Origin of the sequence: uncultured Sphingomonas sp. (genome assembly GCF_913776855.1) — a bacterium.
Lineage (GTDB): Bacteria > Pseudomonadota > Alphaproteobacteria > Sphingomonadales > Sphingomonadaceae > Sphingomonas.
The window spans coordinates 114,024-226,444 of record NZ_CAJYQD010000014.1 but is presented as its reverse complement, the minus strand read 5'-3'; the positions used below and the strand labels follow the sequence as shown (position 1 = coordinate 226,444).

Here is a 112,421-nt window from a genome sequence, read left to right as displayed (position 1 = left end):
TGACCCAGCTTGTCGATCTCATCGAGCAGGAACAACGGGTTCGATGCGCCCGCCTTCTTCAGGTTGGTGACGATCTTGCCCGGCAGCGACCCGATATAGGTCCGGCGATGGCCGCGAATTTCGGCTTCGTCGCGCACACCGCCCAGCGACTGGCGAATGAACTCCCGGCCGGTCGCCTTGGCGATCGACTTGCCCAGGCTGGTCTTGCCGACGCCGGGCGGGCCGACCAGGCACAGGATCGGGCCTTTGAGCTTGTTGGTCCGCGCCTGCACGGCCAGATACTCGACGATCCGATCCTTGACCTTCTCCAGCGCATAATGGTCCTCGTCGAGTACCCCCTGCGCGACCGCAATATCCTTCTTGAGCTTCGACTTCTTACCCCACGGCAGCCCCAGCAGCACGTCGAGATAGTTGCGCACGACGGTCGCCTCGGCGCTCATCGGCGCCATGGTCTTGAGCTTCTTCAGCTCCGACGTTGCCTTGGTCCGTGCTTCCTTGCTCAGCTTCAGCGTCGCGATCTTCTGCGTCAGCTCGGCGACTTCGTCGCCATCGCCATCCTCGCCCTCGTTGCCGAGTTCGCGCTGGATCGCCTTCAACTGCTCGTTCAGATAATATTCGCGCTGCGTCTTCTCCATCTGCCGCTTCACGCGGCTGCGGATCTTCTTCTCGACCTGCAGGACGCCTAGTTCGCCTTCCATGAAGGCAAACACCATTTCCAGCCGCTTGTGCGGATCGGCTTCGACCAGCAGCGCCTGCTTGTCCGCAACCTTTACTGCGATATTGCCCGCGACCGCATCGGCAAGGCGCGAGGGATCGTCCAGCTCGGACAGTTGCACCGCGGTTTCAGCGGGCAGTTTCTTGTTGAGCTTGGCGTAATTCTCGAACTGATCGACCACCGAACGCATCAGCGCCTTCAGCTCGGCGCTCGGCTGGGCGATCGCGTCGGCGACGCGCTCCTCCATGCCTGCATCGGCATCTTCCAGCGTCGTGTCGTCGGCTTCCGTGGGCGTCACCGTCGCCACCAGATAATTGTCGACCGTCTCCAGTCCGGTCAGCGTCGCGCGCGCCTTGCCCGATACCAGCACCCGCACGGTGCCGTCGGGCAGCTTCAGCATCTGCATGACCTCGGCCGACACGCCGACATCGTACAGATCCTCGCGTGCCGGATCGTCCTCCCCCGGATCGAGCTGCGCGACGAGGAAGATTTCCTTCTTATTCGCCATCGCAGCTTCGAGTGCCGCGACCGACTTGTCGCGCCCGACGAACAGGGGCACGATCATGTGCGGAAACACGACAATATCACGCAGCGGCAATACCGGCAGCTTCAGCGGCTCGGACGAAACGGAATTGGTAATCTCGGACATGGACACTCCACGACCCGGCCGAAGCGCCGGACCCACGACCTTATATGGTGGCAATTGCCGCGCCATCAATCTCCGTTCGACGGCCCGCTGACCCATGATGGTATCCTATGCGCTGGCACTGGTCGCCGCGTTGCAGACGACGCCCGCCGACGCGACCGCGCCGGTGCATCCGATGACGCTACGTTCGGGCGGTCCGATCGGCGCAGATCGCGCGGCGTTGCGGATCGCCCATGCCGATCTGGCGATCGAGGCGTTGCCGGAGCGGCGGATGCTGTCGGCACGCGTCACGCTGACCCTGACCGCCCAAGCCGCAACGCCGCGGATTGCAATCGACCTCGACGACGCGCTCGCCGTGCGGTCGATCCGGGTCGACGGAGAAGTAATCGAACGTCCGAAATGGCGGCAGGCCGACGGCCAAGTCGTCATCGAAACCCCGCTTGCCACCGGGCAGCGCGCAAAGGTCGAAATCGTCTATGCCGGAAGCCCGCACGTCGCCAAGCGCGCGCCGTGGGACGATGGCTTCGTGTGGAGCGAATGGCACGGCAAGCCATGGTTCGGCACGACCGCGCAGGACAGCGGTTGCGACCTGTGGTGGCCGTGTCTCGACTTTCCCGCCGGTGAGCCGGCATCGGTCGACCTGCACCTGACCATACCCACCGGGCTGTCGGCGCCGGCCAATGGCGTGCTGCGCGGGATCGATACCCTGCCCGATGGTCGTACCACCTGGCACTGGCACGCGGGCGCCACCAACCCTTATGCGCTGGCGATCAGCGTCGGCCCGTATCGTGAGATCAAGGGTCAGTATCGCAGCCGCTTCGGCAACATCATCCCGCTCCACTTCTGGCACCTGGAGGGGAAGGAGGCGCAGGCGCAGCAGTTGTTCGCCGAATTCGCCCCGACGCTGGATTTCTTCGAATCGACCATCGGCCCCTATCCGTTCGGCAACGAAAAGGTCGGCGTGGTGGAGACGCCGTATCTCGGCATGGAGCATCAGACGATCAACGCCTACGGCAATGGCTACAAGCCCGCGCCCGAAGGGTTCGACTGGCTGTTCCAGCATGAATTCAGTCACGAATGGTTCGGCAATCAGGTGACCGCCGCCGACTGGGACGATTTCTGGCTGCACGAAGCGTTCGCGTCGTACATGCAGCCGCTCTCCGGCAAATGGCGCGAAGGAGACGCACGCTACCTGTCGATGCTGCTGATCCAGCGGCAGCGCGTCGCCAACCGCGCGCCGATCGTATCGGGCCGGTCGATGACGACGCGGGAGGTGAATGGCGACACCGGTCCCGGCACGGATGTCTATTTCAAGGGCGCTTGGATGCTGCACAGCCTGCGTCACCTGATCGGCGATCGCGCGTTCTTCGCAGCCACCCGGCGACTGGTCTATGGCCGCCCCGATCCGAAGCCCGGCAATTTCACGCCCCGCTTCGCCACCACCCGCGATTTCGAGCGGGCCGTGACGCAGGAGACCGGCAAGGATTTCGGCTGGTTCTTCGATGCGTATCTTCGGCAAGCGGCGCTGCCCGACCTCATCGAACAGCGCGACGATACCCGCCTGACCCTGCGCTGGCAGGTGCCGGGCAACGGCGCCTTCCCCATGCCGGTCGAGGTCGAAGTCGACGGCGTGCGACAGACGCTGGCGATGACCGGGGGAACGGGGAGCATCGCCGTCCCCCGTGGCGCGCACATCGTCATCGATCCGATGGCATGGCTGCTGCGCCGCTCACCCGCGATCGAACGGATGCAGGCGCCGCGCGTTGCAACGCCATGACCCTCCTTTCGAGACGCGCCGCCGAAATGGCAGCCACCTTCATGATCGGCGACGGGCTGCTTGGCCTGCTACAGCCCCGCCGTCACGTCGGCCTGTGGCAGGAAGAGGCCGGCGGCGCGCAGCTGCTGGTCCGGCCGTTCGTCGGTCGTCCGGCGCTCCGCCGCGCCTATGGCATCGCACAGATCGCTGCCGGACTGGCGCTCGCCGCCCGGCAGCGCTCGGCGTTCAGGGAACGACCGTAATGAACAAATAGGCAGCGAAGATCGTCAGGTGGACGATGCCCGACAACACCGTCGTCCGCCCATTGCCCAGCGTCAGCGTCGCCACCAACAGGGACAGCGCGAACAGCACCATCGATTTGGCATCGATACCAAGCGACAGTGGCCACCCCATCACCAACGATACGATCGCCACGCTGGGAATCGTCAGGCCGATGGTGGCGAGTGCCGATCCCATCGCAAGGTTCAGGCTGGTCTGCAGTCGATCCTTGCGCGCCGCCTTCACCGCCGCCAGGCTTTCCGGCGCCAGCACCAGTCCCGCGATCAGAATACCGACGACGGCCAACGGCAGCCCCGCACCCAGCACCGCCGATTCGATCGCCGGAGACAGGTCCTTGGCCAGAAGCACCACACCGACCAACGCAACCAGCAGCACCCCGAACGCGATCCACGCCGTGCCCGCGCCGGGCGGCTCGGCATGGGCGTCCTTCGGCAGCGATCCGTCGCCCGCCGGCAGGAAATAATCCCGGTGTCGCACTGTCTGCACCATCACGAACGTCGCATAGAGAATGACCGAAACGATCGCGACGAAGGCCAATTGCGATGGCGATAGCGTCGGTCCCGCCACGCTGGACGTATAGTTCGGCAGCACCAGCGACAGCACCGCCATCGCCGCCAGCACCGACAGCGCCGCACTAACCCCGCGCAGCACGAACCGCTGCTCGTGATGGCGGATGCCACCGACCAACAGGCAGATGCCGACGATGAAGTTCAGGATGATCATGATCGCGGCGAACACCGTATCGCGTGCCAGCGTGGCGACATCGCCCGAACCGGACAGCATCAGCGACACGATCAGTGACACCTCGATCACCGTCACCGCAACCGCCAGTACCAGCGTTCCGAACGGCTCGCCCACCTTGTGCGCGACGACTTCGGCATGATGCACCGCCGCGATCACGCACCCGATCATCACCGCCGCCGCAAGCCCCGCCCCAATCCCGCTCGCCTTCGCCAGGTTCAGCAGGATCGCCACCAATCCCAACACCGGTACGATCATCGACCACCAGGGCAGCGCCGTGCGGTCGAGCAAAGCCCGTTTGGTTGCGGGTGTCACGACGGTTTCGCCCTGTTCCGCTGCCATCATCGCTTCATGGTCGTGTGCTGCCGACATCATCGCTCCCTGATCGTTACGCAAAGCCAATGCTTGGGCGGCGGGATGTTTCCTCCTCGAAGCCAATTAGCGCCCGATGGCATCGATCCAGACGGGTAACGCAGCAAGGTCCGGCAGTTGGCGAAAGCGGGGATGGTCGACCGGGGCCTCACCCGCTTCGTGCGACCAGGCCAATGGTTGCGGAACATGTGCGGCCCATGCCCCCGCCGCAAGCGCAGGCAGGACGTCGGACCGCATCGAATCGCCCGCCATCACCGCGCGGTCGGGCGCGGCACCATAACGATCGAACAGGCGTGCAAAAGTTTCGATCGTCTTGTCGCTCACGATCTCGACCCCGGCGAACCGGTCGCCCAGCCCGGACGCGGCAAGCTTGGCCTCCTGATGCAGCAGGTCGCCCTTCGTCACCAGGACCAGCCGACCACGTTCGGCCAGTTCATCGAGCGTTCCCTCGATCCCGTGCAACAGTTCGATTGGATGCGCCAGCAGCCGCCGACCTGCAGCGAGCAGATCGGCGATTATTCCGCTCGGCAAGCGCTCCCCGCCCAATTCCAGCGCGGTTTCGATCATCGACAGGGTGAAGCCCTTCGCACCATAGCCATAGAGCTTCAGGTTGCGCGCCTCGCACGCATCCAGCGTATCACGCGCGACATCGGCGCCGGCAAAGGGTCGGATCATCGCAGTGAAGGCGTCGTGCGCCTCCTCGAAATGACGCATATTGTGCCACAGCGTGTCGTCGGCATCGAGGCAGATAAGGTCGATCGGCATGAACGGGGGATAGCGCGACAAGCCCCCTGACAAAAGCCACCGCCCTATCGTCCTTCCCATGAAAGGCGGGACCCCTTGATGGGCAGCGTCGCACTTCGGTCGCGAACGTCCGACACGACGGACGTCGGCCTTCACCGGAATGACGAGCGAACGCAAAGCGGGCGCCGGTTGCCCGACGCCCGCTCGCTATACGGTCGGTAAACCCGCAGCCTATGCCGCGTCGCCCGCCTTCTTCTTCTCGGCATAGACGCGGACCGGTTCCTTGCGGCCCTCGATCACGTCCTTGTCCACCACGACCTCGTCCACGCCGTCCATCGACGGCAGGTCGAACATCGTGTCGAGCAGGATGCCCTCCAGGATAGAACGCAGCCCGCGTGCGCCGGTTTTGCGTTCGATCGCCCGCTTCGACACCGACACCAGCGCTTCGTCGTTGAAGCCGAGCTTCACGCCCTCCATGTCGAACAGCTTCTGATACTGTTTGACCAGTGCGTTCTTCGGCTCCGTCAGGATCTTGATGAGCGCAGCCACATCAAGGTCCTCGAGCGTAGCGATCACCGGCAGACGGCCAACGAATTCAGGTATCAGGCCGAACTTCAGCAGATCTTCAGGCTCGGTCTGGCGCAGCACCTCGCCGGTGCGACGCTCTTCCGGTGCCGCGACATACGCGCCGAAGCCGATCGACTTACCCTGCAGGCGGTCGGCAATGATCTTTTCCAGACCTGCGAACGCACCGCCGCAGATGAACAGGATGTTCGTCGTGTCGACCTGCAGGAACTCCTGCTGGGGGTGCTTGCGGCCACCCTGCGGCGGAACCGACGCGGTGGTGCCTTCCATCAGCTTCAGCAGCGCCTGCTGCACGCCTTCGCCCGACACGTCGCGCGTGATCGACGGATTCTCCGCCTTGCGGCTGATCTTGTCGATCTCGTCGATGTACACGATGCCGCGCTGTGCCCGCTCGACATTATAGTCGGATGCCTGCAGCAGCTTCAGGATGATGTTCTCGACATCCTCACCGACATAGCCGGCTTCGGTCAGCGTCGTCGCATCGGCCATGGTGAACGGCACGTCGAGGATGCGCGCGAGCGTCTGTGCCAGCAGCGTCTTGCCGCAACCCGTCGGACCGACCAGCAGGATGTTCGACTTCGCCAGTTCGACGTCGGCACCCTTCTGCCCGTGGTTCAACCGCTTGTAATGGTTGTGAACCGCGACCGACAGCACGCGCTTCGCCTGCTTCTGCCCGATGACATAGTCGTCCAGCACATTGCAGATTTCCTGCGGCGTCGGGACCCCGCCGTCCTTCTTGGCGACCAATGCCGACTTCGTTTCCTCACGGATGATGTCGTTGCACAGTTCGACGCATTCGTCGCAGATGAACACGGTCGGACCCGCGATCAGCTTGCGCACCTCGTGCTGCGACTTGCCGCAGAACGAGCAGTACAGGGTGCTCTTGGAGTCGCCGCCGCTGAGCTTCGTCATTCAAATCATCTCCCGCGCCGCTATGGCACGTATTGGCGCCTGTCAGGATACACACAGGCTTGTATCCGGCAATGCATTAAAAGTTTACCCGCCCGAGCCACCGGATGAGGCGCCGGGCGGGGAACCGCTTATGCGGCCGGAGCAGCCTCTTCCGGCGCGCCCGGACGCTTGTCGAATACCTGATCGACCAGGCCGAATGCCTTCGCTTCGTCCGCTTCGAGGAACGTGTCGCGGTCCATTGCCCGTTCGATCTCTTCCAGCGGCTTGCCGGTATACTTCACGTACAGCGCGTTCATCCGGTCCTTGATGCGCTGGATTTCCTTGGCCTGGATCTGGATGTCCGACGCCATGCCCTGCGCACCGCCCGAGGGCTGGTGGATCATGATGCGGGCGTTGGTCAGCGCCACGCGCATCCCCGGCTCGCCCGCCGCCAGCAGGAAGCTGCCCATCGACGCGGCCTGCCCGATGCATACCGTGCCGACGCGCGGGCGGATATACTGCATCGTGTCGTGGATCGCCATGCCGGCCGTCACCACCCCGCCCGGCGAGTTGATGTACATCCAGATGTCCTTCTTCGGATTTTCCGATTCGAGGAACAGCAGCTGTGCGGTGATGAGCGAGGCCATATGGTCCTCGACGCCGCCGGTCACGAACACGATCCGCTCACGCAACAGGCGCGAATAGATGTCGAAGCTGCGCTCCCCGCGGCTCGACTGTTCGATGACGATGGGGACGAGGCCGTCGTGAATATCTAGCATTGGGTTCCCGCTGAGTAGGTTTCGATGCCCTACATCGGCGCTCGCGACAGACGGCGCAAGGGGCCAGCGCATCGCTACGGCCCCGGAATGATGGTTATCGTGCGCCGGGCACCCCGCCCGGTGCCGGATGGGCAAGATACGCCAGCCGTCGCACCTCCCGCCGCCCGCGCACCACGGTGTCGAGGATCAGGCCCGAGAACAGGCAGAGCGACGCGAGGATGACAAGGCCGGTCGCGAGAATCGCGGTCGGGAACCGCGGTACCAGACCGGTGTGAAGGTATGTGATGGCCAACGGCACCGCGAGCACAACCGCAATCAGGGCGAGGATCAGGCCGACCGCGCCAAAGAACCACAGCGGTCGTTCGATCCGGTAGAGCGTCGCGATCGTCCGGGCGATGCGAAATCCGTCCCCATAGGTCGACAGCTTGGACGCAGACCCCTCCGGTCGCGCGAAATAGCGCGTCGTAATCTCTGCGACCGGCATCCGTAGTTCGAGCGCATGGACGCTGATCTCGGTCTCGATCTCGAACCCCGCCGACAATGACGGAAAGCTCTTTACGAACCGGCGGGAAAACACCCGGTAGCCTGACAGAATGTCGGTGAAGCTGCGCCCGAACAGCCGGGCCAGCATCCCGGTCAACATCGCATTGCCGAACCGGTGCCCGCGGCGATACGCCAGCGCCGCCTCGCTGACCCGCTGCCCGACAACCATGTCGAGTTGTTCGTCGAGCAGCCGCGCGACCAGTTCCGGTGCAGCTTCGGCATCGTAGGTCGCGTCTCCATCGGCCATCACATAGACGTCGGCATCGACATCGGCGAACATCCGCCGGACGACCGCGCCCTTGCCCTGTATCCGCTCGCTACGCACGACGGCACCCGCCGCCCGCGCGATCTCGATCGTACGGTCCGACGAATTATTGTCGTACACATAGATCGTCGCCTCCGGCAGCGCCGCGCGGAACCCCGCGATGGTCGCCCCGATCGCGGCTTCTTCGTTGTAGCAGGGCAGGAGGACGGCAACGGTCGTGGACATGCACCCGCGTACAACACCGGACGCCGCCGAAAGCAAGCGCCGGACATGCAAAGGCCGCCCGCTCCCCTTTCGGAAGCGGACGGCCCATTGCCTTCAGGACGGACCGATCAGCCTTCGCTGGCTTCGGTCTCGACCTTCTTCTTGGCACGCGGCTTCTTGGCCGGCGCCGGCGCTGCCTCGCCCTCCGCGGCTTCGGCCGGGGCTGCTTCCGCCTTCTTCGCCGGAGCCTTCTTGGCCGGGGCCTTCTTCTTCGGCGCTTCTTCTTCAGTACCGGCTTCGGCTTCCGCCGGAACCTCGGCGGCGGGCTTGGCCTTCGCGGCCTTCTTCACCGGCTTGGCATGGTCGTGATCGTGATCGCAATCCGGGCCATGCACGTGCGGCACGGCGCCCTCTTCGCTCTCGATCGCAGCTTCCAATTCCTCACGCGTCACTTCGCGGTCGGTGACCTCGGCCTTGCCGAACAGGAAGTCGACGACCTTGTCTTCGTACAGCGGGGCACGCAGCTGCGCGGCTGCCATCGGCTCCTGCTGCACATACTGGATGAAGCGCTGGCGATCTTCGGGGCCGTACTGCTGCGCGGCCTGCATGATCAGACGCTGCATTTCCTGCTGGCTGACCTCGATGCCGTTCTTCTGGCCGATCTCCGACAGGAGCAGGCCCAGGCGAACGCGACGCACCGCAATCTGGCGATAATCGTCACGCTCGGCTTCCAACTCGGCACGTGCCGCTTCCGGATCGGATTCGTGGCCGGCTTCGTGCTGCAGCTGCGCCCAGATCTGGTCGAACTCGGCCTCAACCATCGACGGCGGAACGTCGAAGTCATGACCGGCGGCCAGCTGATCGAGCAGCTTGCGCTTCATGTGGGTGCGGGTCAGGCCGTTCAGCTCCTGCTCGACCTGCCCCTTGATGAGGCCACGCAGCTGCTCCAGGCTTTCGAGGCCCAGCGACTTGGCGAACTCGTCGTCCGGACCGCCTTCGGCCGGAACCTTCACGTCGGTGATCTTGAGGTCGAAGGTCGCGGCCTTCCCCTTCAGATTTTCGGCCTGATAGTCGTCCGGGAAGGTGACGTTGATCGTCTTCTCGTCGCCCTTCTTCACGCCGACCAGCTGGTCTTCGAAGCCGGGGATCAGGCGGCCCGAACCGATTTCGATCGCCATGCCTTCGCCGGTACCACCATCGAACGCCACATCGTCGACCTTGCCGACGAAATCCATCACGACCAGATCACCGGTGGCGGCCGCGTGGCCTTCCTCGGCATCGTCATGACGCTTGTTGTTGCTGGCGAGCTGTTCGAGCTGCTGATCGACCACCGCTTCGTCGGCCGGAACGGTCAGGCGTTCCAGCTTCAGGTCGTCGATCGCCGGGGCCGGCACGTCGGGCAGGACTTCGAGCGACACGGCAACCGAAGCGTCCTGGCCCGGCGCATACTCGCCTTCCAGCGACACCTGCGGCGCGGTGGCGGGGCGCAGCTTCTGTTCGGCGATCAGCGTCTGGATGCCGTCCTGGATCGAGCTGTTCAGCGCGTCCTGCGACAGCGCTTCGCCGTGCATCTTGCGGATCAGGTTCGCGGGCACCTTGCCGGGGCGGAAGCCGGGCATCTTGATCGTCGGCGCAACCCGCTTCACTTCGGCATCGACCTTCGCGTCGACCTCGGCGGCGGTGATGGTCAGCGTGTAGGCGCGCTTCAGGCCCTCGTTCAACGTCTCGACAGTCTGCATTCTCACGGCTTTCGTCAAAAGAATCGAATGGAGCGGCTCCAGCTTCGACAGGCGCTGGCGGCGTCACTGGTGCGGGCGAAGGGAGTCGAACCCCCACATCTTTCGATACTGGAACCTAAATCCAGCGCGTCTACCAGTTCCGCCACGCCCGCCGAGCGGACGCCGCCGGCACGGGCGCGTCTATAGCAGCCATGCGCGTCGGGGCAAGCCGCCACGCTTCGCAGAGTTGCATCGCTCCGGCAACCCGTGCGTCTGGCGGACGTTGAAGCGTCGAAGGAGAGACAATTCATGCCCGTCGAACCCCCGATCCCCGCCGAAACGCCCGCCCCCGAACCGGGCGTCGCGCCGACCACGCCGCCGCCGGAACATCCGGCGCCCCAGACCGAACCCGGCCAGCCGACGGCGCCGCCACCGGAAATCGATGTTCCAGGTCCTGACATCGACGTGCCCAGCCCCATGCCTGGCGGCGATCCGGGGGTAACGCCGGTTCCCGGCCAGCCGGTAATGGAAGGACACTGACATGAGCGACCGCGATCGCAGCAGCCATCCCGACAGCGCCTCGCAGGACGATACCGATCGCCGCAGTGACATTGAAAGGGCGGTCGATACCGTCAATGGCGATGTCGAGCGCGGCGGCACTGCCACCGGTACGACCTCGCCCACCGAGCCGACCGTCTCGCCCGACACGGCGGGCGGATCGGGCGGAGTCGTCCGCAACCAGGACGCCGATGGGCAGTAGATCGTGCCAACCTCCCCTCCCCGATGCGGGAGGGGAGGTTTTCGTTATGGCGTCTCCCGCCGGGCGGTAATGATCTTGACTGGCGTACCCGGCATCTCGCCCTTGAACGCGCCGTTGCTCGCCTTGGCCGGATCGACCGGCGTGTCGAGAATCTTGACCAGAACATGGCGACCATCGACGATCCGGGCGAAAGCGGCATAGCCCTGCCCATCGCCCGGTACGCCCGGCGCGGCATCCAGCGTACGCCGCTGGTCGCCGACCGAAATGGTAAACTCGCCGCGCGCAGTCCCGACCCCGAGCCGCGCCACCGACAAGGTCCCGTCGGTATGCGACAACCCGGTCTGGGTCGTCGGTTCGTGCTTGATCGGCGGCAGCATCTTCTTCGCATCGGTATGCGGCCCGAACTGGACGAAGCCGAATTCCGGTCCGACCTTCACGATCCGATAGAAGCTGACGCCGTCGAGCCGTTTCTGGTCGACATAGCGGAGGAAATTCGCAGCGGTGATCGGCGCGCGCTTCACCTCGACCTCGACCGTCAGCGTGCCGGCGGTGGTGACGATCGCGACGCGAGGCAACGGTGGCACCGCGGTGGGCTGCGGAGCCGGCGTCTGGGCTAATGCCGGCCCGGCGAGAGCCAGCGCCACCAGTAGCACGCGTCGCGTCGTCTTCATCATCCCAGCGCCTTCTTCAGCAGGTCGTTGACGACGCCCGGATTGGCCTTGCCGCCCATCGCCTTCATCGTCTGACCGACGAAGAAACCGAACAGCTTGTCCTTGCCGCCGCGATAGTCGGCAACCTTGTCGGCGTTCTTCGCCATGACCTCGGCGATCACCGCTTCGATCGCGCCGGTATCGCTGGTCTGCTTGAGACCGCGCTCTTCAACGATGGCATTGGCGCCCTGCCCGGTTTCGAGCATGATTTCGAACACCTGCTTCGCCAGCGTTCCCGACAGCGTGCCGTCGGCTACCAGCTTGAGCAGTTCCGCGCCCTGTGCCGGCGACACCGGGCTGTCGCCGATGTTCTTGCCCAACCGATTTAGCGCGCCATACAGGTCGGAAATCAACCAGTTGGCAGCCGACTTTGCCGGCACGTCAGAACCGCATTCGGCCAGCAGCGCCTCGAACCAGCGCGCCGTTTCGACCTCCGCGGTCAGCACCGCTGCGTTGTACGCGGACAGGCCTAGTTCGCCTTCATAGCGCTGGCGCTTGGCATCGGGCAATTCGGGCAGGCTCGCGCGGCATTCGTCGAGAAACGCATCGTCCAGTTCGAGCGGCAGCAGATCGGGATCGGGGAAGTAGCGATAATCGTGCGCGTCTTCCTTCGACCGCATCGACCGCGTCACGCCCTTGTCCGGATCGAACAGGCGGGTTTCCTGCACGATGCGCCCGCCATCCTCCAGCACCGCGACCTGCCGGTTCGCCTCATATTCGATCGCGGCCATGACAAAACGCACCGAATTGACGTTCTTCGTCTCGGTCCGCGTTCCCAACTCCTCGCCCGGACGCCGCACCGATACGTTGACGTCGGCGCGCATCGACCCCTGGTCCATATTGCCGTCGCACGACCCGACATAGCGCAGGATCGTCCGAAGCTTCGACAGGTAGGCCCCCGCTTCTGCTGGCGAACGCATGTCGGGACGGCTGACGATTTCCATCAGCGCGACCCCCGACCGGTTGAGGTCGACATAGGAGCGCGTCGGATGCTGGTCGTGCATCAGCTTGCCGGCATCCTGCTCCACATGGATGCGCTCGACACCGATCGTCTTGGTTGGACTGTCGGGGTTCTTTTCGTCGAGGACGACGGTGATCGCCCCCTCGCCCACCAGCGGGTGATAGAGCTGGCTGATCTGATACCCCTGCGGCAGATCAGCGTAGAAGTAATTCTTGCGGTCGAAGCGCGACCATTTGTTGATGACCGCATCGATCGCCATGCCGGTACGCACCGCCTGGCGGATGCATTCGCGGTTCGGGGTCGGCAACATGCCGGGCATCGCCGCATCGACCAGCGACACCTGCGTATTCGGCTCGGCGCCGAACGCGGTCGCCGCACCTGAGAACAGCTTGGCGTTCGACGTGACCTGCGCATGGACTTCGAGGCCGATCACGACCTCCCAATCGCCGGTGGCACCACGGATGCGGTAGGTGGACTCAGTCATTTTCTTCTGCTCCGACCAGGGCGTTCCGTCGGGACTTTCTTCCTCCGACGAAACAACGCCCTGAACAATTCCGCTACAGCTTCGCCGATTACTTCGAGGAGCAATTCGGCGAGGAACTGCATCTCACCACCACTTGTCCGCTCGCGCGACGAACCCGGCGCGTTGCTCGATCGCCAAACCGGCGTTCAGCACGCCCTGTTCATCGAGCGGCTTGCCGATGATCTGCAACCCCAGCGGCAGGCCGTCCTTGTCGACGCCGCCCGGCACGCTCATCGCAGGCAGCCCAGCGAGCGACGACGGCACGGTGAAGACGTCGTTCAGGTACATCGCGATCGGATCGGCGCTCTTTTCGCCGAGCGCGAACGCCGCCGACGGTGCTGTCGGGGTCAGCAGCACATCGCACTGTTCCCACGCCTTCTCGAAGTCGCGCGCGATCAGCGTCCGCACCTTCTGCGCCTGCGTATAATAGGCATCGTAAAAGCCGGCGGAGAGCACATAGGTGCCGATCATGATCCGGCGCTTCACCTCGTCGCCGAAGCCGGCGGCGCGGGTCGCGGCGTACATGTCCTGCAGGCCCGCCCCTTCAGGCAGCACCCGCTGCCCGAACCGCACGCCGTCATAGCGCGCCAGGTTCGACGACGCTTCGGCCGGCGCGATGATATAATAGGCCGGCAGCGCATATTTGGTGTGCGGCAGTGAAACCTCGACGATCTCTGCCCCGGCATCCTTCAGCCAGTCGATGCCCTGTTGCCACAGCGCCTCGATCTCGGCCGGCATAGCGTCGACGCGATATTCCTTCGGGATGCCGACGCGCTTGCCGCGCAGATCGGCGTTCAGCCCCGCTTCCCATGCCGGTACGGGCAGGTCGAGCGAGGTCGAATCCTTTGGATCGAACCCGGCCATCGCCTCCAGCATGATCGCGCAGTCGCGCACGTCCCGCGCCATCGGCCCCGCCTGGTCGAGCGATGAGGCGAAGGCGACGACGCCGTAGCGCGAGCAGCGGCCATAGGTCGGCTTGATGCCTGTGATGCCGACAAAGGCGGCCGGCTGGCGGATCGACCCACCGGTGTCGGTGCCGGTCGCCGCCGGACACAGCCGCGCCGCGATCGCTGCCGAAGAGCCACCCGACGAGCCGCCCGGTGCCATCGGCGCGGTGTCGTTCGGCCGCCGCCACGGCGAAATGACGTTCCCGAACGCACTGGTTTCGTTGGACGACCCCATGGCGAACTGGTCGAGGTTCAGCTTCCCCAGCATCCCCGCACCGGCATTCCACAAATTGCCCGAGACGGTCGATTCATACTGGGGCACGAACCCCTTCAGGATGCCGCTCGCCGCCGTCGTCTCGACGCCCTGCGTGCAGAACAAATCCTTCATGCCGATCGGTACGCCGGCCAGGGGCTTTAGCGTCTCGCCGGCCGCGCGCGCCTCATCGGCAGCACGGGCGGCCGACAATGCATGTTCCGGGGTTTCGACGAGGAAGGCATTGAGCGGTTTCGCGGCGGCAACGGCGGTGATGAACGCATCGGCGACGTCGCGCGCCGAAAACGTCCCGGCACGCACGCCGTCGCGGATCGCGGCGACGCCAAGATCGGTCAGGTTCGCCACTATTCGATCACTTTCGGAACGGTGAAAAAGCCATGTTCGCCCTGCGGCGCATTGGCCAGCACCCGGTCGCGCACGTCACCATCGGTAACGACGTCGTCGCGCAGGCGCAGATGGTTGGGGATGACGGCGGTCATCGGCTCGACGCCCTGGGTGTCGACTTCGCCCAGCTGTTCGATCCAGCCAAGGATATTGCCGAGTTCAGGTGCCAGCTTTTCGGCTTCGGCATCGGTGATCGCGATACGGGCAAGGCCGGCCACGCGCTTTACGGTTGCAGGTTCGACGGACATGGGAAGGGCGGCTAGCATTACGACACGCCCCCCACAAGCACCCGCAAAGCGGTTGCGCACGTCCGCGCCTTCCCGCATCGATACCGTGAAAAGCGGTGGAGTCCGGATTGGCGCGCAAATTCCTGTATGTCGTGGCGACGCTGATCGTCCTCGTGATCGCGGGGGCGGTCGCCTATCGCATGTTCGGCAACGACCTGCTGCGCCGCGCGCTGGTGCCGGGCGTGGCGTTTCGCGCTGAACCGACCATTCCGTCGCGGCTCTATGCCGACAAGGCGATGTGGTTTGCTCGGCCCGGCCTGACGAACACGCCGGTCGACTGGCTGCCGCCGGGCGTCCAGCCAACGACGCCTGGCAAGGCCGAAATTTTCTTTATCCACCCGACGTCATTCGTCGGCACCGATCGGTGGAACGCGACGCTGGACGATGCCGAGACGAACGATCGCGCGCGAATTTTCCTGCGTGGACAGGCCAGCGCGTTCAATGCAGCGGGACGGGTATGGGTGCCGCGCTATCGCCAGGCGACGTTCGGTGCGTTCCTGACCAGCGCGACGGCGGCGGGCCAGGCGCTCGACCTCGCCTATCACGACATCGAATCGGCGTTCGACCGGTTTCTGGGCGATATAGACACCAAGAGCCCGATCATCCTCGCCGGACATAGCCAGGGCGCGCTCCACCTGACGCGGCTGCTGCGCGAGAAGGTCGCGGGGACGCCGCTCGCCCGGCGGATCGTTGCGGCCTATATCGTCGGATGGCCCGTGTCGAAGGTGACCGACGTCCCGGCACTGGGCCTGCCCGAATGCGCGAGCGCCGACCAGACAGGATGCCTGTTGTCGTGGCAGAGCTTCGCCGACCCGGCCGATCCGTTGCTGGTCGTCGAGCAATATGACGCCTCGACCGGGTTCGACGGACGATCGCGTGCCGGCACGCCGATGGTCTGCACCAACCCGTTGACCGGCACGCCCGATGCGCAGGCACCAGCCCTTGCCAATCTGGGCACGCTGATCCCCGACAAGTCGTTGGAGAACGCGACGATGACACCAGGACTGGTGCCGGCGCGCTGTGCCGACCGGGGCTTCCTGTCGATCGGCGACAGCCCACCCGACCTTGGCCCCTATGTGCTGCCGGGCAACAACTGGCACGTTTATGACTATAGCCTGTTCTGGGCGAATGTCCGCGCCGATGCGCTGCGTCGGCTGGCGACTTGGGAGAGACGATGATTACCGAAGACCGCACCGCCTTTCGCGACGCATTGCCCGAGGGCGGTCGGCTGATCGGGCTGGACGTCGGGACAAAGACGATCGGCACTGCGCTGTGCGACGCGGGATGGAGCTTTGCCAGCCCCGCCATACTGGTCAATCGCACGAAATTTACCGCCGACAAGGCGCAGTTGGTAACGCTGATCCGCCAGCAATCTGTGCGCGGCATCGTCATCGGCCTGCCGCTGAACATGGACGGCAGCGATTCGCCCCGTACTCAGTCGGTCCGCGCCTTTTCGCGCAATCTAGACGATCTGAACCTGCCGATCTTCCTGTGGGACGAACGCTGGTCGACCGTCGCCGTCGAACGGCAGATGATTGCGGAGGATCTGAGCCGCGCAAAGCGTGCCGAACGCGTCGACAAGCTGGCCGCCGCCTATATCCTGCAAGGGGCGATCGACGCGCTGGTCAACAACCCCCTCGCCTGACCTTGCACGCGCGCGCCACCCGGCCTAACCGGTCGCCTCGATGCCTATTTCAGACCACCGCCCCGCCGCCATGATCGATGGCGGCGCCGTTTTCCCGCATCGGCACCTGACCGGGATCGAGGGGTTGCAGCCCCACGAAATCCTGTTCCTGCTCGATGAAGCGGAGCAATGGATCGACGCCAATCGCAGCCGGGCGCCTGGCGACCAGCGGCTGAAGGGAATGACGCAGATCAACGCCTTCTTCGAAAACAGCACCCGCACGCTGCTGTCGTTCGAAATTGCCGGAAAGCGGCTGGGCGCGGACGTCGTCAACATGCACGCCGGCCAGTCGAGCGTGAAGAAGGGCGAGACGCTGATCGACACCGCGGTGACGCTGAACGCGATGCGCGCCGACGTGATCGTCATCCGCCACAGCTCGTCGGGCGCGGTGCAGCTGATCGCCGACAAGGTCGACTGCCCCGTACTGAACGCCGGCGACGGCTGGCACGAACACCCGACGCAGGCGCTGCTCGACGCGCTGACCATCCGCCGCCGGCTGGGCGAGATCGCGCACAAGCGGATCGTGATCTGCGGCGACATCCTGCACAGCCGCGTGGCGCGATCGAACATCCTCGCGCTGACGACGCTGGCCGCCGAAGTCCGCGTCGTGGCGCCCGCCACGCTGATGCCGCACGCGATCGAATCGATGGGCGTGACGCCGTTCACCGACTTCGACGCCGCGCTGGAGGGGGCCGATGTCGTGATGATGCTGCGGTTGCAGAACGAGCGGATGAACGGCGGCTTCATCCCGTCGACCCGCGAATATCATCTCCGCTACGGCCTGACCCGCGACCGGCTGAAGCGCGCCGAGCCGCACGCGATCGTGATGCATCCCGGCCCGATGAACCGGGGGATCGAAATTACCAGCGACGTCGCCGACGATCCGCAGCGATCGACGATCACCGAGCAGGTTGAAATGGGCGTGGCGGTCCGCATGGCCTGTCTCGACATACTGACCCGGCGCAGCCGTGGCGTGGAGGGCTGGGCATGAGCAGGCGGTTCACCGGGGGCACGCTGGTCTGCCCGGTCGGCGGGGTCGCAAGCCGTGACCTGTCGATCGATGGCGACGTGATCGTCGCCGATGCGGGCGATGCTGGCGATTCGGAAACCATCGATGCGACGGGCAAGCTGATCGCGCCGGCGATCGTCGACCTTGGCGTCTTCGGAATCGATGCCGCCGCCTGTCGCGCAGGGGGCATCGTCCGCGTCGGGCTGATGCCCGATCAGGCCCCCGTCCTGGACGATCCGGGCATCGTCGCGCGGGCGGCGCATATGGGCAAGCCCGACCTCTGGATCCATCCGATCGCCGCCGCGACGCAGGGGCTGCGCGGTACCGACCTCGCCGAAATGGCGATCAATGCCGAAGCGGGTGCGGTGGCCGTCGCCACCGGGCGGCGCTGGATCGCCGACAGCGGCGTGATGCGCAAGGTGCTGGCCTATGCCCGCGACTGCGGTCTGGTTGTCATCGCCCATGCCGAGGATGGCGGGCTGGCGGGTGACGCGGTGGCGACCGCCGGGGAAACCGCGACTCGTCTCGGTCTTCCCGCCGCTCCGGCGATGGCCGAGGCGTTGGCGATCGCCCGCGACGTGATGCTGGCGGAGGAAACCGGCGCGCGGCTGCATTTCCGTCAGGTGACGACGGCTGCCGGATTCGATCTGATCCGCGCGGCCAAGCGACGCGGCGTGCGTGTCACCTGCGGCATCACGCCGGCGCACCTGTATCTCTCCGACATCGCGATGAGTGATTTCCGCACCTTCGCCCACCTCTCCCCGCCGCTGCGCAGCGAAAGCGACCGACAGGCGGCACGCGCAGCGCTCGCCGACGGCACGATCGATGTATTGTGTTCGGGCCACGACCCGCGCGGACCGGAAGCGAAGCGCCTGCCCTTCTCCGATTCGGAGCCGGGCATGGCGGGGGCGGAGACGCTGCTGCCGCTCGCGCTGGGGATGGTGCGCGATGGGCTGATCGGCCTCGACCGGCTGTTCGCGCTGCTGTCGCGCAATCCGGCGCTGCTGCTGGGCCTCGAATCGGGCACTTTGGAGATTGGAGCGCCGGCCGACCTGATCGTGATCGATCAGGATGCGCCGTGGCAGGTGCGCGCCGATGCGCTGGCGGGCAAGGCGGCGAACACGCCGTTCGACGGCCTGCCGGTGCAGGGCCGCGCGGTGCGGGTGATAAAAGGCGGCGCATTCCTGTAAGGGAATGCGCCGCCACCTCCTGGGAGAGGACCGGGTAAAGACTTAGCGTGAAGCGAGGCGATCGGGACGTGCCCAGCTGGCGAGCTGTTCGCCGGCATGGGTACGGATGAAGCACCGATCGCCCTTGGCACGGATGCTGTTGCACAGCGACGTTGCATCGGTGCGGGCAAGGCCGCCGACCGACAACCGATAGAAGCTGGCCCCCCGGACGCTGGCCTGCATCCCCTGCGGCGGCAGCGCGGCGAGTCGTGGTACGTTGCGGCTCATCCGCCGCCATGCATTGCGGGCGACGCCAGCGGTATCGAATGCGCCGAGCTGGACGTAATAGTCGCCCTTCTCGGGCGCGACGGATGCAGTGCGGAACGGCTGCACGACCCCGCGCGATCGGGCCGCCATTCGCACCAGCTGCGGCTGCCGCTGATAGGTGTCGGGCAATGCCTGGACGATTTCGCGACGCGGGGCAAAGGTGATCGCCGGGCGGGCAATCGCCGCCATCTGTACCGGGGCGGGTACGGCGGGCACGACGGAAGTTTCGTCGACCGGTTTGACCGGGACGACCGCTGCCGGGACGTCGGGAACCGGATCGGCCTGTGCCAGCGCCACGGGGGCAGCCCCTGCCGGATCGGTCAGCGCGAGCTGCACCGGCTGCCCCCGATCGGCCGAGGGGGTGACGCCCAGCAGCGCAGCAACCTGTTGCGCGGCATGTTCCGGCCGGGCGAATGCCGCCCATTCCATCAACCGCTGATCGACCTGCGCCGGGGACATATCGACCGACGCGACCGTGCGGGCATCGACCCATCGACCGTCGAGCGCCAGCGCCAGCGCCAGGTTCTGGCGAATGGTCGCCGTTGCCGCCGGATCGCGCGCCGCTTCGCTCAGCAGCGCGATGCCGCCCGCCGGATCGCCCGCCAGCGCCAGCGCGAGTCCGCGATCGGCCGGCGAAATCCGCGCGGCATGGGCGGTCAGCGTTTCGCGTGCCGCCACCCATTCGCCGGTCGCGGTCTGCGCCAGCGCGAGGTTCAGCGCCGCGCGCGCATCGGCCGGGTTCAATGTCAGCACATCGGTAAAGGCCTGCGTCGCCGACGCAAACCGTCCGGCGGACAGATAAGCCCGCCCCAGCAGCGTGCGATAGGCCGCATCGCGCGGCGACAACGCGACGGCCTGTTCCGCAAAGGTCACGGCATCCGCCGCCCGTCGCTTGCCCAGCGCCTTGATCGCTTTCGCCGCGAACTTGCGCGCCACGCCGTCCTCGGCCGACGCCACCGCCACGGTGCCCCCGCCGACCAGCGCCAGCGATCCGCCCAGCATGGCCGTCGCGAGGCCGATCGATACCAGCAGATGCGTCTTCATGGCTTGCCCTTTGCAGCCCCATCGGGGGCGAGGCGCTGAACGAGCGCCGCGATGTCGGAGGCCGACGGGAGGGAGCGATCGAGCGCGTCGCGCACAAAGGCTTCCGGAGTGACATTGCAGACCGTCGCCGCCAGCCGCAGCCGCAGCATTCGGTCGGGGTCGAGGTCGAGGAGGATCGATTCACCGGCCGGCGACGGCGTTGCCGATACCGCCTGCAACTTCGCCCGATCGCGCAGGACCGCAGGCTTCGTGTCGCCCAGGTCGTTCCAGCCCAGATCGTCGCCGTCCTGGCTGGTGGCTGCGGTACCGTGCGGACGCATGGCGGGCCGTGCCTCACCCTTGCGGGCCAGCAGGGCCGAATGGATCTGGGCCGGGGGCTGCGGCGTGGTCATCTGCTTACCCCTGCCCCCGCCGCCCGAACCCGCCGGCCGACACCCGCATCGTGGTCGGCATGGTCGGCACGGCAAAGACGGTCCGACGAAAATTCTTTTCGAGGCGATCCTGGATATACAGCCACAGCGCCTCGATCTCGGCGCTCGACCGCGATGTCGGGTCGATTTCCATGACGGTGCGACCATCGACCATCGACGATGCGAAATCGACGCGATGGTGGATCGTGACCGGCGCCACCGTACCGTGCTGCGACAGGGCCATCGTCGCCTCCGTGGTGATCCGCGCGCCGGGCGTCGCGGCGTTGACGACGAACACCAGTGGCTTGCCCGCGCGGTCGCACAGATCGACCGTTGCCCCCACGGCGCGCAGGTCATGGGGGCTGGGGCGCGTCGGCACGACGATCAGTTCGGCGACAGCGATCACGCTCTGGATCGCCATGGTGATCGCCGGGGGCGTATCGATGATCGCCAGCTTGAAGCCGTGCGCACGCAGCGTTTCCAGGTCGGCGGCAAGGCGTGCGACCATCGTCTGGGCAAAGGCCGGTTCGTCGGTGACGCGTTCATTCCACCACGCCGCCAGCGACCCCTGCGGATCGATGTCGATCATCACGACCGGCCCGGCGCCTGCGCGTTCGGCCTGCACGGCCAGATGCCCGGACAAGGTCGTCTTGCCCGAACCACCCTTTTGCGAAGCCACCGCCAAAACGCGCATTGCGCCACCGTCTCCCATAATCTCCGCCTCTCGATGACATGCGGGCGGATAAGAAGGGGTTAACGCCGCGCTTCCCTTTGCGCGGGAGCGAAAGGCTTTCCGAACATGGTGAACCGCTGATAGAGGATCGCGACAGGACGCAGAGGGGATCGTGATGCGCGTAATGGTTGGGCTGGTGCTGGCAGGCGCGATGCTGTCGACGGTGGCAGGGGCCGATGTAAAGGCCGGGGTCGACGCCTGGGCGCGCGGCGACTGGGCCACGGCCGTCCGCGAATGGCAGCAGCCCGCCGCTGCCGGCGATGCCGATGCGCAGTTCAACCTGGGTCAGGCCTATAAGCTGGGGCGCGGCGTGCCGATGGACATGGCCCAGGCCGAACGCTGGTATGCGCTGGCCGCGCAGCAGGGGCATGTTCAGGCCGAGAATAATTACGGCCTGATCCTGTTCCAGAACGGCAAGCGCGCCGATGCGGTCAAATGGCTGGAGAAATCGTCGCAGCGGGGGGAGGCACGCAGCCAGTTCGTGCTGGGCACCATGCTCTTCAACGGCGATGCGGTGCCGAAGGACTGGCGGCGGGCCTATGCGTTGATGACGCGGGCATCGTCGGCGGGCCTGCCGCAGGCGGCATCGACGCTGGCGGAGATGGACCGCTACGTCCCGCTGCCCGATCGGCAGGCGGCGCTGGTGATGGCCCGTGATCTGGAACGCAATGCCGGGCGCCCCGTATTGGCATCCGTTCCACCCAAAGTCGCGACGCCGCGCCCGACGCCGGTCGCAACGCCCCGGCCGGCTCCTGCCCCACGCGCCACGCCGGTTGCGAAGGCGACGCCCGCCCCCGCACCAGCCGCCAAACCAGCGCCGATCCGCGACGGCGGTTGGCGGGTACAACTGGGCGCGTTCAAGGATGGCGGCAATGCCCGCCGCCTGTGGGGCAGCGTCGCGGGCAAGTTCAGCGGCCGCCAGCCCTATTACGAGCAGGCCGGCGCCAACACCCGCCTGCTGGTCGGCCCGTTCGCCAGCAGCGCGGAGGCGAGCCGCGCCTGCGCCGCGATCCGTCCCACGCCCTGCGTGCCGATGAAGCGCTGACCGATCAGCCCGCCGCCCAGTCGGCGGGCGCGATCCCCTGTATATAAAGCAGCGCGGTCAGGTCGTTGTGATCGATCCGCACGCCCGCCTCCGCCGCGACGATCGGTTTCGCATGGTAGGCGACGCCCAGCCCCGCGCGGCGGATCATCGGCAGGTCGTTGGCCCCGTCTCCGACCGCCAGCGTCGCCGCCGGGTCGATCCCCAATTCCTCGATCGCCGACAGCAACGTCACTTCCTTGGTCGTTGCATCGACGATCGGCTTGCGTACCTTGCCCGTCAGCCGACCATCCTCGATCAACAGCCGGTTGGCGATCATCCGGTGAAAGCCGAGTTCGGTGCCGACTGGCTCGGCAAAGCGCGTGAAACCGCCCGAGACGAGGATCGTCGTCGCCCCGCGCGCGCGCATCGTCTGGATCAGGGTCTTCGCGCCGGGCATCAGCTTGACCCGTTCGTCGAGGCAGCGCTGGATCGCCGCTTCCTCCAGCCCTTCCAGCAACGCCACCCGTGCGTCGAGCGCCGACGCGAAATCCAGTTCGCCGCGCATTGCCCGTTCGGTGACCTCGGCGATCTGCCGCTTGATCCCCGCATAATCGGCCAGTTCGTCGATGCATTCGACGGTAATCATCGTCGAATCCATGTCGGCGACCAGCAGCTTCTTCTCGCGGTTCGCCGCGGGCTGCACCGCGACATCGGTATGGGCGAACACCCCTTCCAACGCCGGACGCGCTGCGGCAACCTCTTCGGCAAAGCGGATATCGGCGGCGCGGCCTTCGTCGATCCATGTCCAGCCTTCGACCTGGCACCCGGCGGTATCGAGCCGATCGGCGGCAGCGGAAATATCGCCCGCAGCGATCGATTCGGCTGCTATCAGCGTGGCGATGAACATGGCGAAATCTCCTGACCGTCCGAGGCTCGCGCTCATCGCAGGCCCGACCGCCAGCGGCAAGTCCGCGCTGGCGATCGATGTCGCGCGTCGCCACGACGGCATAGTCATCAATGCCGACAGCGCGCAGGTCTATCGCGACCTGCGCATCCTGTCCGCCCGTCCTTTGCCCGCAGAAGAGGCACAGGCGCCGCACCGCCTGTTCGGTCATGTCGACGGTGCCGAACCCTATTCGACCGCACTGTGGGCGCGCCAGGCGGCGGTCGAGATCGATGCGGCTCATGCGGCGGGGAAGCTGCCGGTGCTGGTCGGTGGCACCGGCCTGTATCTCCGCACGCTGATCGACGGCATCGCCCCGGTGCCGGACATCGCCCCCGACATCCGCGCCCGTATCCGCGCGCTTCCACTGGATCAGGCGGTGGCCGAACTCGCCGCCCTCGACCCCGAAGCCGCTGCCCGGCTGCGCCCGACAGATACGACCCGGATCGCCCGAGCGCTGGAGGTTGTGACCGCAACCGGTCGCACCCTGTCCGACTGGCAACGCGACCGGATCGGCGGGATCGGCCACCGGATCGCGCTGTCGGCGCTGCTGCTGTTGCCCGACCGCACTTGGCTCACCGATCGTTGCGACCGTCGACTGGCGCACATGTTCGATGACGGCGCGGTGGAGGAAGTCCGCACGCTGCTCGCCCGAACCGACATCGCACCCGACGCCCCGGTCCGCCGCGCGATCGGCGTGACAGAAATCGCACGGTGGCAGGCGGGGCACGACACCCGCGAAGAGGCGTTGACCGCCGCCCGCAATGCCACCCGCCAATATGCGAAACGGCAATATACATGGTTCCGCAACCAGCCCCCGAGCGAATGGCTTCGCACAAGCGAAACGGAAAGATGCGTACTATGGCGTCAAATCGACACATTATTACATACATGATGGTTGACACGCATGTTTCATGCGACTAGCGACGCCACTCCAACGGTGCTATTGCGCCCGCGAGATAACGAAGGAGCGAATACCCATGCCCGAGAAGAGTGGAGCCGCCATCTTGGTCGAGGCCCTCGTCGATCTCGGCGTGGAAGTCGTATTCGGCTATCCCGGTGGCGCGGTGCTGCCGATCTACGATGCGCTGTTCGAACATAGCCGGATCAAGCACATCCTGGTCCGCCACGAACAGGCGGCAACCCATGCGGCGGAGGGCTATGCGCGCTCGACCGGCAAGCCCGGCGTCGTGCTGGTCACATCCGGCCCCGGCGCGACCAACGCGATCACCGGCATCACAGACGCGCTGCTCGATTCGATCCCGATGGTCGTCATCACCGGGCAGGTTCCGACCGGGTTGATCGGCACCGACGCGTTTCAGGAGGCCGACACCGTCGGCATCACGCGCCACTGCTGCAAGCATAATTATCTGGTGAAGGACCCGGCGAAGCTTGGCCATGTCATCCATGAGGCGTTCCACATCGCCACCGCCGGCCGCCCCGGCCCGGTCGTGATCGACATTCCCAAGGACGTGCAGGTCGCGACCGCGCGCTACACCAAACCCGGCCCGATCCAGCACAAGACCTACCGCCCGAAGGTGAAGGCCGACCGCGCGCAGATCGAGCAGGTCGTCAACATGCTGGCCGCGGCAGAGCGTCCGGTACTCTATACCGGCGGCGGCATCATCAATTCGGGTCCGGGCGCGTCGCAGCTGCTGCGCGAACTGGCGCGGATCACCGGCGCACCGGTCACCTCGACGCTGATGGGCCTTGGCACCCTGCCCGCTTGCAACCCGCAATGGCTGGGGATGCTGGGGATGCACGGCACCTATGAAGCGAACCTCGCGATGAACGAGGCCGATCTGGTCGTCGCCATCGGCGCGCGCTTCGACGACCGCGTGACCGGCCGGCTCGACGCCTTCTCCCCACGCAGCCGCAAGGTCCATATCGACATCGATCGTTCCAGCGTGAACAAGATCGTGCGCGTCGACCTTGGCATCATCGCCGATGCCGGCCACGCGATGGAGGACATGGTCCGCGTCTGGAAATCGCGCCAGCATCCCAAGCCCGATCTGTCGGCCTGGTGGGCGAAGATCGATGGCTGGCGCGCAAAGCGCTGCCTCGACTTTCCGGAAAACGCGACCGAAATCATGCCGCAGCGTGCGATCCGTGCGCTGTACGAGGCGACGAAGCATTGCGCCCCGATCGTGTCGACCGAAGTCGGCCAGCACCAGATGTGGGCCGCGCAGCATTTCGGGTTCGAAGCGCCTAACAAGTGGCTTACCAGCGGTGGTCTCGGCACGATGGGATACGGCCTCCCCGCCGCGATCGGCGCGCAGCTCGGCAATCCGGGTGCATTGTGCATCGACATTGCCGGCGAAGCGTCGATCCAGATGAATATCCAGGAACTGGCGACCGCGACCCAGTATCGCCTGCCGGTCAAGATCTTCATCCTCAACAACGAGTATATGGGCATGGTCCGTCAGTGGCAGGAGTTGACCTACAGCTCGCGCTACTCGAACAGCTATTCGGACTCGCTGCCCGACTTCGTGAAGCTGGGCGAGGCCTATGGCTGGAAGGGTATCCGCATCGAGCATCCCGACGATCTCGATGCCGGTATCCAGGCGATGCTCGACCATGACGGCCCGGTGATCGTCGACTGCATGGTGGCAAAGCTCGCCAACTGCTTCCCGATGATCCCGTCGGGAGCGGCGCATACCGACATGATCCTGCAGGCGAACGAAGTCTCGGGCGAAATGGACGACGAGGCCAAGGCGCTGGTGTAACCGAACTGTCCTCCCCCGAACGGGGAGGGGGACCGCTCGAAGAGCGGTGGAGGGGGATCACCTTATACGTATCGCCGGTGGAGGCCCCCTCCACCAGCCTGCGGCTGGTCCCCCTCCCCGTGCCGGGGAGGAATTTTCAGAATGCATATCAAGACCGAACAGACCGAACGGCACACGCTGGCTGTCCTCGTCGACAACGAACCCGGCATCCTGGCGCGCATTGCCGGGCTTTTTTCGGGCCGTGGCTATAATATCGAAAGCCTGACCGTGTCGGAGATCACCGTCGACAAGGCGGTCAGCCGGATCACCATCGTCACCAGCGCGTCGCCATCGGTGATGGAGCAGATCATCGCACAGCTCGACCGGCTGGTGCCTGTCCACAAGGTCGTCGACCTGACCGTGCAGGGCGCCCATGTCGAACGCGAACTGGCGCTGGTAAAGGTCGTCGGCACCGGCGAACAGCGGATCGAAGCACTGCGTCTTGCCGAAGTCTATCGCGCACGCGTGGTCGATGCGACCGTATCGAGTTTCGTGTTCGAGGTGACGGGATCGATCGAAAAGATCGACAAGTTCACCGAATTGATGGCCGAAGTCGGTTTGGTCGAGGTTGCTCGCACCGGCATCGCCGCCATCGCCCGCGGACGAGAGGCCGCCTGAACCCATCCATCGCGAGCCGTCCATACCGGTCGCGCCAATTTCGAAAGGGAACCCACATGCGTGTCTATTATGATCGCGACGCCGATCTGAACCTCATCAGCGACAAGAAGATCGCGATCCTCGGCTATGGTTCGCAGGGCCATGCCCATGCGCAGAACCTGCGCGATTCGGGCGTCAAGAACGTCGCGATTGCGCTGCGGCCGGGTTCGGCAAGCGCCGCCAAGGCCGAAGGTGCAGGCTTCAAGGTCCTGCCGAATGCCGAAGCCGCCGCATGGGCCGACATCCTGATGATCCTGGCGCCGGACGAGCATCAGGCCGCGATCTATGCCGACGACATCCATGCGAACCTGAAGCCCGGTTCGGCGCTCGCCTTCGCGCACGGCCTGAACGTCCATTTCGGCCTGATCGAGCCGCGCGCCGATGTCGACGTCATCATGATCGCGCCCAAGGGTCCCGGCCACACCGTGCGCAGCGAATATGTGAAGGGCGGCGGCGTGCCCTGCCTCGTCGCGATCCATCAGGACGCGAGCGGCAACGCGCACGACATCGCGCTGGCCTATGCTTCGGGCGTCGGTGGCGGCCGTTCGGGCATCATCGAAACCAACTTCCGCGAGGAATGCGAAACCGACCTGTTCGGTGAACAGGCCGTGCTGTGCGGCGGCGTCACCCACCTGATCCAGGCCGGGTTCGAAACGCTGGTCGAGGCCGGCTATGCCCCCGAAATGGCCTATTTCGAATGCCTCCACGAAACCAAGCTGATCGTCGACCTGCTGTACGAAGGCGGCATCGCCAACATGCGCTATTCGATCTCGAACACGGCCGAGTACGGCGACATCGTGACCGGTCCGCGCATCATCACCGACGAGACGAAGAAGGAAATGAAGCGCGTCCTCGCCGACATCCAGTCGGGCCGCTTCGTGAAGAACTTTGTCCTCGACAACCGCGCGGGCCAGCCCGAGCTGAAGGCGGCGCGCAAGCAGGCGGCGGCGCATCCGATCGAAAAGACCGGAGCCGAACTGCGCGCGATGATGCCGTGGATCGGCGCGAATAAACTGGTCGATCAGACCAAGAACTAACGGAGTTAGTTCGTACCGATCGGCCAGACCGGCCGGCGCGACAAAGCCCGCCCTGCGGGGCGCGGCTTTGGGGCGGGTGGCCTTCAACACCCAATCGTCATTCCCGTGAAGGCGGGAATCCATATACGCACGCGTACCGCTTCTTGCCGAAACGTCAGCGTCTATGGGTTCCCGCCTTCACGAGAACGACGCAGGTTGCAAACGTACCCTCCCCCGTCCCCACGGCACCCAATCCGAAACCGATCGTTTCGCATCCGGTATTTGACCCGAAGCCCGGCCCGCCCGACAACGGCGACATCCTGACTTCGCCTCAACCGGAGAGCTAGACCGATGCGCACCCCCCTGATCCTCGCCGCCGCAATCTTCGCGGTCGCCGCCCCGACCGTCGCCCAGATGCCGGGCGCCCCCGACAAGGCGCGCGTGACTGCCGGTACCTATACCGTCGACACCGCCCACACCCAGGTCGCATGGCGCGTGAACCATATGGGCTTCACGATGCTCGACGGTCTGTTCGGCGCGACCGGCGGCACCGCGACCTTCGATCCGAAGAACCCGGCCGCCACCAAGGTGTCGATCGATTTCGACATCGCCAAGTCGCTGACCGTCACCAGCCCGCAATTCGCGCAGCACCTGCAGTCGAAAGATTTCTTCGACGTCGCGAACCACCCGACCGCCAAGTTCGTGTCGACCCGCGTGCAGCCGATGGGCGATCACTGGATGCTGGCCGGCAACCTGACCATCAAGGGGCAGACCAAGCCGGTGCAGCTGACCGTGCGCTTCATGGGCGCGGGTGAGAACCCGATGAACAAGAAGAAGAATGTCGGCTTCACCGCGACAGGTTCGATCAACCGCAGCGACTTCGGCCTCGGGATGGCCGCGCCGGTCGTGTCGGACAAGGTCGACCTGACGATCAACGCCGCATTCGTCGGCGCGTGATCCACGCGGACCATGGGTCGTTGCCCATGGCCCGCATCCGCTCTAGACATTTGCTTAGGCGCACGCCACACAGCGCGCATGTTCGGACGCCGCATCCTTCTGCGACTTAGCCGCCCTTAGGGCAGAATCGCACCGGCGTGCGCCTGCCCTGAGGGAGTATCACACCCTTTTCGGCAGATACTGGCGCGCAACCACCGCGCGCCCAAGACAGGCTGAGACGTCATGTTGCGCGATCCTTCGACCAAATACCGCCCCTTCCCGACCGTAAACCTGCCCGACCGCCAATGGCCGTCGCGGACGATCACCACCGCGCCGCGCTGGCTGTCGACAGACCTGCGTGACGGCAACCAGGCGCTGATCGACCCGATGGGCGCGGAGAAGAAGAACCGCTTCTTCGACCTGCTCCTCAAGGTCGGGCTGAAAGAGATCGAGGTCGGCTTTCCCTCGGCCGGTGCGACCGAGTTCGACTTCATCTCCGGCCTGGTCCGGCAGGATCGCATTCCCGACGATGTGTGGGTGCAGGTCCTCACCCAGTCGCGCCGCGACCTGATCGAACGCAGCTTCGAAAGCCTCGACGGCGCGAAACAGGCGATCGTCCACCTCTATAACGCAGTCAGCCCGGCATGGCGGCGGATCGTGTTCGGCATGGAGCGGTCGGAAGTCCGCGAGATCGCGGTCAACGGCGCCAAGGTGCTGCGCGACGAGGCCGCCAGGCGCCCGAACACCGACTGGCGGTTCGAATATAGCCCGGAAACCTTCTCGACCGCCGAACTCGACTTCTCGGTTGAGGTTTGTGCGGCGGTCATGGACGTGCTGCAACCCACGCCGGACAAGCCGCTGATCCTGAACCTGCCCGCGACGGTCGAGGCGGCGACGCCCAACGTCTATGCCGACCAGATCGAATGGTTCTGCCGCAACGTGCCGAACCGCGACAGCGTGGTCATCTCGCTCCACACCCACAACGATCGCGGCACCGGCGTCGCGGCGGCGGAGCTGGGGCTGATGGCGGGTGCCGATCGGGTCGAGGGCTGCCTGCTCGGCAATGGCGAACGCACCGGCAATTGCGACCTCGTGACCGTCGCGCTGAACCTCTACACGCAGGGCGTCGACCCGCAGCTTGACCTGTCGGACATCGACGAGGTCGTGAACACGGTCAATTATTGCACCCAGCTGCCGGTGCATCCGCGCACGCCCTATGCCGGCGACCTGGTGTTCACCGCCTTTTCGGGCAGCCATCAGGACGCGATCAAGAAGGGCATGGCGGCGCAGGCGGTGCGCAACGACGGCCTGTGGGAAGTCCCCTACCTGCCGATCGACCCTGCCGATCTCGGCCGCAGTTATGAAGCGGTCATCCGCGTCAATTCGCAGTCGGGCAAGGGCGGCGTCGCCTGGGTGCTGGAGCAGGACAAGGGGCTAAAGCTGCCCAAGCGGTTGCAGGCCGATTTCAGCCGCCATGTGCAGGCGATGGCCGACCAGCTGGGCCGCGAACTGAACGCCGCCGACATCTGGTCCGCGTTTCACGACGCCTATCTGCCGCAGGGCAAGGATCGCTACGCGCTGATCGACTATGCCGAGACGCACGCGCCGGGCGGCGGTCCGCCGCGTACCTTCGTCGGGCGCGTGCGGCTGGATGGCGAGGAGCGCTCGATCTCGGGCAAGGGCAACGGCCTGTTATCGGGCCTGCTCGCCGCGCTTCGCGAAGAGGGCGGCATCGACATGGACGTGGTCGATTACAGCGAACACGCCATCGGGCACGGCGCCGATGCACAGGCCGCCGCCTATCTCGAATGCAGCCTGTCCGATGGACGGCGGGTGTTCGGGGTCGGGATCGATGGCGACGTGGCGACCGCCACCGTGCGGGCGGCGCTCAGCGCGGCCAACGCGACGATGCGCGACTAAGGAACGGCGCGCAGGCGGCTATCGAAACGAAGCCTGCGCCGTCCGCCCCACCCACGTCACCCCAGCGAAGGCTGGGGTCTCTTGCGGTTCTTGCCCTGCCCCATCACCAGAAGACCCCAGCCTGCGCTCAGATGACGTGATGCGGCAAGGTTGGCGAAACAGGCCAGGTGCCCGTCATTCCAGCGTTCACCGGAGCGACGGGCACGGCCGTGCTTAGCCCAGCCGGCCCAGCGCCGCGTGCAGCCGCGCAGCCTCGGCCATCTTGTCGGCATGGTCCGCCCGCGCCTTTTCGACCGCCTCTGGCTTGGCGCGTTCGACGAAGCTCGCATTGCCCAGCCGCCCGGCCAGCGCGTCGCGCTCCTTTTCCGTCGCCGCGATCGCCTTGGTCAGGCGGGTGCGTTCGGCGTCGAGGTCGATGACCTCGCCCAGCGGCAGGACGAACGTCGCCTCGTCCACCACGATCTGCAACGCGCCACCCGCCGGTGCGTCGCCGACGACGCGATCGACCCGCGCCAGACGCGCCAGCACCGCTTCCTGCCGCGCCAGCCGTTCGCCTGTCGAGCTCGACGCATCGCGGACATAGAGCGGCAGCCGCGCGCCCGGCGGAACGTTCAGTTCGGTGCGCGCCGCGCGGATTTCGCTGACCAGGCGGATCAGCCAGTCGATCTCTGCCCGCGCGCCCGGATCGATCGCCCGTGCATCCGCCATCGGCCAATGCGCGACGATCAGGTCGTTCGACCGCTCGCCCAGCGCGTGCCACAATTCTTCGGTGATGAACGGCATGAACGGGTGGAGCATGACCAGAATCTGGTCCAGCACCCATCCCGCGACCGCGCGCGTTTCGTCACCGCCCTCGGCACCACCCTGCAGCACCGGCTTGATAAGTTCGAGATACCAGTCGCAGAACCGGCTCCAGGTGAACTGATAGATGGTGTTCGCCGCGCCATCGAAGCGCAGGTCTGCCAGCGCGAGGTCCAATGCCTGCACCGTTTCGATCGTCTCGGCGATGATCCAGCGATTGACCGCCAGTTGGGCCTTGGGCGGTTCGATCGTCGCCGACGCGCCGATGCCGTTGGCCTGCGCGAAACGGGTCGCGTTCCACAGCTTCGTCGCGAAGTTGCGATATCCCTCGACCCGCTTCTCATCCATCTTGATGTCGCGGCCCTGGCTCTCCATCGCCGCCATGAAGAAGCGCAGCGCGTCGGCGCCATAGCGATCGATCAGGCCCAGCGGATCGACGGTATTGCCCTTCGACTTCGACATCTTCGCACCATCGGCGGCGCGGACGAGGCCGTGGAGGTACAGCGTCTTGAACGGCACCTCCTTCATGAAGTGGATGCCCTGCATCAACATCCGCGCGTCCCAGAAGAACAGGATGTCGAAGCCCGAAATCAGCACATCGTTGCTGTAACGTCCGCCGAGCGTCGGGTCGGTATTATCTGGCCAGCCCAGCGTCGCGAACGGCCACAGCGCGGAGGAGAACCAGGTGTCGAGGACATCCTCGTCCTGACGGAGCGCAACGCCCTCACCCGCCTCAGCCTGCGCCTCCGCATAGGTTTCGGCGACGAACACGCGGCCGTCGTCGGCGAACCATGCCGGGATGCGATGTCCCCACCACAGCTGGCGCGACACGCACCATGGCTGGATGTTCTCCATCCAGTTGAAGTACGTCTTTTCCCACGACTTCGGCACGATCTTCACCGCGCCCAACCGCACCGCCTCGATCGCCGGCTGGGCCAGCGTCTTGGCGTCGACGTACCACTGGTCGGTCAGCCACGGTTCGATCACCACACCCGAACGGTCGCCGAACGGGGTCTGGATCGTCCGCGGCTCGGCGTCGTGTTCGACACCGTCCTTGTCGACGTGCGGGATCAGGACGCCTTCGTCCTTCAGCCGCGCGACGACCGCCTTGCGGGCGTCGGCGCTCGACAGGCCAAGGAACGGATCGGGGATCAGTCCGTCCGCCGTCTGCACGATATGCGCCCTGGCATCGAGCATGTTGAGCATGTCGCGCGCCTCGATCCCGGCACGGCGACCAACCTCGAAATCGTTGAAGTCATGCCCCGGCGTGATCTTCACCGCGCCCGATCCGAGTTCGGGATCGGCGTGTTCGTCGGCCACGATCGGGATCAGCCGGCCGGTGATCGGCAGGCGCACCTGCCGACCGATCAGCGCGGCATAGCGGGCGTCGTCGGGATGGACCGCCACCGCCATGTCGGCCAGCATCGTTTCCGGCCGCGTCGTCGCGACCTCGATTCCACCCGACCCGTCGGCGAGCGGGTAGCGCAGCCGCCAGAAATTGCCCCGGACTTCGCGTGTCTCGACCTCGAGGTCGCTGATCGCGGTGCCAAGACCAGGGTCCCAGTTCACCAGACGCTTGTCGCGGTAGAGCAGCCCTTCGCGATGCAACTGCACGAACACCTTCAGCACGGCGGCCGAAAAGCCCTCGTCCATGGTGAAGCGCTCGTTGGCCCAGTCCATCGAACAGCCCAGCCGCCGCAACTGGCCGGTGATCTGCCCGCCGCTTTCCGCCTTCCATTTCCACACCTTCGCCACGAAATCGTCGCGGGTGAAGTCGGTGCGCTTTTGCTGCTGCTGCGCCATCTGGCGTTCGACGACCATCTGCGTCGCGATGCCGGCATGGTCGGTGCCGACGACCCAGCGCGCGTCCTTGCCCTGCAACCGGGCATGGCGGACCAGAATGTCCTGCAGCGTGTTGTCGAGCGCGTGGCCGATATGCAGGCTGCCCGTCACATTGGGCGGCGGGTTGACGATGGTCCACGGCGTGGCATCGGCACGCTCGGGCCGGAACAGGCCGCCCTGTTCCCAATGGGCATACCAGCGCGCTTCGATGGCGGCGGGGTCGAAAGTCTTGGGCAGTTCGCTCATACACCGCCGCATGGCGCGGATGCGGCGGCGTTGCAAGAGAGCCGGATTATTCCCGACCGCTGATCCGCGCGATCTCGCGCGCGACCATCGATTCGACGATGCCTGGCAACTGCGCATCGAGCCATTCGCGCAGCATCGGGCGAAGCATCTCGCGCACCAATCCTTCGAGCGAATCGGACCCCGGCGTTTCCGGCTTCACCAGCATCCGCGACAATTGGTCGAGCGCGCCACGGCTCGCCTCGGCGGCGCGATCGGACACGATCGATGGCGCGGCCGTGGGAGCGGGTGCTGCAGCGACCGGTTCGGGTCCGGCCTGCGGTTCGGGGGCGCGTACCCGCTCCGTACGCGGTGGCTCGGCGCGCATCGCCTCGACGCGTGGCGGAGGGGGCGGCGCGGCGACGCTCTGGTTCAGTTCCAGCACCTCGTCACGGTCGTCGAGATCGCGGACCTGCGCGGTGCGGATCGACTTGCGTCCGCGCAACGCCTGGGCCGATCCCTCGCCCTCTTCGGCGATGATTCGCTTGATCGAGGACAGGATGTCCTCCATCGACGTTTCGTTGCTGACATCCCCCATCGCAACCCTCATTTCTCTCGCCTCTCGAACGCTTAGCTGTCGGGGTTGATGCGCGGCGTGTCAACGCCCTGCGTGGCGCGCGGGGCGCCGCCCTGCCGATTGGGGGCGTCGATGCCCTGCGTCGGGGTGTACGGATTGGGGCTGCGTTGCAGCGACGGATCGAGTTCGCGGGTGACGACCGGCGTCTGCGCCGGGCTGTTCACCGTGCTGGGCGCGACCGGCACCGGGGCCGGATCGCCGCTCCAGTCCCAGATGTTGTTGCGCACGCGGCTGTAGTTCACGGTCGGATCGTACAGCGCCCCGCCGTCGAGGCCCAGATCGCGTGCCTCCGCCTTGCCCATCGCCGCCAGCAGCGCGAAGCCCGCGACATAGGCGTCGCGCCGGGCCGATACCAACTGCACTTGCGAATTGAGCAGTTCCTGTTCGGCGTTCAGGATGTCAAGGATGGTGCGGGTGCCGACGCTGTTTTCGGCGCGCACGCCCTCCAGCGAGAGGCGGTTGGCCGCAACCTGAACTTCCGACGACTGGATCACCCGCAGCGCCGACTGCCACGCGGCAAAGGCCGATCGCGCGTCGGACACCACCGAGCGTTCGACCTGCGTCACCTGTTCGATCGCCGCACCTTCCAGCGCCTGTGCGCGGCGAATCTGTGCGCTGGGGCGGCCGCTCTGCCACAGCGGCAGGCTCATCTGCAGACCGACCTGCGCCTGTCCGCCATCCTGCTGCAGCACCGTCCCGTTGACCGACTGCGCCGAACCCAGGAAGCTGGTATAGCCGCCACCGCCGACCGCGCTGATCGTCGGCAACCGGCTGGCGCGCGCCGCTCCCACGTCGAACCCGGCGGCATCGCTGGTGCGTCGTGCGGCGATCAGCGACGGGTTGTTCGCCACCGCCACGCCGACCGCCGCATTGGGGTCGACTGGCAGGTTGGGCAGGACCGGCGGCGTGTCGAGCGTCGAGGCGGGTGCGCCGGTCGTCGCGACATAGTTTTCGCGGCTGCGGATCAGCGACGCTTCGGCATTGCGCAACTGCGCCTGCGCCGATGCCAGCCGCGCTTCCGATTGGGCGACGTCGGTGCGGGTCAGGTCGCCGACCTGGAACCGGTCCTTCGACGCCTGAAGATTTACTTCGAGGACGCGGACATTCTGCTGGTTCAGCCGTACGATCGCTTCGTCGCGAATGACGTCGTTATAGGCGGCGACGACCAGCGTGAAGACGTTCGCTTCGGTGCTGCGCAGGTTCGCACGGCCGGCATCGACGCGTGCATCGGCGGCACGGACGTTGTTGCGCACCGCCCCGCCTGCATACAGCGACTGCGACACCTGTACCTGTACGCTGCCCTGGCGCGGTGCCTGGGTGAACCCCCGGCTGGACGGGGTAAGGACATTCTCGATCACCGAGCTTTGCGTCGTCACCTGCGGCAGGCCCTGCGACCGTGCCAGCGGCACGCCCTCGTCGGTCGCACGCTGGTTTGCACGCGCGCCGGTCAGCTGTGGATTGGTGGCATAGGCGCGCGCCAGTGCCTCGCGCAGCGTCTCGGCGCTGGCCGGCCCTGCCAGCAGCGCCAGCGCCGCGGCACCCCCGATGAACTTACCCCCCCGCATCCTGTCTTACCTTGCGAACTGAAATGTCTTGGGTTTGGCGAAGCCCGGCAGCTCGACACAGCCAAGATCGGCGAAATCGACCAGCCCGAACCCACCTTCGGTACGCCGGCCCAGCGCCAGGCGGGTGACACCGCGATCGACGATACCGGTGGTCAGCCGGCCGCCGGGGGCCAGCTGCGCGACGATCGCTTGCGGCACGGATTCGACCGCACCGTCGATCACGATCACGTCATAGGGTGCGCCCTGCGCCCAGCCGGCGTTCAGCGGCCCCTCGACCACATCGACCGGGTCGTTTGCCAATGCGGTGTGCGCGGCAGCCGCCAGCGTCGCGTCCTCTTCCAAGGCGACGACGGAATCGACCAGCCGGGCAAGGACGGCGGCACCATAGCCCATCGCAGCGCCGATCAGCAGCACGCGATCGGTCGGCTGCAATTCGGCGGCGGTCAGCAGGCGCCCGGTTATGAGCGGAGGATTGATCGCGCGCCCACCGGGCAGCGGCAGCGCGGCATCGCGATAGGCCACCTCAGCCTGTGCCGGCGGCACAAAGGCCTCGCGAGGCACTCTGCCCATCGCGGCGACGACGGCAGGGTCGCTGACGGCGCTGGTGCGCAACTGGCTGACGACCATCGCGTGGCGCATCGCATCGAAATCGGGACGGGTCGGGATCGAATCGGTCATGGTGCAATCCTGTCGCACAACTGTTTTATCCGCGCAACACACATCGCGCGACAGCCGCTGTCTATCGCGACGATTGCCCGACGCCAAGGACGCCTGCGCGTATAATTTGCGCGAGCGAGGTTGACACCGGCGCGCGCGGCCCGCAAATGCCCGCCTCCCACCGTATCGAGGCGCGATGGCGGAGTGGTGACGCAGAGGACTGCAAATCCTTGCACCCGGGTTCGATTCCCGGTCGCGCCTCCAACGGTGGTGAATTTCCCCATACGATAGCGGACGGCAAAACGGGGCCACGGCATCGCCGCAGCCCCGCGTTGATGTCGTTCGTGCCGGATCAGGCTGCGAACTGGTTCATCGTATTGTGCGCGCCGCCGGCCTTCAGCGCCGCCTCGCCCGCGAAATATTCCTTGTGGTCGTCACCGATGTCCGACCCGCTCATATTCTGATGCCTCACGCAGGCGATCCCCTGTCGGATTTCCTGCCGCTGGACACCCTTCACATAGCCGAGCATCGCCGCGTCGCCGAAATATTCGCGCGCCAGATTGTCGGTGCTGAGCGCTGCGGTGTGATAGGTCGGCAGGGTGATGAGGTGGTGGAAGATGCCCGCCCGCGCGCTCGCGTCCCGCTGGAACGTACGAATCTTTTCGTCCGCCTCCTGCGCCAGGTCGGATGCGTCATAGTCGACGCTCATCAGCTTGGCGCGGTCGTAGCTCGACACATCGCGCCCTTCCTCGACCCAGCGGTCGTACACCTGCTGGCGAAAGTTGAGCGTCCAGTTGAAGCTGGGCGAATTATTATAGACCAGCTTGGCGTTGGGCACGACGGCGCGGATGCGGTCGACCATCGACGCGATCTGCTCGATATGCGGCTTCTCGGTTTCGATCCACAGCAGGTCGGCGCCGTTCTGGAGCGAGGTGATGCAGTCCAGCACGCAACGATCCGCGCCGGTCCCCTCGCGGAACTGGAACAGGTTCGACGCCAGCCGCTTCGGTCGCACCAATTGCCCGTCGCGCTCGATCACCACGTCGCCGCGCAGCGTGGCGATATCATCGACCGGTTCGCAATCGAGGAACGCATTATACTGATCGCCCAGGTCGCCCTTCGCGGTCGAATAGGCGATCTGCTTGGTCAGCCCCGCGCCCAGCGAATCGGTGCGCGTGACGATGATCCCGTCATCCACGCCGAGTTCGAGGAAGGCGTAACGACAGGCGCGCACCTTCGCGAGGAAGTCCTCGTGCGGCACCGTCACCTTGCCGTCCTGATGGCCGCACTGCTTCTCGTCGCTGACCTGATTCTCGATCTGCAGCGCGCAGGCGCCCGCCTCAATCATCTTCTTGGCCAGCAGATAGGTCGCCTCGGCATTGCCGAACCCGGCATCGATGTCGGCGATGATCGGTACGACATGGGTTTGGTAACTGTCGATGGCGTTGCTCAACCGCTGCGCCTCGACCGCGTTGCCGCCGGACCGTGCCGCATCCAGATCGCGGAACAGCAGGCCCAGTTCGCGCGCATCGGCTTGTTTCAGGAAGGTGTAGAGTTCGGCAATCAGCGCCGGGACGCTCGTCTTCTCGTGCATCGACTGGTCGGGCAGCGGGCCGAATTCGCTGCGCAGTGCCGCAACCATCCAGCCCGAAAGATAGAGATAGCGCCCCCTGGTCGTACCGAAATGCTTCTTGATCGAGATGATCTTCTGCTGCGCGATGAAGCCGTGCCAGCAGCCGAGCGACTGGGTGTAGGCCGCAGGGTCGGCGTCGTAGGCCGCCATGTCGCGCCGCATGATGCCAGCGGTATAGCGGGCGATGTCGATGCCGGTCAGAAAGCGGTTCTGCAACCGCATCCGCGCAACCGCATCCGCATCGATGCCGTCCCACGTGCCGCAATGCTGCTGGATCAGGGATGCGGCGCGGGCCGCCAGTTCTTGATAAGCCATGGTCGGTCCTTCGATACGGATGCCGTGCGGACGGCAGGGGACGGCCGCCGGCGCGACGATCACGCCGGCGAGAGATGGTCGATGATGGTCGAGGGCGCGCGAGGGCTTCGCGCGGTTGTCAGCCGAGGCGACCGAGACGATGGTAGAGGTTGGAGAATTTCGACGAGCGCGGTTCTTCCGCAATCTGCCGGACATAGGCGCCGACGGCTTCCTTCAGCAGGCCGAAATCTTCGGTCGAGAAAACGGCGCGGCTGCGTGGCGGCTCATTGGTCATGCTTCACACCCTTTCACAGGCGGCGAACCGTTCGCCACCGATGCAGGTAGTGAACATGACAGACCGACTGGCGTAAACGCGCCGAACGCCCGGAACGGTGTCGCGGCGTCATCGCGAACCGGTCCAGGCGTTGTCGGATTGTCAGGACTTTACAACCTCAGGAAACGCTACGCTCCCAGTCGGGTTTCAGCACGACCTTGGTGCAGCTGTTCTGTTCGTCATGGAATTTCCGATACCCCTCCGGCGCATTCTCCAGCGCCATCCGGTCGGAAATCAGGAAGGTCGTATCGATCTTGTCCTCCATGATCGCGCTGAGCAATCCGGGCAGATAGCGCTGGACATGGGTCTGCCCGGTCTTGAGCGTCAGCCCCTTTTCCATGATCGATCCGAACGGAAATTTATCGATCAGCCCGCCATACACGCCGGGGACGGATACGCGCCCGCCCTTGCGACACGCAACGATCGCCTGCCTGAGCGCGTGCGGACGGTCGGTGCCGAGGAAGGTCGATGCCTTGATCTGATCGACGATGTTGTCGACGAACATGCCATGACTTTCGAGGCCGACGCTATCGATCACCGCATCGGGGCCGATCCCCCCGGTCATCGTCATCAGCGCGTCGTAAATATCGGTTTCCTCGAAATTGAGGACCTCGGCTCCCAACCCCTTGGCCAGCGCCAGTCGGTGCGGGAAGTGATCGATCGCAATCACCCGGTGCGCACCCATCAGCAGTGCCGACTGGATCGCGAACAGCCCGACCGGGCCGCAGCCCCACACCGCGACGATATCGCCGTCCTCGATATCGGCATTCTCCGCCGCCATCCACCCGGTCGGCAGGATGTCGGACAGGAACAGCACCTTCTCATCCTCGACGCCATCGGGGATCACGATCGGGCCGACGTCGCTGAACGGCACGCGGACATATTCCGCCTGTCCGCCCGGATAGCCGCCGGTCATGTGGCTATAGCCGAACAGCGCCGATCCGACCTGTCCCCATAATTCCTGGGCGATGTCCTGATTGTCGGCGGGATTGCCATTGTCGCAGCCCGAATATTGCTGCTTCGAGCAATGGTAGCAGCTGCCACAGGCGATGACGAAGGGCACGACGACCCGCTGCCCCTTCTTCAACGTCGACTTCGGACCGGTCTCGACCACCTCGCCCATGAACTCATGACCGAGGATGTCGCCCGCCTTCATGGTGGGGATATAGCCGTCATACAGATGCAGGTCCGACCCGCAGATCGCGGTCGACGTGATCTTGATGATCGCATCGCGCGGATTGATGATCTCGGGATCGGGAACGGTATCGACGCGGACGTCGTGCTTGCCGTGCCAGGTAAGTGCGCGCATCGCCGGCTCCTTGCTTTAAGACTTGGGTTCGCGGTTGGGTGGTGTCGTCGTCGCGATCTCGCCGGTTTCCATCAGCTGCTTGAAACGGCGCAGGTCGCGCCGTGCCTGGATCGCCGGTTCCTGCTGCGTCACCTTTGCCACCAGTTTGCCGACGATGCCGGCGGGCGGGGAATAGGCGATCATCGCGGTCACCACCGTTCCCCTCAGGGGGCCGGCATCGGTGAAGGACACCCAGCCGCTGTTCGGCACGTCGGCCTGTTCGGCGCGCCAGCCGACGCGCCGGTCCGGCACATCCTCGGTCACGACGGCGTCCCATTCATAGCTGCCATTGGGACCGGCAACCCGCCAGCGCGAGCGTTCGCGGTCCAGCACCTCGATCGCTTCGACGTTCAGCATGAAGCTGGCGAGGTTCCCGAAATCGCGCCAATAGGCATAGAGTTCGGACGCCGGACGATTGATTGTAACCGCGACGCCCGATACCGATGGTTCGCCCTCCGGCGCCGCGTGGCCGCGTTCCTGTCGATCTTTTGACGCAAAGGCGGGTCCGTCGTCCCGCTCGATATCGCCGGGCAGTTCGGCTTGGGCCATGGCCATGCTCTCCCGTCTGCCGGACCAGCGGTCCGACTGATTGATCCATGATAAGCTATTGATCGAACGATGTTTTTTGTTCGATGCGACCCCAACCTACGGGTCCGCCTGCTGTTCCATGTCCATCAATGCTTTTCCGGACGAGTGCCCCGGATTTGCAGACGGACCGCATCGCGCTACACGCGCAACCATGTACGGTGCCCCGCTCACGCTCCATAATTCGCTGACGCGCAGCCTTCAGCGTTTCGAACCGCTCGACCCCGCCAAGGGCGTCCGCGTCTATTCCTGCGGGCCGACGGTCTATAACTATGCCCATATCGGTAACCTGCGCGCCTATGTGTTCACCGATACGCTGAGCCGCGTGTTGCGATGGAAGGGCTATCCGCTCACCCATGTCATCAACATCACCGATGTCGGGCACCTGACCTCCGACGCAGATGCCGGCGACGACAAGATGGAGGCAGCGGCCCGGACACGCGCGCAATCGATCTGGGACATCGCGGCGCATTACACCGCAGCGTTCAAGGGCAATCTGCGCGACCTGCACATCGACGATCCCACGCGCTGGTCGGTCGCGACCGATCATATCGCGGAGATGATCGCCTTTGCCGAACGGATCGCGCCCGAACATTGCTACGAAATCGACAGCGGCCTGTATTTCGACAGCTCGACCGTGCCGCATTACGGTGCGCTGGCCGGCGGGCAGGACGATGCCGGCGAAGGCCGCATCGATCCCGTGGCGGGCAAGCGCCACCCGCAGGACTTCGCGATCTGGCGCAGGACGTCGGCGGGCGAGAGCCGGCAGATGGAATGGGATTCACCGTGGGGCAAGGGTGCGCCGGGCTGGCATCTCGAATGCTCAGTGATGAGTATCAAATATCTGGGCGCCCCGTTCGACATTCATACCGGCGGGATCGACCACCGCGAAATCCACCACCCGAACGAAATTGCCCAGAACCAGGCCTATTGCGGTTGTGCGGACAGCGGAGCGGCTTTCTGGATGCACAACAACTTCCTGGTCGAACGGTCGGGCAAGATGTCGAAGTCGAAGGGGGAGTTCACCACGCTCCAAACGCTGATCGACGGCGGCGTGCATCCCCTCGCCTATCGCCTGATGTGCCTGTCGGCGCAGTATCGATCAGAACTGGAGTTTTCGGCGGACAATCTGCTGGCGGCACTGACCCGGCTGAAGCGGCTGGTGATGACCGTCGCCGGATTGCGCGCCCGCGCGACCGGCGAAGGCGATGCGGCCAAGGCTGCCGCCTATCGCGAACGGCTCGACGCGGCGGTGTCGGACGATCTGAACACGCCGCGCGCCCTGCCGGTGCTGGATGACCTGTTGGCGGACAAGAAACTGACGCCCGCCGACCGCCTGGCGGCGCTGGCCGATTTCGATGCGGTGCTGGGCCTCGGCCTCGCCACGATCGACCGCGCCGACCTGCGCGTTCGCCCCGCCTCCGCCACGATCGACATGGCGACGATCGAGGCACGGCTGGCGGATCGCAAGCAAGCACGCGCCGCGAAGGATTTTGCCGCCAGCGACGCGATCCGGGATGAATTGACCGCGGCGGGGGTCGAGGTGATGGACGGCGACCCGCTGGGCTGGGACTGGCGCCCGACACTCGGATAACCTTCTTCTCTCCCTTGGCAAGGTAGGGGAGCGTTCGATGTCGGCCGGGCACATTTGCCATGCCTCCACCAGTCCGTGCCAAAGGGGGCCTGCACAGCTAACCCCTTGCTCCCGCCCCCGCTTCGCCTTCATATCCTGCCCGCGAATCATCGGGGGTCGATATGCGGGGACAGGTGCTGGGCGTTGATCGGAACGGACGCGAAGGGCGGATCGCCGGCGACGATGGGCAGCGTTACTGGTTCGAACCCGATGACTGGTCCGATCGCGTCGGACCGGCAGTCGGCGCGCAGGTCGATTTCGAGGTGTCGAACGGCCGCGCGCTGCGCATCTATCACGTACCGGGTACCGTCGCGCCGCGCCCGTCGGCCGACCCGGCGCGCCGCCGCCCGCGCAAGGACAAGGTAGCGGCCGCGCTGCTTGCCTTCTTCCTCGGCATCTTCGGTGTCCACCGCTTCTATCTGGGCAAGGTCGGTTCGGGCATTGCCATGCTGGCGCTGACCTGCACCCTGATCGGCATCTTCGTTACCAGCATCTGGTCGCTGATCGATTTCATCCGCTATCTCGTCATGGACAATGACGAGTTCCAGCATCGCTATGGCTGATCGAAGTAGTCGATCGGAGCGATGAACCTTTCCTTCATTGCGCGAACGGTCCGTTTCGCGCATGGGAATTGCCCGAACCGACTTGGATGGAATCTGACATGGCCGCAATCTGGGCCCCCGACAGCTGGAAAAAAGCCGAAGCACGCCAGCTCCCGGCTTATCCCGACGCACAGGCGCTCGATGCGACGACCGCACAGCTCGCCAGCTATCCGCCGCTCGTCTTTGCCGGCGAAGCCCGCAACCTGACCGCCGAACTGTCGCAGGTGGCGGAGGGGAAGGCATTCCTGCTGCAGGGCGGCGATTGCGCCGAGAGCTTTGCGGAATTCCATCCCAACTATATCCGCGACACCTTCCGCGTCATCCTGCAGATGGCGGTGGTGCTGACCTTTGCGTCGAAGCTGCCGACGGTAAAGGTCGGCCGCATGGCGGGCCAGTTCGCCAAGCCGCGCTCGGCCGACACCGAAGTCGTCGATGGCGTCGAACTGCCCAGCTATCGCGGCGACAACATCAACGACATCGCCTTCACGGCCGAAGGCCGCGTGCCCGACCCGCAGCGGATGATCCGCGCCTATTCGCAGGCGGCAGCGACGCTCAACCTGCTGCGCGCCTTCGCGACTGGTGGCTATGCGAACCTGCATCAGGTCCATCGCTGGACCCACGACTTCATGGGTCGGTCGCCATGGGCAAAGAAGTACGCCGACGTCGCCGACCGCATCGGGGAAGCGCTCGACTTCATGGCGGCCTGCGGCATCGACGCCGACAGCGTGCCGCAGCTGAAGGCGACCAGCTTCTATACCAGCCACGAAGCGCTGCTGCTCCCCTACGAACAGGCGCTCACGCGGCAGGACTCGCTGACGGGCGACTGGTACGATACCTCGGCCCATTTCCTGTGGATCGGCGACCGCACCCGCTTCGACGGATCGGCGCATGTCGAATTCCTGCGCGGCATCGGCAATCCGATCGGCATCAAATGCGGCCCGACGCTGGAACCGGACGCGCTGCTGCGGATGCTCGACACGCTCAACCCGAACCGGGTTGCCGGACGCATGACACTCATCACCCGCTACGGCCACGACAAGATCGAGGCGGGTCTGCCGAAGCTGGTCCGCGCCGTCCAGCGCGAGGGGCATAAGGTGGTGTGGTCGTGCGACCCGATGCACGGCAACACGGTCAAGGCGACGACCGGCTACAAAACGCGGCCGTTCGACCGCATCCTCGCCGAAGTGCGCGGCTTCTTCGCGGTCCACCGCGCCGAGGGCAGCCATGCCGGCGGCATCCATGCCGAAATGACCGGACAGAACGTCACCGAATGCACCGGTGGCGCGATCGCGGTCACCGAACAGGCGCTGGCCGACCGCTATCACACCCACTGCGACCCGCGCCTCAATGCCGGGCAGAGCCTCGAACTGGCATTTCTGCTGGCCGAGATGCTGAACGACGAAATGGCGGAGCGCCGCAAGGACGCGGCCTGACGCACCCCGTCATCCCGGCATGGGCCGGGATGACGGATGCGGGGTTACGCCAGTCCTGCCAGCAGCTTGTCGACGGTGATCGGATACTCGCGAACCCGCACCCCACACGCGTTATACACCGCGTTTGCGATCGCCGCGCCGACACCGCAAATGCCCAGTTCGCCGACCCCCTTCGCCTTCATCGGCGACGAATAAGGGTCTTCCTCGTCGAGGAACACTACCTCCTGGTGCGGAATGTCGGCATGGGTCGGCACATGATATTCGGCAAGGTCGTGGTTGATGAATCCGCCCAGCCGCGGATCGACCACCAGTTCCTCGGTCAGCGCCGCGCCGACGCCCATCGTCATCGCGCCCAGTATCTGGCTGCGCGCCGCCTTTGGGTTCAGGATACGGCCGGCGGCGAACACCCCCAGCATCCGGCGCACGCGAACTTCCGCCGTGTCGGCATCGACACCGACCTCGACGAAATGCGCGCCGAACGTCGCCTGCACGAACTTCTTGGTCAGATCGCCGAATTCGATCCGGTCCTCGACCTCGATCCCCGCGCCGCCCGCCGCTTCGCCCAGCGCGACCGACTTGTTCCCCGACCGCACCCGCCCATCGGCAAAGCGCGCCGTCGCCGGATCGAATCCGGCTGCCTCGGCGATCCGGTCCCGCAGGCCAACGCACGCCGCGTAGACCCCGGCGGTGGAACTGTTCGCACCGAACTGCCCGCCCGAACCCGCCGACACGGGAAAACCTGATTCGCCCAACCTTACGCCGACCTGATCCAGTTCGACGCCCAGCATCTCCGCGGCGGTCTGCGCCAGGATCGTGTAGCTGCCGGTGCCGATGTCGGTCATGTCGGTCGTCACCGTCACCCGCCCGTCGCCGGCAACGCCGACCCGCGCCGCCGACTTCAGCACCATATTACCGCGATAGGCCGCGGCCATGCCCATACCCACCAGCCAGCGCCCGTCCCGCCGCTGCCCCGGCACCGGGTTACGCGCGCTCCAGCCGAAGCGATCGGCCCCTTCGCGCAGGCATCCGATCAGGTCGCGATGCGAAAAGTGCCGCTCGGGTTTTTCCGGATCGACCTGCGTATCGTTCAGCACCCGCAGCTCGACCGGATCGAGGTTCAGCTTATCGGCCAGTTCGTCCATCGCCGCCTCGATCGCCATCATACCGACCGCTTCGCCTGGGGCACGCATCGCGCTCGATTCGGGCAAATTCAGCTCGGCCAGCCATTCGACCACCTGGCGGTTTGGCGCGGCGTAGAGCTGCCGGGTCTGCGCGCCCGCCCCCTCCGGGCTGCCGCCGGGCAGGTCGCCCGACCAGCTTTCATGGGCGATCGCCTGCAACCGGCCGTCGCTCGACGCGCCCAACCGCAGCCGCTGGATCGTCGCCGACCGGTGCGTCGTATTGTTGAAGATCTGCGGTCGCGTCAGCACGACCTTGACCGGCCGCCCGACCTGTCGCGCGGCGATGGCGGCCAGCACCGCATCGGCGCGGACCCACAGCTTGCCGCCAAAACCGCCACCGACATGATGCGCGACGATCCGCACCTTTTCCCTCGGCATGTTCAGGATTTTCGCCATGTCGCGCACGGCCCAGTCGACCATCTGGTTCGCGGTCCACAACGTCAGCGCGTCGCCGTCCCACGCCGCGATCGATGCATAGGGTTCCATCATCGCATGGGCATGGTCGGGTGTGCGGTAGGTCGCATCGACCTGTACCGCCGCGTCCGCAAACGCGCGGTCGAAATCGCCATGCCCGTTCGATCGGAACGGCTTGTCCGCCCCACGCCCGGCAGCCTCGGCCAGATCGAACGCGCCGTCGGCGGGATCATATTCGATCCGCACCAACCGGGCAGCGGCCCGCGCGGCCTCGAAGCTGTCCGCCACGACCAGCGCCGCCGCCTGCCCCAACTGATCGACCTGCGGCCCCGCGAGCATCGGCACCTTGTGATCGTCACCGATACCCAGCGGCCCGGCATTTTCGTGCGTCACCACCGTCAGCACGCCGGGCGCAGCCATTGCTTCCGCCGCGTCGATCGACACGATCCGCCCGGTAGCGATGGTCGTGCCGACGACGACGCCATGGACCTGCCCCGGCTGCGCGAACTCGGCGGCATAGGTCGCGCGTCCACTGACCTTCAGCGGCCCTTCGACCCGGTCGGTCGGGCGGCCCAGCACGCACAGGGTGTCGGTCGGATTGGCGCCGGCGGCTTCGGTAAATTTCATCTGCGCTGTTTCCTCATTTCCGGCCGAACAACTTTTCGATGTCGCCATGCGCCAGCTTGATCCAGGTCGGGCGACCATGGTTGCACTGTCCCGAATGCGGCGTCACTTCCATCTCGCGTAGCAGCGCGTTCATCTCGACCACCGACAACACCCGGCCGGCGCGAACCGATCCATGGCAGGCCATCGTCGCCGCGACATGATCGATCCGTTCCTTGAGCGACAGTGCGGCATCATGTGCGCGGATTTCATCGGAGAGGTCGGTAACCAGGCCGATGACGTCGCCCTGCCCGAGCATCGCGGGGGTGGCGCGGACCAGCATCGCGCGCGGACCGAATCGCTCCAATTCCAATCCGAACTCGGCCAGTTCCATCGCCTTGTCCTCCAGCGCGTCGCACGCGACCTCGTCCAGCTCGACGACTTCGGGAATGAGCAGCGCCTGCCGCGCGACCCCGCCGGCCGCCATCGCCGCGCGCATCCGCTCCAGCACGAGCCGTTCATGCGCGGCGTGCTGGTCGACCAGCACCAGCCCGTCCTCCGCCTCCGCGACAATGTAGGTCCGTGCGACCTGCCCGCGTGCCGCGCCTAGCGGAAACTGCGTAGAAGTCGGCGGCGGTTCGGCGGCAACTTCGGCACGGGCCTGGGGAGGTGGCGCGAAGAATGTCGGGCGCTTGTCGTGAAACGCGAAGCCCGTCGACACGCTCTGCTCCGCCAGCGGCGGCAACGACGCGGCAGGGGCCGCGACAGGCTCGGTCGTCCACGCCACCATCGCGTCAGCGGCGGGCCGTTGCACCGCGCGAAAGCCCGCTTCGTCCAGCGCACGGCGCAGCCCGCCGACGATCAGCCCGCGCGCTGCCGCCGGGTCACGGAACCGCACCTCGGTCTTGGCCGGATGGACATTGACGTCGATCAGGTCGGGATCGACGTCGAGGAACAGCGCGACGACGGCATGGCGGTCGCGCGCTAGCATCTCGGCATAGGCGCCGCGCACCGCGCCCGACAACAAGCGGTCCTTTACCGGCCGGCCGTTGACGAACAGATATTGGTGGTCCGCCACGCCACGGTGGAAGGTCGGAAGGCCGGCGACGCCGCCCAGCCGCATCCCTTCACGCTCCCAGTCCAGCCCGACCGAGTTGATCGCCAGCGCGCGATCGGTCAGCGCCGCGACCCGCTCCGGCCGCGATTCGCCCGCCTGCACGCCCAGCACCCGCCGCCCGTCATGCTCCATCGTGAAGGCGATATCCGGCCGCGCCATGGCCAGCCGCCGCACCTGATCGACACAGGCGGCAAATTCGGACCGGGGCGATCGCAGGAACTTGCGACGCGCCGGCACGCGGGCGAACAGCCCCTCGACCCGGATGCGCGTTCCCGGCGGGACGGCGGCGGGGCGGTCCTCGACCACCTCGCCATTGTCGACGGTGCGCAGCCATCCCTCCGCTCCCGCCGGCCGGCTTTCGATCGACAGGCTGGCGACGCTGGCGATCGACGGCAACGCTTCGCCGCGAAAACCCAACGTCGTGACCGCCTCGATCCGGTCGTCGGGCAATTTGGACGTCGCGTGCCGTTCCAGCGCCAGCGCCATCTCGGCCGGTCCCATGCCGCAGCCATCGTCGCTAACCTCGATCAGATCGATGCCCCCGCCTGCCAGACGGACGAGGATACGGGTGGCGCCTGCGTCGATGGCGTTCTCGACCAGTTCTTTCAGCGCGGAAGCGGGGCGTTCCACCACTTCTCCCGCTGCGATGCGGTTGACTAGATGCTCGGGGAGACGGCGTATTGACATGGGGGTCGCTCTAGCCCAAGCGGCGCCATCCCGCGACCCGCTTCCGCCGTCTGGCAACCGACTGGAACCCCGGTCGGACGGGTCGAGGTACAAGCTGCGAACCGCCGCGTGGGGCAACGCGGACAAGGACGGAAGTATCGATGGCCTTCTCGCGTTTCTTCAAGTTCATGTCGCATGATATGGCGATCGACCTCGGCACCGCCAATACGGTGGTGTATCTGCGGGGTCGCGGTGTCGTGCTGAACGAACCGTCGGTCGTGGCGGTAGAGACGCTGAACGGCGTGAAGCGGGTGAAGGCGGTCGGCGACGACGCCAAGCTGATGATGGGCAAGACGCCCGGTTCGATCGAGGCGATTCGCCCGATGCGCGACGGGGTCATCGCCGACCTCGACGTCGCCGAACAGATGATCAAGCACTTCATCCAGAAGGTACATGGCCAGCGCCGCTTCATCCGCTGGCCGCAGATCGTGATCTGCGTGCCGTCGGGTTCCACCAGCGTCGAACGCCGCGCGATCCGCGACGCCGCATCGAACGCCGGTGCGTCGCAGGTGTGGCTGATCGAGGAGCCGATGGCCGCCGCGATCGGCGCCGACATGCCGGTGACCGAACCGATCGGGTCGATGGTCGTCGATATCGGCGGCGGCACGACCGAGGTCGCGGTCCTCTCGCTGCGCGGCCTCGCCTATTCGACTTCGGTCCGCGTCGGCGGCGACAAGATGGACGAAGCCATCGTCAGCTATGTCCGCCGCAACCACAATCTGCTGATCGGCGAAGCCACTGCCGAGCGCATCAAGCAGGAAGTAGGCACCGCCAAGCCGCCGGCCGACGGCATCGGTACCCTGATCTACGTCAAGGGTCGCGACCTCGTGAACGGGGTGCCCAAGGAAATCCAGATCAATCAGGGCCAGATTGCCGAGGCGCTGTCCGAACCGGTTGCTGCGATCGTCGAGGGTGTTCGCATTGCGCTGGAAAACACCGCCCCCGAACTCGCCGCCGATATCGTCGACCAAGGCATCGTCCTGACCGGCGGCGGCGCGTTGTTGCAGGGCATCGACGAAGTGCTGCGTGACGAAACCGGCCTGCCGGTAACGGTCGCCGAGGACCCGCTGACCTGCGTGGCGCTCGGCACCGGTCGCGCGCTCGAGGACCCGATCTACAAGGGCGTCCTGCTCGCCGTCTGACACGTCTGACATAGGGGTCCGGGGGCATGGCGCCGCCACGCAACCACCGTCCGGGTTTCTCCCGACGGGCGCAATATACGGTGTTCGCCGGCTATGTGCTGGCAGCCAGCGGCGCGCTCGTCGGGGCGATCCTGCTGCTGATCTCGATTATCGATCCGCGTGCCTTCGCCGCGCTGCGCGGGGCAGTGCGGGAGGCGACGACGCCGATCTCTTCGGGCGCGGACTGGGTATGGGACGGTGTCGCATCGGTTCCGAAGGGTATCGGCGATTATTTCGGCGCGGTGTCGGAAAACCGCCGGCTGCGCGCCCGTGAGGAAGCGACCCGTCGCTACCTCATGCAGGCACGGCTGCTGAACCGCGAAAACGCGCGATTGCGGACGTTGCTGACGCTGCGCGATCGTTCCGCCGCGCCGGTCACGACCGCGCGCCTGGTCAACAGTTCGGCCAGCAGCACGCGGCGCTTCGCCACGCTGAACGCCGGTTCGGGACAGGGCGTTCTGCGCGGACAACCGGTGCGCGGACCCAACGGCCTGATCGGTCGCGTGATCGAGACCAGCCCCAATACCGCCAGTGTCCTGCTGATCATCGACCCCGAAAGCATTGTGCCGGTGCGCCGCACTCGCGACGGATTGTCGGCGATCGTCGTCGGCCTGGGCAATGGCATGGTCGAGGTGCGCGCCGCCGGGATCGCCAACGCGCCACTACTGGCCGGCGATGTCTTTGTCACCTCCGGCACCGGCGGCATCTATCCGCCGGGCGTGCCGGTCGCCCGCGTGGCGCGCAGCCAGCGCGACGTGGCCCCCGCGCGCGTCTTTGCCGAACCGGACGGGCTGGACTTCGCGCTGGTCGAACGCGCCTTCCTTCCCGCCCCGGTCCCCCGCCCGACCCCCAGCGCAACGCCGACGCCCAAGCCCGACGCCGAATGAAGCTGCTCGGTCCCGACGACGACCGGTCCGAACGCGCCCTGACGCGCAAGGCGGTCGCAAGCATCCTTGCCGGATCGCTCGTCACGCTGCTGCCGGTCGTGGCGACGGTGCCGTTCCTGCCGCCGTTCGGCTTGCTGATGTTCCTTGGCTGGCGGCTGCTGCGCCCTGGCGCACTGCCCGTCTGGGCGGCGGCACCGCTTGGCCTGTTCGACGATCTCGTCAGTGGCCAACCGCTGGGCAGCGCGGTGCTGTTGTGGCAGCTTTGCTCGTTGATGCTCGATCTGGTCGATACCCGCCTCGTCACGCGTGATTTCTGGCAGGACTGGCTGCTGGCCGGGGGGGCGATCGCCGTCTGCCTGGTCGCGGGCCGTGCCTTTGCCACCAGCCTGTCGGCGCATGTCGATACCGTGCTATTGTTCCAGATCGTCGTATCGGTAGCGTTGTTCCCGGCCGCCACACGGCTATGTACGGCACTTGGTGGTAGCGAGGATGAATGAGCAGGATCGTCACCGAGGCCGCACAGGCATTCAGCTTTTCCCGGCGGGCGATGGTGCTTGGCGGGGCGCAGGTGGCGGTCGGCGTGGTGCTGGCCGGACGGATGGCATGGCTGTCGGTTGCCGAGAACGAGCGCTATAACGTCCTTGCCGAAAGCAATCGCGTCAACCTGACCATGATCCCGCCGCGGCGCGGGTGGATCATCGATCGTCACGGTGCGCCGATCGCCAATAACCGGACGGATTTCCGCGTCGACCTGATCCCCGACCGCATGGAGGACGGCGACCGGGTGCTGGGCGAACTGCGCCAGCTGCTCGCACTGACGCCGGAGGACATGGCGCGCATCCAGACCGATCTGAAGCGGGCGGGCAAGTTCACGCCGGTACAGGTCGCTGAGAATCTCGATTGGGAGCGCTTCGCCGCGGTCAGCGTCCGCCTGCCCGAACTGCCCGGCGTGCAACCCACGCGCGGCTTCTCGCGCAGCTACCCGCCGGGCGCCTCCGTCGCACACCTGACCGGCTATGTCGGCGCGGCGACCGCCGAACAGTTCAAGGAAACGCGCGACCCCTTGATGGTCACACCGGGCTTCAAGCTTGGCAAGGACGGCCTTGAAAAGACACTTGAATCGCAACTGCGCGGCACCGCCGGCGCCAAGCGGGTTGAGGTCACCGCGCGGGGCCAGATCGTCCGTGAACTCGATACCCGTCCCGACAAGCAGGGGCGTAACGTCCGGCTGACCATCGACCTCGGGCTACAGGAATTTGCTGCCCGCCGCCTTGGTCCGAACTCCGGATCGGCGGTGGTGATGGATGCCGTCACCGGCGATGTGCTGGCGATGGTGTCGATGCCCGCCTACGACCCGAACAGTTTTTCGGACGGCATCGGCCGGCTGGAATGGAAGATGCTGTCGGGCGACGATCACATCCCGCTGATGAACAAGACGCTGCAGGGGCTGTATCCGCCGGGATCGACGGTGAAGCCGATGCACGGCCTTGCGATTCTGAAGGCCGGGATCGACCCGCATCGCCGGGTCAACTGCACCGGCGTATTGCAGGTCGGCACCGGCCGCTTCCACTGTCACAAGCGCGGCGGCCACGGTCCGCTCGACATGGTCGGCGCGGTGGCACAAAGCTGCGACATATATTTCTACACCATGGCTCGCGAACTGGGGTACGACTCGTTCGCGACGACCGTGCGCGAAATGGGGCTGGGCCAGAAATTCGACCTGCCGTTCCAGTCGCAACGCTATGGCACCGTGCCAGATAGCGCGTGGAAGCTACGAAAATATAAGCAAAAATGGACCGTCGCCGATTCGGTCAACGCTTCGATCGGTCAGGGGTATGTGTTGACCAACCCGTTGCAGTTGGCGGTCATGGCGGCGCGGTTGGCGCAGGGTCGGCAGGTCGTACCGCGCCTGCTACTCGACACGCCGCACAAGCCCGCTCCGTCGATGGGCATCGATCCCGAGATGCTGGCAACCGTTCACAAGGCGACCTGGGCGGTGGTCAATGGCGGCGGCACCGGGGGGCGCTCGCGATTTCAGGGGCTGCCGGCGGGCATCGAACTGGCCGGCAAGACCGGCACCGCGCAGGTCCGCCGGATTACCATGGCCGAACGTCGCACCGGCGTGCTGGGCGACGGCGCCGTCCCCTTCCGGATGCGCGACCATTCGCTCTTTATCGGCTATGCGCCCGCCGCCGCGCCACGCTATGCCGTGTCGGTCGTGCTGGAGCATTCCGGGCATATCTACACCGCAGCACCGATCGCCAGCGACATCCTGTCGTGGTTGTTCGACCGGGACAAGGCGATGGCCCGCCTCGAACCGCTGGAGCGCGAGTGGGGTGGCGACGTGCAAACGCGGATGAATGCCCAGTGGAAGGCGTTCGAGGCGGAACAGACCGCCCCGGTCACGACCGTTCCGGCAACACCCGCCGATGTCGAAGGCGCGACCAGCGACGTTGTCGACACCGCGTCCAACCAGAGCGAACCCGATACCGCGGTCGCTCAATCCAACGTAACCGAACGGACCGAATGAAGCGCATCAACCAGACGACCTCGCACGGGCTGGGCTTCGTACCGGCGCCGCTGGCGAAGCTGCCGTGGCGCGTCCTGTTCCTGTTGATCGCGATCGGCGGGTTCGGGCTGGTGGTCCTGTTCTCGGCCGCTGGTGGCAGCGTACAGCCATGGGCATCGCGACAGGGCATGGCGTTTGCCATCTTCCTGCTCGCCGCCATCGGCATCTCGCGCATCCGCATGAGCTTCTGGCAGGGGATCGCCCTGCCCGCCTATGCCGTCATCACCGTCATGCTCGTGCTGGTCGAACTGGTCGGCGCGGTGAAGGGTGGGTCGCAGCGCTGGCTGGACCTCGGTTTCATCCGGGTACAGCCGTCGGAATTCATGAAGCCGGCGATCGTGCTGGCCCTCGCCCGCTTCTACGATTTGTTGCCCGCAGGCGAGATACGGCGGTTCGGGGCGGTATGGCCGGCGGCCGCGATGCTGGGCGTGCCGGTGGTGCTGGTGATGCTCCAGCCTGATCTGGGCACGGCACTGATGATCACGGCGGGCGGCCTGACCGTGATGTTCCTTGCCGGCCTGCCGCTGCGCCTGTTCATCGGCGGCGCGCTGGGCGTCGCCATCGCCGCGCCGCTCGCCTTCAACTTCCTGCTGCACGAATATCAGCGGAACCGCGTGCTGATCTTCCTCAACCCCGAAAGCGATCCGCTGGGCACCGGCTATCACATCAGCCAGTCGAAGATCGCAATCGGATCGGGCGGCATCCTTGGCAAGGGGTTCCTGAACGGCACGCAGAGCCATCTCGATTACCTGCCGGAGGGGCATACCGACTTCGTGTTCGCGACCATGGCAGAAGAATGGGGCCTGATCGGCGGCATCTTCCTGATTACCGCGTTCATCCTGCTCGTCCGCTGGGGCGTGGGTGTCGGCGTGCGGGCGGAAGGGCGTTTCTCGAAGCTGGTCGCCGGAGGCCTTGCGACCACCATCTTCTTCTATGTCGCGATCAACCTTGGCATGGTCATGGGGTTGGCGCCGGTCGTCGGCATCCCCCTCCCATTGGTCAGCTACGGCGGATCGGCGCAGATGACGGTGCTGGGCTGTATCGGTATCCTGATGGCGATCGACCGGGAAAACCGCGACCGGGTCCGCTTCTGACGCTTTTTTTGCGGGATTTTAAAATTAGGGTTTGCGCGGCGCCAAAGGTTCGCTAAAGGCGCCGCTCCAACGGCGGATCGGCCAGCCCGGCCCGCCCCATCGCCCAGGCGACGGACGCATAGCTCAGTTGGTAGAGCAGCTGACTCTTAATCAGCGGGTCCTTGGTTCGAGCCCAAGTGCGTCCACCACCTGTCCAGCGTATGGACGCATAGCTCAGTTGGTAGAGCAGCTGACTCTTAATCAGCGGGTCCTTGGTTCGAGCCCAAGTGCGTCCACCACCCTTCCCCATTCCGATGTTGATGGCTGGCCATGAGTACGGCATCGCGCGCGCTTCCCGCTACCGCGAGCCTGGCGCCGAGAAGGCCTGCGACCGCAAGCTATCATATCGTGCCGCCCGTGGAAGGTTGCAGGCTCGGACGAGACGAGGGCGGCTCCGACCTTGCCGACCACCCGGTCGACGTGACGCAAAAAGGCGGTGGTCCGGTCGGGACCACCGCCTTTTCGCATTCCATCGTATCGCCCGGCGCGCCGCGACGCGCCGGGCAAGTGTGGATCAGAAGCGCACCTTCACCGTGCCGCGATACGACTGGTTGCGGATGTCGCGTTCGATCGTGGTGTCGGCCGCGACCGAGAATTCGACCTTGTCGCTGCCGAATGCGAAGCCGCCGCCGACTTCGCCCCACTCCTTGTCGCGGCTGGGCAGTGCGAACGCGGCGCTCGGCCCGATCCCGTTCGCGAAGTTCGCGGTGAAGAACGTCGCGCCATCGTCGAACTCACGGACATAATAGGCCGAGGCGAACGGACGGAAGCCACCGAACGCACCGTCCAGCACCGCACCGGCACGCCCCTGCAGGCTGGTGTAGTTGTCGGCATCATAGCGCAGCGCCGGACCGCCGCCGGTTTCGACCGTCGGGGTAAAGCCCAGCTGGCTGGCACGAACCGCAACGCGCGGGCCGATATGCAGCTGATCGGTGCCGAACAGATAGCCGGCACCCACCTCTGCCGAGAGCGCCAGCGCATTGTCGCGAGCGCGCAGGGTAAAGGGCGTGGTGCCCAGCGTCACGTTGCGGCTGGTACGCGCCTGATACACGCCCGCACCGAATTGTGCGTCAACCGTGACGCCCATCGGCGCCTGCACCTTGCCATACAGCGTACCTTGGATCAGTTCGCCGCGTGCCAACTGGCCGAAGCGCTGCTGCCCGTCGACATCGCTGTACGACAGGCCGAAGCCCAGCACGGCGGTATCCGACAGCGCCTTTTCCACGCCGGCTGCGATGTAGAAGCCGTCGAACTCGTCACGGCCGCCCATCGGGTTGGCGGTCGGCATCCCCGGCGCGCTGCCCCGGATATAGCCGCCGGCGAGGAACGCGCTGGCATCGTCCGGCAGCACGCCTTCGCGCACCGACGTAACCGACGCGTCGGTCTGCGCCGCAACACCCATCGTCGGCGCCATCACGGCCCCCACGACCACATCGGTCGGCCGGCCCATCACCGCAAGCGTGCCCCCCAGCGGCTGTGCCGGATCGATCGCGGCCAGCCGCTCGCGGTAGAAGCGGGCGACATTGTCCATCGCCGCCGTACCGATCGCGCGCTTGGTTACCTCGGTCCGCGGCGCCAACCCTTCGAGCGAAGCCTGGATGCCGGCCTGCGTCTGCAGGTCGAGGATGCCATAGGCTTCGGAGACCGCCGAATAGTTGCTGCGATTCTGATCGAGCAACTGCGCATAGGCGGTCTGGATCGGCGTCTGTGCGACCACGCTCGAATAGCTGCCGGCATCGATCCGTGCAGTCACGCTGTTGGCCGTGTAGCTCAGCACCGGGCGCAGGATCGCGCTGAGCGCCCCCGGCTGGGCGAAGCGACCGCGGATTTCACCAGCGGCGGTCAGGATCGTGTAGCTGTTGTTGTAGCGGATATTGCTGCCGGCGACCGGGTTGAACAGCACCGACCCGCCGATGCTGGCCAGACCGTCGGTCGTGCCGTTGCGGACGACGGCGATGCTGTCCGACACGCCACTATTGCCGATATCGATCGCCAGCTGCGTACCCGATGCCAGGATCAGGTTGCCGCCGATGGTCAGCGTCCCCACGGTGCCGAGCGTTCCTGGCGCGACCGTGCCGCTGACGCTGGTCAGGAAGCGCGAGTCGACCCGGCCCGACCCGCTCAGCAGCCCGCCGAGCAGGAAGTAATCGCCGCCGGTACGCACGCGTCCGTCGACGATCGTCTGGCCGTTCAGCTGGTTGATCTCGATCAGGCTGGTGAGCGAACCGGTGCTGGCGACGTTCAGACGCGCCGCGCTGTTGGCGATCGACAGGCGGTCGATCGTCACGCTGGTGTCGAGCGTCGTCGTCCCCGCCGCGCCCAGCGTCACGTCGAAATAGCGCGCGACGATGCCCGACGCCTTTACCGGGTCGCTGTTGTTCGGCACGAAATTCGACGCACCCGGCAGGCCGTTGGCCAGCGTCGCGGCGCCAACCGCCTTGGCGGCCGGACCGGCATCGACCGGATCGCGCGCGACCGCGACACCATCCTGATAATAGATTCCGGTCGCCAGATCCTTGCAGATCGAGCTGGACGCGCTTTCGAAGCACAGCTTCCCGAAATCCCCGCCCGAACCGGCTTCGCCCTGCCCGGCCGTCGTCGGCACGCCGTTCACCAGCTTGCCGTTCTGGATGACCTGATAGCTGGGATCGAGTTCGGTCTGCCAATGGGTGGCGTCGGTCCATTTGGCATCCCCGGCCTTCGCGCTGACGTAGCGATACGGGTTCGATGCGACGATATAGTCCCAATAGAGGTAGAGCGGCTGATAGAAGGACGTCGTGCCGAACGACGAAGAAGGCTGTGCCGCATAATAGCGCGTGCCGCCCGACAGCACACCCAGCACGACGGGCTTGCCCAGCGCCTTGTCGAGGATCAGCGGACCGCCCGAATCGCCGCCTGCGGTGATGCCTTCGTTGGGAAGCGCATTGTCCTTGAACAGGTTGAAATCGAACCGGCTCGCCGACGATGTGCCGCGGCGCGGATCGTCGAGGTCGGTCATGTAGAGATTCTGGTTCAGCGTGCGCCCGCTATCGCCGTACAGGAACATGTCGACATCGCTGAGCGAGGTCAGCGCGCCGAGATAATTCTCAGCCACGCGCCGTCGATAATCGATCCCGCCGGTATCGCCGTTCAGCCCGGTGCCGTTGCGGCCATAGCCGGTGATGACGACGTGATAGCCGGTGCCGGTCGCGTCATTGATCGACGACGGCGCGGGCAGCGCGGAAAACAGCAGTGCCCATGCCGGAATGCCGACCGCAGGCGTGTCGAGCGTGGCGATGGCGACGTCGGATTGCAGGAAACCGCGATTTTCGGTCTTCAGCGAATCGGTCAGGTAAGAAACCTGGTTGACGTTGAACATGGCGTTGGCCGGGGTCGAGCGAAACGCGGTCACGCCCGTCGTCGCATTGCCGAACAGCCAGTCGCGCACGCCCTGCAGATTGTCCGCCTTGAAGCCGAACGCCATCTGCTTGTTGCCCGATTCGGTGCCATAGGCGCTGGCCGGGCTGGTATTCATGCAATGGGCGGCCAGAATCACCATGCGCGGGTTGACCAACGTACCGGTGCAGAGGCTCAGGCTGCCGCCGCCCTGGTTGATGAACATCTGACCGACGCCGGTGATGTCGTTCGGGTCGCGCGCCGTCGTGGGCGTGCCTGGCGGGTTGATTACGACCTGCGGTTCGTCGACCGACGACCCGCCGGGCATGACGCCGCCGGGCGCGATGCCCGCCGGAGCGATGCTGACCGGCGCGGCAGAGATCGTGCCGACATGCGGCGCGTCGAAGGATTCGACCGGCCGCTCCTGCGCCTGCGCCTGCATGGCGAAGGGCATGACCGATGTGAGCAGCGCGCAACGAGCCACCCGGCGGAAACCCGCCGTCCGACGCAATACCATGTGTGTTCCCCTGTAGTCCAAACGGCCCGAAACCGCCGCAATATCGGTATCCTATGCTTTGGCCGGGGGCTGTCAATTCATCGCAACAGGCATCGATCATCAATAAATGCGGATGGGGCCATCTGTTGCAAACCGGCATCACCCGCCGCGGCACGCGGGTGACCAAAAGTTCATGTTGCGCTCACCGCCCTGCCGACCCCGATCCCCTAACGCGGCAATACAAGGGCGTATCGTGCGCCCGGCACAGCCTTGAGGTCGCCGCGACGTGAGCAAGCCCATCTTTTTCGATCCCACCGGTCGGCGCGGCGTATGGGCGCGGCGCGGGGTCGCGTTGCTGATCCTCGCAGTCATGCTGGCGGCGATCGCCTTTGCCACCACGCTGGTGCTGACCCCGCGCACGCTGGGGATGCCGCTGCCCTTCGCCCGGCGGCATGGGGAAACATTCGCGCCGCGGGGCGATGGCCTTGCCAGGCATGGCCGCTGGTTGCCGCGTACCACCGCGCCCTCGCCCGGCTCGCCGCTCACCATCGGCTTCTACGTCCCCGATACCGCCGGCGGCCTGTCGTCGTTGCAGCGGCATATGACCGGCCTCGACTGGGTGGTGCCGGCCTTCATCACGGTCGTCGGGCAACAGGTCCACGCGATCGACGACCCGCGCCTTGCGCAGCTGATGGCCGGCGTACGCCATGCGCCCAAGGTGCTGCCGATGGTGCAGAACCTGACCGAAGAGGCGTGGGACGGTGCCGGCGCCGCCAGGATGCTGGCCGATCCGACCGCGCGCGCCGCGTTGGTCGCGCAACTGGCCGGCTATGTGCAGGCGCACCACGCTGCCGGGCTGGTGATGGATTATGAAAGCCTGCCCGCTGCCGCCGTCGCCCGCTATCCCGCCTTCCTGGCACAGCTGCACGCGGCACTGCCCAAGGGCGCGATCCTGGCGGTGACCGCACCGGCAGGCGATCCCGACTGGCGCCTGAACGGCATTGCACGCACCACCGACCGTGTGATCCTGATGGCCTATGACGAACATTGGGAAAGCGGCACCCCCGGCCCGATCGCGTCGCAGCCGTGGTTCATCGCGCAGGTCGAACAGGCGATCCGCCAGGTCGGTCGCGACAAGCTGGTCGTGGCGCTGGGCAGCTATGCCTATGACTGGCACGATGGCGGCGCCGACGCGCTGTCGATCGAGGAAGCGTGGCTGGCCGCGCATGACTCCTCGGCACAGATCGGGTTCGACCGGTCGAGCGGCAATGCCGGCTTCACCTATGACGACGAACGCGGCAGCCGCCATCAGGTATGGATGCTGGATGCGGCGACCAGCTGGAACGAACTGGCGGCGCTGCGGCGCATGGGCCTCGACGATGTCGCGCTGTGGCGTCTGGGCAGCGAGGATGCCGGTATCTGGAACGATCTAGCCGCGTTCCGCACCCCCGACCGGGTGCCCCGGATCAACCGGCTGCAAAGCGCGGTGAACGTCGATGTCGAGGGATCGGGCGAGGTCCTGCGCATCACGAACAGGCCGAGCGACGGGCAGCGCGCGCTGCAATTCGATCGCGACGGCATGATCGCCGACGAACGCTACACCGCCCTTCCCACCCCCTATGTCGTGCAGCGCACCGGCGCCGCCGATCCGAAGGCGATCGCGCTGACGTTCGACGACGGCCCCGATGCGACGTGGACGCCCCCGATCCTGAATGCGCTGGAAAAGGCCGGCGTTCCCGCGACCTTCTTCGTCGTTGGCGAAAATGCGCTGGAACATCCTGGCCTGTTGCAGCGGATGGTGCGTGACGGCGACGAGATCGGCAACCACAGCTATACCCACCCCAACCTTGCCACCACGGGCGAACGCACGACCAAGCTGGAGCTGAACGCGACCCAGCGGTTGATCCAGGCCTATACCGGGCGGTCGACCACCCTGTTCCGCGCGCCCTATTTCGGCGACGCCGAACCGACGACGATGGACGAAATCGCCCCGGCGCTGCTGGCACAGGATCTGGGCTATACCGTCGTCGGGCTGCACGTCGACCCGAACGACTGGCAGCGGCCGGGCACCGATGCCATCGTCCGACAGGTCGTCGAGCAGGTCGAGGACGCCAGCGCCGACAGTTCGCGCAACGTCGTGCTGCTGCATGACGGCGGCGGCGACCGGCAGCAGACGGTCGATGCCCTGCCGCGCATCATCGCGATCCTGAAGGCAAAGGGCTATCACTTCGTCACCGCGTCGCAGCTGGTGGGCGTGCCCCGCGCGGTCGCGATGCCGGCGGTGACCGGGCGCGACCTGATGGCGGTGCGTACCGACGTCGCGATCTTCATCGTGCTGGCGGCGATCTCGGTCACCCTCGCATGGCTGTTCTACCTCGCCATCGGCCTCGGCATGGCGCGCGCGGTACTGATGGCGGCGCTCGCCTGGTTCCAGTCGCGGCGGCAGCGTCCGACCCCGCCGGACTATCACCCCAGCGTCTCGGTCATCATCCCGGCCTATAACGAGGAACGCGTGATCGCCGATTCGGTCGCCCGCGTGCTGGCCAGCGACTATCCGGGATTGCAGGTGATCGTCGCCGACGACGGGTCGAAGGACGCGACCAGTCAGGTCGTCCGAAACCGCTTTGCCGCCGATCCGCGCGTCACGCTCCTCACGCTCGCCAATGGCGGCAAGGCGGCGGCGCTCAACCGCGCGCTGTTGCAGGCCGAGGGCGAGGTCATCATCGCGCTCGACGCCGATACGCAGTTCGAACCGACGACCATCGCCCGGCTGGCGCGCTGGTTCGCCGATCCGAAGCTGGGCGCGGTCGCGGGCGATGCGCGGGTCGGTAACCGGGTTAACCTCGTCACCCGATGGCAGGCGGTCGAATATATCACCGCGCAGAACCTCGAACGTCGCGCGCTTGCCGGGTTCGACGCGATGACCGTGGTGCCGGGCGCCGTCGGCGCATGGCGGCGGGCCGCGCTGGACGCGGTGGGCGGCTACCCCGAAGATACGCTGGCCGAGGATCAGGACCTGACCATCGCAATCCAGCGTGCCGGCTGGCGCGTGACTTACGATCCGCGCGCCGTCGCCTGGACCGAAGCACCCGAAAGCTTCAAGGCGCTGGCCAAGCAGCGCTATCGCTGGGCATTCGGTACGCTGCAATGCCTGTGGAAGCACCGTCGCGTGCTGATGACCGGCAAGCCCGCCGGCCTCGCCCGGATCGGCCTGCCGCAGGCATGGCTGTTCCAGATCTTCTTCGCCGCCATTTCGCCGCTGATCGACCTTGCGCTGATCCTGTCGATCGTCGGCACGGCGGTCCGCGTCGCACAGCATGGCTGGGCACAGACCAGCGGCGATGTGGGACAGATGGGGCTGTACTGGCTGTGCTTCACTGCGATCGACGTCGCGTGCGGCTGGGTCGCATACCGGCTGGACGGCAATAAGGCGCGCTACCCCGCGCACCTGCTGGTCGCGCAGCGGCTGGTGTACCGTCAGATCATGTATTGGGTCGTGCTGCGCGCCATCGCATCGGCGATCGGCGGGTTCGTGGTCGGCTGGGGCAAGCTCGAGCGCAGCGGTCGGGTGGAGGCCGCCTGACCCCGGCGGGGCGGCCTACCCCGCCGCCCCGTCCTCTGCCGCAAGCCGGTCTAGCCATGCCTGCGCCTGCCGGGGTTCCCCCATCGCCTGCGGGCTGACCGGTCCGCGCGACTTCAGGAACTGCTGGCGCAGCTCGAACGGCGGCAGACCGAGTTGGTCTCGCGCGGCGTCGATCGCATCGCCCAGCTCCTCCAGATGATCGATGACCGGCGCGATCGCCGCCCGCGTCTTGCGATCCGCCTGATGATCGAACAGCCCCCATTTGCCCGCGGCGGTCCGCCGCAGCGCCTCGATCAACGCGGTACGATACTCGGTTTCCTGTTCCAGCCGGAGGTCGTCCAGCCGGGCGAGACGATCTGCCTTTGCCATGGGCTGCCCTTAAGCCACCGGCAGCATCGGCGCTACCGTCAGAAACCGATCCGGAGACGTGCCATCAACCGCGGAACGGTGACACCGCCAGCCAGCCCAGCACTCTCCCCCTCGGCCGCGAGCGTCGCCTTGTCCGAAAGGCGAACCTGCGCCCTGCCCGATGTATCGGAGCGTCGGTCCGGAACAGGATGCAGGCGATAGCGCTCGTCATCGCGCTTGCCGCAGATCACGATTACATCCTCACCCGCGTTCCGATCGCAGGCTGGCTCGGGCAACAGCGGCTTCAGGTCGATCCGCAGTGGCGGTTCTGCGGTCGCCTGTATCAGCAGCAGCACCGACCACATCACCCGTCTCCCGCGTCCGCCACAGTGTCCGGTGCGAATGCGGCGGCACGAGGGCCGACCGCTACCGCGCCACCGTCATCCGCGCTGCCAGCCCCGGCGCATTGTCACCCAGCTCGAGCGTACCACCATGCAGATGGGCGACGGCCGCGACCAGCGACAGCCCCAGCCCCGCCCCGCTTTCGGTGCGCGCCGCATCCAGCCGGCCGAACCGGCGCAGCGCATCGACACGGCGCTCCTCCGGAATGCCGGGGCCGTCATCGGCAACCGTGATCGCAACGGCTCCGGCCACCTCAACCACACTCATATGGATCGTGCCGTCACCATATTTCAATGCGTTATCGACCATATTTGCCACCGCCTGTCCGATCATCTCGCGATTGGCGGGCACGGTGATTGGGGGTGCCTGCGTCACCACGATCGTCAGCCCGCGATCCTCGGCCAGTGGTTCGAACATATCGGCGACATCGGCGACCAGCGCTGACAGGTCGACCGACTGGAACGCCTCCCGCCCGATCCCCGCCTCGGCACGGGTAATGCGCAGCGCCGTGTCGAGCATCCCCAGCAACCGGTCGCCCTCGTCCATCGCGCGCAGCACCGCCACGCGCCCATCTTCGCCCTCCGCCGCGGCCAGCGCGCGTTCCAGCGTGGCACGCAACCGGGTGAGCGGGGAGCGCAGGTCATGCGCCAGCCCGTCGGTCGCCAGCTTCAATTCGCCCACCAGCGTCGCGATCCGGTCCAGCATCGCATTGACCGATCGGCCCAGCGCCTCGAACGCATCGCTGCCACCGTCCAGCGCGACCCGCCGGTCGAGGTCGCCCGCCGTCACCGCCGCCACCGTCTGCGCCGTCCGTACCAGCCGCGCGGCGATCAGCCGGGCGGCCGCCCAGCCGGCCAACCCGGCAAGCAGCAGCGCGACGATCATCGCCGCGACCATCGCCACCTCCATCGCCCCGACGAACGCCAGTTCCCCCTCGATAACATGCCCGGTCAGCAACCGCGTGCCGTCCGGCAGGACGGTGCCGATCACCCGCATCGCCTCGGGCTGACTGCGCGCCACGCGAAATATTTCGATCGTGGCGGGCGGTCCGATCTCGACATTGGGCGGCCAGGCGGCAACGTTTCCTGCCAGCACCCGACCATCGCGGTGCATGACCAGCACGACCGATTGCGGCCGGTCGCTGCGGTCCAGCCGGGCCTCGGCCGCCCGCACCAGCCCGTCGACGCCGTCCGATGCCCATCCCTCCAGCAACAGCGCACGCAAATGGGCCGCATGATCGGTCGCACTGGTCGTCAGCCGGTTCTCGGTGATCGTCCGAACGGTCAACAGGACGACCGCCGCGCCCGTGATCTGCAGCGCGAACACCAGCAGGGCAAAGCGGACCGTAGCCGAACGGCTGAACCGCTTCAGCATTCGGCCCCTAGCTTATATCCCGACCCCCGCACCGTATGCAGCAGGCGGCGTTCCTCGCCATCGTCGATCTTGCGGCGCAGCCGGCTGATATGCACGTCGGTCACGTTACTGCCGGGGTCGAAATGATAATCCCACACCCCTTCGAGCAGCATCGTGCGGGTCACCACCTGCCCGGCATGGCGCAGCAGATATTCGAGCAGGCGGAATTCGCGCGGCTGCAGGTCGATCACCCGCTGCCCGCGTCGTACCCGGCGGGCCAGAAGGTCCATCTCCAGATCGTCGCAGGTGAGCTTCGTCTCGACCGCCGGGCCGCCCGCCTGTTGCCGCCGCGTGAGCAGGCGGACGCGCGCGAGCAGTTCGGCGAACACGAACGGCTTGGTCAGGTAATCGTCCGCCCCCTGGGTCAGCCCGGCGACCCGGTCGTCGGGCGACCCCATCGCCGACAGGATCAGGACCGGCGTCACAACCCCGGCGGCGCGCATCGCCGCGACCGCCGCCATGCCGTCCATCTGCGGCAGCATCCGGTCCATGACGATCGCGTCATAGCCGCCGTCGATGGCGTGGAACAGGCCGTCGCGGCCATTGCTGGCGCGATCGACGTTGAAACCGGCCTCGGTCAGCCCCTTGGCGATATAGCTTGCGGTTTGTTCATCGTCCTCGACGATCAGGATCTTCACCTTGGCGCTCCTCCGGCCGCCGCAATAACAGCGTCCGGGCGCCCGCGTCACCCCTTGCCGCGACATGCAGCACCGCAACGTCGTCCGCCTCCGCCCGCACCAGCATGGCCGGAGTCGGTGCAGCCAGCCCGTCGACCCGGTCGATGACGTCGCCGACGCGCAATCCCGCCGCCTGCGACGGCCCGCCCGTCTCCAGACTGGTGACGACCAGCCCATCGGGCGCGTCGGCGGTGGTCAGCGTGGCGCCACCGGCCGTCATCTCCGCTGGACCGCTGTCGATCATGCTCCAGGCGGCGATCGCGATGGCGCAGGCCACAAGACCGCTCAGGGCAATCCCGCGCGCCGGCACCCGCAATCCTTCCGTCGCCCCGTCCATCGGCGTCTCCCGTCCATGCCACGATGCCCGATCACGCCGGTCGGGGGCATGGGCGTCAGATGAAGAGGTTGTCATGTTCGGCCATGGCACCGGTTGACATGTGCGCGGCGGCGTGGAGGAGATGCCCCATGAAGTCCCCCCGATCGCGTCCGTCGCGGCGCATCACCATCGTCGACGTCGCGCGCCATGCGGCCGTATCGACCAAGACCGTGTCCCGCGTGTTGAACGGCGAACCGCATGTCACCGATGCGGTGCGCGACCGCGTTCGCGAAGCGGTGCGCGTGCTGGACTACCATCCCAATATCATGGCGCAGGGGTTGGCGCGGCAACGATCGTACCTGATCGGGCTGGTCTATGAAAATCCGTCCCCCAGCTACGGCGTCGACCTGCAGATGGGCGTGCTGGAACGGCTGCGCGGCGAACGCTACCGGCTGGTCGTGCTGCCCGTCCGGTCAGTCAACGACCATGCGGACGAAGTCGTCGGACTGTTGCGCTCGGCGGCGATCGACGGCGTGGTGCTGGCGCCACCGGCATCGGACAGCCGCCGCATCCTCGACGAACTCGTCGGCATCGGGATGCCGTTCGCGCGGATCTCGCCCACCCGTTTCGACGATATCGTGCCGGGCGTCGTGGTCGACGACGTCATCGCCGCCGCCGAAGTCGCCGCCGCCGTGCTGGCGCAGGGGCATCGCCGGATCGGCATCATCAAGGGCGATCCGACCCACGCGGCCAGCGGCGCGCGCATGGCCGGCTATGCCGATGCCTTTGCCGCCGCCGGGGTCGCGATCGATCCCGACCGGGTGATCGACGGCCTCTTCACCTTCGATTCGGGTTTTGCCGCCGCGCGGACGTTGCTCGACCGGCCCGACCGGCCGACCGCGATCCTGGCACAGAATGACGACATGGCGGTCGGCGCGCTGATGGCTGCGCGTGAAGCGGGGATCGACGTTCCGGCCGGCCTGTCGATCGTCGGGTTCGACGATTCGGAAATCGCCCGCATCACCTGGCCCCGCATCACTACCATGCGGCAGCCGGTGTTCGACATGGCGGTCAGCGCGACCTCGCTGCTGCTCGACCAGCTGGCCGGCACCCCCGTACCGGCGACCATCGCGCACGAACATCGCCTGATCCTGCGCGAATCGATCGCACCCGCGCCTGACCTTGGGGGGTAGCGTCGCGCGGCGACAGCCAATACAGCACGCACAATCGATATGTCGGTCGATCCCGGCCGCATATCAGGGAGAGGTCCGGGTCGTTCCGCCAATCGCGGGGCGGGGCCGCCAGGGTTTAAGGGAACCGGTAGATGACCGACGAGACACAGATGGTTGAAATCCTCGATGCGCGGACCCGCCGACGCGAGGAACGCCGGGACTTTTTTCGCGCATTCGGTGCGGTGGCGGCCGTGGGCAGCGGCATTGCGCTGACGTCCTGCGGCGGTAATGGCGCAACGCTGACCCCAACGCCGACGCCCACCCCCACGCCGACCCCGTCCGCCACCAATTCCAGCGGGTTCACCGACCTCGACGTGCTGAATTTCGCGTTGAACCTCGAATATCTCGAAGCGCAATTCTATGCCTTTGCCGTCAACGGCACGGGTCTCGCCTCGACGCTGCTGACCGGTACCGGCACGGCGGGCACGGTGACAGGGGGCAAGAAGGCCAATCTGAGCGACCCGATCGTCGCCAATTATGCCCGCGAAATCGCGCAGGACGAGGTCGCGCACGTCGAATTCCTGCGCAACGCGCTGGGATCGGGGGCGATCGCCATGCCCAATCTCGACATCAGCGCGACCGCGACCAGCGCCTTTTCGAACGCGGCCCGTGCCGCCGGGCTGATTGGCCAGGGTGCAACGTTCGATCCGTATGAGAATGACGACAATTTCCTGCTCGCCGCCTTCCTGTTCGAGGATGTCGGCGTCACCGCCTATCGCGGGGCGATGGGCGGCATCGCCAACGCGCTGATCCGCCAGGCGGCATCGGGCATCCTCGCGACCGAATCCTATCACGCGGCGATGATCCGCTCGGCGCTCTACATGCGCGGGCTGTCCACGCCGACGCTGATCGATTCGACCGAAGCGATCTCGAATGCGCGCGACGGGCTGGACGGGGCCAGCGACATCGACCAGGGCGTGCGCCCGATCGGCGACCAGTCGAACATCATGCCGTTCGATTCCACCACCGGCCTGCCCTATGGCCGCACCACCGGACAGGTGCTGAACATCGCCTATCTGAACCGTAGCGCCGTCACGGCCGGCGGGTTCTTCCCCGCAGGTGTCAACGGCGCCATCAAGTCCAGCGCGGCGAACTGAGCCTTTCGGGAGCGACCCAGATGACCAACGAATCGATCCTGTCGATGCTCGACACCAATGATGGCCGCCGCGCCGATCGCCGCGATTTCCTGCGCAACGCGGGCGGCGTATCTGCCGTGGTTGCCGGCGCATCGCTGCTGGCGGCCTGTGGCGGCAATAGCAGCAACCCAGCGCCGACCCCGACCCCCACGCCGACCGCGTCGGGTTCGGCCACGCCGACGCCCACCGCCAGCCCGCTGACCGATGCCGACGTGCTGAACTTCGCGCTGAACCTCGCCTATATCGAGGCGCAGTATTTCAGCGGCGTCACGACCGGCGCCGGGCTGTCCGCCAACCTGCTGACTGGAACCGGCACCGCCGGCGCCGCGACCGGCGGACGCCAGCGCACCTTTGCCGATCCAGTCTTCGGCCAGTTCGCCCGCGAGATCGCCGCCGACACCCGGAACCACGTTTCGCTGTTGCGTGGCGTCATCGGGTCGCCGGTCATCGCCCAGCCGACGATCGACCTCGGCGTCACCGCGACCAGCGCCTTCTCGAACCTCGCCCGCGCGGCGCAGCTGATCACCACGACCTCTGCGACCTATGACGTCTATGCCAGCGACGAACAGGTGATGCTGGGGGCGTTCGTGTTCGCCGATGTCGCGGTCACCGCCTATCGCGGGATCGCCGCATCGGTCACCGGCGCGGCGTTCATCGACGCGATTGCCGGCATGGTGTCGGCCAAGGCCTATCATGCCGGCCTGATCCGCGCGGCGCTGTATCGCAAGGGGATCGCCACCGCGTCGATCATCGACGCGACCGAAGCGCTGTCGAACGCGCGCGACAGCCTCGATGGCGTCACCGACATCGATCAGGGCGTAAAGCCGGTCAACAATGCGTCGAACATCGTGCCGACCGATGGCAGCGGCCTGACCTTTGCCCGCTCGCCGGCACAGGTGCTCAACATCCACTACCTCACCCGCGCCTCGGTCACCGCCGGCGGTTTCTTCCCGGCGGGGGTCAATGGCGCGCTGAAGACCAGCAACGCCTCGTAACGGCGTAATTCGGGAGCGTATCGCATGGCCCCTCCGACCAGCGCCGACGCTCCCGACCGGCGCCCCAGCCTGCCGGGATCGTTTCGCACGATCCCGGTGCCCGCGGGCGCGGGACAATTCTGGCGCAAGCTGGGTGCCTTTGCCGGGCCGGGTTATCTGGTCGCGGTCGGCTATATGGACCCCGGCAACTGGGCGACCGACATCGCCGGCGGGTCGGCATTCGGCTACACGCTGCTGTCGGTCATCCTGTTGTCGAACATCATGGCGATGGTGCTACAATCGCTGTCGGCGAAGCTCGGCATCGTCACCGGCCTCGACCTTGCCCAAGCGTGCCGCGAATATTATCCCGCGCCCGTCCGATGGGTGCTGTGGGCACTGTGCGAACTGGCGATCATCGCCTGCGACCTCGCGGAAGTCATCGGCACTGCGATCGCGCTGCAGCTCCTCTTCGGCATCCCGCTGGTGTGGGGCGTATGCATCACCGCGGTCGACGTGATGCTGATTCTGCTGCTCCAGCAATATGGCTTTCGCAAGCTGGAGGCGTTCATCGTCGCGCTGCTGCTGGTGATCGCCGGCTGTTTCGCGGTCGAGCTGTTCCTCGCGCAGCCGTCGATCGCCGCCATCGCGAACGGACTGATCCCGACGACGGACATCGTGACCAATCCGGCGATGCTCTACATCGCCATCGGCATCCTCGGCGCGACCGTGATGCCGCATAATCTCTATCTCCATTCCTCCATCGTGCAGACGCGCAGCTTCGACCGCAGCCCGGAGGGACGGCGCGAGGCGGTGAAGCTGGCGACGATCGACAGCTCGATCGCGCTGATGCTGGCGCTGTTCATCAACGGATCGATCCTGATCCTTGCCGCAGCGACCTTCCACACCGCCGGACGCACCGATGTGGCGGAAATTCAGGACGCGTACCAGTTGCTCACCCCGATGCTGGGCGCAGGCGCCGCCAGCATCCTGTTCGCGGTCGCCCTGTTGGCATCGGGGCAGAATTCGACGATCACCGGCACGCTCGCCGGGCAGATCGTGATGGAAGGCTTTCTGAACATCCGCCTGCCCGCGTGGTTGCGGCGGATCGTCACCCGGCTGCTCGCCATCATCCCGGCGGTCGTCGTCGCCAGCCTGTACGGCGACAGCGGCACCGCACGGCTCCTGATCGGCAGCCAGGTCGTGCTGAGCCTGCAATTGCCCTTCGCCGTCTATCCGCTGGTCCGCTTCACCGGTGACCGGGGCAAGATGGGCGCCTTCGCCAACCGCCCGGTGCTGGCCGTCGCCGCCTGGACGATCTGCGCGGCGGTAATCGTGCTGAATTCGGTCCTGCTCTATCAGGTCGTGTCCGGATAATCCGCTCGATCAATCGGACCATATTGATCGCATTTTCCCGATTGCCCGTGACGCCACCACAACATATTGCGGCCGAACTCTTGGGGAGTAGCTACCCGCGGTAATGCGGGGTCATCGTCAACATCCTTGCGCCACTTGGTGCATGGCGATGACAGCAGGATTGATCCTGCCCGGCGAGACCAACGACCAGCATGTCACGCTTCGTGGCCACGGACATGCGCGTCGTTCGGTATCTGGCCCTGAAAGTATTGCAATGCCCGGCATCCTGACCCTTGGCGCGCTTGGCGCCAGCCTGTCCGTCGACGCCTTCGCCGCCGCGTTGGGAAAGGGTGCGACCGAACGCCGCAGCGGCCTGTCCGATGCGTTGAAGGTCGGCATCGTGTTCGGCTTCTTCGAAGCGATCACGCCCGCGATCGGCTGGCTGCTCGGCTTCCTGCTGAACGACTGGATCGCGAGCTACGACCATTGGGTAGCGTTCGGGCTGCTACTGGCAGTCGGCGGATACATGCTGCGCGAAGCATTTCAGGGCGATGCCGCGGAAGCGGCAGCCGCCGATAGCGATGGGAAGCCCAGCTATCTCCGCCTTGCCGCCACCGCCATCGCGACCAGCATCGATGCGGCGGCAGTCGGCGTTTCGCTGGCGCTGATGGACATCAATATCTGGGTCGCCTGCCTCATCATCGGCGGCACGACGACGTTGATGGCGACGATCGGGGTGCTGCTGGGCAAGCATATCGGCCCCTATCTCGGCCGCTATGCCGGCATTCTGGGTGGACTGGTGCTGATCGCGATCGGCGGATCGATCCTGGCGCAGCACCTGTCGGCCTGAGTACTGGACAGCCAACATGGTTGCGCTATGAAACTCATATGGCGCTACCTCCCTTGTTCGAAAGGCTGACGATCCCGGTCATCGGGTCGCCGCTGTTCATCATCTCCGGTCCAGACCTGGTGATCGCCCAGTGCAAGGCGGGGATCGTCGGTTCCTTCCCCGCGCTGAACGCCCGGCCGCAGGCGCAACTCGACGAATGGCTCCACCGGATTACCGAGGAACTGGCGGCCCACGACCGTGCCCATCCCGATCGTCCGTCGGCACCGTTCGCGGTTAACCAGATCGTGCATCGATCGAACGACCGGCTGGAAGCGGACCTCGCCACCTGTGCCAAATGGAAGGTGCCGATCGTCATCACGTCGCTCGGCGCGCGCGAGGACCTGAATACTGCCGTCCATGGCTGGGGCGGAATCACGCTGCACGACGTCATCGACGACCGCTTTGCGCACAAGGCGGTGGAAAAGGGCGCCGACGGGCTGATCCTCGTCTGCACCGGCGCCGGCGGCCATGCCGGGCGGCTGAACCCCTTCGCCTTCACGCAGGAGGTTCGCCAGTGGTTCGACGGGCCGCTGGCCCTGTCCGGCGCGATCGCCAATGGCGGTGCGGTGCTGGCGGCGCAGGCGGCCGGAGCCGATCTGGCCTATGTTGGCTCGCCCTTCATCGCCACCGCCGAAGCCAATGCGGTGGCGGCATACAAGCAGGCAGTGGTCGACGGCCGCGCAGGCGATATCGTCTACAGCAACCTGTTCACCGGGGTGCATGGCAATTATCTGCGCGCGTCGATCGTTGCTGCGGGACTGGACCCCGATGCGCTGCCCGACAGCGATGCCTCCGCAATGAATTTCGGTTCGGGCGCCAAGGCGTGGAAGGACATCTGGGGCGCGGGCCAGGGGATTGGTGCGGTTGATGCCGTCGTTCCCGCCGCCGATCGGATCGCGCAGATGGCGGCGGAATATCGCATCACCCGCCACAGGCTTCTCGGGTAACCGCTGATCCTATAGCTGCATCGCCAGCCGTTCGAACATCGCCCGCGCCGGGCTGGCCGGCGGCGGACTGGACTTCGACCGTTCGATCCGTTCGGCGCGACGATACAGGTCGATACTGGCCAGGATCAGTGACTGCGTGGCGGCGGGCATCGTCGCCAGCACCGCTTCCTCGGTCACCGGCGGCGTCGCCAGCGCCCGCAGCGGATCGTCATCCAGCTCGGCGGCGATCTCGCCCGCGTCGATCGCACGCTGGGTGAGCAGCCACGCGATGACATGCATCAGCCGCGTGGTGATCTTCAGCGACTCGCACGACAGGACCACCCGCGCCATCGGGTCGAGCATCGCCCGATCGCCCTGCCCCGCATCGTTGAAATAGGATCGCGCCTCGTCGGCCAGCACCATGGCTTCGACATAGAGCGAGTCGATCAGTCGGCGATGAACGCCCGCCCCGGTTCCGGATGCTTCCATGGCCCTGTCGATGCCATGCGCCCCGGCGGGACGACAAGAGCGCAATCGCCCGCAACCGTCCCTGAACGCGACGGTTTGAACGTTACGCGATGATGTCGGGGATCAACTGGTCCTCGATCAACGCGATCTCGTCACGCAGCCGCAACTTGCGGCGCTTCAGGCGGGCGAGCTGCAGCTGGTCGGCCTGCGCCGCCGTGGCCAGCGCGGCAATGGCGTCATCGAGGTCGCGATGCTCGATCCTGAGCAGCCCCAGCCGATGTTCGAGATCCGATTCGTCCATGGACGGTGACTTTCGCTCGGGTGCAGGTCGCTGGCAACGGCCTGTCGGTCATTTTCGCACGTCGCGTCGAAAATGACCGAAGGGGCATGGCGACAATCGGGGCCGGCTGTGTTCTATTCACTCCCCCAACAGCCAAGCAGGAGGATGCAACGATGCAGTCTGCCCACCTCAACGCCCTCGAAGCGAAACATGCGACGCTCGATCGCCAGATCGCCGCGGAAGCGCAGCGCCCCTCGCCCGACCAGTCGCTGCTGTCCTCGCTCAAGAAACGCAAGCTGATGGTGAAGCAGGAGATGACGGCGATCTGACGTTCTCCGCGCGGGGTCGGCGCCGGCCCCGCGCATCGCTACCGTCAATCTTCGCGCGACACCTTTTCCTGGCGCTCGTGACGACTCTGCGCCTCGACCGTCATCGTCGCGATCGGACGTGCTTCCAACCGGCCCAATGCGATCGGTTCACCGGTCACTTCGCAATAGCCATATTCGCCGTCATCGATCCGGCGCAGCGCCGCCTCGATCTTGGCGATCAGCTTGCGCTGGCGATCGCGGGTGCGCAGTTCGATCGAAAAGTCGGTTTCGCTCGACGCGCGATCGGTCAGGTCGGCCTCGCGCAGCGATTCGTTCTGCAGATGCGACAGCGTATCCTGCGCCTCGCGGTGGATCGCATCCTTCCACGCCAGCAGCTTGGCCCGGAAATAGGCCTGCTGCCGCGGGTTCATGAACGGCTCGTCCGCATGAGGACGATACCCCGTGCCATCGTCGTTCGCCGGCGGCGGTGGCAAGTCGAGAGGTTGTTTGGTGTCGCTCAAAACCGTAGCCATCCCCATGTCTCCACCCAGGGGCATCCCTCTACGAAGCCCGCGGGGTGCCCTCTCTTCTTCCGCGCGCCTATATCGAGCGGGGGGCGGCTCCACAAGCGCCGAGGAACAAGGGACGATTCGTCCGCCGCATCCGCGACGGGTTCCGATCCACCCACTCTTGCCGCTCGTCCCTTTACGGTACGTTAACCGTACCGAAATGCTGGCGCTTCAGCCGTTTCAGAAATATGACCCCGCTATTAGAGTCATTGCGGTCTGAACTTTACGGTTTCTTTCGCCTTGATGATGCAGGACGGGCCGGCGCGGTATCTCTGGATACGCAGTCAGGGTCTTTTGGGAAGAGTGGTGCGGCATGTCGGTAAAGATGGCATTGGCGAAACTGTGCGCATGTGCCTGCGGCGGCGCCGTCATCGGCGGCGGGGCCGTCCATGTGGCCGAATCGTCGCATAACCGCGAAATCACGAAGCGTGCGATCACCAAGCGCGCCATCACGAAGCGGGTCGCCGCGCGCCCCGCCCCCAAGCGGATCGTCAAGCGCATCGTCACCCGCACCAAGACCGTCTGCGCACCGACGGTAGTGACCGTCGCCAGCCAGGCGGACCCGGTACCGCTGCCCCCCGCCTTTGCCGGCGCGGACATGCCGCAGCTGTCGGGCGGCGGCTTCGGCCCCGGCCCGGTGCTGGTCGGTGGCACCGGCGGCGGCGGGATCGGTGGCGGCTTCTTCGCAGGCGGCTTCTTCGGCGGCGGCAGCGGGTCGGGCGGGTCGAGCGGCATCGTCGTATCGTCGACCTCCAGCACCAGCGGCTCGACCTCCACCTCGGCAGGTGGATCTTCGACCAGCACCGGCGGCGTATCCAGCACCAGCAGCACCTCGTCGGCATCGGGCGGCAGCAGCGGCAACGTGTCCAGCTCCTCCAGCGGCAACGTCTCGTCCTCGTCGAGCGGGAACGTGTCGACGTCCACCTCATCCAGTGGCAACGTCTCCACGTCGACCTCTTCGAGCGGCAATGTCTCGACCTCGACATCCTCAAGCGGCAACGTATCGACCAGCACGTCGTCGGCTTCCTCGGCCTCGACCAGCGCTTCGACATCCTCCGCGTCGTCGTCGTCCACCTCATCCTCGTCGAACGGCGACACCCCGCCCGGCCCGCCGACCCCGGTACCCGCACCGCCGATGCTGCTGCTGTTCGGCGGGGCCGCCGCCGCGCTGGTCCTGCGCAAGCGGTTCGCGCGCAAGGCGAGCAGCGACGCCGCCTGATCGTATCGATCGGGCAGCAAAACGGACCGCGTGGAGCCTCCACGCGGCCCGTTTTTCATTCACACCCCTGCGACTCAGGCGTTTGCGAGCAGCTTTTCAATCTGATCCACCGGATGGCCGGTCAGGTCCTTGTCGAGTTCGCCGGCCAGCTTGTCGCTGACTGCCTTGTGATAATGCTTGCGCATCTCGCCCAGCGTCTTCGGCGGGGCGACGATGATCAGTGACTCGAAATCATTGGCCAGCGCGCGCTTGCGCAACAGCTCCGCCGCTTCCGCCGCGAACCGGTCCTCGGCCTGCTGGTGGAAATCGGTTTCGCCCATCGTGCCGCCGGTGGTCGACGATGCCTGTCCCGCCGCATCGGTCTTCTGGTGGCGGTCGGCCGGGTTCGCCTGCAGCTTCTGGTCCTCGACGATCAGGTTGGGTGCATCCGCATCGCCTTCATTGCGGAAGAACAGCATCTTGCGACCATCGGCAACCAATATGCAGGCGTCGTGGGGAATGCGCATCGTCCATCTCCTTGGGGCTTGTCGGCGAATGAACGCGTCACCGGGCGCGGCGGTTGCGGCTTGCATGGCTTCGCGTGCCTCGCCATAGCCCGGCCATGCACGACATCCGCCTGATCCGCGACGATCCCGCCGCCTTTGACGCCGCCCTCGCCCGCCGCGGCCTCGACCCGCGATCGGCAGACATCGTGGCGCTGGACGAGCGCCGCCGCGCGTTGTTGACCGAGGTACAGGTGGCACAGGCGCGCCGCAACGAGGCGTCGAAGGCGATCGGCGCAGCCAAGGCGAAGCGTGACGAGGAGACCGCCGCCGCGCTGATGGCCGAAGTCGCCGCGATCAAGGAACGGATGCCTGCCGTCGAGGCGGAAGAAGCCCAGCTTGGTGAAGAGTTGAACGGCGTGCTGGCGTCGATTCCCAACCTGCCGCTTGCCGATGTGCCGCAGGGTGCGGGCGAGGACGAGAATGTCGTCGAAAAGACGGTCGGCGACCCGACCGCCTTCGGCTTCACGCCCGCCGAGCATGACGCCATCGGTCCGGCGATCGGCCTCGATTTCGAAACCGGGATCAAGCTGTCGGGCGCGCGCTTTACGCTGGTGCGCGGTGCCGCCGCCAAGCTGCACCGGGCGCTGGGCCAGTTCATGCTCGATACGCTGACCGGCATCCATGGCTATGAGGAGGTCGTGCCTCCGGTACTGGTGCGTGGCGAGGCGCTGTACGGCACCGGACAGCTGCCCAAATTCGCCGAGGACCTGTTCAGGACCACCGGCGACCACTGGCTGATCCCGACCGCCGAAGTGTCGCTGACCAACATCGTCGCCGGTGAAATTCTGGCCGAGCGCGAACTGCCGCTGCGCTTCACCGCGCTCACCATGTGTTTCCGGTCCGAAGCCGGTGCCGCCGGGCGCGACACGCGCGGCTTCATCCGCCAGCATCAGTTCGAAAAGGCGGAAATGGTGTCGATCACCACCCCCGACCAATCGGAAGCCGAGCATGAGCGGATGACGCAGGCGGCCGAGGACATCCTCAACCGGCTGGTCCTGCCGTTCCGTCGCATGAAGCTGTGTACCGGCGACATGGGCTTTACCGCCGCCAGGACCTACGATCTCGAAGTGTGGTTGCCGGGGCAGCAGCGCTACCGCGAGATTTCGAGCTGTTCGACCTGCACCGATTTCCAGGCGCGCCGGATGAACGCGCGCTATCGGCCGGAGGGGGAGAAGGCGACCCGCTTCGTCCATACCCTGAACGGATCGGGACTGGCGGTCGGCCGCACGCTGGTCGCGGTGCTGGAGAATTACCAGCAGGCCGACGGGTCGGTCGTCGTACCCGACGCGTTGCGCCGCTATGTCGGACAGGACGTGCTGACGCCGAACGGCTGACGCCTTTCCCGTGAGCGTCGCGATGGTTAAGGTCGCGGGCGGGATCGCAGGCAAGGGGGCGGCAATGAGGGTCGGAACGCGGGGCGCGGTGGCGCTGATCGTCATGGGCGCGGTGAGCGGGTGCATTCCCGCCTCTCCCGGCTACGATCCCGCACCCGCCCTGCCGCAGGCACCGCCGGTCGCCGCCCCCGATACCCCCCCCGCGACCCGGCCGCAGGGGGATGGCGTCACCGCGCTTCCGTCCGCCCCGCCGGCATGGGAAGCACGGCGGGTGAACGCCAATGCCCGCACCATCGCCGACAGCGTCTATGTCGTGCGGCCGGGCGATACGCTCCGCGGCGTCGCCAATGCGACCGGTGCCGGGTCGGAAGCCATCGCTCGCGCCAACACCCTGCCCGCCCCCTTCACCATCCGCGCCGGCCAGCGGCTGACCATTCCTGGCGGGCGCTATCACACGGTGCATGAGGGGGAGACGGGGATCGCCATCGCCCGTGCCTACGGCGTTGACTGGTCGCGGATCGTCACCGCCAACGGCCTCACCGAACCCTATATCCTTCGCACCGGCCAGCGGATCCTGATCCCCGGCGATGCGCTGCCCCGCTCCGCTGCCGAGCGTGCCGCCGCGTTCCGGCTCGACATCGACGACATCCTGACTGGCGGTGAACCGGCGATCCGGCCGAACGAAAGGCCGGCAGTGGCGGTCACCTCGCCTCGCCGCGTGCTGCCGTCGACCGCCGCGATCGCCGCGCCGACTACCACGCCCGGCACCTTTGCCTGGCCGGTCGACGGGCGCCTCTACAAACGCTTCGGCGCCGGGGCGAGCGGGGAGCGCAACGACGGCATCAAGATCGCGGTGCCGATGGACACCCCGATCGGCGCGGCGGCGGACGGCACCGTCGCCTATGTCGGGACCGGCGTACCCGGCCTGGGCGGCGTGGTCATCATCCGCCACGGCGGCGGGCTGACGAGCGTGTACGGCCACGCCAGCCAGCTGCTGGTCCAGCGGGGCCAGGCGGTGAAGAAGGGGCAGAAAATCGCGTTGTCCGGCGATTCGGGCTTTGCCGACCGACCGATGGTACATTTCGAGATGCGCTCGGGCCGTACGCCGGTCGATCCGCTCACCCGGTTGCCGCGCCGGTGAAGTCGCCGGGCCGGCGCGCGATCCTGCGACAATCGTCGTCGCTGCCGGTCTGGGCGTCGATCCTGTGGCGGGTCGTCGCGGTGCTGGGGCTGGTCGGGATCGCGATCGGGGTCCACTGGTTCGACCGCGAAGGCTTGCGCGACAATTACGACGGGTCGGTCAGCTTTATCGACGTCATCTATTTCACGATGATTTCGATCACGACCACCGGCTATGGCGACATCGCACCGGTCACCGAACGCGCCCGGCTGTTCGATGCGTTGATCGTGTCGCCGATCCGGGTGTTCGTCGTGCTGCTGTTCATCGGCACGACCTATCAATTCGTCCTTCGACGCAGTTGGGAGCGTTGGCGCATGGCGCTGTTGCAGGAAAAGCTGACCGGGCACATCGTCGTCGCCGGGTTCGGAAAGACGGGTTCGGAGGCGATCGACGAACTGATCGCGCGGGGCGAGGATGCGCGGCGGATCGTCGTGATCGATCCGGTCGCCGCCAATATCGATGCCGCGCAGAAACTGGGCTGCATCGTGCTGCAGGCCGATGCGACGCGCGATGCGACACTGAACGATGTGTGCGTCGCAAAGGCCCGCGCGCTGATCGTCGCGACCGGCCGCGACGATACGTCGATCCTGGTGACGCTGACCGCACGCCACCTGGCCCCGGCCCTGACGATCAGCGTAATCGTCAAAGCGGAGGATAACGAATTTCCCGCCCGCGCCGCCGGTGCCACGACGGTCATCAACCCGGTCAGCTTTGCCGGGCTGCTGCTCGCCGGGTCGTGCAAGGGGCCGCACATCGCCGACTATCTGCTCGACCTCGCCTCGATCGGCGGGCCGGTGGCGCTGGCCGAACGACCGGTCGCCCCGCACGAGGTCGGCCAGCCGCTGTCGGCGATCACGACCGGACTAGGCCTGCGGGTCTATCGCGGCGACGGGAAGCTCCGGTTCGACAGCCCCGAAGTGCAAACCCTGCAGCACGGTGACATGATCGTCGAAGTGGTGACACGATAACGACCGGCGGCGCCCACCCACGCGCCCCTATCGTTTTGCCGCAAAATCGCTATATAGCCCGGCGATCATGGCAACTCGTCTTCCTTCGCCCCCCCGTGTCGGGATGGTTTCGCTCGGCTGTCCCAAGAACCTCGTCGACAGCGAACGCATCCTGACGAAACTGCGCAGCGACGGCTATCAGATGTCGCCCGACTATGCCGGGGCGGACGTCGTGCTGGTCAACACCTGCGGCTTCCTCGATTCCGCCAAGGAAGAATCGCTGGAAGCGATCGGAGAGGCGATTGCCGAAAACGGCCGCGTCATCGTGACCGGCTGCATGGGGCAGGAGGCGGAAACGATCCGTGCCCGCTTCCCACAGGTGTTGGCCGTGACCGGCGCGCACCAGTATGAACAGGTGGTGGAGGCGGTGCATGAGGCTGCGCCGCCGATCCCGTCGCCCTTCGTCGATCTGGTGCCCGAAAGCGGGCTGAAGCTGACGCCGCGTCACTATAGCTATCTGAAGATTTCGGAAGGCTGCAACCACCGCTGCTCCTTCTGCATCATTCCGTCGATCCGCGGCGAACTGATCAGCCGCCGGCCCGACGCGATCCTGCGCGAGGCGGAAAAGCTGGTCGCGGCGGGGACGAAGGAATTGCTGGTCATCAGCCAGGATACCTCGGCCTATGGCATCGACATCCGCCGCGAACCCCGCGCATGGAAGGGGCGTGAGGTCGTGCCGCACATGACCGACCTTGCCCGCGAGCTTGGGCAGATCGCGCCGTGGGTCCGGCTGCACTATGTCTATCCCTACCCCCATGTCGACAGCGTCATCCCGCTGATGGCGGAGGGGCTGGTGCTGCCCTATCTCGACATTCCGTTCCAGCACGCCTCCCCCAATGTGCTGAAGGCGATGAAGCGCCCCGCCAACGATGCGAAGGTGCTGGAGCGGCTGCGCGGCTGGCGTGAAGTGTGCCCGGACATCGCGATCCGATCGTCCTTCGTCGTCGGTTTCCCCGGCGAAACCGAAGCCGACTTCCAATATCTGCTCGACTGGCTGGACGAGGCGCAGCTCGACCGCGTGGGCGCCTTCCGCTTCGAACCGGTCGAGGGCGCCGCCGCCAATGCCTTGCCCGATCCGGTGCCGGAAGCGGTCAAGGAAGAGCGCTATGCCCGGATCATGGAAAAAACCGCCGCGATCTCGGCCGCCAAGCTCGCCGCCAAGATCGGCCGCACCATCGACGTCATCATCGATGAGGTCGGCGAAGAGGGCGGCGCGACCGGCCGCAGCACGGCGGATGCGCCGGGCATCGATGGCGAAGTCTTCCTGCGCGATGCCGGCCATCTGGCACAGGGCGACATCGTCAAGGTCGAGGTCGAGGACGCCGACGAACACGATCTGTACGGGGTACCGGTCAGCTAAAAGATCCTCCCCGCTTGCGGGGAGGGGGACCAGCCGAAGGCTGGTGGAGGGGGATCGCAGCGCAACGCACGCGTAGTGGAGGAGGGCACCCCTCTCCACCAGGTTCGCTGGTCCCCCTCCCCGTGCCGGGGAGGATTGCGCTGATCCATGGGTCGGTCCTACATCCACCTCATGACACCGACGATCACCGCCGACCGGGGGCAGGACGCCCACACTCTCCACCTGATCGATCCTGCCGGCTTCGACACGTGGTTGATACGGCAACCCCCGCGCATCCGCGCCGCCGTCACCGCCCAACGCCTCACCGCAAAGCCCGGCAAGGTCGCTACGCTGCCCGGCGAGCAGCCCGACGATTGGTCCGTCGTAACCATCGTCGCCGACACCACGACGCTGACTCCTTGGTGTCTCGCCCACCTCCCCGCCCAGCTCCCGCCCGGCAATTACCGCCTCGCCACCGGCACGCCGGGCGCAGCGAAGCTCGGCTGGGCCACCGCGCAATATCGCTTCACCCGGTATCGGAAGGCGGAGGACGACGCCCCGCGCATCCTCCTGTCGCGCGATCCGGCGCAGATCGACGAAGCGCTGCGCCAGGCCGCCGCGACCGCCCGCGTCCGCGATCTCGTCAACACCGCCGCTGCCGATCTCGGCCCCGCCGAACTCGCCGCCGAAGCGAAGGCGATGGGCCAGGCGCACGGCGCGACCGTCACCATCACCACCGGCCGCGACCTCGTAACCGGCTATCCGATGATCCACGCCGTCGGAAAGGCGGCGGCGAAGGGCCGCGAGCCGCGCCTGATCGAACTGACCTGGGGCGATCCCGCGCACCCAAAGGTCGCCCTGGTCGGCAAGGGCGTGTGCTTCGACAGCGGGGGCCTCGACATCAAGCCTTCGGCGGGAATGCGGCTGATGAAGAAGGATATGGGTGGCGCGGCGCACGCCCTCGCGCTCGCCGGGCTGGTAATGGAAACGCACCTGCCGATCCGCCTCCACCTGCTGATCCCCGCGGTCGAGAACAGCGTGTCGGGCGACGCCTTCCGCCCCGGCGACGTGCTGAACAGCCGCAAGGGGCTGACGGTCGAGAATACCAACACCGATGCCGAAGGGCGGCTGATCCTCGGTGATGCACTCACCCGCGCGTGCGAGGAGACGCCCGAACTGCTGATCGACTTCGCGACCCTGACCGGGGCGGCGCGGGTTGCGCTGGGGCCTGACCTGCCCGCGACCTTCGCAAACGACGAAACGCTCGCCGCCGACCTGCTCGCCGCCGGTACCGCGGAGAGCGACCCGTTGTGGCGGATGCCGCTATGGGACGGCTATGACAACCTGCTGAAATCGGACATCGCCGACATGGTCAACGCGCCCGAAGGCGGCATGGCCGGCGCGGTCACCGCCGCACTGTTCCTCCGCCGCTTCGTGACGCCGGGCACCGTGTGGGCGCATCTCGACACCTTCGCCTGGCGCGCGGCGGCGAAGCCGGGCCGGGCAAAGGGCGGCGAGGCATATGGCCTGCGCGCGGCATGGCGGCTGCTGAAGGACCGGTACGGGCGGCACTAAATTCCTCCCCGGCACGGGGAGGAGCGTTACGCCGCTTCCGCCGCTTCCGTCGTCCACCCCAGATGCGGCAGCGCGATCGACCGTTTCCCCGCAAGATCGATCCGGCACACCAGCAGATCACGCCCCTCGATATAGGCCAGCATCCGCTTCACCCTTCCCAGCGAGCTGGTGCCATAGGTCCGCGCGATCTCCGCATCGCTGGGGCACGGCCGCCCCTCGCGCGCCGCCCGCGCGATCAACATGAACGCGCCCAGCATATCGTCGGGCAGCACATCGGCGATCGCCAGCGCCTGTGCCCAGTCCGCATCCGGCGCATCATAGATTCCGGCCCGCGCACAGGCCAGTCGCCGGGTGAAAGCGGGCAGGTCGAGCGGCGGCCGGCCCAAGCCGACCATGCGGCAGCGCACGTCGAAATCCTGATACAGCACCGCCGCCGCGCGCTGCTGATCGCCCTCATCCTCCACCAGCGCGCGCAGCACATCGGCGACGATCGTGTCGGTTTCGTCCGCCGACCGTTCGGGAAGGTCGGGCGCGACGCTCGGCCGGGGCGGCGCGGCGATGGCGGCCTCCACTGCCTCCGGCGGTGCGACGTGGCGGATCGGCGGTCCCAGCGGCAGCATCGCCTCGACCGGGGCGAGCAACAGGTCCTTGATGTCGGCCACCGGCGCGGTCGGCAGCGGCGTCAGCTTGGGACTGCCGCTACGCGCCGAGGTCTGCACCGGCCCGATCTTGATCGACAGCGGACGCCGCGACACCGCCGGCCCCAGCGCGAGGAAGTGCCCGCGCTGCAGATCACGGATCGCCTCCGCCTGCCGCCGCTCCATGCCCAGCAGGTCCGCGGCGCGCGCCATGTCGATGTCGAGGAAGGTCCGCCCCATCAGGAAGTTCGACGCCTCGGCCGCGACGTTCTTGGCGAGCTTCGCCAGCCGCTGCGTCGCGATCACGCCGGCAAGGCCGCGCTTGCGCCCACGACACATCAGGTTGGTCATCGCCGACAGCGACGCGCGACGTACCTCCTCGACCACCTCGCCGCCGCCCGCCGGGGCGAACAGTTGCGCTTCGTCGACCACCACCAGCGCCGGATACCAATGCTCGCGGGGTGCATCGAACAGCGCGTTCAGGAACGACGCGGCGCATTTCATCTGCCCTTCGGCCTCCAGCCCCTCCAGGCTCAGCACCACCGATGCGCGATGTTCGCGCGCGCGCGTCGCGAACTTGGCGACCTCGCGCTCGCTATGGTCGGCCGCCTCGATCACGACATGGCCGTACGCGCCGGCCAGCGTGACGAAATCGCCTTCGGGATCGATCACCACCTGCTGCACATGGCCGGCGCTGCGCTCCAGCAACCGGCGCAGCAGATGCGACTTTCCCGACCCCGAATTACCCTGCACCAGCAGTCGGGTGGCCAATAATTCTTCGAGATCAAGGGGAACGGTCTTGCCCGCCGGGTCCGTCCCCATATCGACGTTCACGGTCATCGCGGGTCTTTAGGCCGCGGGGCAGGGTCGGGGCAAGCGGTTGCATCGCGGCACGTCGCACGCCATGGCACGGGCCGATACGGGAGGAACGCGATGCGGTTCGACAGGGGATATGCCGCACTGACGTGCGCGCTGTTGCTGAGCGAAATCCTGATCGCGCTGTTCGTGCGCGATGCGATCGTGCGGCCCTATGTCGGCGATGCGCTGGCGGTGGTGCTGGTCTATGCCGGTCTGCGGACGATCACCCGGCTGGGCGTGATGCCCGCAACGCTGCTTGCCTTGCTCACCGCCGTCGCGATCGAGTTCGGCCAGTATTTCCGTTTGCTCGACCATATCGGCCTGGCCGGCAATCGCTGGGCGCGGATCATTCTGGGCAGCGGGTTCGATCGCCAAGGACTTCGTGGCCTATGCCGCCGGTGCGCTCGGCGTCCTGCTCGCCGAACGCTACCGCCGCGCATCCCGCGCCGCCGCCGGCACCCGCACCGTCAGGCCGTCCAGCGATTCGTCCAGCACGATCTGACACGCCAGCCGGCTGGTCGCGACGGCACCCTCCGCAAAGTCCAGCATATCCTCCTCCTCTTCGCTCGCGGGAGCCATGCGTGCGAAGTCCGCGGGATCGACGATGACATGGCAGGTCGAACAGGCCATCTGCCCGCCGCACGTCCCCTCCAGCGGCAGGTCATACGCCTGCGCCAGATCGAGCAGCCGGTCACCCGACGCCCCCCGCGCTTCCTCCACCTGTCCATTGGCGCGCACGAAGCGAACGATCATCGCTGCCCCCGCGCGGCTTGGTCGATCGCCTGCAATGCCTGCACCAGTTCCTCCTCCCCTGTGTAGCGCCCATAACCGATCCGCACCGACGACCGCGCCTCGCGCTCGTTAAGCCCCAGCGCGCGCAGCACGTGGCTGCTGCGGCCCGATCCGCTGGAACAGGCCGATCCGGCGGAAAAAGCGATGGCGCGGCACTCGCTCATCAACCGCGCGACGTCGAGGCCTTCCATCCGCACGTTCAGGTTTCCGTGCCAGCGCCGATCCTCGCTGCCGTGCAGCATCCAGTCCGGCCCCGACAGGATGCCGCGCGCGACCGACCACAACCGCGTCGCGTGCGACCGGTCCGCGGCATCCAGCAATCCTGCCGCAACGCCGAAGCCGACACAGAGCGCGGGGCTGAGCGTACCCGAGCGCAGGCCGCCCTCCTGCCCGCCGCCATGCAGGATCGTGGCCGGTTCCGCCCCTTCGCGCACCCACAGCGCACCGATCCCCTTCGGGCCGTACACCTTGTGCGCCGATACCGCGACCAGGTCGCAGGCATCATGGGGCAGGTCGACCCGCCCGAACCCCTGCACCGCGTCGCAAAACATCACCGCGCCCGCCGCCCGCGCCAGTTCGCCCAGCCAGGCGATCGGCTGCACCACGCCGATCTCGTTATTGACCAGCATCGCCGCGACGATCGCCGTGCGCCCGTCGATTGCGGCGACGGCGGCATCGCGGTCGACCAGCCCGTCCCGCCCGACCGGCAGCACCACGACCTCCGCCCCCCGTATCACCAATGCCTGCGCCGTATCGAGGACACAGGCATGTTCGGTCGCGATCGTCACCACTTTCGGCCGGTGCGCCCGCAACCGCTCGAAGGTGCCGGTAATCGCCCAGTTTGCCGCCTCGGTCGCGCCGCTGGTGAAGAACAGCCGCCCGCCGTCCGCGCCCAGCGCCGCCGCGACCTGCCCCCGCGCCACCTCGACGGCCGCCTTGGCGCGCCGACCTTCGCGGTGGGGGGAGTGCGGGTTGGCATGGGCATCGCGCAACCACGGCACCATCGCGTCAAAGGCTTCGGGAGCGAGCGGAGTCGTCGCCTGATAATCGAGATAGGTCACGCCATCGCACTCCACGCGGCGGCAAAGGCATCGACCTCCGCAGCGGTCGTGTTCCATCCGAAGCTGACCCGGATCACCTCGCTCGCCGCCCTGGCATCCATGCCCATCGCGGACAGGACATGGCTGGTCTTGAGCGTACCCGACGAACAGGCACTCCCCGCCGACACCGCGAACCCTGCGCTGTCCAGCCGCATCAATTGCGCCGCCGCCGACCGTCCGGGCAGGCGATACGCGGCAATGGTCGCAATCCGGGGAGAGGTATCGGCAATGATCTCCCCACCGCCGGCCCTGATCCTGGCATCCAGATCGGCCCGCAATGCCGCGACACCGGCCAACCAGTCACGCGGCGCCTCCAGCGCGGCGGCAAAGCCCAGCGCGCCGGGTAAATTCTCGGTCCCGCCGCGATAGCCCTGTTCCTGCCCGCCGGTCGGCGTAAGCAGCGCGAAGTCGCGCACCAGCAGCGCCCCGATCCCCGGCGGCCCGCCCAGCTTGTGTGCCGATACCACGATCAGGTCGGCCAGTGGCAGCGGCAGCTTGCCCGCGCTTTGTGAACAGTCCGCGACCAGCACCCCGGCCCGCACCGCAACCTCCGCGAGAGGCTGCAACACCCCCGTCTCGCTATTGGCCGATTGCACCGCCACGCGACGCCCCTCCGGCACCGCGGCCAGCGCGATCAGTCCATCCGAACCGACCGGAACCCGCTCTCCCCCGACAACGCGTAGCACCGCATCATGCTCGACGGTCGTAGCGACCGCATCATGGCCATGCAGCGCGATCGACAGTGCCTCGCTCGCCCCGCTGGTCAGGATCACTTCCCCGTCCCAGCCCAGCGCCGCGGCGATCCGCGCCCGCGCGTCCTCCAGCGCCCGCCGCGCCGCACGCCCCTCGGCATGGGGGCTGGACGGGTTGGCCCAACGCGCCATGCCCTCGGCCACGGCGGCGATCGCTTCGGGCCGCATCGGGGTGGTCGCGGCATGGTCCAGATAGATGCGGATCGTCAAAACACTTCCGTTCCGATTGCGTGCGCCTATATAGCCGGCAACTCCCGTCGCGCCATCCGCGCGCCCAGATCATAACAGGACGTCCCATGCCCGAAGTCATCTTCCCCGGACCCGAAGGTCGACTGGAAGGGCGTTTCGCCCCCGCCCCGCGCCCGCGTGCGCCCGTCGCGATGATCCTGCATCCGCACCCCTCGTCGGGCGGCACGATGAACAACCGCATCGTCCAGGAACTATACAAGACGTTCCAGCGGCGCGGCTTCGCGACCCTGCGCTTCAACTTCCGTGGGGTGGGCAAGAGCCAGGGTACGTTCGACAACGGCGTCGGCGAACTGTCGGACGCCGCCTCCGCGCTCGACTGGGTGCAGAGCTTCCACCCCGAAGCGCAGACGACGTGGATCGCGGGCGTCAGCTTCGGCGCGTGGATCGGAATGCAGCTTCTGATGCGTCGCCCGGAAATCCGCGGCTTCATCTCGATCGCCCCGCCGGCGAACATGTACGACTTCACCTTCCTCGCGCCCTGCCCGTCGTCGGGCATCATTATTCAGGGTGATGCGGACGAGGTGGTGACCCCGGCCGCCACGCAAAAGCTGGTCGACAAGCTGCGCACGCAGCGCCACATCACGATCCATCACGACACCATTCCCGGCGCCAACCACTTCTTCCAGAACGAAATGCCCGAACTGATGGGCAGCGTGGACAAGTATCTGGACATGCGGCTGGACCCGAACTCGCCGATCAAATAGCTCGGTGCAGCGGATTGGCAACGCTAATTCGCGCCCGGCGGCAAGCACGGCTGGCGGCGCCACTGCGCCGACCGACGACGCGGCTTTGCCGCGTCGCAACCGGATACCATAACAAGCTTGCCCTATTGGAAACCCGGCATAGACTAACGGCATTTCCTTCGTACGGATGCCGCCCATGTTGACCCTGCTCCTGCTCGCTACTGCACTTCAGGCCCCTGCACAGACGCCGCCTGCCATCGAAAAGCCGGCGCCCGAAAAGAAGATCTGCCGTCGCGGAGCTGCGACCGGGTCGATCATGACGATGCGCACCTGCCATACCGCCGCCGACTGGGCGAAGATCGACGCGGACGCCGCCGACGCGACGGCCGAGGCGCTGCGCCAGCGTGCCAATGCCGGCACGTCGATGAGTTCGACCCGCCAATAACGAAGGCGTGGCTACACGGTCCAGATCGCGACGTTCCCGACCATCACCACCGCGCATATGATCATCAGGATGCCGTTGCGCCGTTCACCGCGCGCGATCATCCTGATGCCGAACACGACCAGCAGCCCCGCGACCAGCATCAGGATCGCGAGCAGCGTACCCGCCGGCCCTTGCGTCATGCCGCCAGCACCGTGGCATAGGCGGCGGCATCGACATTGCCGCCGGACACCAGCACCAGCGTGCCCGGTACCACCGACACTCGTCTGGACAGGATGGCGGCCAACGCGACCGCGCCTCCCGGTTCGACCACCGTGCGCAGATGCCGCATTGCCCAGCGCTGCGCCTCGACAATCTCGCCCTCGCTGACCGCCACGCCGGTCGCGCCGCGCCGCGACAGCACGTCGAACGTCCGTTCGGCCACGCGCGTCGTCTGCAGCGCGTCGCAGGCGGTTGGCGGCGGCGCATCGCCCACCGGTTCGATCCACCCGGCCTCCAGGCTGCGACGCATATCGTCCCATCCCTCCGGCTCGACCGTCACGACCTCCGCCTCGGGCAGCGCGAGGGCGATCCCCGCCGCCAGACCGCCGCCACCACACGGCACCACGACCCGCACCGGGGCGGCAAGCCCCGCAGCCGCCATCTGCGCCGCCGCCTCGATCCCCGCCGATCCCTGCCCCTCGATCACCCACGCATCGTCGAAGCTCGGCACCAGCGTCGCGCCGCGCGCATGGGCCAGATGGGCGGCGATCTTTTCCCGGCTCTCGGTCGCGCGGTCGTAGCGGACGACTTCCGCACCCAGCGCCATCGTCGCCGCCAGCTTCGCCTGCGGCGCATCGGCCGGCATGACGATCGTCGCCGCAATTCCAAGCCGCTTGGCCGCCCATGCAACCCCCTGCGCATGATTGCCCGACGAGAAGGCGACCACCCCGCGAGCCCGCGACTCGTCGCAAAGCGCGGTCAGGCGATGCCACGCGCCACGCAGCTTGAACGCCCCGACCGGCTGCAACGCCTCCATCTTGAAAGCGACGGCTAGACCATTGATTTCCCTTACCATAAGCGGAGATAGGGGCAGGATTTCCGCGATCTTCGCAGCGGCATCGCGCACCCCGGCGCGGGTCGGTAGTCGCATAATCGTCATAAATTGCACTTTCTGCCGCACAACCACTTTACATCAAGGTTTGTGGGTCATAGATCGCGCCTCCGCTGCCCCATGGGACTTCCAACCGCAAGGCAGCTTTTGTCACCGTATGCCGAAAGGCAATTGGAGGTCCCTTGAATTGGCCAAGCACTATAGCGCGCTGGGGCTAGCTGCCCCCTTTATCGCCCGTAGCTCCTCCTTCGAGCGCGGGATCGACATTGCAGAGCGCCGACCCGTCGAACCGGTCACGCTCGTTCGCCCGCACGCCGCCGCGCGCGCCGCCCGATTCTTCGTGGAGAAGTTTCCGGGCCGCTCGATGTATGCGGTGAAGGCGAATCCGTCGCCCGACCTGCTCCGTGTCCTGTGGGACAACGGCATCGTCCACTATGACACCGCGTCGATCGGCGAGGTTCGTCTGGTGAAGTCGACGCTGCCGGACGCGACCTGCCACTTCATGCACCCGATCAAGGCGCCGGAAGCGATTGCCGAAGCCTATTTCGAGCATGGCGTGCGCACCTTCTCGCTCGACAGCATGGACGAACTGCACAAGATCGTCGCCGCCACCGAAGGCGCGACCGACCTGACGCTGTGCGTCCGGATGCGCGTGTCGTCGGAATATGCGAAGCTTTCGCTCGGGTCTAAGTTCGGTGTCGCGCAGGGTGAGGCAAAGGACCTGCTGATCGCGACCCGCCAGGTCGCCGATGCGCTGGGCATCTGCTTCCATGTCGGCAGCCAGACCATGTCGCCCGACGCCTATTCGGGTGCGATGGAGCGCGTCCGCGCCGCCATCGTCGAAGCGGGCGTCACCGTCGACGTGATCGATGTCGGCGGCGGCTTCCCGTCGCGCTATCCCGGCATGACCCCGCCGCCGCTGGAGCGTTTCTTCGAAACGATCCACCGCGCGTTCGAAAGCCTGCCGATCAGCTATTCGGCCGAATTGTGGGCCGAGCCCGGCCGGTCGCTGTGCGCCGAATATGCGTCGGTCGTCGTCCGCGTCGAACATCGTCGCGGGGCCGAGCTGTTCATCAACGACGGCGCCTATGGCTCGCTGTTCGATGCCGCGCATATCGGCTGGAAATATCCGGTGCAGCTGCTGCGGCAGCCGGAATCGGACGCCCGCGACATGGACTTCAGCTTCTGGGGTCCGACCTGCGACGACATCGACCAGATGAAGGGCCCGTTCCCGCTTCCGGCCGATACCCGCAGCGGCGACTATTTCGAGATCGGGATGCTCGGCGCCTATGGCTCGGCGATGCGGACCGCGTTCAACGGTTTCGGCAATGGCGAAACCGTCGTGACCGACGACGAACCGATGGAGTCGATGTATATCGAACTCGATCCGGTTCCGGCGTTCGTGTCGAACAACGTCGTCAAGCTGTAACCAGCCGCTTCTAATCGACCACCTCCCCCTTCCCGCAGCGATGCGGGAGGGGCCGGGGGTGGGCTTTGCATGGCTTTGCCGCTATGCGACCGCCATCGGCTCCTCCCGCATGTGTGGGCAGGAGGCCAAACCGGGTTTCCGCGTCCCCATAACGACGACGGCTTATCGATGATGATGGGACCATCATGACCGACACGACGATCAACGACACCCGCAAGGCCGAACTGCTTTCGACCACCGTCGAACATGTCGACATCACCAAGTTCGACGCCCGCCCAATCATCGACGCCATGGGCAAGATGAGCTTCACCAGCCGCGACCTCGCGCGCGCCACCCGCATCTACAACCAGATGCTGGAGGACAAGGACTGCTCGATCTTCCTCGTGATCGCCGGCTCGACCTCGGCCGGCGGCTGCATGGACCTCTATGCCGAACTCCTGCGCTCGAACATGATCGACGGCGTCGTCGCGACCGGCGCGTCGATCGTCGACATGGATTTCTTCGAAGGGCTGGGCCACAAGCATTATCAGGCGCTGGAAATCCCCGACGACAACACGCTGCGCTCGCTCTACATCGACCGTATCTACGACACCTATATCGACGAAGAACAGCTGCAGGATTGCGACCACACGATCGGCAAGATCGCCGACTCGCTGGAGCCGAAGGCCTATTCGTCGCGCGCCTTCATCCGTGAGATGGGCAAGTATCTGTCGGCGCATGGCAAGAAGGAAAACAGCCTCGTCAAGCTCGCCTATGAGCATGACGTGCCGATCTTCTGCCCGGCGTTCGTCGACAGTTCGGCCGGCTTCGGTCTGGTCAAGCACCAGGTCGACCGCGCGAAGGAAGGCAAGCCGTACATGGTGCTCGACGCCATCGCCGACTTCCGCGAACTGACCGATATCAAGATCAAGGCGGGCACCACCGGCCTGCTGATGATCGGCGGCGGCGTGCCGAAGAACTTCATCCAGGACACCGTGGTCTGCGCCGAAATCCTCGGTCACGACGATGTCGAGATGCACAAGTACGCGGTGCAGATCACCGTCGCCGACGTGCGAGACGGCGCCTGCTCGTCGTCGACGCTGAAGGAAGCGGCCAGCTGGGGCAAGGTCGACACCGCGCTCGAACAGATGGTGTTCGCCGAGGCCGGGTCGGTCATGCCGCTCCTCGCCTCGGACGCGTACCATCGCGGTGCGTGGAAGGACCGCGCGAAGCGCGCCTTCGGCAAGATGTTCGACTGACCGGTCGGCACATCGCTGGATGCGGAAACGGCGGGAGAGCGATCCCCCGCCGTTTTCCATTCGGACCGACCGCTTCCTACATCTTGAACCCATAGCGGGCATATTGCCGGTCGATCGTCGGGCTGATCCGCCGCGCCAGCGCCAGCTCGCCCTGCGCCTCGCCATCGCGCCCCATCGCCTTCAGCACGGCGCCGCGGACATAGCGGCTGGCCGCCATGTCGGGATTGGCGGCCAGCACCGTGTCGAGATCGGCCAGCGCCTCCGGATACCGGCCCATCCGGTACCAGACGAGCGCCCGGCTATCGAGCGCGGCGAGGGTATCGTTGCTCAGCTCGATCGCGCTGGTACAGTCCTTCAGCGCCGTGTCGAGCATCACCGATCGCGTACCCTTCACCCAGCACCGCCCGTTCAACAGCACCGGCGACCCCGGCTTTTCGGCGATCAGCGTATCGAACAGCGCCACCGCGTCCTTCGGATCGCCGAAATCGCCGAGCAGGCTGGCCTTCATCTGGCGCAGAACCGCACGCTGTTCGCCGCCCAGCGCGATGCGTTCGTCCAGCAACGCCTGCGCGCCCTTCACATCGCCCATCTCGCCCTTCATCTGCACCACCTGCCCGATCGCGAGATAGGAGGCCGGGTCCAGCGCGCGTGCCCGTTCGGCATCGGCCAGCGCCTTGGGCAGGTCGCCCAGATTGGCATAGGTCTGCGAACGCTGGGCATAGAGGTCGACGGTCGGCTCCTTCGCAATCACCTTATCCAGATCGGTGAGTGCCGCGCGATAATTGCCGATCCCCGCTTCGAACGCGGCGCGGCTCTGATACCCGCTCATCTCGTCAGGATCGGCGGCGATCGCCTTGCCATAGACGGCGCGGATCGCCTGCACCTGGCTCGCCTTGGCCAGCGTCGCGCTATCGAGCGTCCAGCGACGCGGCGTGTCGACCGGCGCGACCACGCGCGGGATATTGGCCTTGGCGGTCGCCACCGCGTCGCGCTCCATCGCGATCCGCGTTGCCGGCACCTCGACGCCGGTTCCGTCGAACCGCTCGTCCATGCTGATCGTCCCGCCGTGCAGCCGCGTCGTGCGCTTGACGACGAAGCCTGCCAGCCGCTGGTCGGCGTCCGCCGTTCCCTCCAGCGTGAAGCCGCGTCCGCCATCGGGCAGCTTCACCCGGACATGCCGCTCCACGCCAAAGAGCGGCGGCCCCGCGACCGGGATATTGCTCCAGTCCGGGCGGCTGCGATCGGGGACGAAATTCATATCGGCCAGCTGCCCGCCCAGCGACCGCTTGCGCCGTCGGTCCTCGACGCCCCAGCTGGTATTCACCACCCCCCTGGCCCGTACGACCACATCGCCGGTCGCGGCATCGGGCGTGATCGTGCCATCGGCGAACTGCCCCTCACCGACCGCCTGTTGGAGGATCGTCGAGATCAGCTCGCGCTGCTCCTTAGGGCCGATCTGGCTCTTCGCCGCGCGCAGCTGGGCCGCCATCTGGCCGTGCGTCACCATCGTTACATTGACCGCACTGGGCAGGTCGACCGCCGCACTTTCGTCCGCGTCGATCGTCACGCTGGCGATGGCGCGCGCGTTGGGATGCGTCTCGATCCGGATCGGCGTCGCGCCGGCGGCCCGGATCGGCAGGACATAGCCGACGCCAGGCGTGTCATGGATGTCGGCCAGGCGCGCATTGCTGCCGGTCCCGTCCAGCCACAGCACCTCACCATCGATCGTCGCCCGCACGAACACATGGTTGAACGCCGCCGCGCTTGGCAGTCGGTCGGGCACCGCATCGCCCAACCCGACATGGGCGACGACCGGTTCCGCTTGGATCCCCATCGCGTGCAGCATGGCAAGGAGCATCAGCGTCTTGGCCTTGCAATCGCCGTACCGAACTTCCCACGTCTTCGCAGCGGTTTGCGGGACATAGTTCCCACCATCCATCCCGACCGCCAGATAGCGGATCTTGTCCTGCACCAGCTCCAGCGCGCGCTGCGCCCGGCCGATCGGCGTCGCGTCCGCCTTCTGGATCGCAGCGACCTCGGCGGCCAGCGGACTGCCTGACGCGATCAGCCCGTCGGTCTTGTAAAGCGGTACGAAGGTCCGCGACACATCGGCCCAGTCGGCAAAGCTTGCCACCTCGATCAGCGGCGGCCGGCGATAGCGTGCGGGGGCATCCTCCGGCATATCCTTGGGCTTCGGCGCGGGCAGCGCGAAACTGAGTTCGGACAGGTCGCCCTTCCGCACCGGCGTCGCGGTAACGCCATCGGCAAGGATCTTGTAGTTCGGCGCGCTGTTGCCCGACCACAGATACCGTACCCGCCCGGCGCCGATGCGCAGCGGCAGCGCGGGCAGCGCCACCACATCCTGCACCCGCCCGCCCAGCGCCGGATCGCGACCCGTGACCGAAAACCGCAGGTCGAGCAGATCGCCGACCTCCAGCCCCTCCACCGCCAGCGTCGCCGTCAGGATGCCGGTCAGCTCGCGCTGCTCCAGCGACTGTTCGCGGCGCAATACGGTGAACTTCTGCCCCTTGGCCAGCAGGTCGATCCGCTGGTCGCCCCGCAGGATGGTGAGCGCATGGATGATCAGGTCGCCCTTGTCCGGCGCCCAGGGCAGCGCCAGCGTCGCCGCCTGCGACAGCATTTCCGCACTCGCGATCCGGGTCCGCTGATGGACATAGGACGTCAGCTTGTCGCCCTCGATCCGCTTCTGGAAATCGAGCAGCACCAGCGGCGGCAGTTCGTCGACCGGTGTCGCGGGGATTGCGGGCGGTGCGCTGACCCACGCCGGCGCGGATTGATAGAGTGGCGTTTCGCTGGCCCAGGCAAGCGCCGGCAACCCCGCCGCCGCCAGTGCGACAGCCTTCACCACGACGAAACGCTTCACTCGCAATCCCCCCAATGCCCGGCACCCCCGGCCGGCTTGCCCCAAGGTCTATCGACCCGCCGGGGATTGTCGAGCGCTTTGGGCAACGCGTCGCTTTTCCTGCGCACGCCATGCAGTTAGGCTGCGGCAAACAGGCAGGGAGTGGAGCGGATGATCGACCGGCGGACCATCTTGGGGGCAGGCCTCGCCTTGCCGATGGCGGCGAAGGCGGCGGCGGTCCAGCCGGCCCAGACCGGCGAACGGCTCACCCCGTGGCCCCCGCGCGAACATTTCCGGCTGTGGCCGGGCAAGGCGCCCGGTGCCCGGACGACGCTACCCACCTATGCCCCGTCGATGAACGGCCGCCCCGAGATGCGTGAACTGTGGCTGCGCGGCGTGTCCGATCCGATCGTCGGCGTGTTCCGGCCGGCCAAGCCCGACGGCACCGCCGTCCTGTCGATCCCAGGTGGCGGATACGGCTTCGTCTCGATCGAGAATGAGGGGATCGATGTTGCCAGGGCGCTGAACCCCGCCGGCATCACTGTCTTCGCGCTCGCCTATCGCCTGCCGGGCGAAGGATGGGACAATCAGCAGGACGTCCCGCTGCAGGATGCCCAGCGCGCGATGCGCCTGATCCGCGCCAACGCCGCGCGCTATGGCATCGATCCGGCGAAGCTCGGCATTTGCGGCTTCTCGGCGGGCGGGCATCTCGCGGGGTCGCTGACGGTTGCGCATGACGATCCGGTCTATGCGCCGGTCGACGCCGCCGATCGGCAATCCGCCCGGCCGGCGTTCAGCGGGCTGGTGTATCCGGTCACCAATATCACCGCGATGGACCGCGGCGGTCCGGGCCAACCCGACGGTCCGATGACCGTATATCGCCGCTACAATATTCCCGCACGGGTCACGCCGCAGACTCCGCCGGTGTTCCTCGCCCATTCGGTCGACGATCCGATCTGCCCGGTGGACCAGTCGCTCGAAATGCTCGCCGCCTGTCGCCGCGCAAAAGTGCGGGTCGAGGCGCATCTGTTCGAGCGGGGCGGCCATGGCTGGGGCGCGCTGCATTCGCCGGTCGACAGCCCGCAGCGCCAGTGGACCGACCTGTTCCGCCGCTGGATCGGCGAGCGCCAATAACGCTGTCCTACACCCCTCCCGTCCAAGTATGTCACCCCGGCGCAAGCTGGGGTTTCCCGGTGATAACGCGCCACATCAACCGCGAAAGACCCCAGCCTGCGCTGGGGTGACGTTCCTTGAAAGGGTAAGACCACGCAGCGCGCAAACAGCGCACGAGTGTGAACTTTGTGAACTTTGGGCTCAGCCGAACAGCCGTCGGGCGCTCCGCTCCAGCATCACCAACTGCCACAGCGTCCGTCCATGCTCACCCCGGCCGGAACGATGCTCGGCCGCCAGCCGCTCGATGGCAGGTGGATCGAACCACGTCGCCAGCACCGGCGACCGCGCCAGCCCCGCCGCCTCATCGGCCAACGCCCCCCGAAACCACGCACTGACCGGCGTTACGAACCCCATTTTCGGCCGATACAGGATGTCGCGCGGCAGCCACGGCTCCAGCGCCTTCTTCATCAGCCATTTGCCCTCGCCCCCGCGCAGGCGGAGTTTCGCCGGCAACGTGGCACAGAACTCGATCAGCCGGTGGTCGAGCAACGGCTCGCGCGCTTCCAGCGCCACCGCCATGCTGGTCCGGTCGACCTTGGTCAGGATGTCGCCGGGCAGCCAGTGCCGGAAATCGGCATATTGCGCACGGTCCAGCGCATCGCGCCCCGGCGCGTGCCGCATCGCCGCGACATAACGCTCCTCACCGCGATAGCCGCCCAGTTGCCGCGCCATCGCCTGTCCGTACAGGCCCTGCCGCACTGCCGGCGTGGTCACTCCAACCGCCTGCGCATACGCCTCGTCGCCATCCTGCGCGAGCGCCAGCAGCGTCGTCTTGGCCCGGAACGGCCGCGGCGCCCAGTCGGCCTTGGGATAGACATCGCCCAGCGCCCCGAACACCGGCTCCCGCAGTCCCTGCGGCAACAGCGCGCGAACCCGTTCCTCCGCCGAATGGAACTTGTATCGGCGATACCCCGCCAGCGCTTCGTCCGCACCGTCGCCCGACAGAGCAACCGTCACCCGCTCGCGGGCCAGCGCACAGACCTGATAGGTGGCCAGCGCCGACGCATCGGCAAAGGGTTCGTCGAACGCCCCGACCAGCGTATCGATCAGCCCGAAATCGTCCGACCGCACCGTCCGCACCGCATGGTCGGTCGCAAAGCGCTTCGCCACCAGCCCGGCCGGGCCGCGTTCGTCATGGCCGGCTTCCTCGAAGCCGATGGTGCAGGTTTGCACCGGCGACTTGCTGGCCTCCGCCATCAGCGCGACGACCGCCGACGAATCGACCCCACCTGACAGGAACGCGCCCAGCGGCACATCGGCGACCATCCGCGACCGCACGCCCGCGCGCATCCGCTCGACCAGTTCGGCCTCCAGGTCGCGCGTGCTGCCCTTAGCCCGCTGCGAAAAGTCGACGTCCCACCACTGCACGGGCTGGGGCACGCCGCGACCGCGCTCGATCAGCAGGAAATGGCCAGCCGGCAGCTTCTTCACCCCCGCCACGATACAGGCGTCGTCGGGCACATAGCCGAGCGCCATATAGTCCTCGATCGCCGCCGCATCGGGCGTCCGCCGCACCAGCGGATGGGCGAGCAGTCCCTTCAGCTCCGACGCGAACGCCACCGCGCCATCGCCCAGCTCGACATAATGGAGCGGCTTCACCCCCATCCGGTCGCGGGCGAGGAACAGCGCCTGCCGCCCCGCATCATGGATGGCAAAGGCGAACATGCCGTTCAGCCGCGCCAGCATGTCCGGCCCCCATGCCGCCCAGGCGTGGAGCAGCACCTCGGTATCGCCCTGAGTCCGGAACACCGCGCCCTTGGCCTGCAACTGGCTACGCAGCTCGGCGAAGTTGTAGATTTCGCCGTTGAAGGTGATGACGACCTGTTCGCCCGGCAGTGCCATCGGCTGCGGACTGCCGGCGACATCGATGATCGACAGGCGACGATGCCCCAGCCCCACCCCCGGCGCGGTCCAAACGCCCGATCCGTCGGGACCGCGATGCGCCTGCACATCGGTCATCGCCGCGATCCGCGCTGGATCGACCGGTTTGGGGCAGGCGCTGTGATAGAGGCCGGCGATCCCGCACATCTCAGTGCATCCCCGCAGCACGGTCGGCGATCGCGTCGATCGGCCCCGCCGCGTTCAGAAAATCGGCGATCGCCTGACGGGGATCGGCATTGCCCTTGCGCGCCGACAGCAGCACCGCGACTCCGCGCTGCGGCCCGCCCAGCAGCTTGGCCTTCAACGTCTCCAGCTTCACCCGGTCGGCGCTGCCGGTCGTAACCGATCCGATGCGATACCAGGTCGAGACCTCGCGCTCGACCGGGCCGGGTGCAGCCATGCGTAGCGACGCGCCGCCCGCGATCGGCGCGGTGTCGGCGATCCGTACCCAGCGGTCGTTCTCGCGGATCGCGCCTGTTCCGAACCCTACCAATTCATGCCCCTCGCCCTGCGAACCATAGACCGCGACGATCATGTCGACGCTGCGGCCCCGCGCATCTCCATAGCGTCCGATCAGGAAATGGTCAGCGCCCGGAAAGTTCGGAACCCACGGTTCGCCGTCGACCGCCACCCGCTGCCATCCCGGCACCTGTGGCAGTTCGATATGCGCCGGCAGCGGCTGCGCGCGCCGGTTGACGATCCAGCCCCATCCGGCAAAGCCGACCGCGACCGCCAGCACCGCCGCCGCGGCGATCGACCGGTCGGCGGCGCGCATCGGCATCGCCTGTACCACGCCCGCGTCAAACCATGCCGCATCGGGATCGCGATCGAACCAGCGCCACCCGATCGCCAGCACTCCCGCCATGGTCAGCGCGAAGAATACCCAGCCATAGACGATATGGTCGAACCCCGTCGCCGCCTCGACCGAAGTCAGGTGCGCGGCATAGATCGTCCCCGCCGCGCGGATGCCGTTGGCGATCACCGGCACCACCAGAGCCAGCCCCATGAACGCCACCCGACGTCCCCAGGCGACGTAGCACACATTGGCGACCAAGGTGCCGTACGCTACCATCGCGATGACGAACTTCGACCCCGAACACGCCTCCGCCACCTCGAAATAGCCGTTGGGGATGGTGATGAGAACGCCGTCGACCGCCGCCGGCACACCCAGCAGGTGCAGCAGCGGCATGGTCAGCGATACCGTCGCCGATTGCAGCCACGGTTCGAGGAAATCGCCGAACGGCACCAGAAAGACCATGTACGCGAGCGGAAAGGCGACGCCCCGCGCCACCCGTGCGCCCAGCAGGGTGACGACAGCCCCCTGCAACATCGCGACCAGCCCGACATGGCGGAACAGCGCGACTGCCGCTGCCTCGCCCACCAGCCACACCGCCCCGCCGCCCGCGACGATCGCCAACCCCGGCCACCATGCCTGCGGGGTCAGTTGCGCCAGTTCCCGCCGCCGCTGCCACACCAGCCAGCCGATGATCGGCGGCACGAACAGGCAGTGGCCATAGGTGGTCGAGTTCCACCAAATGTCCGCCATCGCTGCCGCATCGCGGTGAAAGATCGCCAGCAACGCGACCCAGATGCCGCCCAACGCCAGCAATGCCCGCCGCCACGCCGGGTCGATCGCCGATACCGGCCGGTCGAGCGCCACGCTGCTCATGCCAGCCCCAGCAGCCCGGCGAGCGGCGCCAGTCGCGCGTCCCATCCATAGCGCGCGATGGCCCGCGCCCGCGCGGCCTCGCCCAACGCGCTCGCCGCGACCGGATCGGCCAGGACCTCACCGATTGCACCGGCAAACCCGGCCGCATCGCCGGCAACCCGGATCGTACCCCGATGGTCGATCCCTTCCGCAGCGGCGACCGAAGCGACCACCGGCCGCGCCATCGCCATCGCCTCTAGCACCTTGTTCTGGATACCGCGCGCCAGCAGCAGGGGGGCGACGACCACGGAAGCTGCCGCGATCCAGCCGCGCACGTCCGCCACCTCGCCGGTCACGACCACCCGCTCACCCGCCAGCGCGCGGACGGCGGCGGTCGGGCTGCGCCCGACGATCGCGAAGCGCGCTTCCGGCACCAGCGGCAGTACCTCGGCAGCAAACCAGCGCACCGCCTCGATATTCGGACGGTAATCCATCTGCCCGGTGAAGACGATCAGCGGCCCGGCCTGTTCGACCGGCATGACGCTGGCGGGATCGAAGAAGCCGGTATCGATCCCGTTCTCGATCGCGACCACCCGGTCGGCCCCCGATGTCCGCCGGAACAGATCGGCCTCCGCCTCGCTCACCAGCAATGACGCCTTCGCTCGAGCAGCCACCGCCGCCTCGAACGCCGCCAGCTTGCGCGCCTCACGCCACATCATCCAGCGCATCGGCCCATAGGCATCGTCGGCATAGGCGGCGAACTTTGCCGAATCCATGTCGACGAAATCCATGACCAGGGCCAGGTCGGCCGGCAGATACTGCGCCATCTGGCTCGAATAGACGTAAACCGCATCATAGCGCCGCCGGGCCAGCAATTCGGCGACCGTGGCCCGCATCGCCGCACTGTCGAACGCCGCCTCAGACACTGTGCGCCCGCTCGCCAGCGCCTCTACCGCCGCCCGCGCATTGCCCTTGGTCCGAGGCAGTACCGCGACGCTGGCGCACCACTGCGCCAGCGCATCCTCATGCCCCATATCGCGCGGATCATCGGCAAAGCTCGCCAGATGCACCCGCCCCAGCCCGCTCAGGTGCCGCAGCACATGATGACTGCGCACCTTGTCGCCACGGTCGGGGGGATAGGGAACGCGGTGGGCGAGGAACAGGATGTCGCTCACCCCAACCCCTTTGCGATCAACGGACCGATGCGATTGGCGACCGCGACCGGCAGCTTCTGCCACGCTGCGATCTTCAGCCGATATTTGGGGTTGAGCGGACTGGCGTCCCGCGGCGCGGCGCCATCGGCGGTCCAGGTCGGATAGCCGAGCGGTTCGCCGACGAACCCCCAGTTCTTCTTGTACGCCGCCGGCCCGGTCCCGACCTTCGACCGACCGAAATCGAACGCGGTGCAGCCGCGCTGGCGGGCATGGCGCATCAGCTCGAAATACATCCGCTCATTGGCTCGCAGCCCCCGAGCCGCGGCCGTACCGCCACCCCAATAAGGATAGACCGTACCCCGCCAATAGACCGACAGCACGCTAGCCACCGCCTGTCCCCCATGGCGCACGGTCAACACATCGGCGTCCTCGCCGAACTGGCGAACGACCTCCCTGAACAGCGACTTCGGAAAGACCGGCGTGCCGAGGTTGCGCACCGACGTCCCATAGACACGGAAATGCTCGGCCATCGCGCGCCGATCACGGCCGATCGAGATCTCGAACGGTTCGGCCAGCGCCTTGCGCACGTCGGCGCGCTGCTTGCGCGGAATCGCCAGCAATTCGGCATCGTCATCGCCCGCTAGCGGCCGGACGAAGCCGACGTAGCGCTTGTCGTCCCACGTCCAACCCGCGCCCTCGACCGGCACCCCGCCGCGCATCTCGATCGTCGGGCACTTCAGCTCCCGCGCCACGTCGATTGCCGCCGCCGCCAGCGCCCTGCCTGCCGCCGGATCGTTCGCCAGCACGCCACCGCCGACCCCGAACCCGGTCGACACCAGCGCCGCCCCGAACAAGGGTGAGCGCACATGCGTCAATGGCACCACGCCCCGCAATTCACCGCCAGCCTCCGCCAGCAGCATCCGGAAATCCTGTCCGCAGCCTACCGCCGTCGCTTCCCCCCAAACGGGCAAGTGAAACGGCGTGCCGCCCGGATGCGTCGCCACGAACGCTTCTACCGCCGCCCGCTCCGCCCGATCGGCCAGATCGGCCCGCCGGACGATCGTCACAACGATACCGCGCGCTCGGCGACGATCCGGTCGGCCCGGCCCCAGTCGTGGTTCGCCATCAGCCGCTCGAGCTTCCCTGCCATTGCCCCCAGCCGCGGATAATGCCGCAGCTTCGACTTCAGCGGGGCGTTCCTTACCCTTGGCTGGCCGGGATCGATCTCCCATGGATGGAAATAGAACATCGCCGGATGCGTGTGGGCACGGTTGCTGCGCACCACCGCATCCTCGACCACCCGGTTCGGCAAAAGGCGAAAAAAGCCTCCGCCCGCCGACACCTCGCGCCCCAGCACCTTCGCCAGCGTGATCGGCCATTCGATCAGGTCGGACCCTGCGACGGGCCGGTGCAGCACCCGCGGCGCGTCCACCCAGCCATAATGGTCATGCGCTATGGGTGCGACGGACGAAGAATAGGCATAGCCTTCCTCGGCGAGCACATGATGCGCCCACGGCGTCCGCCGATCGATTGAGAAACTGGGCGCGCGATACCCGGTCACCGCCTGCCCCCCGGCATCCTCAAGCGCGGCCTTGGCCCGCGCCAGATCGGCGCGGAATTGCTCCGCGGTGAACGTAAAGACCCGCTTGTGATCCCAGCCGTGGCTGGCCAGCTCATGCCCGCCGTCCACGATCCGCCGCATCAGCGCCGGAAAGCGATGCGCAACCCAGCCGAGCGTGAAGAAGGTCGCCTTCACCCCGCTGGCGGCGAACAGGTTGAGTACCGCGTCGGTATTCGCCTCCACCCGGCATTCGAGCCCGTCCCAGTCGCCCCGGTCGATCACCGTTTCGAACGCGCCGACCTGGAACCAGTCCTCGACGTCGACCGACATCGCGTTGCGCATGGGGGCAGACACCGTCCGCTCAGCCGGCGGCGCGGATCGACGACAGGTCGGGGCGGCGCTGTTCGCCCTCCACCCAATCGACCAGCAGCGTCAGGACCCGGCGCAACGCCGCATCCTGTTCCTCCAGCCGATCCTCCAGCGCAGCGATCCGTGCGACCAGTGCGTCACGGTCGGCGGTATCGGCGGGGGCGGCATCGGCGACCGGCGCATTCCGGCTCGGTACATCGACCACCGAGAGATGGATCGGACGCGGCGGCATCGGCGGTGGCGGCGGAGTCATCGGCAGCGGATCGGCATCAACAATCGGCATCGCCTCCGCGACCGGTGCCGCCTCGACCCGCGCCAGCGCGGCGGCTTCAGGAGTATTCGCTCCCATCCCGTCGCCGTCCAGATCTTCGATCACCTGCTCGACATCCAGCGAACCGAACCGCTCGACCCCCTCGATCGCGCCGTACAGCAGGACGCGCCCGGCCAGCTGGTTCAACCGGCGCGGCACCCCGCCCGACCAACGGTGCAGCGCGGCCAGCGCATCCATGCTGAAGCTCGGCGTCCCGTTCCACCCGACGATGCCGAGCCGATGTTCCAGATACGGTCCCACCTCCTCGACGCCCATCGGATCGAGGTGATGCATCGCGATCACCCGCTGGCGCAGCTGCTCCAGCCGGTCCGACCCGTGCAGCCGCTGGCGAAACTCCGGCTGGCCCAGCAGGAAGATCTGTAGCAGCGCATAGCCCCCCGCCTGGAAATTGGACAGCATCCGCAATTCTTCGATCGACCCGACCGGCAGCGACTGCGCCTCGTCGATCACCAGCAGCGTGCGCCGACCCGAGCGGGCGACATTGTGCAGCCCACGCTCGATCCCTTCCAGCAACTGCGCCTTCGTCAATCCGTGATGATCGACGTCGAGGCCCGCGGCGACCAGCCGCAACAGGTCGTCCGCCTCGATCTGCGTCGTGACGATACGAATGACGTTCAGCCGTTCGGGATCGATCGTCTGCATCAGATGGCCGAGCAGCGTCGTCTTGCCCGTACCCGGATCGCCGGTGATGACGATGAAGCCTTCGCCCTGGCTCAACCCATAGCCCAGATACGCCATCGCCTTGCGATGCGTGGCGGTGTCGAACCAGAAGGCCGGATCGGGCGTCAACTGGAACGGGCGACCGGTCAGGCCATAATGATTGTCGTACATCATCGTCTCCAATGGAGGGCTTGTACCCGCCAATCGGTTGAATGTTCGTTTAAATCAGTCCGTCATCTCACCTTCCCGCTCATGCTGAGTAGGGGCTGAGTTTGTCGAAGACCCGTATCGAAGCACCTTCTCCACGGTCCTTCGATACGCCGCTTCGATAAGCTCAACGGCTGCTCAGGACGAACGGCTCAAGCGTCTGCCGGCATTATCTTAGAACCGGAACCCTACCGCCAGCAACGCCTGCGCGATCAGGTCGGACTGGCTGCGTTCCACGTCATAGCCATACACACCGGCGGTCAGGCTGCCATAGGCCCGGCCGAAGCTGCGATAATAGCCGCCCTGCGCACCGCCGCCCCATGCGTCCAGCCCGCCCTCGATCCCGCTCGCGAAGTAATTCGCGTACAGGTCGGCGCTGATCGACGACCGGCTGTCGAGCGCCCATTGGCCGAAGCCCTGGACATAATAGCTCTCATCGCGCGTGCGATAGATGACGGCCCCCGGCACCGGCGGGAGATAATAGCGCCGGCTGGCATAGCCCGCGCCCAGCCCCAGCCGGGTCGGCCCGCGCGTGATCGAATAGACCGCGTCGACGCCCTGTGCGCGGAACGTCGCGGCGCTGACCGACTGGAATACCGGGGTCAGGCACCCGCCGGCGTTCGACGCGCCTTCGGGCGTCACGCCGCCGCCGAAAACGCAGCCGCCATAGCGCGCGCCGAACGGATTTTCGCCGCCGATATAGTTGATCGGCAGCTGCGACAGCGATCCGGTCAGTTGCCGCCCGAACGTGGTCACGCTGTCATATACGCCGACCTGCAGCGCCGATGCCGGACTGACCTGCCATTGCAGCGACCCGGTATAGCTCATCGCGCCGTACCGCCGCCCCAACCGCGCCTCCAGCGCGGTACGGGGGCTGGGCCGCCACAGGACGCCCGCGTCCCAGATGATGCCGTCGGTATCATAAGCGATGCGCGGCGCCGATACCGGATCGGTCACGAACCGCCCCGCCCCGTCGGTCACCGGGATATTCTGCGTATCCAGCAGCGGGTCGCGCTGCGTCACCTTGATCTTTTCATAGCCGACGCCGCCGACCGCCGCCAGCGTGGGCGTGATCGGCAACACGGCATCGACCCGGCCGTACGCGCCGTCGAACCGCTGGTCGAGCTGCCCGGCATCCTCGCGTACCCACGCGCCCGACACCGTAAAGCCGATCGGCAACAGCGTGCCGGCGCGCGTACCGGCGCTGGCCATCACCAGATGGCTGGTCGCCTCGTCATAATAATCCAGCCGCCGCTGGCCCGGCGCCAGGTCGACGACGCCCGGCGTCTCCGCCTTCACATAGCCGAACTGATAGGTGCCGTTGACCGCGAACGGCCCAACCCGCGTGTTGACGCTCGGCCCGGCATACAGGCCATAGACCTGCGCGGTATTGACGTTGCTGGCATTGACCAGCGGGCCGAAGCCGCCGCCGCGCGTATCGCCCTGCGCGCGCGTAGCGATCGCCCCGCCCTCCAGGTTCAACCAACGGGTGATCTGGACATTGGCGCGTGCCAGACCCGAATGGATGTCGCCGCTGCCGAAATTGTCGCCCCAGTCCAGCAGCCGCTGATACTGGTAATTGGCCTGTACCTGCACGCGCTGGGTCGTGATCGTCGCATCGACCCCGGCGGTCAGCTGGGTATAGGTGACGACATCGCCATCACTCAGGTCGGCGGCCAGCACCTGTCCCGCTTCGATATAGGGCGACACGTCGACGCGCTGCGCCATTGCCGGCCCTGCCGACGCCGCGACCGCCACCGGCAGGGCCAGCCAGCGCATCATTCCTGCTCCTGTCCGTAATATCCGAACCGCGCACCCTCTGCCCGGTACGTCGTGGCGTTCAGAAGCAGCTGGATATCGTCGCATCCGTCCAGCAGCGCGACCGCCTCGCGCAGGTCCGATTCACTGCTGCGATCGGCGCGAACGACCAACACGGTCTGCCCGACCAGCGATGCCAGCACCGCCGCCGGCGACGCGGCCAGCGCGGGTGGCGAATCGAAAATGACGATCCGGTCGGGATCGGCGGTCAGCAACCGCTGCAACACGTCCTGCGCATGGTCGCTGCGCAGCAATTCGGTATCGGCATTGGTCCGCTTGCCCGCCGGCAGCACCGACAGCTGCGGCACGTCGGTCGGGATCACCAGCGTTTCGACGTCGATCGCCGGATCACCCAGCGCGTCGAGCAACCCCTTGCCGGCGGGCAGGCCCAGCCGGTCGAGAATGTCGGGCTTCGGGAAATCGGCATCGACCAGCAAAATCTGGAGATCGCGCTCCGCCGCCAGCGACAGCGCCAGGTTGATCGCGCAAAAGGTCTTGCCGTCGCCCGGCTGCGCCGAACACACCAGGATCATCCGCGCGGCATCGGGATCGCGTTTCTCGATGTCGGCGGCGGTGGTCAGCAGCTGGCGCTTCACCAGCCGGAACTCCTCGGCCAGCGCCGTCACCGGACCGCCGGGTACCAGCATTCCCGCTTCGGCCAGCATATCGCGATCGATCCGCGCCGGGTCGACCGGACGGATACGGGCGGACGGCATCTTGCGGGGCGGCGCCTTGGCCACCGACGCAGCGACCGGCGGGGGCGGCGGCAGGTTGGGCATGGCGACCGGCGGCAGGTCGGGCTTCGGCCCCAGCTGCCAGCGATCCGCCGCACGTTCCAGCAACGACGCGCGTATGGCCCGGTACGATTGGTCGTTCACCTTGTCATCCCCGTTCACGCCACCAGCCCGCGTTGGGCGAATTCTAGCCCCAGCAACAGCACGAATGCCGCCACCAGCGCGCCCGCGCCACCGGCGAACAGCTTCAACCGCCGCTTGCGTGTCTCCCGCACTGCATCGGTAACGACCTCGCCGATCGATCCCAGCACCGGCATACCGCTGATCTTCTCCAACTTCTGTGCCGTCGCAAAGCTGGTCTTCAACCGGCTGAGCGCGAATGCCAGCGCGACGCCCGCACCGATCCCTACGACCAGGACGCCCAGCAGCAGCAACGGCCGGTTCGGCGCGGTGGGCTTGCTCGGCTGGGTGGGTGGATCGATCACGTTGAACTGCACCGCATCGGTATCGGTCTGCACGCTGCTGCGCAGGCGGACCTGCTCGCGATCCTGGAACAGCGAGTCATATTGCTGCTTCAACGACGCGATGTCGCGGTCCAGCTGCGACTGCTGCGCCGCCGCTTGGGGATCGGCCGAAATCTTCGCCTGCAATCCGTTTAGCTGGCCTTCGATCTGGCTCCTGCGCTGCTGCAGCTCGGCCACGCGCGCCTGCCGGTCGGCCTGCGTCGCGCGCAGTTGCAGGTAGAACGGATTGGGCGATGCCGCCGTCGCGCCGCTCACCCCACCGCCCTCGCCGCGCGCCGCCGCTCGTGCAGAGGTCAGCTGGCGGTTGAGCGCCACCATATCGGGATGCTGGTCGGTCCAGCCGCGGCTGCGCCCTTCGGCGATCTGCCCCTCGATCGCGTTTAGCCGCGCGCGGGCCGGGCCGACCATCGCCGTACCCGCCGTTCCGGGCAGCGTGGCCGCCGTCCCCGCCATCTGCGCATTCGCCGCGCTCAGGCTGGTCTGCGCCGCCGCCAGATCGCCATCGATCTGCGCCAGCTCGCTGCGCGCGTTCGACATGCGATCGTCGAGCGACCCGGTGCCCGGCAACATCGCCATATATTGCGCCTGAAACGCCTGCCGCCGCGCCTCGGCATCGGCCAGCTGCTTCTGCCGCTGCGACAGCTGCTGGTCGAGGAAGCGCAGCGACTGCACCGTCGCATCGCGGTCGCTGGCCAGATTGTCCTGCACGAAGATGTCGATCATCTTCTGCACGACCTCGCGCGCGACCTTCGGATTGCCCGACGTCGCCGAAATCTCGAACAGATTGTCCTGCTGCTGCGTCAGCTTGATCGCGTTCTGCAACGACGCGATCCGATCGGCGACGTCACGGTCGTTGGCAACCGTTTCGTTGAGCGACGTACCGCGCACCACCTTTTCCAGGTTCACCGCCGACGTCAGCGTCTGGCGGATGCGGTCGATATTCTTCGCCTGGTCGTTCTGCGCGACCGCCGCCTCGGCGCCCGGCAGCACCTGCCGCATCTGCACCATGACCCGCGCGGTCGATTGATAGCTGTTCGGGATCTGGCTGACCGCCAGCCACCCCGCGAGGCACACGACCCATGCGACCGCCAGCGCGATCCAGCGCCGCTGCCAGATCGCGTGGAGGATCAGCTTCAGCTCGTCATACAGCCCGTCCATGTCAGAACATACTCTCTGGAATGATGATGACGTCGCCCGGCTGCAGCTTCACATTCGCGCTGGCATCACCATTCTTGAGCAGGCTGGAAATCCGCAAGCCAAATTCCGACTGCTTGCCCGTCGCCCGGTCGTACCGCACCAGCCGCGCGCGGTTGCCCGACGCGTATTGGTTGAGGCCCCCCACCGCGATCATCGCGTCGAGCAGCGTCATGTTGGCCCGGTACGGGATCGACGCAGGCTTCTCCGTCGCCCCGACCACGCGCACCTGCTGACTGAACGTACCGGAGAAATTCTCGACGATCACCGAAACCAGCGGGTCCTTCACATATTCGCCCAGCGCCAGCTTCAGGTCGTCGGCCAGCATCGCCGGCGTCTTGCCGGTGGCGGGCATGTCGTTGATCAGCGGCGTGGTGATCCGCCCGTCGGGACGCACCTGCACCTTGGTCGACAGTTCGGGATTGCGCCATACGAAGATGCTCAGCTGGTCGAGCGGCCCGATGACATAGGCCTCGCCCGGTGCTTCCTTCGCCTGCACGAACGGCGCGGGCGGCAATTCCGGCCGCGCCGCACCCCCGGCGCACCCGCCCAGCAACGCCGTCAATGCCACACCCGTGCCCAAACCATGCCAGCGACGCATTACATTACCTCGTTCCGAACGAGCGCAGCCGCATCGGGACTGCGCAGGACTGCCCCTGCTATGCTGTCGAAGGGGTAAAGATAGGGTTGAGTATAGCCCAATTCCGCCGTCCCGCACCCCGTCAGGCGTACCGTTCGATCAGTCCCGCAATGGGACAAGCAGCTCGCGCGCCGGCGGATGGCCGAGGAAAGCCGCCGGGCTGGCCGTCGCGCCATACGCCCCCGCCTGGAACAGTACGATCGTATCGCCGACCTCGACGGGGGGCAACGCCACCCGGTCCGCCAACCGGTCGAGCGGCGTGCAAAGGCACCCGACGACCGAAGCGGTCATCACCGGCACGGCATCCATCCGCTCGGCCACGGCCACCGGATAGTTGCGGCGCACCACCGTCCCGAAATTGCCGCTCGCCGCCAGCTGATGATGCAGCCCGCCATCGACCACGACAAAGGTTTCGCCGCCGCTTTCCTTCACATCGACGACGCGGGTGCAATACACCCCCGCCTCACCCACCAGCCACCGGCCCAGCTCGACCGCAAAGCCGGTATCGGCCAGCACCGTGCCCCGCCGGTCCAGCGCCTCGCCCAGCGTCTTCCCGATGGCTTCGACATCGACCGGGGTGTCGCCGGCAAAATAGGGAATGCCGAACCCGCCGCCCAAGTTGACGAACGCCGGTACTGTGCCGACCTCCTCCGCCAATCGCTCCGCGAGCGCCAGCGTCGCCGCCTGCGCCTCGACGATCGCAGCGGTGTCAAGCGTCTGCGATCCGGCAAAGATATGAAAGCCGTGCCAATCCGCACCGGTCGCCACCAGTCGCCGGACCAGCGCCGGCACGCGCGCCGCATCGACACCGAACGGCGACGCCCGCCCGCCCATGCGCATCCCCGACCCGCGCAGTTCGAAATCGGGGTTCACCCGTACCGCGATCCTTGGGCGCAGACCCAGCCGACCGCCGATCGCCAGCGCCCGGTCGGCCTCCCCCTCCGATTCGACATGCAACGTCGCGCCGGCCGCAATCGCCTGTTCCAGTTCGTCGTCACGCTTGCCCGGCCCGGCAAAGCTGATCGCCGCCGCCCGCTTTACCGCCAGCGCCATGGCCAGTTCGCCGCCCGACGCCACGTCCAGCCCATCCACCAGTATCGCCATCGCCGCCAGCACCGCCGCGTGCGGATTGGCCTTGATCGCGTAATGCACGCCGACCTGCTCCGGCAGCGCCGCACGCAGCCGCGCGACCTGCGCCGCCATTGCCCCGCCGTCATACAGAAACGCCGGCGTATCGCCCGCCCGGTCGAGCAATTCGGCAAAATCCACGCCACCGACGCTCAATCGCGATTGTCCAGCAAAGCCCGCCGGGATCGGACCGACCGGCTTCATGCCCCCACCGCCTGCACCGCCAGCGCCCGCACTGCCACCCGGTCCAGCTTGCCGTTCGCATTGCGCGGCAGGCCATCAACCCAGACATAATGCGACGGCTGTTGGAAACTTGGCAGTTCCCGCCGCAGCCGCGCCCGCACCGCCGCCTCGGCATCGTCGACCAACGCCCGCGCGACCACCGTGATCGCCTGGCCCTGCCGTTCGTCGGGCAGGCCGACCGCGACCGCCTCCGCCACTTCGCCGCCCGCCAGCACCGCTTCCTCCACTTCGGTCGGGCTGATCCGGTTGCCCGCCACCTTCATCATCTCGTCATCGCGCCCGACGAACCGCAGCAATCCGTCACTGCCCCGCGCAACCGTGTCGCCCGACCACACCGCCATCCCGCCGCTGTCCATCCATACGGGCGCAGGCCGAAACCGAGCCGCCGTCCGCTCGGCATCCTGCCAATAGCCCTGCGCGACCAGCGGCCCGGCATGGACCAGCTCGCCCGCCTCCCCGGCATCGGCGGGGCTACCATCGGCACGCACCACCGCCACTTCGGCAAAGGGGATCGCCGATCCGATCGCGTCGGGGTTCACATCGATCAGCACCGGATCGAGGTAGGTCGATCGAAACGCCTCGGTCAGCCCGTACATCGCATAGAGGTCCGAATCCGCGAAGCGTTCCCGCAATGCCCGCACCATGCGCGGGGTCAACGCCCCGCCCGAGTTGGTCAGTCGCTTTAACCGCGCCGCCGTCCCTGCCGGCCAATCCGTTTCCAGCAGCTGCGTCCACAGCGGCGGTACCCCGGCCAGCGTCGTCACGTCGAGCCGCTCCACCGCCTTCACCACGTCGCGCGCGGTCAGGTAATCGAGCGGTGCCACCGCCCCGCCCGCCGCCCAGGTCGAGAACAGCTGGTTCTGTCCATAATCGAAGCTGAGCGGCAGCACGGCCAGGACCCGATCAGCGGGGATCAGCTTCAAATAGCGCGCCACCGACACCGCCCCCAGCCACAAATTGGCGTGGCTCAGCATCACGCCCTTGGGACGTCCGGTGGAGCCGGAGGTGTAGAGGATGGCAGCCAGTGCGTCCGCGTCGCGCTCGGACGCTGCGACTGGATCACCATCCGGCGCCTTGGTCAAAACCCGACACCCCGCCGGCACATCGCCGGCCTCCAGCGCAGCAACCCGCGCATCCTGCGTCACCAGCACCGCCGCGCCGCTATCCGACAGGATATGCGCGACCTGCGCCCGTTTCAGCGCCGGATTGACCGGCACATGCACCAGCCCCGCCCGCGCTGCCGCCAGCGGCATCAGGCACGCGGTCCGCGTCTTCGGCAGCCAGGTCGCCACCCGCGCACCGGATTCGAGGTCCATCGCGCGCAATCCGCCTGCCATCCGCGCGACCGCCGCTTCGACCTCGGCAAAGGTCATCGTACCGTCGCGGTCGATCAGCGCCGGGGCATCCGGCGTACCCGATGAAGGCAGATGATCGATCGTCCGGGCCGGTGGTATATCCATCGCCGCGTCCTAGCGCCGATGAATGGCCAGATACAGAGGGCGACGCCCTCCAACGGATACCCGGTCATCCCGACATCGACCTGACCGTACCCTCGCGAAGGCGGGTGTCCAGAGCCAGACAAGCCAACGCCAGCGCTCGAAAACCCTGGATGCCCGCCTGCGCGGGGATAGCTGTCGGGCGCGAGCAGTGCCTGCCCACCATCACACCCCGCTTGGCAGCACCCCGAACACACCCTAAACCGTCCCGGCAAAAGGGGGAGTGTACGGGTGATCCAGACGGGTACGGGTTCGATCGACGAAACGGTCCGCGCGGTGTTGCGCGACGTCCTCGGTCTGTCGGACGAACGGGCGGCGGCGTTCGACGATGCCACCCCGTTGTTCGGTGCGTTGCCCGAACTCGATTCGATGGCGGTCGCCGGGGTCCTGACCGAGATCGAGGACCGGCTCGGCATCCTGATCGAGGATGACGATATCGACGGCGACACGCTCGAAACCTTCGGCTCGCTGGTCGCTTTCGCCCGCGCCAAGGTTCCCGCTTGATCGACGGCTACGACTGGCCCGGCGGGCATGAGGCGCTCTGGCGCTTCGGTCCCGATACCGGTCCGGTCGTGCTGCTGTTGCTGCCCCCGTTCGAGGAAGCGAACCGCACTCGTACCTTTGCAGTCGGGCTGCTGCGCGCGCTCGCGGTGCGCGGGGTCGCATCGATCCTGCCCGACCTGCCTGGACAGGGGGAAAGCGCGCTGCCCACCGAAGCTGCGACCCTTGCCGACTGGCGCGCTGCCGTCACCGCGCTGGTGGCCACAACCGACCGCCCGGTGATCGGCGCGTCGATCCGCGCCGGGGCGTTGTTCGACACCGATGCCGACCTCGCCGGTCGCTGGCAGCTCAGCCCGCAATCGGGCGCGGCGCTGGTCCGCGAACTGACCCGCATCGCCCGTCCGACCGGTATCGACCGCAGCGCAACGACCGTGGAAGTCGCGGGCAACCGGATCGCCCCCAAGCTGTTGGACGAACTCGACGCGGCCTATCCTGCCGACACCCACCCCCGCCGTGTCGTCCGCCTCGGCACCGATCCCAAGGACGCCGATCTTCGCATCGACGCCGCGCCCTTGTGGCGGCGGGTCGAACCGGGCGATGACCCGATGCTTGCCGAACACCTTGCCGACGATCTTGCCGCCTGGAGCCGTGCGTGCGTCGGCTGGTAACCTTCCCTTGCCTCGGCGAAACGCTGGCCGGCACGCTGGACGGCGCGCCCGGCACGACCGGACTGCTGATCGTGTCGGGCGGCAACGAACTGCGCATCGGCCCGCATCGCGGCATGGCGCTGCTTGCCGCCGCCATCGCGGGTGCCGGCTGTCCGGTCCTGCGCTTCGATCGGCGCGGCATCGGCGATTCGACCGGTCGGAACAAAGGTTTCCGCTCCAGCGCGCCCGACATCGCCGCCGCCGCCGCCGCTTTGCGCAAACACACCGGCGTCACGCGGATCGTGGCGTTCGGCAATTGCGACGCGGCGACCGCGCTCGCATTGTTCCACCGCGATGCCGGTATCGATCGGTTGGTTCTCGCCAACCCCTGGGTTGTCGAGCCCTCGGGCGACCTGCCTCCTCCGGCGGCGATCCGCGCGACCTATGCCGCGCGGCTGACGTCGCCGGCCGAATGGCGGCGATTGCTGACGGGCGGCGTCAACCTCCGCCGCCTGGCGCAAGGATTGGCGGCCCTGGCCAAGCCCCGCCCGGCCCGGAACGCACTGGTCCGATCCTTCGCCACTACGGCGCCCGCCGACATCCTGCTGGCGACCGGCGACCACACCGCGATCGCCTTCCTCAACGCATGGGACCGTCGCCAGCCCGCGTCCCTGCATCGCCGCGACAGCGACAGTCACAGCTTCGCTGGTCCCGGCGACGCGGACTGGCTACGCGACCACCTGCTGGATGCCCTTAGTCGAGATTAGGCCGCAGCCACCGCTCCGCCTGCTCAATGCTGACGCCGCGCCGGGTGGCATAGTCCTCCAGCTGGTCGCGACCGATCCGCGCCACTCCGAAATAGGCGCTGTCGGGATGCCCGAAGTAGAAACCTGACACCGCCGCCGTCGGCAGCATCGCGAAGCTGTCGGTCAGTGTGATACCGGTGGCTTGCGCGGCACCCAGCATGTCGAACAGGATCGGTTTCTGGCTATGGTCCGGGCACGCCGGATAGCCGGGAGCCGGGCGGATACCGCGATACTGCTCGCGGATGATCGCCTCGTTGGTCAGCTGTTCATCCGGCGCATAGCCCCACAACTCGGTCCGCACATGATGGTGCAGCCGCTCGGCAAAGGCCTCGGCCAGACGGTCGGCCAGCGCCTTCAGCAGAATGTCCTGATAGTCGTCGTTATCCGCCTTGAATCGTGCGATATGCGGGTCGATGCCGTGGATGCCGACCGCGAAGCCACCCATCCAGTCGCCCGCCGGATCGATGAAGTCGGCAAGGCACATAT

General features: G+C 66.8%; 100 protein-coding genes, 4 tRNA genes, 1 pseudogene and 1 riboswitch (1 of these 106 only partly in view). Of the genes and pseudogenes, 48 read left to right on the top strand and 57 right to left on the bottom strand.

Annotation, left to right across the window (positions count from 1 at the left end; genetic code table 11):
- The coding region (locus QZ755_RS04000; protein WP_294319978.1) for an LON peptidase substrate-binding domain-containing protein at window positions 1-1,364 on the bottom strand (1,364 nt) is incomplete at its 3' end.
- A 94-nt stretch (window positions 1,365-1,458) separates the two neighbouring features.
- Here QZ755_RS04000 and QZ755_RS03995 point away from each other — a divergent pair.
- On the top strand, window positions 1,459-3,138 hold the full coding sequence (locus tag QZ755_RS03995) for a M1 family metallopeptidase (protein WP_294319976.1): 1,680 nt from the start codon (window positions 1,459-1,461) through the stop codon (window positions 3,136-3,138).
- A 26-nt stretch (window positions 3,139-3,164) separates the two neighbouring features.
- Window positions 3,165-3,380, top strand: a complete 216-nt coding sequence (locus QZ755_RS03990) for a hypothetical protein (protein WP_294319974.1) — start codon at window positions 3,165-3,167, stop codon at window positions 3,378-3,380.
- Here QZ755_RS03990 and QZ755_RS03985 read toward each other — a convergent pair.
- From QZ755_RS03985 to QZ755_RS03955, 7 genes are all read right to left on the bottom strand, one after another.
- Entirely contained in the window at window positions 3,364-4,533 is a 1,170-nt protein-coding gene (locus tag QZ755_RS03985; RefSeq protein ID WP_294319973.1) for an ionic transporter y4hA, read from the bottom strand. The genes QZ755_RS03990 and QZ755_RS03985 overlap by 17 nt on opposite strands.
- Before the next feature lie 63 nt (window positions 4,534-4,596).
- On the bottom strand, window positions 4,597-5,295 hold the full coding sequence (locus tag QZ755_RS03980; protein ID WP_294319971.1) for an HAD family hydrolase: 699 nt from the start codon (window positions 5,293-5,295) through the stop codon (window positions 4,597-4,599).
- A gap of 210 nt (window positions 5,296-5,505) precedes the next feature.
- Window positions 5,506-6,771, bottom strand: coding sequence for an ATP-dependent Clp protease ATP-binding subunit ClpX (gene clpX, locus QZ755_RS03975; protein ID WP_055756400.1), 1,266 nt, complete (start codon window positions 6,769-6,771; stop codon window positions 5,506-5,508).
- A 128-nt stretch (window positions 6,772-6,899) separates the two neighbouring features.
- Window positions 6,900-7,529 carry an ATP-dependent Clp protease proteolytic subunit gene (locus QZ755_RS03970; protein WP_294319968.1) on the bottom strand — a complete coding sequence of 210 codons (630 nt, stop codon included), beginning with the start codon at window positions 7,527-7,529 and terminating at the stop codon, window positions 6,900-6,902.
- Between the two features lie 94 nt (window positions 7,530-7,623).
- Window positions 7,624-8,562, bottom strand: a complete 939-nt coding sequence (locus QZ755_RS03965; protein ID WP_294319966.1) for a glycosyltransferase family 2 protein — start codon at window positions 8,560-8,562, stop codon at window positions 7,624-7,626.
- Window positions 8,563-8,669: 107 nt separating this feature from the next.
- Complete coding sequence (tig, locus tag QZ755_RS03960; protein WP_294319964.1) at window positions 8,670-10,280, bottom strand: trigger factor; 1,611 nt, start codon at window positions 10,278-10,280, stop codon at window positions 8,670-8,672.
- A gap of 67 nt (window positions 10,281-10,347) precedes the next feature.
- A tRNA-Leu gene (locus QZ755_RS03955) sits at window positions 10,348-10,432 on the bottom strand.
- 136 nt (window positions 10,433-10,568) lie between these two features.
- Between QZ755_RS03955 and QZ755_RS03950 the strand changes: the two genes are divergently transcribed.
- Window positions 10,569-10,799: a hypothetical protein gene (locus QZ755_RS03950; RefSeq protein ID WP_294319962.1), complete on the top strand. Its 231-nt coding sequence runs from the start codon at window positions 10,569-10,571 to the stop codon at window positions 10,797-10,799.
- A gap of 1 nt (window position 10,800) precedes the next feature.
- Complete coding sequence (locus QZ755_RS03945) at window positions 10,801-11,019, top strand: hypothetical protein (protein ID WP_294319960.1); 219 nt, start codon at window positions 10,801-10,803, stop codon at window positions 11,017-11,019.
- Between the two features lie 44 nt (window positions 11,020-11,063).
- Here the strand turns inward: QZ755_RS03945 and QZ755_RS03940 are convergent, their stop codons facing one another.
- From QZ755_RS03940 to gatC, 4 genes are all read right to left on the bottom strand, one after another.
- Complete coding sequence (locus QZ755_RS03940; RefSeq protein WP_294319958.1) at window positions 11,064-11,690, bottom strand: peptidylprolyl isomerase; 627 nt, start codon at window positions 11,688-11,690, stop codon at window positions 11,064-11,066.
- Window positions 11,690-13,174 carry an Asp-tRNA(Asn)/Glu-tRNA(Gln) amidotransferase subunit GatB gene (gene gatB, locus QZ755_RS03935; RefSeq protein WP_294319956.1) on the bottom strand — a complete coding sequence of 495 codons (1,485 nt, stop codon included), beginning with the start codon at window positions 13,172-13,174 and terminating at the stop codon, window positions 11,690-11,692. Before gatB ends, QZ755_RS03940 begins: the two co-directional genes overlap by 1 nt.
- Window positions 13,175-13,297: 123 nt before the next feature.
- Window positions 13,298-14,779 (bottom strand): Asp-tRNA(Asn)/Glu-tRNA(Gln) amidotransferase subunit GatA, encoded by a 1,482-nt coding sequence (gene gatA, locus QZ755_RS03930; protein ID WP_294319954.1) that lies wholly within the window; start codon window positions 14,777-14,779, stop codon window positions 13,298-13,300.
- Window positions 14,779-15,066: an Asp-tRNA(Asn)/Glu-tRNA(Gln) amidotransferase subunit GatC gene (gene gatC / locus QZ755_RS03925; protein ID WP_242192230.1), complete on the bottom strand. Its 288-nt coding sequence runs from the start codon at window positions 15,064-15,066 to the stop codon at window positions 14,779-14,781. The genes gatA and gatC overlap by 1 nt, the downstream gene beginning before the upstream one ends.
- Before the next feature lie 107 nt (window positions 15,067-15,173).
- Between gatC and QZ755_RS03920 the strand changes: the two genes are divergently transcribed.
- The 4 genes from QZ755_RS03920 to QZ755_RS03905 are packed head-to-tail and all read left to right on the top strand — an operon-like array spanning window position 15,174 to window position 18,988.
- On the top strand, window positions 15,174-16,283 hold the full coding sequence (locus tag QZ755_RS03920; RefSeq protein WP_294319948.1) for a DUF3089 domain-containing protein: 1,110 nt from the start codon (window positions 15,174-15,176) through the stop codon (window positions 16,281-16,283).
- Complete coding sequence (gene ruvX / locus QZ755_RS03915; protein WP_294319947.1) at window positions 16,280-16,750, top strand: Holliday junction resolvase RuvX; 471 nt, start codon at window positions 16,280-16,282, stop codon at window positions 16,748-16,750. The genes QZ755_RS03920 and ruvX overlap by 4 nt, the downstream gene beginning before the upstream one ends.
- A gap of 40 nt (window positions 16,751-16,790) precedes the next feature.
- Window positions 16,791-17,780, top strand: coding sequence for an aspartate carbamoyltransferase catalytic subunit (locus QZ755_RS03910; RefSeq protein ID WP_294319944.1), 990 nt, complete (start codon window positions 16,791-16,793; stop codon window positions 17,778-17,780).
- Window positions 17,777-18,988, top strand: a complete 1,212-nt coding sequence (locus tag QZ755_RS03905) for an amidohydrolase family protein (RefSeq protein WP_294319942.1) — start codon at window positions 17,777-17,779, stop codon at window positions 18,986-18,988. Before QZ755_RS03910 ends, QZ755_RS03905 begins: the two co-directional genes overlap by 4 nt.
- 42 nt (window positions 18,989-19,030) lie before the next feature.
- Here QZ755_RS03905 and QZ755_RS03900 read toward each other — a convergent pair whose 3' ends face one another.
- The 3 genes from QZ755_RS03900 to QZ755_RS03890 are packed head-to-tail and all read right to left on the bottom strand — an operon-like array spanning window position 19,031 to window position 21,442.
- Window positions 19,031-20,338 carry a tetratricopeptide repeat protein gene (locus QZ755_RS03900; RefSeq protein WP_294319940.1) on the bottom strand — a complete coding sequence of 436 codons (1,308 nt, stop codon included), beginning with the start codon at window positions 20,336-20,338 and terminating at the stop codon, window positions 19,031-19,033.
- On the bottom strand, window positions 20,335-20,730 hold the full coding sequence (locus QZ755_RS03895) for a hypothetical protein (protein WP_294319939.1): 396 nt from the start codon (window positions 20,728-20,730) through the stop codon (window positions 20,335-20,337). The genes QZ755_RS03900 and QZ755_RS03895 overlap by 4 nt, the downstream gene beginning before the upstream one ends.
- 4 nt (window positions 20,731-20,734) lie before the next feature.
- Complete coding sequence (locus QZ755_RS03890) at window positions 20,735-21,442, bottom strand: ParA family protein (RefSeq protein ID WP_294319937.1); 708 nt, start codon at window positions 21,440-21,442, stop codon at window positions 20,735-20,737.
- A gap of 154 nt (window positions 21,443-21,596) precedes the next feature.
- On the opposite strand from QZ755_RS03890, the gene QZ755_RS03885 reads away from it, so the two are divergent.
- Window positions 21,597-22,526, top strand: a complete 930-nt coding sequence (locus QZ755_RS03885) for an SPOR domain-containing protein (protein ID WP_294319935.1) — start codon at window positions 21,597-21,599, stop codon at window positions 22,524-22,526.
- Window positions 22,527-22,530: 4 nt separating this feature from the next.
- Here the strand turns inward: QZ755_RS03885 and serB are convergent, their stop codons facing one another.
- Window positions 22,531-23,412, bottom strand: coding sequence for a phosphoserine phosphatase SerB (gene serB / locus QZ755_RS03880; protein WP_294319934.1), 882 nt, complete (start codon window positions 23,410-23,412; stop codon window positions 22,531-22,533).
- On the opposite strand from serB, the gene miaA reads away from it, so the two are divergent.
- The 6 genes from miaA (at window position 23,411) to leuA (ending at window position 30,742) form a co-directional block, all read left to right on the top strand.
- The gene (miaA, locus tag QZ755_RS03875) at window positions 23,411-24,343 is read left to right on the top strand and encodes a tRNA (adenosine(37)-N6)-dimethylallyltransferase MiaA (protein ID WP_294319932.1); all 933 of its coding nucleotides are present in this window, start codon (window positions 23,411-23,413) and stop codon (window positions 24,341-24,343) included. The genes serB and miaA overlap by 2 nt on opposite strands.
- Before the next feature lie 85 nt (window positions 24,344-24,428).
- Window positions 24,429-26,174, top strand: coding sequence for an acetolactate synthase 3 large subunit (locus tag QZ755_RS03870; protein WP_294319930.1), 1,746 nt, complete (start codon window positions 24,429-24,431; stop codon window positions 26,172-26,174).
- A gap of 141 nt (window positions 26,175-26,315) precedes the next feature.
- A complete protein-coding gene (gene ilvN, locus QZ755_RS03865) occupies window positions 26,316-26,831 on the top strand; it encodes an acetolactate synthase small subunit (RefSeq protein ID WP_294319926.1) in 516 nt (171 codons plus the stop codon).
- 56 nt (window positions 26,832-26,887) lie between these two features.
- Window positions 26,888-27,907 carry a ketol-acid reductoisomerase gene (gene ilvC / locus QZ755_RS03860; protein WP_066689820.1) on the top strand — a complete coding sequence of 340 codons (1,020 nt, stop codon included), beginning with the start codon at window positions 26,888-26,890 and terminating at the stop codon, window positions 27,905-27,907.
- 330 nt (window positions 27,908-28,237) lie between these two features.
- On the top strand, window positions 28,238-28,843 hold the full coding sequence (locus QZ755_RS03855; protein WP_294319923.1) for a YceI family protein: 606 nt from the start codon (window positions 28,238-28,240) through the stop codon (window positions 28,841-28,843).
- A gap of 222 nt (window positions 28,844-29,065) precedes the next feature.
- A complete protein-coding gene (gene leuA / locus QZ755_RS03850) occupies window positions 29,066-30,742 on the top strand; it encodes a 2-isopropylmalate synthase (RefSeq protein WP_294319921.1) in 1,677 nt (558 codons plus the stop codon).
- A gap of 213 nt (window positions 30,743-30,955) precedes the next feature.
- Here the strand turns inward: leuA and QZ755_RS03845 are convergent, their stop codons facing one another.
- From QZ755_RS03845 to QZ755_RS03830, 4 genes are read right to left on the bottom strand one after another with little or no spacing between them, the layout of a single operon-like run.
- Complete coding sequence (locus tag QZ755_RS03845; RefSeq protein WP_294319919.1) at window positions 30,956-33,631, bottom strand: valine--tRNA ligase; 2,676 nt, start codon at window positions 33,629-33,631, stop codon at window positions 30,956-30,958.
- A gap of 46 nt (window positions 33,632-33,677) precedes the next feature.
- Window positions 33,678-34,205, bottom strand: coding sequence for a DUF2497 domain-containing protein (locus QZ755_RS03840; protein WP_294319987.1), 528 nt, complete (start codon window positions 34,203-34,205; stop codon window positions 33,678-33,680).
- A 32-nt stretch (window positions 34,206-34,237) separates the two neighbouring features.
- Window positions 34,238-35,809 carry a TolC family outer membrane protein gene (locus QZ755_RS03835; RefSeq protein ID WP_294319917.1) on the bottom strand — a complete coding sequence of 524 codons (1,572 nt, stop codon included), beginning with the start codon at window positions 35,807-35,809 and terminating at the stop codon, window positions 34,238-34,240.
- Window positions 35,810-35,815: 6 nt separating this feature from the next.
- The gene (locus QZ755_RS03830) at window positions 35,816-36,487 is read right to left on the bottom strand and encodes a protein-L-isoaspartate O-methyltransferase (protein WP_294319915.1); all 672 of its coding nucleotides are present in this window, start codon (window positions 36,485-36,487) and stop codon (window positions 35,816-35,818) included.
- A gap of 169 nt (window positions 36,488-36,656) precedes the next feature.
- On the opposite strand from QZ755_RS03830, the gene QZ755_RS03825 reads away from it, so the two are divergent.
- Window positions 36,657-36,730, top strand: a tRNA-Cys gene (locus QZ755_RS03825).
- An 88-nt stretch (window positions 36,731-36,818) separates the two neighbouring features.
- Here QZ755_RS03825 and QZ755_RS03820 read toward each other — a convergent pair.
- The 4 genes from QZ755_RS03820 to QZ755_RS03805 form a co-directional block, all read right to left on the bottom strand.
- Window positions 36,819-38,414: an isocitrate lyase gene (locus tag QZ755_RS03820; RefSeq protein ID WP_294319912.1), complete on the bottom strand. Its 1,596-nt coding sequence runs from the start codon at window positions 38,412-38,414 to the stop codon at window positions 36,819-36,821.
- Window positions 38,415-38,532: 118 nt separating this feature from the next.
- Entirely contained in the window at window positions 38,533-38,688 is a 156-nt protein-coding gene (locus QZ755_RS03815; RefSeq protein ID WP_200909333.1) for a hypothetical protein, read from the bottom strand.
- Window positions 38,689-38,845: 157 nt separating this feature from the next.
- Window positions 38,846-40,036 (bottom strand): zinc-dependent alcohol dehydrogenase, encoded by a 1,191-nt coding sequence (locus tag QZ755_RS03810; protein ID WP_294319907.1) that lies wholly within the window; start codon window positions 40,034-40,036, stop codon window positions 38,846-38,848.
- A gap of 15 nt (window positions 40,037-40,051) precedes the next feature.
- A complete protein-coding gene (locus QZ755_RS03805) occupies window positions 40,052-40,630 on the bottom strand; it encodes an SRPBCC family protein (RefSeq protein ID WP_294319905.1) in 579 nt (192 codons plus the stop codon).
- Window positions 40,631-40,814: 184 nt separating this feature from the next.
- On the opposite strand from QZ755_RS03805, the gene cysS reads away from it, so the two are divergent.
- The 3 genes from cysS (at window position 40,815) to QZ755_RS03790 (ending at window position 44,328) form a co-directional block, all read left to right on the top strand.
- Window positions 40,815-42,254 (top strand): cysteine--tRNA ligase, encoded by a 1,440-nt coding sequence (cysS, locus tag QZ755_RS03800; protein ID WP_294319903.1) that lies wholly within the window; start codon window positions 40,815-40,817, stop codon window positions 42,252-42,254.
- 161 nt (window positions 42,255-42,415) lie between these two features.
- Window positions 42,416-42,856 (top strand): TM2 domain-containing protein, encoded by a 441-nt coding sequence (locus tag QZ755_RS03795; RefSeq protein WP_294319901.1) that lies wholly within the window; start codon window positions 42,416-42,418, stop codon window positions 42,854-42,856.
- Window positions 42,857-42,954: 98 nt separating this feature from the next.
- The gene (locus QZ755_RS03790; protein ID WP_294319899.1) at window positions 42,955-44,328 is read left to right on the top strand and encodes a class II 3-deoxy-7-phosphoheptulonate synthase; all 1,374 of its coding nucleotides are present in this window, start codon (window positions 42,955-42,957) and stop codon (window positions 44,326-44,328) included.
- A gap of 44 nt (window positions 44,329-44,372) precedes the next feature.
- Here QZ755_RS03790 and paoC read toward each other — a convergent pair whose 3' ends face one another.
- Both paoC and mutL read right to left on the bottom strand, forming a co-directional pair.
- Window positions 44,373-46,550, bottom strand: a complete 2,178-nt coding sequence (gene paoC / locus QZ755_RS03785) for an aldehyde oxidoreductase molybdenum-binding subunit PaoC (RefSeq protein ID WP_294319897.1) — start codon at window positions 46,548-46,550, stop codon at window positions 44,373-44,375.
- A 13-nt stretch (window positions 46,551-46,563) separates the two neighbouring features.
- A complete protein-coding gene (gene mutL / locus QZ755_RS03780) occupies window positions 46,564-48,330 on the bottom strand; it encodes a DNA mismatch repair endonuclease MutL (protein ID WP_294319895.1) in 1,767 nt (588 codons plus the stop codon).
- Between the two features lie 140 nt (window positions 48,331-48,470).
- Between mutL and QZ755_RS03775 the strand changes: the two genes are divergently transcribed.
- The 7 genes from QZ755_RS03775 (at window position 48,471) to QZ755_RS03745 (ending at window position 54,378) form a co-directional block, all read left to right on the top strand.
- A complete protein-coding gene (locus QZ755_RS03775) occupies window positions 48,471-49,511 on the top strand; it encodes a rod shape-determining protein (RefSeq protein WP_055756338.1) in 1,041 nt (346 codons plus the stop codon).
- A 26-nt stretch (window positions 49,512-49,537) separates the two neighbouring features.
- Complete coding sequence (gene mreC / locus QZ755_RS03770) at window positions 49,538-50,437, top strand: rod shape-determining protein MreC (protein ID WP_294319893.1); 900 nt, start codon at window positions 49,538-49,540, stop codon at window positions 50,435-50,437.
- Window positions 50,434-50,934 (top strand): rod shape-determining protein MreD, encoded by a 501-nt coding sequence (gene mreD, locus QZ755_RS03765; protein ID WP_294319891.1) that lies wholly within the window; start codon window positions 50,434-50,436, stop codon window positions 50,932-50,934. The genes mreC and mreD overlap by 4 nt, the downstream gene beginning before the upstream one ends.
- On the top strand, window positions 50,931-52,967 hold the full coding sequence (gene mrdA, locus QZ755_RS03760) for a penicillin-binding protein 2 (RefSeq protein ID WP_294319889.1): 2,037 nt from the start codon (window positions 50,931-50,933) through the stop codon (window positions 52,965-52,967). The genes mreD and mrdA overlap by 4 nt, the downstream gene beginning before the upstream one ends.
- Entirely contained in the window at window positions 52,964-54,100 is a 1,137-nt protein-coding gene (gene rodA / locus QZ755_RS03755; RefSeq protein ID WP_294319888.1) for a rod shape-determining protein RodA, read from the top strand. The genes mrdA and rodA overlap by 4 nt, the downstream gene beginning before the upstream one ends.
- 112 nt (window positions 54,101-54,212) lie before the next feature.
- Window positions 54,213-54,288: transfer RNA gene (locus tag QZ755_RS03750), tRNA-Lys, on the top strand.
- Window positions 54,289-54,302: 14 nt separating this feature from the next.
- Window positions 54,303-54,378: transfer RNA gene (locus tag QZ755_RS03745), tRNA-Lys, on the top strand.
- A 275-nt stretch (window positions 54,379-54,653) separates the two neighbouring features.
- Here the strand turns inward: QZ755_RS03745 and QZ755_RS03740 are convergent.
- Window positions 54,654-57,968 carry an autotransporter domain-containing protein gene (locus tag QZ755_RS03740; RefSeq protein WP_294319886.1) on the bottom strand — a complete coding sequence of 1,105 codons (3,315 nt, stop codon included), beginning with the start codon at window positions 57,966-57,968 and terminating at the stop codon, window positions 54,654-54,656.
- A gap of 328 nt (window positions 57,969-58,296) precedes the next feature.
- On the opposite strand from QZ755_RS03740, the gene QZ755_RS03735 reads away from it, so the two are divergent.
- Window positions 58,297-61,593, top strand: a complete 3,297-nt coding sequence (locus QZ755_RS03735; protein WP_294319884.1) for a glycosyltransferase — start codon at window positions 58,297-58,299, stop codon at window positions 61,591-61,593.
- 15 nt (window positions 61,594-61,608) lie between these two features.
- Here the strand turns inward: QZ755_RS03735 and QZ755_RS03730 are convergent, their stop codons facing one another.
- From QZ755_RS03730 to QZ755_RS03710, 5 genes are all read right to left on the bottom strand, one after another.
- Window positions 61,609-61,962 carry a hypothetical protein gene (locus QZ755_RS03730; protein ID WP_294319882.1) on the bottom strand — a complete coding sequence of 118 codons (354 nt, stop codon included), beginning with the start codon at window positions 61,960-61,962 and terminating at the stop codon, window positions 61,609-61,611.
- 38 nt (window positions 61,963-62,000) lie between these two features.
- Window positions 62,001-62,306 (bottom strand): hypothetical protein, encoded by a 306-nt coding sequence (locus QZ755_RS03725; protein WP_294319880.1) that lies wholly within the window; start codon window positions 62,304-62,306, stop codon window positions 62,001-62,003.
- Between the two features lie 61 nt (window positions 62,307-62,367).
- On the bottom strand, window positions 62,368-63,717 hold the full coding sequence (locus QZ755_RS03720; RefSeq protein WP_294319879.1) for an ATP-binding protein: 1,350 nt from the start codon (window positions 63,715-63,717) through the stop codon (window positions 62,368-62,370).
- Complete coding sequence (locus QZ755_RS03715; RefSeq protein ID WP_294319877.1) at window positions 63,711-64,394, bottom strand: response regulator transcription factor; 684 nt, start codon at window positions 64,392-64,394, stop codon at window positions 63,711-63,713. The genes QZ755_RS03720 and QZ755_RS03715 overlap by 7 nt, the downstream gene beginning before the upstream one ends.
- Window positions 64,366-64,770: a hypothetical protein gene (locus QZ755_RS03710; protein WP_294319875.1), complete on the bottom strand. Its 405-nt coding sequence runs from the start codon at window positions 64,768-64,770 to the stop codon at window positions 64,366-64,368. Before QZ755_RS03710 ends, QZ755_RS03715 begins: the two co-directional genes overlap by 29 nt.
- Window positions 64,771-64,898: 128 nt before the next feature.
- Between QZ755_RS03710 and QZ755_RS03705 the strand changes: the two genes are divergently transcribed.
- From QZ755_RS03705 to QZ755_RS03680, 6 genes are all read left to right on the top strand, one after another.
- Window positions 64,899-65,942, top strand: coding sequence for a LacI family DNA-binding transcriptional regulator (locus tag QZ755_RS03705; RefSeq protein ID WP_294319873.1), 1,044 nt, complete (start codon window positions 64,899-64,901; stop codon window positions 65,940-65,942).
- Window positions 65,943-66,073: 131 nt separating this feature from the next.
- Window positions 66,074-67,078 carry a ferritin-like domain-containing protein gene (locus QZ755_RS03700; protein ID WP_294319870.1) on the top strand — a complete coding sequence of 335 codons (1,005 nt, stop codon included), beginning with the start codon at window positions 66,074-66,076 and terminating at the stop codon, window positions 67,076-67,078.
- Between the two features lie 20 nt (window positions 67,079-67,098).
- Window positions 67,099-68,112, top strand: a complete 1,014-nt coding sequence (locus QZ755_RS03695) for a ferritin-like domain-containing protein (RefSeq protein ID WP_294319868.1) — start codon at window positions 67,099-67,101, stop codon at window positions 68,110-68,112.
- Window positions 68,113-68,136: 24 nt separating this feature from the next.
- Window positions 68,137-69,465 (top strand): Nramp family divalent metal transporter, encoded by a 1,329-nt coding sequence (locus tag QZ755_RS03690; protein WP_294319866.1) that lies wholly within the window; start codon window positions 68,137-68,139, stop codon window positions 69,463-69,465.
- Between the two features lie 76 nt (window positions 69,466-69,541).
- Window positions 69,542-69,636, top strand: a riboswitch (yybP-ykoY riboswitch).
- A gap of 82 nt (window positions 69,637-69,718) precedes the next feature.
- The gene (locus tag QZ755_RS03685; RefSeq protein WP_294319864.1) at window positions 69,719-70,294 is read left to right on the top strand and encodes a manganese efflux pump MntP family protein; all 576 of its coding nucleotides are present in this window, start codon (window positions 69,719-69,721) and stop codon (window positions 70,292-70,294) included.
- A 38-nt stretch (window positions 70,295-70,332) separates the two neighbouring features.
- The gene (locus QZ755_RS03680) at window positions 70,333-71,280 is read left to right on the top strand and encodes a nitronate monooxygenase family protein (RefSeq protein ID WP_294319861.1); all 948 of its coding nucleotides are present in this window, start codon (window positions 70,333-70,335) and stop codon (window positions 71,278-71,280) included.
- Window positions 71,281-71,289: 9 nt separating this feature from the next.
- Here the strand turns inward: QZ755_RS03680 and QZ755_RS03675 are convergent, their stop codons facing one another.
- A complete protein-coding gene (locus QZ755_RS03675) occupies window positions 71,290-71,748 on the bottom strand; it encodes a DUF1465 family protein (protein ID WP_294319859.1) in 459 nt (152 codons plus the stop codon).
- A gap of 82 nt (window positions 71,749-71,830) precedes the next feature.
- A complete protein-coding gene (locus QZ755_RS03670) occupies window positions 71,831-72,028 on the bottom strand; it encodes a DUF465 domain-containing protein (protein WP_294319857.1) in 198 nt (65 codons plus the stop codon).
- Window positions 72,029-72,180: 152 nt separating this feature from the next.
- On the opposite strand from QZ755_RS03670, the gene QZ755_RS03665 reads away from it, so the two are divergent.
- Window positions 72,181-72,336: a YdcH family protein gene (locus tag QZ755_RS03665; protein WP_082443088.1), complete on the top strand. Its 156-nt coding sequence runs from the start codon at window positions 72,181-72,183 to the stop codon at window positions 72,334-72,336.
- A 44-nt stretch (window positions 72,337-72,380) separates the two neighbouring features.
- On the opposite strand, the gene dksA is transcribed toward QZ755_RS03665, so the two are convergent.
- The 3 genes from dksA to QZ755_RS03650 form a co-directional block, all read right to left on the bottom strand.
- Complete coding sequence (gene dksA, locus QZ755_RS03660) at window positions 72,381-72,848, bottom strand: RNA polymerase-binding protein DksA (protein ID WP_294319853.1); 468 nt, start codon at window positions 72,846-72,848, stop codon at window positions 72,381-72,383.
- 216 nt (window positions 72,849-73,064) lie between these two features.
- Window positions 73,065-74,123 (bottom strand): hypothetical protein, encoded by a 1,059-nt coding sequence (locus QZ755_RS03655; protein WP_294319851.1) that lies wholly within the window; start codon window positions 74,121-74,123, stop codon window positions 73,065-73,067.
- Between the two features lie 54 nt (window positions 74,124-74,177).
- On the bottom strand, window positions 74,178-74,609 hold the full coding sequence (locus QZ755_RS03650) for a host attachment family protein (protein WP_294319849.1): 432 nt from the start codon (window positions 74,607-74,609) through the stop codon (window positions 74,178-74,180).
- 95 nt (window positions 74,610-74,704) lie between these two features.
- Between QZ755_RS03650 and serS the strand changes: the two genes are divergently transcribed.
- The 5 genes from serS (at window position 74,705) to QZ755_RS03625 (ending at window position 81,083) form a co-directional block, all read left to right on the top strand.
- Window positions 74,705-75,982: a serine--tRNA ligase gene (serS, locus tag QZ755_RS03645; protein ID WP_294319848.1), complete on the top strand. Its 1,278-nt coding sequence runs from the start codon at window positions 74,705-74,707 to the stop codon at window positions 75,980-75,982.
- A 64-nt stretch (window positions 75,983-76,046) separates the two neighbouring features.
- The gene (locus tag QZ755_RS03640) at window positions 76,047-77,123 is read left to right on the top strand and encodes a M23 family metallopeptidase (RefSeq protein ID WP_294319846.1); all 1,077 of its coding nucleotides are present in this window, start codon (window positions 76,047-76,049) and stop codon (window positions 77,121-77,123) included.
- Window positions 77,120-78,130, top strand: coding sequence for a potassium channel family protein (locus QZ755_RS03635; protein WP_294319844.1), 1,011 nt, complete (start codon window positions 77,120-77,122; stop codon window positions 78,128-78,130). The genes QZ755_RS03640 and QZ755_RS03635 overlap by 4 nt, the downstream gene beginning before the upstream one ends.
- Before the next feature lie 67 nt (window positions 78,131-78,197).
- Window positions 78,198-79,529: a 30S ribosomal protein S12 methylthiotransferase RimO gene (gene rimO / locus QZ755_RS03630; RefSeq protein ID WP_294319842.1), complete on the top strand. Its 1,332-nt coding sequence runs from the start codon at window positions 78,198-78,200 to the stop codon at window positions 79,527-79,529.
- A 171-nt stretch (window positions 79,530-79,700) separates the two neighbouring features.
- The gene (locus QZ755_RS03625; RefSeq protein ID WP_294319840.1) at window positions 79,701-81,083 is read left to right on the top strand and encodes a leucyl aminopeptidase family protein; all 1,383 of its coding nucleotides are present in this window, start codon (window positions 79,701-79,703) and stop codon (window positions 81,081-81,083) included.
- 26 nt (window positions 81,084-81,109) lie between these two features.
- Here the strand turns inward: QZ755_RS03625 and QZ755_RS03620 are convergent, their stop codons facing one another.
- Entirely contained in the window at window positions 81,110-82,561 is a 1,452-nt protein-coding gene (locus QZ755_RS03620; protein ID WP_294319838.1) for an ATP-binding protein, read from the bottom strand.
- A gap of 93 nt (window positions 82,562-82,654) precedes the next feature.
- Here QZ755_RS03620 and QZ755_RS15380 point away from each other — a divergent pair.
- A pseudogene (locus QZ755_RS15380) lies at window positions 82,655-82,888 on the top strand (DUF2809 domain-containing protein); the annotation flags it as partial.
- A 117-nt stretch (window positions 82,889-83,005) separates the two neighbouring features.
- Here the strand turns inward: QZ755_RS15380 and QZ755_RS03610 are convergent.
- The 3 genes from QZ755_RS03610 to QZ755_RS03600 are packed head-to-tail and all read right to left on the bottom strand — an operon-like array spanning window position 83,006 to window position 85,433.
- Window positions 83,006-83,332, bottom strand: coding sequence for a 2Fe-2S iron-sulfur cluster-binding protein (locus QZ755_RS03610; RefSeq protein WP_294319834.1), 327 nt, complete (start codon window positions 83,330-83,332; stop codon window positions 83,006-83,008).
- On the bottom strand, window positions 83,329-84,432 hold the full coding sequence (locus QZ755_RS03605) for a cysteine desulfurase family protein (protein ID WP_294319833.1): 1,104 nt from the start codon (window positions 84,430-84,432) through the stop codon (window positions 83,329-83,331). Before QZ755_RS03605 ends, QZ755_RS03610 begins: the two co-directional genes overlap by 4 nt.
- The gene (locus QZ755_RS03600) at window positions 84,429-85,433 is read right to left on the bottom strand and encodes an aminotransferase class V-fold PLP-dependent enzyme (protein ID WP_294319831.1); all 1,005 of its coding nucleotides are present in this window, start codon (window positions 85,431-85,433) and stop codon (window positions 84,429-84,431) included. The genes QZ755_RS03605 and QZ755_RS03600 overlap by 4 nt, the downstream gene beginning before the upstream one ends.
- Before the next feature lie 86 nt (window positions 85,434-85,519).
- Between QZ755_RS03600 and QZ755_RS03595 the strand changes: the two genes are divergently transcribed.
- Both QZ755_RS03595 and QZ755_RS03590 read left to right on the top strand, forming a co-directional pair.
- Window positions 85,520-86,176, top strand: a complete 657-nt coding sequence (locus QZ755_RS03595; RefSeq protein WP_055784189.1) for an alpha/beta hydrolase — start codon at window positions 85,520-85,522, stop codon at window positions 86,174-86,176.
- A gap of 175 nt (window positions 86,177-86,351) precedes the next feature.
- Window positions 86,352-86,600, top strand: coding sequence for a hypothetical protein (locus tag QZ755_RS03590; protein WP_294319828.1), 249 nt, complete (start codon window positions 86,352-86,354; stop codon window positions 86,598-86,600).
- Window positions 86,601-86,611: 11 nt separating this feature from the next.
- Here the strand turns inward: QZ755_RS03590 and QZ755_RS03585 are convergent, their stop codons facing one another.
- Together QZ755_RS03585 and QZ755_RS03580 are read right to left on the bottom strand one after the other, a co-directional pair.
- Window positions 86,612-86,779, bottom strand: a complete 168-nt coding sequence (locus QZ755_RS03585) for a hypothetical protein (protein ID WP_294319827.1) — start codon at window positions 86,777-86,779, stop codon at window positions 86,612-86,614.
- Window positions 86,776-87,738: a pyridoxal-phosphate dependent enzyme gene (locus QZ755_RS03580; RefSeq protein WP_294319825.1), complete on the bottom strand. Its 963-nt coding sequence runs from the start codon at window positions 87,736-87,738 to the stop codon at window positions 86,776-86,778. The genes QZ755_RS03585 and QZ755_RS03580 overlap by 4 nt, the downstream gene beginning before the upstream one ends.
- A gap of 139 nt (window positions 87,739-87,877) precedes the next feature.
- Between QZ755_RS03580 and QZ755_RS03575 the strand changes: the two genes are divergently transcribed.
- Together QZ755_RS03575 and QZ755_RS03570 are read left to right on the top strand one after the other, a co-directional pair.
- Entirely contained in the window at window positions 87,878-89,119 is a 1,242-nt protein-coding gene (locus QZ755_RS03575) for a type III PLP-dependent enzyme (RefSeq protein WP_366509156.1), read from the top strand.
- 185 nt (window positions 89,120-89,304) lie between these two features.
- On the top strand, window positions 89,305-90,357 hold the full coding sequence (locus QZ755_RS03570) for a deoxyhypusine synthase (protein ID WP_294319823.1): 1,053 nt from the start codon (window positions 89,305-89,307) through the stop codon (window positions 90,355-90,357).
- A 76-nt stretch (window positions 90,358-90,433) separates the two neighbouring features.
- On the opposite strand, the gene QZ755_RS03565 is transcribed toward QZ755_RS03570, so the two are convergent.
- Window positions 90,434-93,241 carry a DUF3857 domain-containing protein gene (locus tag QZ755_RS03565; protein WP_294319821.1) on the bottom strand — a complete coding sequence of 936 codons (2,808 nt, stop codon included), beginning with the start codon at window positions 93,239-93,241 and terminating at the stop codon, window positions 90,434-90,436.
- A 150-nt stretch (window positions 93,242-93,391) separates the two neighbouring features.
- Here QZ755_RS03565 and QZ755_RS03560 point away from each other — a divergent pair, with 150 nt between their 5' ends.
- The gene (locus tag QZ755_RS03560; RefSeq protein ID WP_294319820.1) at window positions 93,392-94,354 is read left to right on the top strand and encodes an alpha/beta hydrolase; all 963 of its coding nucleotides are present in this window, start codon (window positions 93,392-93,394) and stop codon (window positions 94,352-94,354) included.
- 180 nt (window positions 94,355-94,534) lie between these two features.
- Here QZ755_RS03560 and QZ755_RS03555 read toward each other — a convergent pair whose 3' ends face one another.
- From QZ755_RS03555 to QZ755_RS03500, 12 genes are all read right to left on the bottom strand, one after another.
- Entirely contained in the window at window positions 94,535-96,421 is a 1,887-nt protein-coding gene (locus tag QZ755_RS03555) for an XrtA/PEP-CTERM system amidotransferase (RefSeq protein WP_294319818.1), read from the bottom strand.
- A 1-nt stretch (window position 96,422) separates the two neighbouring features.
- Window positions 96,423-97,943, bottom strand: a complete 1,521-nt coding sequence (xrtA, locus tag QZ755_RS03550) for an exosortase A (protein WP_294319817.1) — start codon at window positions 97,941-97,943, stop codon at window positions 96,423-96,425.
- Entirely contained in the window at window positions 97,940-99,097 is a 1,158-nt protein-coding gene (locus tag QZ755_RS03545; protein WP_294319816.1) for a TIGR03087 family PEP-CTERM/XrtA system glycosyltransferase, read from the bottom strand. The genes xrtA and QZ755_RS03545 overlap by 4 nt, the downstream gene beginning before the upstream one ends.
- Window positions 99,094-100,143 (bottom strand): FemAB family XrtA/PEP-CTERM system-associated protein, encoded by a 1,050-nt coding sequence (locus QZ755_RS03540; RefSeq protein ID WP_294319815.1) that lies wholly within the window; start codon window positions 100,141-100,143, stop codon window positions 99,094-99,096. Before QZ755_RS03540 ends, QZ755_RS03545 begins: the two co-directional genes overlap by 4 nt.
- Window positions 100,140-100,979, bottom strand: a complete 840-nt coding sequence (locus QZ755_RS03535; RefSeq protein ID WP_294319813.1) for an XrtA system polysaccharide deacetylase — start codon at window positions 100,977-100,979, stop codon at window positions 100,140-100,142. Before QZ755_RS03535 ends, QZ755_RS03540 begins: the two co-directional genes overlap by 4 nt.
- Window positions 100,980-100,998: 19 nt before the next feature.
- Window positions 100,999-102,168, bottom strand: coding sequence for an AAA family ATPase (locus QZ755_RS03530; RefSeq protein WP_294319811.1), 1,170 nt, complete (start codon window positions 102,166-102,168; stop codon window positions 100,999-101,001).
- Window positions 102,169-102,378: 210 nt separating this feature from the next.
- Complete coding sequence (locus QZ755_RS03525; protein WP_294319807.1) at window positions 102,379-103,986, bottom strand: hypothetical protein; 1,608 nt, start codon at window positions 103,984-103,986, stop codon at window positions 102,379-102,381.
- Window positions 103,983-104,900 (bottom strand): AAA family ATPase, encoded by a 918-nt coding sequence (locus tag QZ755_RS03520; RefSeq protein WP_294319805.1) that lies wholly within the window; start codon window positions 104,898-104,900, stop codon window positions 103,983-103,985. The genes QZ755_RS03525 and QZ755_RS03520 overlap by 4 nt, the downstream gene beginning before the upstream one ends.
- Before the next feature lie 14 nt (window positions 104,901-104,914).
- Window positions 104,915-106,438, bottom strand: coding sequence for an XrtA system polysaccharide chain length determinant (locus QZ755_RS03515; RefSeq protein ID WP_294319803.1), 1,524 nt, complete (start codon window positions 106,436-106,438; stop codon window positions 104,915-104,917).
- 1 nt (window position 106,439) lies between these two features.
- Entirely contained in the window at window positions 106,440-107,075 is a 636-nt protein-coding gene (locus QZ755_RS03510; protein ID WP_294319800.1) for an XrtA/PEP-CTERM system exopolysaccharide export protein, read from the bottom strand.
- 138 nt (window positions 107,076-107,213) lie between these two features.
- Window positions 107,214-108,446, bottom strand: coding sequence for a pyridoxal-dependent decarboxylase, exosortase A system-associated (locus QZ755_RS03505; protein WP_294319798.1), 1,233 nt, complete (start codon window positions 108,444-108,446; stop codon window positions 107,214-107,216).
- A complete protein-coding gene (locus QZ755_RS03500; RefSeq protein ID WP_294319795.1) occupies window positions 108,443-109,945 on the bottom strand; it encodes an AMP-binding protein in 1,503 nt (500 codons plus the stop codon). Before QZ755_RS03500 ends, QZ755_RS03505 begins: the two co-directional genes overlap by 4 nt.
- A 267-nt stretch (window positions 109,946-110,212) precedes the next feature.
- Here QZ755_RS03500 and QZ755_RS03495 point away from each other — a divergent pair, with 267 nt between their 5' ends.
- From QZ755_RS03495 to QZ755_RS03485, 3 genes are read left to right on the top strand one after another with little or no spacing between them, the layout of a single operon-like run.
- Entirely contained in the window at window positions 110,213-110,485 is a 273-nt protein-coding gene (locus QZ755_RS03495; protein ID WP_294319793.1) for an acyl carrier protein, read from the top strand.
- Complete coding sequence (locus QZ755_RS03490) at window positions 110,482-111,150, top strand: hypothetical protein (RefSeq protein WP_294319791.1); 669 nt, start codon at window positions 110,482-110,484, stop codon at window positions 111,148-111,150. The genes QZ755_RS03495 and QZ755_RS03490 overlap by 4 nt, the downstream gene beginning before the upstream one ends.
- Window positions 111,135-111,896: a hydrolase 1, exosortase A system-associated gene (locus QZ755_RS03485; RefSeq protein ID WP_294319789.1), complete on the top strand. Its 762-nt coding sequence runs from the start codon at window positions 111,135-111,137 to the stop codon at window positions 111,894-111,896. The genes QZ755_RS03490 and QZ755_RS03485 overlap by 16 nt, the downstream gene beginning before the upstream one ends.
- Here the strand turns inward: QZ755_RS03485 and metH are convergent.
- A protein-coding gene (metH, locus tag QZ755_RS03480) for a methionine synthase (RefSeq protein WP_294319787.1) crosses the window boundary here: on the bottom strand, window positions 111,883-112,421 show its end. The gene runs 2,152 nt beyond the window's last position; the window shows 539 of its 2,691 coding nt (coding positions 2,153-2,691); its start codon lies beyond the right edge, outside the window; its stop codon occupies window positions 111,883-111,885. The genes QZ755_RS03485 and metH overlap by 14 nt on opposite strands.

Coding starts and splice junctions, on each gene's coding strand:
- QZ755_RS03965 (WP_294319966.1), bottom strand. CDS start 8,562: ATGTCCACGACCGTTGCCGTCCTCCTGCCCTGCTACAACGAAGAAGCC.
- QZ755_RS03730 (WP_294319882.1), bottom strand. CDS start 61,962: ATGGCAAAGGCAGATCGTCTCGCCCGGCTGGACGACCTCCGGCTGGAA.
- mreD (WP_294319891.1), top strand. CDS start 50,434: ATGAAGCTGCTCGGTCCCGACGACGACCGGTCCGAACGCGCCCTGACG.
- miaA (WP_294319932.1), top strand. CDS start 23,411: ATGGCGAAATCTCCTGACCGTCCGAGGCTCGCGCTCATCGCAGGCCCG.
- QZ755_RS03835 (WP_294319917.1), bottom strand. CDS start 35,809: ATGCGGGGGGGTAAGTTCATCGGGGGTGCCGCGGCGCTGGCGCTGCTG.
- QZ755_RS03950 (WP_294319962.1), top strand. CDS start 10,569: ATGCCCGTCGAACCCCCGATCCCCGCCGAAACGCCCGCCCCCGAACCG.
- leuA (WP_294319921.1), top strand. CDS start 29,066: ATGTTGCGCGATCCTTCGACCAAATACCGCCCCTTCCCGACCGTAAAC.
- QZ755_RS03900 (WP_294319940.1), bottom strand. CDS start 20,338: ATGAAGACGCATCTGCTGGTATCGATCGGCCTCGCGACGGCCATGCTG.
- QZ755_RS03810 (WP_294319907.1), bottom strand. CDS start 40,036: ATGCGCGCACTTACCTGGCACGGCAAGCACGACGTCCGCGTCGATACC.
- QZ755_RS03985 (WP_294319973.1), bottom strand. CDS start 4,533: ATGATGTCGGCAGCACACGACCATGAAGCGATGATGGCAGCGGAACAG.
- rimO (WP_294319842.1), top strand. CDS start 78,198: ATGGCAACTCGTCTTCCTTCGCCCCCCCGTGTCGGGATGGTTTCGCTC.
- QZ755_RS03940 (WP_294319958.1), bottom strand. CDS start 11,690: ATGAAGACGACGCGACGCGTGCTACTGGTGGCGCTGGCTCTCGCCGGG.
- QZ755_RS03995 (WP_294319976.1), top strand. CDS start 1,459: ATGATGGTATCCTATGCGCTGGCACTGGTCGCCGCGTTGCAGACGACG.
- QZ755_RS03505 (WP_294319798.1), bottom strand. CDS start 108,446: ATGAAGCCGGTCGGTCCGATCCCGGCGGGCTTTGCTGGACAATCGCGA.
- QZ755_RS03820 (WP_294319912.1), bottom strand. CDS start 38,414: ATGGCTTATCAAGAACTGGCGGCCCGCGCCGCATCCCTGATCCAGCAG.
- QZ755_RS03525 (WP_294319807.1), bottom strand. CDS start 103,986: ATGATGCGCTGGCTGGCCCTGCCGGTGGCGGTCGCGGCGTCGGCAGGG.
- QZ755_RS03665 (WP_082443088.1), top strand. CDS start 72,181: ATGCAGTCTGCCCACCTCAACGCCCTCGAAGCGAAACATGCGACGCTC.
- paoC (WP_294319897.1), bottom strand. CDS start 46,550: ATGAAATTTACCGAAGCCGCCGGCGCCAATCCGACCGACACCCTGTGC.
- QZ755_RS03905 (WP_294319942.1), top strand. CDS start 17,777: ATGAGCAGGCGGTTCACCGGGGGCACGCTGGTCTGCCCGGTCGGCGGG.
- QZ755_RS03640 (WP_294319846.1), top strand. CDS start 76,047: ATGAGGGTCGGAACGCGGGGCGCGGTGGCGCTGATCGTCATGGGCGCG.
- rodA (WP_294319888.1), top strand. CDS start 52,964: ATGAAGCGCATCAACCAGACGACCTCGCACGGGCTGGGCTTCGTACCG.
- dksA (WP_294319853.1), bottom strand. CDS start 72,848: ATGGCTACGGTTTTGAGCGACACCAAACAACCTCTCGACTTGCCACCG.
- QZ755_RS03650 (WP_294319849.1), bottom strand. CDS start 74,609: ATGCGCATTCCCCACGACGCCTGCATATTGGTTGCCGATGGTCGCAAG.
- QZ755_RS03970 (WP_294319968.1), bottom strand. CDS start 7,529: ATGCTAGATATTCACGACGGCCTCGTCCCCATCGTCATCGAACAGTCG.
- QZ755_RS03595 (WP_055784189.1), top strand. CDS start 85,520: ATGCCCGAAGTCATCTTCCCCGGACCCGAAGGTCGACTGGAAGGGCGT.
- ruvX (WP_294319947.1), top strand. CDS start 16,280: ATGATTACCGAAGACCGCACCGCCTTTCGCGACGCATTGCCCGAGGGC.
- QZ755_RS03870 (WP_294319930.1), top strand. CDS start 24,429: ATGCCCGAGAAGAGTGGAGCCGCCATCTTGGTCGAGGCCCTCGTCGAT.
- QZ755_RS03585 (WP_294319827.1), bottom strand. CDS start 86,779: ATGACGCAAGGGCCGGCGGGTACGCTGCTCGCGATCCTGATGCTGGTC.
- QZ755_RS03515 (WP_294319803.1), bottom strand. CDS start 106,438: ATGGACGGGCTGTATGACGAGCTGAAGCTGATCCTCCACGCGATCTGG.
- QZ755_RS03530 (WP_294319811.1), bottom strand. CDS start 102,168: ATGTACGACAATCATTATGGCCTGACCGGTCGCCCGTTCCAGTTGACG.
- QZ755_RS03855 (WP_294319923.1), top strand. CDS start 28,238: ATGCGCACCCCCCTGATCCTCGCCGCCGCAATCTTCGCGGTCGCCGCC.
- QZ755_RS03590 (WP_294319828.1), top strand. CDS start 86,352: ATGTTGACCCTGCTCCTGCTCGCTACTGCACTTCAGGCCCCTGCACAG.
- gatB (WP_294319956.1), bottom strand. CDS start 13,174: ATGACTGAGTCCACCTACCGCATCCGTGGTGCCACCGGCGATTGGGAG.
- QZ755_RS03910 (WP_294319944.1), top strand. CDS start 16,791: ATGCCTATTTCAGACCACCGCCCCGCCGCCATGATCGATGGCGGCGCC.
- QZ755_RS03840 (WP_294319987.1), bottom strand. CDS start 34,205: ATGGGGGATGTCAGCAACGAAACGTCGATGGAGGACATCCTGTCCTCG.
- ilvC (WP_066689820.1), top strand. CDS start 26,888: ATGCGTGTCTATTATGATCGCGACGCCGATCTGAACCTCATCAGCGAC.
- mutL (WP_294319895.1), bottom strand. CDS start 48,330: ATGTCAATACGCCGTCTCCCCGAGCATCTAGTCAACCGCATCGCAGCG.
- QZ755_RS03680 (WP_294319861.1), top strand. CDS start 70,333: ATGGCGCTACCTCCCTTGTTCGAAAGGCTGACGATCCCGGTCATCGGG.
- QZ755_RS03885 (WP_294319935.1), top strand. CDS start 21,597: ATGCGCGTAATGGTTGGGCTGGTGCTGGCAGGCGCGATGCTGTCGACG.
- QZ755_RS03500 (WP_294319795.1), bottom strand. CDS start 109,945: ATGGATATACCACCGGCCCGGACGATCGATCATCTGCCTTCATCGGGT.
- clpX (WP_055756400.1), bottom strand. CDS start 6,771: ATGACGAAGCTCAGCGGCGGCGACTCCAAGAGCACCCTGTACTGCTCG.
- ilvN (WP_294319926.1), top strand. CDS start 26,316: ATGCATATCAAGACCGAACAGACCGAACGGCACACGCTGGCTGTCCTC.
- QZ755_RS03510 (WP_294319800.1), bottom strand. CDS start 107,075: ATGCGTCGCTGGCATGGTTTGGGCACGGGTGTGGCATTGACGGCGTTG.
- QZ755_RS03560 (WP_294319820.1), top strand. CDS start 93,392: ATGATCGACCGGCGGACCATCTTGGGGGCAGGCCTCGCCTTGCCGATG.
- QZ755_RS03535 (WP_294319813.1), bottom strand. CDS start 100,979: ATGCGCAACGCGATGTCGGTCGACGTCGAGGACTGGTTCCAGGTCGGC.
- QZ755_RS03690 (WP_294319866.1), top strand. CDS start 68,137: ATGGCCCCTCCGACCAGCGCCGACGCTCCCGACCGGCGCCCCAGCCTG.
- QZ755_RS03830 (WP_294319915.1), bottom strand. CDS start 36,487: ATGACCGATTCGATCCCGACCCGTCCCGATTTCGATGCGATGCGCCAC.
- mreC (WP_294319893.1), top strand. CDS start 49,538: ATGGCGCCGCCACGCAACCACCGTCCGGGTTTCTCCCGACGGGCGCAA.
- QZ755_RS03740 (WP_294319886.1), bottom strand. CDS start 57,968: ATGCCCTTCGCCATGCAGGCGCAGGCGCAGGAGCGGCCGGTCGAATCC.
- serS (WP_294319848.1), top strand. CDS start 74,705: ATGCACGACATCCGCCTGATCCGCGACGATCCCGCCGCCTTTGACGCC.
- QZ755_RS03710 (WP_294319875.1), bottom strand. CDS start 64,770: ATGGACGGGGCGACGGAAGGATTGCGGGTGCCGGCGCGCGGGATTGCC.
- QZ755_RS03895 (WP_294319939.1), bottom strand. CDS start 20,730: ATGACCACGCCGCAGCCCCCGGCCCAGATCCATTCGGCCCTGCTGGCC.
- serB (WP_294319934.1), bottom strand. CDS start 23,412: ATGTTCATCGCCACGCTGATAGCAGCCGAATCGATCGCTGCGGGCGAT.
- QZ755_RS03980 (WP_294319971.1), bottom strand. CDS start 5,295: ATGCCGATCGACCTTATCTGCCTCGATGCCGACGACACGCTGTGGCAC.
- QZ755_RS03670 (WP_294319857.1), bottom strand. CDS start 72,028: ATGGACGAATCGGATCTCGAACATCGGCTGGGGCTGCTCAGGATCGAG.
- xrtA (WP_294319817.1), bottom strand. CDS start 97,943: ATGAGCAGCGTGGCGCTCGACCGGCCGGTATCGGCGATCGACCCGGCG.
- mrdA (WP_294319889.1), top strand. CDS start 50,931: ATGAGCAGGATCGTCACCGAGGCCGCACAGGCATTCAGCTTTTCCCGG.
- QZ755_RS03720 (WP_294319879.1), bottom strand. CDS start 63,717: ATGCTGAAGCGGTTCAGCCGTTCGGCTACGGTCCGCTTTGCCCTGCTG.
- QZ755_RS03620 (WP_294319838.1), bottom strand. CDS start 82,561: ATGACCGTGAACGTCGATATGGGGACGGACCCGGCGGGCAAGACCGTT.
- QZ755_RS03990 (WP_294319974.1), top strand. CDS start 3,165: ATGGCAGCCACCTTCATGATCGGCGACGGGCTGCTTGGCCTGCTACAG.
- QZ755_RS03790 (WP_294319899.1), top strand. CDS start 42,955: ATGGCCGCAATCTGGGCCCCCGACAGCTGGAAAAAAGCCGAAGCACGC.
- tig (WP_294319964.1), bottom strand. CDS start 10,280: ATGCAGACTGTCGAGACGTTGAACGAGGGCCTGAAGCGCGCCTACACG.
- QZ755_RS03775 (WP_055756338.1), top strand. CDS start 48,471: ATGGCCTTCTCGCGTTTCTTCAAGTTCATGTCGCATGATATGGCGATC.
- gatC (WP_242192230.1), bottom strand. CDS start 15,066: ATGTCCGTCGAACCTGCAACCGTAAAGCGCGTGGCCGGCCTTGCCCGT.
- QZ755_RS03805 (WP_294319905.1), bottom strand. CDS start 40,630: ATGGCCATGGCCCAAGCCGAACTGCCCGGCGATATCGAGCGGGACGAC.
- QZ755_RS03700 (WP_294319870.1), top strand. CDS start 66,074: ATGACCGACGAGACACAGATGGTTGAAATCCTCGATGCGCGGACCCGC.
- QZ755_RS03890 (WP_294319937.1), bottom strand. CDS start 21,442: ATGCGCGTTTTGGCGGTGGCTTCGCAAAAGGGTGGTTCGGGCAAGACG.
- QZ755_RS03685 (WP_294319864.1), top strand. CDS start 69,719: ATGCCCGGCATCCTGACCCTTGGCGCGCTTGGCGCCAGCCTGTCCGTC.
- QZ755_RS03945 (WP_294319960.1), top strand. CDS start 10,801: ATGAGCGACCGCGATCGCAGCAGCCATCCCGACAGCGCCTCGCAGGAC.
- QZ755_RS03570 (WP_294319823.1), top strand. CDS start 89,305: ATGACCGACACGACGATCAACGACACCCGCAAGGCCGAACTGCTTTCG.
- QZ755_RS03705 (WP_294319873.1), top strand. CDS start 64,899: ATGAAGTCCCCCCGATCGCGTCCGTCGCGGCGCATCACCATCGTCGAC.
- QZ755_RS03815 (WP_200909333.1), bottom strand. CDS start 38,688: ATGACCAATGAGCCGCCACGCAGCCGCGCCGTTTTCTCGACCGAAGAT.
- QZ755_RS03725 (WP_294319880.1), bottom strand. CDS start 62,306: ATGTGGTCGGTGCTGCTGCTGATACAGGCGACCGCAGAACCGCCACTG.
- QZ755_RS03555 (WP_294319818.1), bottom strand. CDS start 96,421: ATGTGCGGGATCGCCGGCCTCTATCACAGCGCCTGCCCCAAACCGGTC.
- QZ755_RS03675 (WP_294319859.1), bottom strand. CDS start 71,748: ATGGAAGCATCCGGAACCGGGGCGGGCGTTCATCGCCGACTGATCGAC.
- QZ755_RS03580 (WP_294319825.1), bottom strand. CDS start 87,738: ATGACGATTATGCGACTACCGACCCGCGCCGGGGTGCGCGATGCCGCT.
- cysS (WP_294319903.1), top strand. CDS start 40,815: ATGTACGGTGCCCCGCTCACGCTCCATAATTCGCTGACGCGCAGCCTT.
- QZ755_RS03695 (WP_294319868.1), top strand. CDS start 67,099: ATGACCAACGAATCGATCCTGTCGATGCTCGACACCAATGATGGCCGC.
- QZ755_RS03795 (WP_294319901.1), top strand. CDS start 42,416: ATGCGGGGACAGGTGCTGGGCGTTGATCGGAACGGACGCGAAGGGCGG.
- QZ755_RS03610 (WP_294319834.1), bottom strand. CDS start 83,332: ATGATCGTTCGCTTCGTGCGCGCCAATGGACAGGTGGAGGAAGCGCGG.
- QZ755_RS03845 (WP_294319919.1), bottom strand. CDS start 33,631: ATGAGCGAACTGCCCAAGACTTTCGACCCCGCCGCCATCGAAGCGCGC.
- QZ755_RS03625 (WP_294319840.1), top strand. CDS start 79,701: ATGACACCGACGATCACCGCCGACCGGGGGCAGGACGCCCACACTCTC.